This is a genomic window from Micavibrio aeruginosavorus ARL-13, assembly GCF_000226315.1.
Classification (GTDB): Bacteria; Pseudomonadota; Alphaproteobacteria; order Micavibrionales; family Micavibrionaceae; genus Micavibrio; species Micavibrio aeruginosavorus_B.
Genome location: NC_016026.1, coordinates 2,241,378 through 2,355,348 on the forward strand (window position 1 = coordinate 2,241,378; position 113,971 = coordinate 2,355,348).

A 113,971-nucleotide genomic window follows, 5' to 3' on the forward strand; every position below is an offset into this window, starting at 1 on the left:
GACCAAGCATCAATTGACGCTGGATCTGGCCAGTTTGGGACAATAACCGTCAGCCCTCTGGACTTGATCACAATCCTGCGCCATTGTTCATCCCATGGCACAGGCAAACGCACAAAACGTAACCGATAATAACGAAATCTTTCTGGTGGACGGGTCCGGATATATTTTCCGCGCCTATTACGCCCTGCCCCAGAATTTGACCAACCCGCACGGCGTGCCTGTGGGGGCCGTTTTGGGCTTCGTCAATATGATGACGAAATTGCTGGCCGATATGCATGCGCCGTTTATCGCCGTCATCTTCGATGCCGCGCGCCAGAATTTCCGCTACGACATTTATCCGGAATACAAAGCCAACCGCGATGAAACGCCGGAGGATTTAAAACCGCAATTCGGCTTGATCCGCGAGGCGACCAAAGCGTTCGGCATTCCCGCGTTGGAGATGGAGGGGTTTGAGGCGGACGATCTGATCGCCACCTATACCCGTATGGCCCGCGAACAGGGTAAAACCGTCACCATCGTCAGCAGTGACAAGGATTTGATGCAGCTTCTGACCGATGGTGTGCGCATCTTCGACCCGATGAAGGCGAAATTCATGGGCCCCGAAGACGCGTTTGAAAAATTCGGCGTCACCCCGGACAAAGTTGTCGATGTGCAATCACTGGCGGGCGATCCGTCCGACAACGTGCCCGGCGTGCCTGGCATCGGCATTAAAACCGCCGCGCAATTAATCAACGAATATGGATCGCTGGATGAATTGCTGGCCCGCGCCGGTGATATCAAACAACCCAAGCGCCGCGAGGCCCTGATCGAGAACGCAGAGAAAGCCCGCATTTCACGCCGTCTGGTCCAACTGGACGACCACGCCCCGGTTCCGGTTGCGTTTGAGGATATGCGCGCCCGCGATCTGCACAGCCCAACATTGGTCGCGTTTCTGGCCGAACAGGGGTTTAAATCTGTGATTTCTCGTTTGGGACTGAAGCACGATGCCCCTTCCTCCCCTGATAGCATTCCCGCGAAAGCGGGAATCCAGACCGGCCCATCCATGGATTCCCGCCTTCGCGGGAATGCCACAAAGGGTGACACACCCATCAGCGAAAACGTCTACACCCTAATCAACGACATTAAAACGTTACAAGATTGGGCGGATCAGGCCCGCGCAGCGGGCATGGTTGCGGTTGATACCGAAACCACCAACCTGACCCCGGCGATGGCCGATCTGGTCGGCATATCCATGGCGATTACGCCGGGGCAGGCCGCCTATATCCCCGTGGGGCACAAGGGACAGGTGGATTTGCTGGGTGGGGGTGATACCACCATCCCGCAATTGCCCCTGAAAGATGTCATCGCGGTGCTGAAACCACTGCTGGAAGATGAATCTGTTCTGAAAATCGGCCACAACATTAAATATGATCTGCAGATGTTTGCCGGCATCGGCATCAACGTTACGCCCGTCGATGACACGATGCTGCTGTCCTACGTTCTGGATGGCACCGAACACGGCCATGGGATGGATGAACTGTCCACCCTGATGCTGGGGCATGAAACGATTAAATATAACGATGTCGCCGGAACCGGAAAAAATCAGGTCACGTTCGACCGCGTGGATATTGCCAAGGCACTGGATTACGCGGCGGAAGATGCCGATGTCACGCTGCGCCTGCACCGCATTTTGAAACCACGTCTGGCACAGGAAAAAATGGTCAGCGTGTATGAAGATATCGAACGCGCGATTGTCCCCGTCATTGCCGAGATGGAACGCACGGGGATCAAGGTCGACACCACCGTATTGAAACAGATGAGCCATGAATTCGGCATGAAACTGGCCACGCTGGAAAGCGCAATCCATAAACTGGCCGGTCACGAATTTAACGTGGCGTCGCCGAAACAACTGGGCGTCGTCCTGTTCGACGAAATGGGCTTACAGGGCGGCAGCAAGACCAAAACCGGCGACTGGTCCACCGCCGCCGACGTGTTGGAGGATTTAGCCGCACAAGGGATTGAGATCGTTGAGAAGGTTTTGGAATGGCGCCAGCTGGCCAAACTGAAATCCACATACACCGACGCCTTGCAGAACGACATCAACCCGAAAACGGGCCGCGTGCACACGTCGTTTTCGCTGGCGGGGACCAATACGGGCCGCCTGTCATCATCCGACCCAAATCTGCAAAACATTCCGATCCGCACGGACGAAGGCCGCCGCATTCGTGAAGCCTTCATCGCCGAAGATGGCCACGTGTTACTGTCCGTCGATTATTCCCAAGTGGAATTGCGGCTGGCCGCGGCGCTGGCCGATGTAAAGGCATTGAAACAGGCTTTTATCGACAAGGTCGACATTCACGCCCTGACCGCATCGCAGGTTTTTGGCGTGCCGTTGGATCAAGTGACGCCGGAATTGCGACGCGCGGCCAAGGCCGTCAATTTCGGCATCATCTATGGCATCAGCGGGTGGGGGTTGGCCAAGCAATTGGGGTGCGAACCCGGCGAGGCCAATGAATTCATTCGCAAATATTTGACCCGTTTCCGTGAAATTCAGGATTACATGGAAGCGAAGAAGGACGAGGCCCGCAAAAACGGATTTATCAAAACCGTCTATGGCCGCAAATGCGTGATCAACAATATCAATGCCAAGAACGGCGCATGGCGCGCCTTTGCCGAACGTCAGGCCATTAACGCCCCATTGCAGGGCACCGCCGCCGACATCATGAAACTGGCCATGGCTCGCATGCCCCATGCATTGAAACAGGCCGGATTATCCGCGCGCATGTTGTTGCAGGTGCATGACGAATTGGTGTTCGAAGTACCGGAAGCCGAAATCGAACAAACCGCCGCTTTGGTCAAGCATGTGATGGAATCGGTTGCCCATATCGACGTGCCATTATCCGCCGAAGCCGGATGGGGCAAAAATTGGGCCACCGCCCATTAAACAGCCCCTTAATCGCGTTTTTGCAGAAGCGCCTTTAATTCCGCAATATCGGCCCGCAGGGAATCGATATCCTCCTGCCGCGCGACCTGATGATGGTTTGCGATATCTTCCTCATCATGGATCATGTTCATGGCATCAACAATAATGCCGATAAACAGGTTCAAAACCGCAAAGGTCGTCACCACGATAAACACCACGAAGAAGGCCCACGACCACGGATAATGCACCATAGTGGGTTCCGCAATATCCGCCGACCACCCCTCCAGCGTCATCAGCTGGAACAATGTGTACATGGAATCCCCGATGGACCCGAACAAATCCTCCATCACAGGGTCGTCCGTATGGCCAAAAATTTGCGTCGCCATGACCGCAGCGACATAAAACACGACCAGCAGAACCGCCAGGATCGACGCCATACCCGGAATGGCGCGGAACAGCGACGACACCACGCGGCGCATTTGCGGCACGACGGAAATCAAACGGAAAACACGAAAAACACGAAACACCCGCAAAACCGAGAACATCGAAATCATCGGCATCAGCGATATGGCCACAACCGCAAAGTCGAACACGTTCCAGCCATTGCGGAAAAATGAACCACGCCATAAAGTCAGCTTCATCGCCAGCTCGACCACAAAAATGCCGATCACAACCCGGTCCAGCGCATGCAGCAACGGCCCGTGCGCCGCCATAATGGAATCGCTGGTTTCCATGCCCAGCATCACCGCATTGACCAAAATCACCGTGACGATGAAACGGTTGAATATCCGGGATGAAACGATTTTTTCAAGCATGAGGAACCTTTACAAGACTTAACGCGAGAGACCATTCGTCCCGGCGGCGACAATCCGGCCTGTGTCCGGGTCTTGAACAAAGACAATAAACGCGTCCGCATCGGGATCCGCCGGCGGCGTGATTGTCCACGCGGTCGCGGACCCGTTCCAATCCCCGCCATTGATCAATTGGCGGATCTGGTTCGTATGCGGGGCCTTGGTGTCATCCATCTGCTTTTTCACCAATGCAATACGCAGCATATACGGCTTGGCCTCTGCCGCACGGGTCATGGCGGGCAGGATAATGTCAAACTGCCCCGGCGTTGATCCGGCCACAATATTCAACCGCGTTGCCGGATTTTGTTGTGCGCCCTTCAACGCAACGGCCACGTCTTGGATCTTGTGGCCTGACATGTGCGACACACCGTTTAAAATCAGTTGCGGTGTATAACGCGGACCCGTTTTGATCCGGTCCATATAAAAATCCTGCCGCGCGGTGCAGAAGGGACGCGCCAGCGGATCGGTTCCGGTGGAGAAATAATCAACGGAACAGGTGAACCCCATCACGCCATCCTGCCCCAGCAGGTCACGGAAATTGCGCTCCGCTTCCGGGCAGAACGGACATTGTTCGGATGTGAACAGCTCCAGAAAAACGATGCCATGCCCCATGCGATCGGGCACAGCTTCGGCCGCCACCTCAACCGCCGGAACGGCGGGCACCACCGGTTCCGCACGTGCGATCGTGTGCGTAACCCCGCAAAAACACAGGCAAATCAAAGCCGTTAAAAGATGGTTAATGTGTCTGGGCATAAAATGGAACTGTATCCCGCCTGCAAGTCATTGCCGTTTGATCATCTTTATTCGATCACACTATGACCCGCGCGAGGCGGAAAAACAATCCGCCGGACAGAGAATGTGGCCGATCACCGTTTTCAGGGCCGCTCTCCGTGGAGCATGTGCAATGTGGCACCCTAAAACCCCGATTCACATATTCCGTTGCTTCCTGATCGCGGCCGCCACAGTGGTCAGCCTGTTTCTGGCCATGGACAGCGATGCCGCCAGCCGCCCCTTCATCGGTCCTCCGCAAATGAACGACGTCACGCTGCACCGCGTTGCTGTCATGGCCCCGCCGCGTTACAGCCCGAACCGCACACCGGATGACGCCACCATTCAGGCCGCGATTGAAACCGCCTTTAGCGCCATTCGCATGCGCAACGTGACGCAATGCGCCGCCATTATGACCCGCGATTTCCGCGAAAATCTGGCCCAGCAAGATACAAGCCGCAAGGCGATTGATCCCGCCCGCCTGCTGGGCCACGTGCGCATGGAATACTGGCCTGTCTACAGCCACCGCGCCGTTGCATTGATGGATCGTGCCATCCTGCCCGGCGGCATTGTCCTGCAACAGGTGCGGATGGTTGGCAGTGACCATAAACCCGTGACCGCCATCATCCGGCTGAAAGCCCAGGTGGACGGAGCGTGGCTGATTGACGCCATCACCGTGCTGGACCGCAACGGCCCCGCCGCCTGAAACCCGCACCAGCGGCCAAAAGCCTGTTTTTTTCATACCAAATGGGGTAAAACGAACATCCGTTGAATCACCCCGCACCCAACAGGATTGAGCAGACATTATGGCCACCGCAACCAAAGCGAAGAAAACCCCCGCAAAAAAAGCCGCCCCCAAAAAAACCGTGAAGAAGGCCGCCCCAAAAAAGAGCGCCGCTAAAAAAAGCACGAAGAAAGCCACCGCCCCTGCACACCGCGATTTGTTTATTTCATGGGATCGCTTCCACGAAGATTCCAAGGCGCTGGCCTGGCGTCTGGATATGCCCAAAAAATGGGTTGGCATTATCGCGATTACGCGCGGCGGTTTGGTTCCAGCCTGTATCGTTGCCCGTGAACTGGATGTGCGCCTGGTCGAAACGCTGGGCATCGCCAGCTATGACCACACCAACCAACGCAAGGCCGATGTTCTGAAGCTGCCGCAAGGTGTCGGCACGGGCAAAGGTTGGCTGGTCATCGACGATCTGGTCGATAGCGGCAACACCTTCAAAATCGCCCGCACCATGTTGCCCGATGCGCATTTCGCCGCGGTCTATGCCAAGCCGAAGGGCAAGCCGACATGCGACACATACGTCACGGAAATCAGCCAGGACACATGGTTGCACTTCCCATGGGATTTGACCATGCAATACAGCGCCCCGATCGCTGAACAAAAAGCCCGCCGCGCTTAACCCCCCTCCCATAGGGAGGGGCAGGGGGAGGGGATCAAGCGTATCCATCTAAGCGCATATCCCCCACCCTATCCCTCCCCCTCTGGGGGAGGGCACCGCAAACCAACGGAACCCCCGCAAGCATGACCGAGCCCTTTCAAATACCGATTGGAAAACAGGACTGGGTCACCGCGATCCACGATCCGGCGAAGACAAAAACGCCATCCGATATCTTGGTCATTCTGGTCCACGGGTTCCCCGGCGACCGCAAAAATTTTGGCGATGTCCTGGGGCAGTTAAGCGCGCAACTGAACGTGAATGGATACGACAGTTTGCGTTTCGATTTTCGTGGCTGCGGTGACAGCAGCAAACGATCCCAATTTTACACACTGGAAACCGCGTTCGAAGATTTACTGTCCATCCTGAAATGGGCGCGGGATAACATGAAATTCAACCGCATCGTGATTGTGGCCGAGGGGCTGGGGGCGCTCAACACCCTCACCGCCCTGACCGATGCGTGGCGTGATCACATTGCGGGGCTGGTGTTCCTGTGGCCGATTTTTGATCCGGGAAAAAGCTGGCTGGCCCCATTGACCGAACAGATTGCCATGGCGGAAATTGCCGGCTTCGACCATGTCGCGGTGGAGAATGCCGAACTGGGCCTGCCCTTCATGCGGCAGGTGCGGGATTATAAATTGCAAAAATTGCTGAGCCGGATCACCACCCCAACACAAATCCATTACGGTGAATCCGACCTGTGGTCCGACCCGGGCAAGGTTCCGGGGGTCCAGAATGTTCAGGTCGATCTGGTCCAAGCCGCGTTCCGCACCGGAACCGCAGGCCCCAAGGCGGGCAGTAAAACCGCCGGGCGGCTGGAGATCACCGGATATGCCGATGGCGACCAGGGGCTGAAAACCACCCACGCCAGAAACATTATGGCAAAAGAAATCCTGGGATTCCTCAAATCCCTGTCCCAACCCGCCTAAAAGCCAGCCCCCGCACCAATTTCTTATGGATTCTGCTTGATTTTCCGTCCGATGGGCGTCTATATAGCCGTTCGTAACGCGAGGGCTGGCCCTGGAATTCGGCATGCCTTGCCCCCGCACGTTGTAACCCCCTGAAAAAGGAGAGGAAAATGCCGAAGATGAAGACCAAGAGCGGTGCGAAAAAACGTTTTCGCGTAACCGCCTCGGGCAAGGTTAAATTTAAACCTGCCAAAATGCGCCACATGCAAATGAACAAACCGAAACAGATGAAGCGTAAAGCACGCAAGATTCTGACGATGTTCAAAGCGGACGGTGTGAACACGCTGACCTTCCACATGCCGTACAGCCTGAAAAAGCTGACACGCGCAGTGCGTCCGAAGCGCAACCCGAAAAAAGCTGAGGGAGGTCAATAATGGCACGCGTTACCGCCGGACCGAACACAAAGTCCAAAAAGAAAAAGGTATTTGCCGCAACGAAAGGTCACTATGGCCGTCGTCGCAATTGCCTGAAAACCGCACGTCAATCGGCTGAAAAAGCTGGTCAGTACGCGTACCGCGACCGTCGCGCGAAGAAACGCAATTTCCGCAGCCTGTGGATCATGCGTATCAACGCCGGTGCCCGCGAACACGGCATGACGTACTCCGTTTTCATGAACGGTTTGAAACTGGCTGGTATCGAGCTGGACCGCAAGGTTCTGGCCGACATCGCCGCCATGGCCCCGGCCGATTTCGCGATCATCGCGAAACAAGCCGCCGATGCTCTGGCAAAAGCTGGCAAAAAAGCCGCTTAATTTCAAAGCGCCTTGAACGAATAAAAAGCCCCGGATTTTTTCCGGGGCTTTTTGCTTGCCCCGCCCCCATCCCCCTGATACGCCTAAAAGAAAAAGTAGAGAAGGGCTGGCCCCATGTGGCCGATGGATTCATTTAAAAAAATGGGGCGCGTGCGCCGGGCGTTTGCGTATGCCGGGTTGGGGTGGATTGGTTTCAACCTGTCCGGCCCGTTGATCATCGCCCCGACCGGGGACCAGACAGACCATCTGGTGCGCACTATTGATGCGCGTAAACACACGCTGCGCGATCTGGCGGGCAGCCATCTGACCATTCTGTTCCCCGAACAACGCGCGGCCAAATCCTACGCCATCACGCAAACCAATCCCGAGCTTTATGAACGTTTGGCCGAAGGAACGGTGGGGCACTACTACGAATTTTTCGGTTTCCAGCCTCCACAATATCTGGTCGGGCCGAACAGCATGCTCAGCGTCGCCACGATGAGACTGCGCGGGCCGTGGATTCAATGCACCATTTTCACCCCGTCTGATCGCCTGACCATGGACACGATACGGGGCGCTCTGCTGCCTATTCATGCCCCAACAAAAATTGAATATTTCCCCGGCACGTTGGCGGAATATCGCCGCCTGTTCCTGTATCACGAAGCCGTGCATTGCCGCGATGGCCTGAAACATGGGGCTGAGGCTGAATATAAAGCTGACAGGCAAAGCATGCGCGCATATCTGGACGATGGCGGCGATCCGGCGGTGGTGCGGTCCTTGATTTTCATGCGCGTGCTGAACGCCATGGAAAACCATATCGCCTACCCTGATCAGGACGATCAAAACGAAGAGGCCGTGGCCATTAAGGAATACATCATGGGTCCGACACTGGCGCATGATTTTTTAGATGGCCCCGCCCTGCCCCTGGAACGGGCCAGCCAGGCCCATCACGAGGCCGCCCACGTTTTGCGCACCTATGCCCACAACAACCGTCAGGACAGTTTCGACATGATCATGGCACCCCTGCGCCATGCGGCCATTACCGCCATTCTATCCAACCCGGATGCCAGGCTGTCCCCGGATGTGCGCATCGTGCTGGAAGCCAACCGGGATGCGTATGAATTCTTCACCACGCCACAGGCCGCACCCGCCAAAGCCGTAAAAACAGCCCCGGCACCGCGCCCAGACGCATAAAAACGACCCGTTTTCGTACCGAGCCCTTTGTTTTTTGCCGCCGGAATGATAAAAACGGGACGTATTTTGACGTGATCCGGACCCTTTGACAGCGATATGACCGATATGACCAGCAATATTGCCACCCTGAAAACCGAATTGACCCAGATGGTGGAACAAGCCACCGATCTGGCCGCGCTGGACGCCGCGCGTGTGGCCGCGCTGGGGAAAAACGGACGCATCACCGCGCTGATGAAAAATCTGGGCACCATGACCCCGGATGAGCGCAAGGAAACCGGGGCGGCCCTGAACGTGCTGAAGGACGAGATCGCCGACCTGATCGCGCGGCAGGATGCCGCCCTGAAAAAACAGGCGATGGACCAGAAACTGGCCGCCGAAACCATCGACATCACCTTGTCCCCGCGGCCTGAACGCAAGGGCCACATCCACCCGATCAGCCAGACGATGGACGAAATCGCCGCCATCTTCGCCGATATGGGATTTGTGATTAACGAAGGCCCGGATATCGAAGACGATTTCCACAATTTCACCGCCCTGAATTTCCCGCCCGGCCACCCGGCGCGCGAAATGCACGATACGTTCTATCTGCCGGATGATCCGGATGCAGTGGGTGAGGCGGCGAAGAAGTTGCTGCGCACCCATACATCCACCGTGCAGGTGCGCACGATGATGAAACAAAAACCGCCGATCCGTATGATCGTGATGGGCCGCACGTACCGCTCCGATTACGACATGACCCACACACCGATGTTCCATCAGTGCGAAGGTCTGGTGATCGACAAATCCACCAATATGGGCCACCTGAAAGGGTGCCTGCTGGATTTCGTGCGTGCCTATTTCAACATTGATGATCTGCCGCTGCGTTTCCGCCCCAGCTTCTTCCCGTTCACAGAACCAAGCGCGGAAGTGGATATTGGCTGTTCCCGCAAGGATGGTGGCTTGAAAATTGGTGCCGGCGACAGCTGGCTGGAAATTGGCGGATGCGGCATGGTGCACCCGAACGTGCTGAAAAACTGTGGCATCGATCCGGATGAATATCAGGGCTTTGCCTTCGGTATGGGGATTGAACGTATGGCAATGTTGAAATACGGCATCCCCGATCTGCGCACCTTCTTTGAAAGCGATGTTCGTTGGCTGGAGCATTACGGTTTCGATCCACTGAACCGCCCGAACCGCGCCACGGATTAACGGTAAAGCTTACCCCTCACCATCAGCATTCCCGCGTAAGCGGGAATCCATGACGCATTCTCCACACATCGCATGGATCCCGTTTTCACGGGGATGCCCAGAGAGGACCATAAGACAATCATCCACCCACCCCCTCCCGTCATCCCCGCCTTGTGCGGGGATCCGGAGCCACAACCCCAATCTTATCCCAGCCTTTTCCGGATCCCCGCACAAGGCAGGGATGACGATAAAGAGGCTGGGATGATAGACTGTCCCCTTTAAAGGATAACGACCCATGACCGCACCCATCATCGCACCGCTGAATAAAGACGATTACGATGGGTGGTTGCCGTTGTGGCAGGCGAATATGGAGGGCACGGTCACGCCCGACGTCACCGCCAGCACATGGGCGCGCATCTGCGACCCGACCTTCCCTGTTCATGGCCTGTGCGCCCGGCTTGAAAAAGGCGGGCCGATTGTTGGCATCTGTCATTTCATCCTGCATCCGACGACGGGCAGTGTGAAATATGCCTGTTACATGCAGGATTTGTTCGTTGATCCCTCTGCCCGCCGCCGTGGCGTGGGCCGGGAATTGGTGATCCAACTGGCCGCCTTGGGTCAGGCGGCGGGATGGACCCGTCTATACTGGCTGGCCGAAGAAAAAAATGCCGCAGCACAATCATTGTACCGCGACATTGGCATCAAGCTGGATTTCTCACTGCACGTTCTGCCACTCAGCTAGAACCGCATATTCATGCGAACCCCACCAATATTGATCCGGAAGCCGCTGTTACTGATGCCGCCTTGCGGTGTGTTGATGCGGAAGCCGCCATTACTGTTCATATCGTAACCCGGACCACGGACGCGAACGCCATTATCATACGCCCCGCCATGCGATGCACCGTGATTAAAGCTGGGGCTGGCCGTGCCGCGTTCGTAATTGCGAACAGATTCCTGGTTCATCGCTGGCGCGGCCGGGGCCGGGTCGGCTGTGAACACCCCTTCATTCATGGCCGGAGCCGCAGCCATCTCGGTCACAGCCGGGGCCACATTTGTCACATCCACCATCGGCGGTGTGCTTTCGACCGGAATGTCATAGGACCCACCCGCATCCACCACAGGCGGCGCGGGTTCGGCGGGCGGTAAATCATAAGACGGCGCAGACGCAGGCGCTGCGGAGGCCACCTGCTGTTGCGGGTCAATGTCCGGTGACGGGGCCAACAGGCCGACCTGATCCAGCAACGCCCCTTCCGTCAACGGCCCCACAATCCCGTCCACTTTCAAATCCGCCCCATGGGCATTCAGAACATGTTGAATGGCCCGGGCATCATTCACATCCATCTGCCCGTTGGCCCCGTCACGCAGGGCGCTGGTCATATTGGCAATCACTTTGGGATCGGTTTGCACCTGTTCGCGCATATGGGCCATGACATCGTTCATGCTGGTCCCATCGGGAATATTGTGTTGGGCGCGATAGGCATCCAGCGCAGCGGTCGTTTTCGGTCCCAGATCATTGTCCACCGGACCCGTATCAAGGCCCAGCATGCGCATCAGCCCTTGGGCTTCGCCGACGTTAAACTCTTGATCCTGTTGATTCGGCCCCGCCATGATCGGCCCCCTTTGCATTCAGATACGCACGTGCTCGTGGTCACACCTTACGCAAAAAACCCTAATTTTCCGTAAAATATGGAGCCGATAAAGCCTTGTTTAACGTTTTTTGCATAAGATCGGGGCAGATCAGAAAGGGCCAGAGTAGAGTTTTATGACGTCCATGACCGCCGATAAGCCAGAGCCAGCCACCGACCCCGTGCGTCTTTATGCCCCGCCGGCGGCGCGCGCGCATCTGCGCGATGCGGGAATCAACCCCGAATCCCTGCCCCACCGGATCAATATGGACGTCCTGATTATGGATGGGCGCGTTTTACAGGATGAATATTCCGTTCGCGAAAACATCCTTTTCGGCAGCCGCGTTTTGCCCCTGACCACAATTGACGAATACCACAACAACGCCACCAGCTTCACCGGCGACACCGCCCCCGTGAACAACCAGGACCAAACCTATATGCTGATGCTGTATCAGGCCCATACATCGGCATCGCCCGTCGCGCATGCCATGCCGCGTGACGATGATCCGTCGCGGCATGTCTGCGTCATCATGCTGCCAACCGAGGAAATGACCGCCCGTTACACCGTGAACTTGCTGTCCGGCGTACCGGAAGAAAAATTGCCCGACAATTTGCCCGGAACGGATCAGGATTGGGCCCGCTTCATCCTGGCCCACGAAATGGACCACTGCGTCAATCGTGAGGGAACGACATTCCAGCGCGAAGTCAGCGCCGACCGTGCCGGGCTGGACGACCTGCGCCGTCATTTCAATGAAACACAGCGCCCCGAGATGTATGACGTCATGTCCAAAACAATCACACAGGCGCGATCCATTACCATTTTTTCCAAGATGGATTTCGACCATGCCACCGGCATTTATATTGATGATAAACATGATCACGATCATTCGCAGACGGATCATCACGACCATATTCCGCCCAGCATTTCCGGTGATGCCGTCGATATCGCACAAAAAGTTGTCCAGCATTACGCATCACATAGCGGCCAGACCTATACGGAATCCATCGCCCATATGGACGAAACACCGGGTCTGTTTTTCAACGTTCTGAAACAAATGAACCATCAGGGCACATTTGACGCAGAACCGATGCAGAAAAAACTGATTGATCAATATTTGAGCGCCACCGAAGAATTATCACCCGATTATCATGCCGACCTGCAAAAAGCCGCCGTGCATATGCCCGCCACAATCCAGGAGCAAACAGAGTTCGCATCCCAAAAACCCACCGCCGCCCCTGGCTTTGGAACATAAAGGCCGCGCGCAATGGCGAAATTGACCCCCATCACATCACCCGACGGACACCGCTTGCTGGCGACACCGGAAACATTGGCGGCGTTGGGAGATATTGCCGAACATCTGCCCGATGTGGCCGGGGGGAATGTCATCATCCTGACGCAGAATGACGCCATGCCTGCCCCGGATAAAATCACCATCGAGGACGGATTAAGTGGCGTAAAAATGTATGCGGACGGCCTGCAAGACCTGATGAAGGATGAAGGTTTAAGTTTGATCGACCCGGGCGAATTTCCCGAGGAGGATTATTTCATCGCCCTGGGCGATGCCATGAATCAGAATGGAAATTACGGGGCCGTGTCTTTCGCCTTTGAAAAAGACAGCGAACATTATCACATCATTCTCGCCCCGCAATTGCCCGTACCGTTGGACATTTATTACAACCTGTCGGAAAACGGATCCGTATTGGCGGGCCCGTCCGAAATGGATCAGAAAAGCGCCACCGCGATGGTGCTGGCGCATGAGGCCGGGCATATCTACGCCTATAATCAAAGCCGTTTCACCGAGATCCAGCTGGAAAGCGAAGTACAGGCCGACCAGCAGGGATTTTACGGGTATGATTTGATGCGTGATCGCGGGCTTGATATTCACCCCGATGGCGTGGCGATTACGCAAGCCCTGCGCGATATCGCCGTGATCAATACATTGCATGATGATTTTGCCAATGCGGCCAAACCCGCATTACATTTGCACGATCACGACACGGGCTTGCTGGCCGCCGGTGACCATGACAGCACCGCCAGCTTTCAGGACCACGCCGAATCCATCGACCGCTTTTTCCGACAAACCAACGCCATGATTGGTGCCGCTTACCAGGGCTCCTATGCCGCGATCCTGAGCGACCCCAGCATGGGCGCGGAGGAGCGCAAGGACTTGAAGAACGATAAAGCCCTGATGGTGGCCACCTATCACCCCTTTGACCCGGATATTGCCCACGCCATCACCCTGCGTCATCAGGAACAATCCCAGACGGCGGACACATTAACCAAACCCTTTAGCCACGCCGATAATATCCATCTGGGGGCCGAAATCGGGGGCAACTACCCCGAAACGCAATATGCGTTTGCCCGCGCCATGCGCGATAGCGGCCTGTATGACGATGACCCGTTGCAAAAGGCCTATGCCGACCGCTATCTGGCCGCCTTTGAAAAATTGAACCCGGAACAGGCCGCAGAAGGGGCCGCAATGGCCGGGCCGCTGGGGCAGCAGATGGCGGAGCATCAGGACGTCCTGAATACCAACACGCCAGCCTCCACCGAACCGGCACACACCCGCCCCTATGCCACAACAGCCCCCGCCCCGGCACAGCCCGGCGGCCTATAGCCCCTTAAAATCCCCTGTTTTCAGCACTTTGCCCTTCCCCCCCGGCGTCATTTTTTCTATAAACAAGGGGTCAAAAATGACCGTACGCTGGAGACTTTTATGAAACTGACCCTCGACTGGCTGAAACAGCATCTGGATACGTCCGCTTCGCTGGATGAAATCACCACCGCCCTGACCGCTGTCGGTCTGGAAGTGGACGGGGTTGAGGATCGCGCCAAGGCATTCGCACCGTTTTTCGTCGCCAAGGTCGAAAGCGCCACGCGCCACCCGGATGCCGACCGCTTGCAAGTGTTGATGGTCGATACGGGATCGGAAAAATTACAGGTCGTCTGTGGCGCCCCCAACGCGCGCGCCGGGATGAAGGGCGTATTCGCCCCCGCCGGGTCGTACATTCCGGGCACGGGCATCACCCTGAAAAAAGGCGTGATCCGTGGACAGGAATCCAACGGCATGATGGTGTCGGAACGGGAAATGGGCCTGTCCGACGCACATGAGGGGATTATCGAAGTAGCCGATGATGTGGCGATTGGCACGAAATTCGCCGACCTCTACCGCCTGAACGATCCGATCATTGAAATTGGCCTGACCCCGAACCGCGCCGATTGTGCGGGCATTCGCGGAATCGCGCGCGATCTGGCCGCCGCCGGATTGGGCACGCTGAAACCGATCAATGAAACCCCGGTTGCGGGTACGTTTAAAAACCCGATTGGCGTGACGCTGGATTTCAGCACTGATTCCAAACATCACTGCCCGCTGTTTCTGGGCCGCTATATCCGCGGCGTGAAAAACGGTCCGTCACCGCAATGGCTGCAGGATCGATTGAAAGCCGTTGGCCTGCGTCCGATTTCCGCGCTGGTGGACATTACCAACTTGATGACATTGGACATGAACCGTCCGCTGCACGTTTTCGATGCCGACAAATTAAAGGGCGGCATTGTTGTGCGCACCGCAAAATCCGGCGAAACGCTGGACGCGCTGAACGACAAATCCTACACGCTGGACGACGGCATGGTCGTCGTGTGCGACGATTCCGGCGTTCTGGGTCTGGGCGGCGTTATTGGCGGTACATCCACGGGCGTGGCCGATGAAACGGTCAACGTCTATGTCGAGGCCGCCTATTTCGACCCGAACCGCACCGCCCGCACGGGCCGCGCGTTGCAGATCAATTCCGATGCACGTTACCGCTTCGAACGCGGCATCGACCCGGAATTCACGGTAATCGGCATGGAAATCGCCACCCGCCTGATCATGGAAATCTGCGGCGGCGAGGCCAGCGATGTCATCACCGCCGGATCGGTGCCGGAATGGAAGCGCACCATTGCGTATGACCCGGCCCTGACCAAAAAACTGACGGGCGTGGATATTGCCGTTGATCAGCAAATCAAAACCCTGACTGCGCTCGGCTTTGCCGTATCCGGCACGGCCCCATCTTTGTCCATCATCCCGCCCGCATGGCGCGGCGATATTGAAGGGCGCGCGGATATTGTTGAAGAAGTCTTGCGCATTTACGGGCTGGATAACATGCCCGCAATTTCCTTGACCAAAACCACGACCGTCACGCACAGCGCCGACACCCCGAACGTCACCCGCATGCGCAAAAGCCGCATCGCCCTGGCCGCCCGCGGCATGGACGAGGCCGTGACATGGTCCTTCATGGACCGCACCGTGGCCGATGCGTTTGGCGTGAATGATAACGGCCAAGCCGCGTTGCTGACGTTGGCCAACCCGATTTCCAGCGAACTGAACACGATGCGCCCCAGCATCCTGCCCAATTTGATCCAAGCCGCATCGCGCAACCGCGCCCGTGGCTTTGCCGATTGCGCCCTGTTCGAAGTCGGCCCGATTTTCCGCAGCGCCAAGGTCGAAGGCCAGGCCATTGTGGCCAGCGGTATGCGTGCCGGCAATGCCGCACCCCGTCATTGGTCGGGCCCGCACGCCAGCCGCGCCATGGACGCGTTTGATGCCAAGGCCGATGCCTGCGCCGTTTTGGATGCGTGCGGGTTCGTATCTTCCAATGCGCAAATCACGCGCGATGCGCCGGGCTATTACCACCCGGGCCGCAGTGGCACGCTGCGTCTGGGCAAAGTCGTTCTGGCCCATTTCGGTGAAATTCACCCGGCGGTGCTGGACCAGTTGGATGTAAAGGGCCCGGTGGTGGGCTTTGAAGTGTTCTTGGATGCCATTCCGCAACCGAAAAACAAAAGTGCGGCCAAGCCGTTGCTGACCCTGTCGCCGTTCCAGCCGCTCAGCCGCGATTTCGCCTTTATCGTCACCGCGAATACGGAAGCCGATGTCATTATCCGCGCGGCCAAATCCGCCGATAAAAATCTGATTTCCGACATTCAGGTGTTTGACGTGTATCAGGGCAAGGGCGTTGAAGACGGACACAAATCCGTCGCCATCGCCGTCACCCTGCAACCGACAGACAAAACCCTGACCGATGCGGATATTGAGGACATAAGCGCCAAGATTATCAAAGGCGTGACCGAGAAAACCGGCGGCAAATTGCGGGCGTAATCCCAACACCTTATTGTCATCCCGAACGAATGTAAGGGATCTCACCTTCATCAAGAGGAGATCCCTTACATTCGTTCGGGATGACAAGGTTGCACGCAGGAAATGAATGCAGTGTGCCTCAGAATGCTCTACACTGATTCGAACACGCGATAAAACCGGATCAGGCACACCCGTGGGCATTTATTTCTGTATCAACGATCTGATTGACGCTTTGGCCGATGCGCCGGATGGAACCGATCCGGCGCAAATTCTGGTCACCGTCGCCGCCAAAACGCCGAATTGTGACGGGCACAGCGATGACGCGATGACGTTGTCATCCCAACCCAATATCCTGAATATGAATGAACCGGCGGGCGTGTACAAACTGGCCACGTTGCTGGACGAAGTGCCGCTGTATCACATCAACATGGAATTGTTGCTGGACAAGGCATTGACCATACGTCACCACAACCATCTGGTGGATACCGCCCTGCTGACCGCCTTTGGCGGGCAGGCCTTGCCCAACACGCTCCAGCGTACCGACGGACCCAGTGACGCCACCATCGTGATTGAGGGCAGTTTGCGCCACCCGATGATCGGGCATGTGGACCGCGTGACGCTGGCCAAAATTTACATGAATTTTTACCGCGCTTTGACCCACGGGCATGAGGATTTCGATTTCGAAACCCATATTCTGGGCCGCCACCCCGAACCGTTCCGCACGCAATTCGATGGATACCTCATCGGCACGCGCGGCGCGATGCGGGCCGATATTTTACTGGGCTTTGGCATTCGCGCCGATTACGACCCGCGCCGCCCACTGGAAAAATATGTCGACGATGGTAAGAAGCGCGCCAAGGCCATGCAACTGAGTGACCCGCGCGAACTCTGCTGGGCGTGGATGGAGGCCGATGCGTTCCAGACCCGTCGTTGCCGCGATTTGGACCGCTTGCTCAGCCGCTTGCCCGCCCTGGGTAAAACGGCAAAATCCCCCGCCTGGGTGCGCACCGATGTGTTTCATTGCCTGGAACGCGAAGCGATGAAGCAGGTCTTTGCCGCGCAAATGGTCGCCATCGACCCCGATCTGCGCATTCTGGGCCCCAACGCCCACAACACACGCGCCGCCATTAACACCAACGCCAAGGGCGGGTTGGATGATGCGTTGCAGGTGTTGCTGAGCGACACGCTGATCCCGGACGCCAAAAAATCCGAAACCGCCCGCCGCTTCCACGAAGGCGGCCACATGCGCCAGCGGGAAACGGCGGCACTGTAAAAACACAAAAAACCCCGGAGATGATCCGGGGTTTTTGTTCATTCTCGCTCTATCCTTACGCCGCTTCGCGTTTGGCCTTTTCCTCGGCCAGAATATCTTTGCGCGACAATTTTCCGATCATGGTTTTCGGCAGTGGGGTTTCGCGGATTTCCATGTGGCGGGGCATTTCGATTTTGGAAATTTTGTCCGCCAGAAACGCCAGCATGTCTTTTTCGGTCAATGTTACACCAGCCTTCGGCTTGATCCATGCTTTCACCGCCTCGCCGCGTTCATCATCCGGAACACCGGCGACGATGCACTCCTCGACGCCCGTGTGCAGGTAGATCGCTTCCTCGACATTGCGGGGATAGACATTATAGCCGTTGGTGATGATCAGATCCTTGATCCGGTCTACGATGTAGACATAGCCTTCCTGATCCATCGTGGCGACGTCACCGGTGTGCAGGCGACCACCTTTGAGAACCAGATCGGTTTCTTCCGGTTTGTTCCAGTAGCCCTTCATCACCTGCGGGCCGCGCACGCACAATTCGCCGCGCTCGCCCTGTTTCACCAGCGACACACCGTCTTCGGTGCTGACGATCTCAACGATCGTGCCCGGAACCGGCATACCGATCGATCCGGCCTTGTTCGCGCCGACGATCGGGTTGACGCACACGACCGGAGCGGATTCCGTCAGGCCGTACCCCTCAACCACAACACAACCGGTGTTGCGTTCGAACGCCTTTTTCACCTCGACCGGCAACGGCGCGCCACCCGAAATGCAATAACGCAGGGATTTCAGGTCGAATTCCGCCAGTTTCGGGTGGTTGTTGATGCCGTTATAAATCGCCGGAACGGCCGGGAAATAATGCGGCTTTTTCTTATCAATCGCCTTCAGCGTGATATCCAGCTCAAAACGCGGCGCCGGGATGATGATTTCAAAGGCGGAGCGCACGCTGAAATTCATCACGGCGGTCATGGCGAACACGTGGAAGAACGGCAGGACGCCCATCATGCGTTGTTGCCCGTCACCACCATGCCCACCCAGCCACAGGCTGCATTGATGGGCGTTGGCCGTCACGTTGGCATGGGTCAGGGCCGCGCCCTTGGGCGTGCCCGTCGTGCCACCGGTATATTGCAACACGGCGATATCGTTCATCGGATCAATGGACACCGGGGCGGGTTTACCACCGCCGGCCGTGATTTCATGCAGCCAGACAATCTTGTCACTCGGTGCGATTTTCGCCTTGTCCTTGGCCTTGAAAATCGGGAAGAGCAGGCTTTTCGGGAAGGGCAGAATGTCGGTAAAGCGTGCCACAACCAGTTTTTGCAACGATGATGTTTTCAACATCTCGTCCATCTTCTGGTGCAGCATCTGCAGATCCAGCGTCAGCATGATGGTCGTGCCGCTGTCTTCGATCTGGTGCTTCAATTCACGCGGCGTATAGAGCGGGTTAAAATTCACCACCGTCGCGCCCGCCTTCAACGCGGCATAATAGCCGACGATAAAGGTCGGGCAATTGGGCAGGAACATACCGATGCGCGTGCCCTTGACCACGCCCATATCCTGAAACGCCTTGGCCAGCGCATCCACCTGCGCGCCGATGTCGGCCCAGCTCCAGACCTTGCCCATGAAATCAATGCCGGGCCAGGCACCATGCGCCGCCACGGTTTTGTCGAGCATGGCCGGTACGGGCCCCATATCGATGTCACAGCCCCAGTTCAATCCCTGCGGATAATGCGACAACCACGGATATTGCGCAGAGGACGATGCAGGCGAGATGGTTTCAACAGACATAAAAACCCCCAATTGGACATTCGGTTTGAAATGATAACGATATGCACACGCCCCAAAACCACACTTTGTGCGACGCACAATTAACCCTTTGAAGAATCACGTAAAAATACTAGTGCGCCGCAGGGCTTTTGGCCATCGCTTTGAGTCAAAAAGAAGAATTTTTTACGCCCTGCACACACCCGTCCGCCGCCATCGCCATACGCCCCCGTTTTTATGCGCACTTCCTAGTTTAGAGAATACTAAAGTGTTGTTTTTCTGGAATAAAAGCTGGATTTTTTACAAAGATTAACGCATCATTACCGGCAGATAGGGTGGAACAACGGTGGAACAAGATCGAAAAGATCGGGCATCGTTTTTAAATTTTTAAATTTTTTTTCGCCCGATTCCGGGTTCGTCAACTGTCCGACGAATTCTGTTTTAAACAAAGCATTTCATACTGGATCGAATAAGATGAGTCACTTTGTTGGTAATAGTGAAGACGGTTTTCAAACAGACACCCTGCCCGCTGTGCGTGCCAAATTAAAATGGTTCAACGGACCGAAGGGCTTTGGGTTTGTCGTGCCCGATGGCGAAGACATTGACGCCTTTCTGCATGTCACGACGTTACAGCGCGCGGGCGCAACGGCTCTGGGTGATGGGGCCGACCTGATGTGCCGGATTAAACGCGGCCCGCGCGGCGCCATGGTGACCGAGGTCACAGAAATTCTTGATCTGGGAGCCCTGCCGGAAACTGCAATGCCGACCAGCGCGCCACGCATGCCTCAATCCGGCGGCCCGTCGATCAGCGATCACGCCGGACCGGAAAAGGGCGTGACCATGGACGGCACCGTGAAATGGTACAAGCCGGAAAAAGGTTTCGGGTTCATCATTCCAGAAGATCAAGCCAAGGACGTTTTCATTCACAAAGCCTGCCTGGAACGCCACGGCCTCATGGGATTGGAACCGGGCCAACGCGTCCGCATGCAGGTGCGCGCCGTGGCCAAGGGCCGCGAAGTCATTGATTTCGAATTGATGGATGGCTAAATCATCACACGCATGAAAATAAAAAGGGCCCGATCAAGGGCCCTTTTCTTTTATCCGGATTTGGAAGTGCGGGGTTATGCCCGCCCACCTTCTTAAATGCGTGCGGGATTACGCCCGCCCACCTTTTTTAACGCGTGCGGGGTTCAGGCCCGCCCATCCTTTTTAAAGCGTGCGGGATTACGCCCGCACGACGTCTTTCAATTCTTCTTCGGCGTGCACCGCGCTGCCTTCGCGTTCGAAATCCTCGGCGTTCAGCTGGCGGGAACGGCTTGGGGCCTGGTAGGCGATCTTCGCGTGCGCACCGCAATAGGGCAGACCGGCTTCGGAAGAACAGCCACAGAAGTGGAAGTTGGAATCTTTCGGGTCGCCAACCGGCCAGCGGCACATGCGATCCTTCAACTCAACCATGCTGACACCCTTGCCGTTATTGGCGGCTTGGGGAATGGCAATCGCAACGCGCGCGGCGGCACGCACGGGCGCGGCCGTCTCTTCCACAACACGCACCGTCGCTTTCACAGCGATCGGAGCAGCATCAGGCGTTTTGCTATTTTGTTGAATGGGGGATACACGGTTGGAGAGTTTCAGGCGGTGCGCCTTGCCGATCACGGCGTTGCGAGTCAATCCCCCGCCCAAGGCTTTCGCAATTTCCGCCGCGGACTTCCCCTCGCCCCACAGCTGTTTTAGAAGAGATACGCGTTCTTCGGTCCAGCTCATTTTTATAGTCTCCCCGTTTGAAATCTCTTTTAAAGTCGTCACACACACGCATTGATCAGGACAAAGCCCTGATTCAAAAAAGAAAATCATTTATTCTGTGCAGCGGGGGTAATGTAACAGGTGGGTGATTCGCTGGTCCAGAGTCCTGCGAATCACCGCGCGTTTTATCCACACATTTGAACGCTCGCACTTGCGACGAATCTTGAAACGTGATTTTTCCAAGCCGCGAATCGGTCGCAATAAAAAAGCGACGCTTTTCAGCATCGCTTTAGAATTTATGCGTTCGCGCACAGGATTATATGCGGTTGACCGCCTTACGCGCCGGGATCCAACCCCCAGACGCTGTAACGATCCGGATCATCCATCCAGTTTTCTTTCACTTTGACGAACAATTTCAAATGCACGCGGCACTCCAGCAGGGATTCCAGCTCTTTACGCGATTGCATGCCAATCGTCTTCAATCGCGAGCCACCCTTGCCCAGAATGATCGGTTTGTGTGCCTCGCGGGCCAGATAGATGATTTGTGAAATCTTCACACTGCCATCATCAAAGCTTTCCCACGTTTCCGTTTCCACCGTGGCGGCGTAGGGCAATTCCTGATGCAAATTGTCGTAGATTTTTTCGCGGGTGATTTCCGCCGCCAGCAGGCGTTCAGGCAAATCCGATAATTGATCACCCGGATAATGGTGCGGGCCTTCCGGAATGTTTTTTGAAATCCAGTCCAGAACATCCTGAACCCCGCGCCCTTTCAGGCCAGAGATCATGAAGGTTGCCGTAAAAGGGATACGATCATTCAATTCCGCACTGATTTTCAGCAATTGATCGGCAGGCATCTGGTCGATTTTATTCAGCAGCAGGATGATTTTCCGATCCCCTACCGCGCCATCCTTAACCCGTTTTTCGATGGTGTCCAGCAACGCGCGGGTGTCTTTATCAAACCCCTCCTTCGACGCATCAATCAGCAGGGCGGTAATATCCGCATCCGCTTCACCGTTCCATGCGGCGGCGACCATGGCGCGATCCAGGCGGCGCTTGGGCGAAAAAATACCCGGCGTGTCGATCAGGATAATCTGCGTTGCATCATCATCCATCATGACAATGCCGCGCACATTGATGCGGGTTGTTTGCACCTTGCGATTGACGATGGAAACCTTGGCCCCGACCATCCGGTTGATCAGGGTTGATTTGCCCGCATTCGGGGCGCCAATGATGGCAACGAAGCCACAACGTTCGGTCATGAACGATTATCCTTTTCTATGATGTTCAGCAGACGGGTCGCCGCCGCTTTTTCCGCCGCACGGCGGGATGTGCCCTGTTCTGCCACTTCGTCGAACCCTTCGACAAAGACTGACACTGTAAAAATCGGCGCGTGGTCCGGGCCAGAGCGTTCGATCATCGTATAACGCGGCAGTGGATGCCCCTGCCCCTGCGCCCATTCCTGCAGGGCGGTTTTCGGGTCGCGCGGCGGGGTCAGATCCGCCTGCAACAAGTCACCCCACAGGGATTGAATGGCCGACATGCAAGGGTCCAGACCGGCATCCAGATACAGAGCCCCGATCATCGCCTCGACCACATCGGACAGAATATTGTCATTCTCTGCCCCACCCGCGGCGCGTTCGGCATGGGACAAATGCAGCGCATCACCCAAATTGATGCCTTTCGCCACACGCGCCAATGTTGATCCCGAGACCAACGCCGCATGGCGGCGGGCCAGGTCGCCTTCGTTTTCATGCGGAAAAATATCAAACAGAAACCGCGCCAAGGCCAACCCCATGACCCGGTCGCCCAGAAATTCCAGGCGTTCATAATTCACCGCCGCACCCGTCGATGAATGGGTCAGCGCCGCGCGCAATAAATCCGGATTGGAAAAACGATGGTTCAAACGATCCTGCAGATCGTTCATGGCCTGATCCATGTCGGGTGCACCCGCCATGGGCATCAATCCGCCGCAACCGGGGTTGACGCCGCTGCCGGGGCCTCAACCTTCACCGGCTCGACAGACATCAACAGGCGGCTGTAACGAATGGCACCGGGCCATTTCCACACCTCGGCCAGCGACGCGCTGCCGTTGGTGGAGAAGAACAGGAACGATGCGCGGCCAACAATGTTTTCATACGGAATAAAGCCGACATGATTCATCACGCGGCTGTCCTGTGAATTGTCACGGTTGTCGCCCATGGCGAAATAATGCCCGTCCGGCACCGTATATTCCGGCGTATTATCCAGCGGATGGTCGTCACCTTCTTCGTAAATGCTATGCACGACACCGTTGGGCAGCGTTTCCAGATACTCGGTCATGACCACAATCGACCCATCTTCGTCCACGCGTTTCAAGCCGACGGATTCACGCGGCACGATCTGGCGGTTGATATACAAACGGCCATCAATCACCTGCACCGTATCACCCGGCATGCCGACAATACGTTTGATATAATCAATACGTGGATTGGTCGGCAGCTTGAAGACAGCCACGTCACCACGTTCCGGGGCCTTGGCCCACACGCGGCCCTCAATCGGGGCCAAACCGAACGGGAAAGAATAGCGGGAATAACCATAGGCCGGTTTGCTGACGAACAGGTAATCGCCCACTTCCAATGTCGGTTTCATCGATCCAGAGGGAATGTTAAACGGCTCATACAGGAATGTGCGGATCAACAGGGCCAGAACCACAGCGATCATCGCTGTCTTGATAAATTCGCTCCACTCTTCGCTGGCACTGAGCGGCGGGGATTTTGGCGCTGACTTTTGATTGGCTTGCTGGTCAGCGGGCGTTTGATCGCTCATCGCGGGGTTCTCTGTTCTGGAAGGATCCGTGTACGTCATGGCTAGGTTTTATCGAATGTTTCCGCCAAAATCCATTAAATATCCGGTTCGCCCTGGGGCCGGGCTTCAATCATCACATGCGCCATCCCCAAGGGCGGTTCATCGGTCAACGTCAAGTGGATCACGGGGCGCATCCCCGCGGGCACCATGGCGGCCAGCCGTTTGGCTGCCCCACCGGTTAAATGCAAGGTCGGCCGCCCAAAAGAATCATTCACCACGCCAATATCCCGCATGAAAACGCCCTCCGCAAAGCCTGTCCCCAACGCCTTGGAGCAGGCTTCCTTGGCGGCAAACCGCTTGGCATAGGTCGCAATATGCGTGCCCGCCCCCCGGCGGGATTCGGCCTTGGCGCGCTCAGTTTCCGTAAAACAGCGCAAAATGAACCGATCCCCGAACCGGGCCAGGGTTTTTTCAATCCGGCGGATATCGATCAGGTCTGATCCCGTGCCAATAATCATCGTACTAACAGCCAACCCATTGATTTTACTGGATATGCAAACCCGTGCGCACAGCGCTCTTGACGGGTAAAACTTTATTTAAAACAATAGCATAAAATAAATCTGCTGCAGGTAGATTTAGCATCATCACGATCGTCGGGCGCGAAAACTTAGGCGAATTCAAAAGACCGTTTTGAATTTCTGGCAGGAGGGGGTTTTCCGTGTCAGGCCGCGCCCAAGTTTTAAGAGCAGACGCTGCGGCGTCTGTGCCTTCCATTCTGAAAACACAACCACGTCACACGATCATATGCATGATCGCGATCGCGGGATTTTGCGCCCTCGTCCCCAACGCCGCCCATGCCGCCTGCACCTCTCCTGCAAAAGGCGAGGGCGCGATTGAATGGTTCACCGCTGACCAGAAATTTAAATATTGCGACAACACCAATTGGGTCGTGATCGGCACGGGCGGATCATGGGTCGTGAGCGGTTCAGACATTTATTACACCACCGACATGGTCGGGATTAACCGCAGCAATCCCGCCGTCATGCTGGATGTCGGCGGCAGTGTGCGCATAGGCGACAACAGCGTGACCTGTAACACCGCCCGTGAGGGCGCGATCCGTTACAGCAGCGTCAACACCGTCGATTTTTGTGATGGGACATCGTGGAAATCTTTTTCCGGCATCACACCATCCACATGCCCAACAACGGAATACACAACACCAGGGTCGTATACTTATACCGTCACAGCCGGATGCACCAATCTGATTCTCGAATCCTATGGCGCGGGTGGCGGCGGTGGATGGGCCAGCTATGCCGGTGGTGGCGGTGGTTCATCCCGCATCGAATATCCGGCCAGCACGATTGTATCGCTGGGTGGTGGCGGCGGCGGCGGCGGCGGTGATGCCGGCGGCCCCGGCGGCGGCGGCGGTGGTGGCTATGGCAAGAAATTGATGACGCTGAGCGTGGGTAACGTGCTGAACATCTATGTCGGTCAAGGCGGCCAGAATGGATGCAGCAACAATGGTGGCGCCGGCGGAAACCCGTCAGGGGGCACGCTGGGTAACTCCAGCAATGGCGGAAACTCCACCTATGGCGGCGGCGGCGGCGGTGACGGGGGATACCGGGGCGGCACATCCACCTATGGCGGCGGCGGCGGCGGTGGTGACGGAGTCGACAATAACGGGTCCACAACAACCTATGGCGGAGCGGGTGGCGCGGATGTTGCGTATCTGTGCGGCACATCCACCTATGGCGGGCCATGTGGCGGATCAAAATCGGGCGGCGGTGGCGGATATGGGATCGGCGATGTCGCCCTACAAGGTTCCGGCGGAAACAGTAGTGCCGGTGGAACCGCAGCCGGGGGCGGAACCGGAACCGGGGGAGCCCCGGCGTCCGCCTGCAATCGCGGTGGCGATGGCAAAGTCGTGATCCGGCCCCAACAATAGATAAGAAATTTTATAAATCATGAAGCAGCGCATAAAAAATATTCGGAAGAACACCCACCTGATGGCCATCACCAGCCTGATGGCCTGTGCCGTTCTGACCGGCACATTGGCAAAACCCGCGCATGCCGCATGTTCTTCGCCCACCGCGCTGGCCGGAACGCTGGAATGGTTTTCCGGCACGACCGAATTCAAATATTGCGATGGAACAAACTGGCTGTCCATGGCCGGTGGGACGGTTACATGGGTCCAAAGCGGCAGCAACATTTATTACAACACCGGCAATGTCGCAATCGGAACAACCAACTCGCAGGGCCTGAAACTGGCCGTCAATGGAGGCCTGCGCCTGGCCGACAGTGGTACTGCCTGCAATGCGACATATAAAGGGGTCATGCGCTACAGCGCGGCGAAAAATATTGAATTTTGTAACGGCACAAGCTGGAAGGCACTGGCCGGACCCACCATCGAAACATGCAGCGTACAGGAATACACAACACCGGGGTCGCACTCCTACACCGTTCTGCCCGGCTGCGAAGATCTGGCGATTGAGACTTATGGCGCAGGCGGCGGGGGTGGATATTCCACCTATGGCGGCGGCGGGGGTGGATCATCCCGCGTTCAGGATGAATCCAATACCATTATAGCACTCGGCGGGGGCGGCGGCGGCGGGGCCGGTGATTCATCGGCACAAGGTGGCGGCGGCGGCGGCGGGTATGGCAAAAAAATTGTCACGCTGAGCGCAGGCGATAACCTGTTGGTCGTTGTCGGCGAAGGTGGCGAAAGCGGATGCGGCACCAATGGCGGGACAGGTGGCAACCCGGATGGCGGCACATTCGGCAACAACAGCAATGGCGGAAACTCCACCTATGGCGGCGGCGGCGGCGGCGATGGCGGCGGATATCGGGGCGGCGCATCCACCTATGGTGGCGGCGGTGGCGGTGGCGACGGCGTTAACAATGACGGGTCAACAACCGATTATGGCGGCGCAGGTGGAGCGGACGCTCAATACCTGTGTGGAACATCCACCTATGGCGGTCCTTGTGGTGGCGAAAAATCCGGCGGGGGCGGTGGTAGCGGCATTGGCGATCTCGTCCTGCGCGGATTGAACGGCAATTCATTCCAGGGCGGACCGGCCGCCAATAATGGCCCGGGACAAGGGGCAACGGACAGTTCTTCATGCGCACGCGGCGGCAATGGCAAAGTTGTCATTCGACCCTTCTAAACACAACAGGACACACGCACAGATGACCAACACAAAAACCCATCACAGGCGATCCCACGGAATGCTCGTTCTGGCGTGCCTGTTGAGCACTGGAATAGTATCCGGCACGGCCCACGCGGCATGCAGCAGCCCGACCGCCGCCAGCGGATCTATTCAATATTCAACCGCATTGCAAGCGCACCTTTATTGCGATGGAACAACGTGGCGGGAATTTTCCGGATCGTTATGGAGCCGCAACACATCGGACCTGACGGAGCTGTATTACAATACAGGCAATGTCGGGATTGGCCTGACCAGCCCCATCGTTCACCTGGACGTGTCTGGCAGCATTGGTATTGCCTACGATTCGCAAACCTGCAACAGCACGATCGAAGGCACGTTGCGCTATAACCCCACGGACAAGAACTACTCCTATTGCGATGGAACCAGCTGGAAGGTCTTTGTCTCGGGCTATCAACCACCCCCCTACGACTGTGAACCCGTGTCCTTCACGACACCCGGGGAACATTCTTATACCGTCCTGTCCGGTTGCACCAACCTGACGTTCGACGCCTGGGGCGCGGGTGGCGGAGCCGGGTACAGTACCTATGGCGGTGGCGGTGGCGGATCGTCGCGCGTTGAAAAAATGTCGGACTCTTCCATCATCGCCATTGGCGCAGGGGGGGGCGGCGGGGCCGGAAATACCGGTGGCGGCGCCGGAGGCGGCGGTGGTGGCGGATATGCCCGCAAAAAGACAACGCTGAGCGCGGGTGACGAGCTTTTGATCGTTGTTGGCGGCGGCGGGTATAACGGCTGTAGCGGGAGCGGCGGTATTGGCGGATACGTTATGGGCGGAACAGCCCCCGAAGGCAACGATGGCGGAAGCTCTACCTATGGCGGCGGCGGCGGCGGCGACGCCGGTTCGAGCGGAGGGTCATCAACGCAGGGCGGCGGCGGCGGCACGGGCGATGGCACCAACAATACCGCAACATCAACCAATGGCGGCGCAGGCGCCGCAGACCCGGCTTACATCTGTGGCACATCCACCAATGGCGGCAAATGCGGGGCCTATGGAACCGCTGGCGGCGGCGGATTCGGCACGGGCGACATCGTCCTGTTCGGCGGCCCTGGAAAGGAAGGCCCCGGCGGCAGAACCCCGGAAGGCGGAACGGGCACGGGTGCAACGGTTGGATCGCCATGCACATCCGCCACCAACCAAAAGGGCGGCGATGGCAAAATCACCATCACCCCCACCGCCCAGCTGACCCCGACACCCTGCTCACCAATTCAGTTCGATACGCCGGGTGAACATCTTTATACCGTGCCATCCGGTTGCACGACATTGAGCATGGCGGCCTATGGGGCCGGTGGGGGTGGCGCGGTCACAACGGCCGCAGGCGGCGGCGGCGGGGCCAGTGCGGTCCAGTTGGCCAACGGTACAATTCAGGTTGTCGCAGGCGGTGGCGGCGGCGGGGCTGGCAACAGCTCAACAACGCGGGGTGGCGGCGGGGGCGGCGGATACGCACTGAAGACAACAAGCTACGCCGCCGGAACCATGTTGCGCGTCATCGTCGGTGAAGGCGGCTACAACGCCTGTACCGCCCGGGGCGGCCCCGGTGGCGGCGGAGGCAGAGACCAGGGATTGGGTGGCGATATAGCCGCTGGCAAGGCTGGCGTTTATGGCGGCGGTGGTGGCGGCGACGCTGGATGGGGCGGCGGATCATCCACCTATGGCGGCGCAGGCGGCAGCGGCGATGGAACCAACAACGGATCAACCACCAGCTATGGCGGCGCAGGCGGCGCGGATGCGACATATGCCTGCGGCACATCGACCAACGGCGGGGCCTGTGGCGCCACACTGAATGGCGGCGGTGGCGGCGGCATCGGCGACACGGTGACCCAGGGCAGTGCCGGGTCCGGCGGCACAGGCGGCGCAGCCGCCAATGGCGGTCCCGGAACGGGCGGAAATGTCGGTAACAGTTGCGGCCAGGCCGGACATGGTCGTGTGGTGATTACACCAAGCTAATCGGTGTTATCGCCCTTTTCCCGCGCGGCGTGTTCACGATGCAAAATCTTGTCGCGCAGTTTTTGCAAGCGTTCCGCGTGATAGGCTTTCTGCATCTGCTTCACCGGCCAATAACAGATCAGATACGCCACCGGCCATGACACCAGCGCCAGCGTGTACCCACCCACCATCATCGGCAGGAATATTTTATACGGGTGCGCCATCAAAAAGGCGAAGGTGATATGGTCGGGCAATTCGACCATACGAACATCCCAGAACAGACCGATGATAAACGCCCCCAACTGGTAAGACGCCCACCAGATCATCGGGAATGTGGTCGGATTACCGAATAATGTCCCGATGGCCCCGGCAAAAACGTTCGCGCGTGTCACCAGCGCGACCCCGGCGGCCTGAACAATATGCGTCCCCATGATCGGGCTGAACGATACGGCCACACCCGCCGCCAGACCCGCCGTAATGGAATAGGATGAATCGGACCGGCGGAACATGCGGTGGCGGATATAATCCCATGTCCGTCCCCACCCCATGGATGGCCAGAGTATTTCACGCAAACGCTTTATCGGGTGCAGCTTGGTGCGGCGGCGAAACAGCATGATGGCGTATCACAAACCCGCTATCGCCCGCGGGACCGTTGCACCGACGCAATCTGTGGCGTCGCGCGCAGGGCCGCGATGATATTGTTCAAATGTTTAATGTCGTTCACATAGACATCCAAAATCATATCCCAGAAATCAAGCGACCGGTTCGTGATTTTCAAATTGGTGATGTTCCCGCCGTTTTTGCCGATCACAGTCGAAATGGTACCCAGCGCCCCGGCCACGTTGGCAATCGTCACATCAATCCGGCCAATATGCGATTCCGGTGAATCCGGGCCATCACCCCATGATACGTCCAGCCAGCGTTCTGGCGTATCGGCGAAGTTTTCCAGCGTTTCACAATCAATCGTGTGAATGGTCACGCCCTTACCCGTCGTCACAATCCCGACGATCCGGTCACCCGGCAGCGGGTGGCAGCAACGGGCAAAGTGAACGGCCATGCCGGGGATCAGCCCCTTAATCGGCATCGGGCGGGATGATGATTCCGCCTTGCGCCCCGTTACGCCAGCCTCGGCCACATCCATTTCATTGGGCTTGCGCGCCGGTGCGGCCTTGTGGCTGGGGAAAATGGCGCGGAACACGTCGCGGGCCACGAAATTGCCCTGACCAATCCCGGCCAGAATATCATCGACCACTTCCGCCCCGCGGAATTGGTTCAAAATACCGGCCAGACCCTTTTCACTATATTCGTAGCCTTCGGCCTGAAACACTTTCTGCAACATCGCGCGGCCCAGCGTCGCATATTCATCACGCTGTTGCTGGCGCACGTAACGGCGAATGTGCGACCGCGCTTTGCCGGTGGCCACAAACCGTTCCCATGTCGGTGACGGCGTCTGGTTCTTGGCCGTGATAATATCGACCTGATCCCCGTTTTGCAGCTTGGTGTTCAGCGGCGCAATCCGTCCGTTGATCTTTGCCCCTGTGCAACGGTCACCGACGTTGGAGTGAATGGCATAGGCGAAATCGACCGGGGTCGACCCGTTCGGCAACTCCATCAAATCGCCCTTGGGCGTAAAGACGAACACCTGATCCTGGAACAATTCCAGTTTGGTATTCTCCAAAAACTCTTCCGGACGCTGTTCGTTTTCAATCAGGTCGAGCAATTCACGCAACCAGCGGAACTGGCGCGCATCTTTCATATCCGCTTTCGATGCACCGCCCTTGTACGCCCAGTGCGCGGCCACGCCCAGATCGGCCTCTTCGTTCATGTCCTTGGTGCGGATTTGCACCTCGATCCGCTGGTTTTCCGGACCGATCACCGTCGTGTGAATGGAGCGATAACCGTTGGGCTTCGGCGTCGAGATATAATCTTTGAAGCGCCCCGGCACGGTCGGATACTGGCTGTGGATGATACCCAGCACGTGGTAGCATTGCTCAACATTATCCACCAACACACGGAACGCCATGATGTCGGATAATTGTTCGAACGATACGTTCTTGCGCTGCATCTTGCGCCAGATGGAATAGCGCGTTTTTTCGCGCCCCAGCACAACGCCGTTAATCCCGGCATCTTTCAGCGTCTTGCTCAACGCCTTGATGATGGTATCGGCCATATCCGTGCCTTCCTGGCGCAGATAGGACAGGCGGTTGGTGATGCTTTCGCGCGCTTCCGGATTCATCACGCCAAAGGCGCGGTCTTCCAATTCTTCCTTGATCTGGTGGATACCGATACGTTCCGCCAGCGGCGCATAAATTTCCAGCGTTTCGCGCGCGATGCGACGCTGTTTTTCCGGCTTCGCGATGTGGTGAATGGTGCGCATATTGTGCAACCGGTCGGCCAGCTTGACCAACAGCACACGAATATCATCCGACATGGCCAGAACCAGCTTGCGGAAGTTTTCCGCCTGCTTGCCCTCAACCGTCTGGCCTTCGATCCGGGACAGTTTGCTGACGCCGTTGACCATGTTGGCCACATCATCGCCGAAGAGTTTTTTCAACTCTTCCATCGTCGCATCGGTGTCTTCCAGCGTATCATGCAGGATGGCCGTCACAATCGTGGCCGGGTCCATTTTCATATCGGCCAGAATGGCCGCGACCTCAACCGGGTGCGTATAATACGGCTCGCCCGAGGCGCGGACCTGCCCGTCATGCTTCACCCGCGCATATTCGATCGCCCGCTCAATCAAAGCGGGGTCGATGTCGGGATTATAGGTCTTGATCTGGTCGACCAGATCGCTGGACAGGCTCATGGAAAGGGCACCACGCGGGATGAAAAACGACTTCAGTAATATAAAGGGGATACGGGAATAAAAAAGCCGGGTTTCCCCGGCTTTTTACGAATTCTTACGCGCGGACCCGCTTACAGGTCGTCATCGCCATCCGGAACGCCGCCAGCCAGATCTTCCAACGACGGTTCGCCATCGTCGTCACCGAAATCGTCGTCATCATCGGAATCACGATCCAGATCCATCGCGGCGGATTGGGCGGCCAGCGCATTCCACTCTTCTTCGCCATCCATCTGGTCGATGATGTCTTCGCTGTCGTCCATTTCGATGACGCGCTGGTTGTTGCGGATCAGCTCTTCTTTCAAATCTTCAACGCCAACGGTTTCTTCGGCGATTTCGCGCAAAGCCACAACCGGGTTTTTGTCGTTGTCGCGATCCAGCGTCAAAGCCGCGCCGGAGCCGATTTTGCGCGCCCGTTGGGCGGCCAGCATGACCAGTTCGAACCGGTTTGCTACTTTTTCAACGCAATCTTCTACGGTAACGCGTGCCATTCGTGGGTCCTTCTTAAAGGGAAAATCCTTGAAAACTTCCCGGTTTATACGGGGTTGTGGACAAAAGTGCAAGCCCGAAGCGGCCCAAAATCCATAACGTGGACCCATACACGCCGCACAACCCGGGTCTGTCATCACCGCCCCTTGTCACGCGGCATCCCTCGGCCTATCTCCACCTGCCTATGCCGAGGTCTAGCATCTTGGGAAAATTTGCTTTTTTGGTTCATATTATGTTGAAATGATGTAGAATATCCTTATATGAAGAACTGCTAATATTTTTTTGCCAAGGCTCATAATATCCTTGCTAAAAATGCTAACCGATTGATTTTGTACAGAAAGAACACATAGCATCATGCGTCGCCAAAAAAACCAGATTGCAAACATCCCCTTCTATCCTGAAGAGAAGCTTGCTTTGTTCATCGACGGGTCGAACCTGTACGCCGCCGCGCGCGCGCTGGAATTCGACATTGATTATCGCCTGCTCCTGAAATGGGCGGCGGATCAGGGCCGCTTGGTTCGGGCGCTGTATTACACCGCTCTGATCGAAGATCAGGAATATTCGCCGATCCGCCCGCTGGTCGATTGGCTGGATTATAACGGCTACACCATGGTGACCAAACCGACGAAGGAATTCGTTGATGCCCAGGGCCGCCGCAAGATCAAAGGCAATATGGATATCGAACTGGCCATCGACATGATGGAAATGGCCGACAATGTCGACCACATCATGCTGTTCTCCGGCGATGGTGATTTCCGCCGCCTGATCGAAGCCGTTCAGCGCAAGGGCGTGCGCGTCACCGTTGTCTCCTCAATCAAAACCAGCCCGCCAATGGTGGCTGATGAACTGCGCCGTCAGGCCGACCATTTCCTGGAACTGGAAATGCTGGCCAACGCCATCCAACGCGCCGGCGGCCCGCGCACTGCGGCCAACGCCCAACCCGCCACCGATGGCATGGATGACGAAGATGAAGACGACAATTTCGGCAACGCCCTGCCCCCGAGCATTCTGGGCGCCGAATAAGCGACAAACGAAACAACAAAAAACGGTCCCGAAAATCGATCGGGACCGTTTTTTTATTCTCTGAAAACCACCGCGCTTAGCGTTCGGCCAGTTTCTTTTCCAGCCAGTGAATATTGTATTCACCCGACGTGAATTCCGGCTGTTCGCTGATCCACAATTGCAGGGGCAATGTTGTCTTCACGCCCTCGACCACCGTTTCGGTGATGGCACGGCGCAGACGGCGGATGCATTCATCGCGGTTGCGGCCATGCACGATCAGCTTGCCCACCATGGAGTCATAGTACGGCGGAATGCGATAGCCGCCATAAATCGCGGAATCAAACCGCACACCCAAACCGCCCGGGGCGTGGAATTGCGTGATCGTGCCCGGGGACGGCATAAACGTGTCCGGATCTTCGGCATTGATACGGATTTCGATGGCATGACCACGCAAATGAATGCGGTCCTTGTTCACGCTCAACGGCTCGCCCGCGGCCACACGGATTTGTTCGGCGATCAAATCGATGCCCGTGATCATTTCCGTGACCGGGTGTTCCACCTGAATCCGGGTGTTCATTTCCATGAAGAAGAATTGCCCGTTTTCGTACAGGAATTCGATTGTGCCCGCGCCGCGATAGCCCATTTTGCGGATCACTTCGGCGGCCAGCGACCCGATCTGGTCACGCTCTTCCGCGCTCAAAACCGGGGACGGGGCTTCTTCAACCAATTTCTGGTGGCGACGCTGGGTGGAGCAATCGCGTTCACCCAAATGGATGGCGTTGCCATGCGTATCACCGAATACCTGGATTTCGATGTGACGCGGCTTCTCCAGATATTTTTCAACGTATACGGTGTCATCGCCAAAGTTTGCTTTGGCTTCGGACCGGGCCGTGGAATACGCTTCCTGAAACTCTTCGGGGCTGCGGACCACTTTCATACCCTTGCCGCCGCCGCCGGATGCGGCCTTGATCAGGACCGGGTAACCCGCTTCCTTGGCAAATGCCAAGCCTTCTTCAACCGATTCCAGCGCCCCTTCGGACCCCGGCACAACCGGCAAACCCAGCGCTTTCACCGTTTTCTTGGCCATCACCTTGTCGCCCATCGTGGCGATATGTTCCGGCTTCGGTCCGATGAACACGAAACCGTGTTCTTCGACCATGCGAGCGAATTGTTCGTTTTCCGACAGGAACCCGTAACCCGGGTGAATGGCCTCAGCCCCCGTTACGGTGGCCGCGGTCAAAATCGCCGGAATGTTCAGATAGCTTTCGCGTGAGGGTGCCGGGCCGATACAGACGCTTTCATCCGCCAGACGCACAGCCATGGCATTGGCATCAGCGGTCGAGTGAACAGCCACAGTTTGAATACCCATCTCGCGACAGGCGCGGATGATACGCAGGGCAATCTCGCCCCGGTTCGCAATCAGGATTTTCTTAAACATGATGTCCGCTTCTTATCGCTACTTACTCGATGACCATCAAAACGTCGCCGTATTCAACAGGCTGACCGTTTTCGATAGCGATTTGCGTCACAACGCCGCCTTTTTGGGCCTTGATCGGGTTCATCACCTTCATGGCTTCAATAATCAGCAGCGTATCACCCGCCTTCACCGTTGCGCCCTTCTGTACAAAGGACGGCGCACCCGGTTCAGCCTGCAGATAGGCGGTGCCCACCATCGGCGAAACAACAGCGCCCGGATGGTTGCCAGCAACCGTCGACGGCGCCGACAGGTTTGCGGCCTGCGGAATGGTCGGGTCGGACGCCATGCTGACCGGCATCGGTGCGCTGCCGCTGAACACGGCACCACCGCGTGCAACGCGGATGACCTGTTCGCCTTCGGCGACTTCGATCTCCGTCAGATGGGTTTCGTCCAGAAGTTCCGCCAGCTTGCGGATGGCTTTTTCGTCAATTTTCATGGGATATCAATACCCTGCCTTCATAAGGTTTAATCGTGCACTTGCTTACAGAAGGATGCGGGAAATGTCAAAGGGGAACCGCACCCTCCCCCCTGTCAATTTGACAATAAGTGTTCAATTCCAAGGAGATAGCCCTGCGGCCCCATCCCTTTGAACACGGCCGAAGCGACCGGCTCGACATAGGAAATGTGCCGAAACGGCTCCCGCGTGGATGGGTCGGACAGATGCACCTCCACCACCGGGACGTGCAAAATCTTCAGCGCGTCATGGATCGCCACAGACGTATGGGTATAGGCCGCCGCATTGATCACGACACCAACCAGATCCGGGTCATGCGCCACCTCCTGAATCCAGTCGACCAGAACACCTTCATGGTTGGATTGGCGGAAATCAATCTCATGCCCCGCCTTGGCGCCCGCCGCACGGCACAGCGCCTCGATATCGCCCAGCGTTGTCGTGCCGTAAATATCGGGTTCGCGCCGCCCCAGCATGTTCAGGTTCGGCCCGTTGAGGACCAGAATCTTTTTCATCTAGTGCGCATGCCCGGCGTGGTCGTCATGCCCGGCACCGTGATCGTGCCCATGGTCATGATCCGCCGGAACATCGCCCGCGGCCCGGACCAGAACGGTCGTTTCAACTTTGCCCGCTTTTTCAAACACCAGCGTCAGGGGGAAGGTCTGATCCTTCACCAACGGCTGGGGCAAATCCAACAGCATAATATGGTGACCGCCCGGCTTTAACGTCAGGCCGGCATCGGCACCAACATCAAAACCATCAGTTTTGCGCATCTTCATGACACCGTTGTCATCTTCGTGCGTATGCAGTTCGGCGCGCTTGGTCACCGGCGTTTCCGCACCAATCAAACGATCCGCCGCATCCGCCCCAACGGTCAAAAATACCGCCCCGGTTTTTGTGCCGGATACGGTGGCAAAACTATAGGCATCATGCACGATCACATCGGCATAAGCGGCAGAGGACAAAACGCTCAACATCAAGGCCATCAGGGCCGCAGAACGCATTTTCATGATTGATCCTTTATCGGGACGGGGTGGTACGAACATGGTTAAAGAACGCCAGAAAATCGGATGATTTGAACACGCCGTCCTTCGGCGGTGCAAAGACCAGATGATCATTAAAGACAAAAGACGGCAGGGCCGGTGGCTTTACCGCATCCATCAAGGCGCGTCCGGCATTCAACGCATCATCGACGCGCGGGTCATTCATATCGGCATTGAGCCGATCAAAATCGACCCCGGCATCCATCGCCAGTGTTTTGACGACATCATCGGTCAGCGCACCATCATAATTCATCAGCGCATCATGAAACGGGGCAAATTTATCCTGGAGCCCGGCAGCCAGGGCCAGACGGGCCAGACGCTGGTTATGTGGATCGGATAGCGGGACAGGCTGGACAATGACCTGAATATCCCCGGCGCCAGCCGCCTCATCCGCCAGCGCCTGGGTCAGGGCCTGATGCGCCTGCATGCAGGGGTCACAACTGCCATACCGGGTCAGGGCGACGATACGGATGACGGGGTCGCCCTGCTCCGCCGCGTGCATCACCTGACCGGCCACGGCCTGGGTAATATGGGATTGTGTTTTTTTCCATGACAATGTCCGCATCGTCATGGATGTCGCCAGAAAGACCAGCAGGATCGCAAAACCGCCCAACCCCCACACAAGGATACGTCGCATTATGGCCCCCATTGGTCTTTCAGCGTTTCCAGATCGTTAGTCTTTCTTCGCCAGCTTGGCGCGTTCTTCGGCAATGATTGATTGCATGCCTTCCAGACCCAGATAGCCACGCACCGGGGTTTCATTGATAATGAAGCCCGGCGTGCCGCTAATGCCCAGTTCGCGGGCCAGAGCGATGTTGGATTCGATCTGCTTGGCCACGTCGGCGCTTTCCGCATCTTTCTTCATCTGCTCAACATCCAGCCCCAGATCCTTGCCCATAGCTTGCACTTGCTCTTCGCGCAACTGACCGGACATTTTCATCAGCTTGGAATGCATTTCAAAGTATTTGCCCTGTTTCCCGGCAGCCAAAGCATATTTCGCGGCCATGTGCGACCCTTCGGACAAGATCGGGAAATCGATCATGACGAATTTCACATCCTTGTCCGATTCCAGGATTTGCGCCATGTCGTTAAAGGCGTGTTTGCAATACCCGCAATTATAATCATAAAACTCGGCGATCACGACCGTGCCCTTGGGATTGCCCGCCACGGGCTTGCCCGCATCGTTGAACAACGCGTCTTTCTTGGTCACAATCAATTCTTTCATCGCATCGACCTGCGCCTGTTCCTGATCGACTTGATGCTTGGCCACGGCTTCCATAATCACCTGCGGGTTTTCCATCAGGTAGTCATAGATAATGTCATTCAACGCAGCCTTTTGATCGGCGGTGAAGACGTCTTTCGTCGCGGCGTGCGGCACGAGGGCAAAGCCCGCAACCGATACGGCCAAAACGGAAACAGCAACAGCAGAGAGGCGCAGTTTGGAAGAGAGGGTCACGGGTATGTCCTTTCGCGTGAAACAAGTCGGGTTAAGTTTTAATCTTTATCGGCACTTTGTTCAACATGGCTCAGGATATCCTGCGCCCGAATCCATGGGGCGGAGCCTTTTTTCAAACCTTGTGCGGCCACTTCGGCCTGACGTTTTGCATAGTCGTTATTTCGTTGCAGCAGCGCTTCCTCGGCTAGATGCAGGCGCGCCATCGGGTCATTGCCCTGTTTGCCGTAAGCGGTGGCCAGCAGGCGATGCACGCGCGGTGAACGCGTTTCGGTCCGCAGGGCTTTTTGCAACTGGGTGATCGCCTCATCCAATGACGAATTCGACTCGATCAGCGCATGGGCGTAGGATACGCGCAATAACGGCGCATCCGCATCCAGAGTCACGGCCTTGCGATAGAAGGGCACGGCCTCTTTCACCTTGCCGAAATCGACCAGCATCTGGCCCTTCAGTTCGTTGAAATACGGGTTTTCCGGCTCATCCTTCAGCAACGCGTCCATTTGCCCCAGCGCGTCCGTGACGCGGTTCTGGCGATAGGCGGCGATGGCACGGGCATAACGCGCCGCCATTGATGTATCCCGGTCGGCATAAACCCACGGCACCTGCTCCGGCGTGATAAAGCCGACCAGCTTTGCAATCATGCGGGCATGCTCTTCGTTCCACGACGCGGGCACGGGCTTGGCATTATCAAAGCTGTTTCCCTGCAACACCGTTTCAACGGCCTGAATCCGGTCCCGGGTCAGCGGGTGGGTGCGGACATATTCGGATTGCTGGCTGGCGGGCAGCAATTCTTCATTTTCCATCTGTTTCATAAAACTGAGGAACCCGGCCCCGTTCAGGCCCGCCTTGGACATATAGGACAGGCCCGCCTGATCCGCGCTGGATTCCTGGACCCGGCTGAACGCCATAAAACGCCGTTCCGCCATCGACCGCGACCCCATCGACACCGCGCTGGCCGCTCCGCCATCGCCCGTGGCAATGGCCGCGCCAATCCCGATCAAAGCCCCCAGAATCGTTTCATAGGACGCTTCTTCCAGCGCCTGCCGCGTGCGGATCAAATGCCCGCCGCTGATATGGCCCAATTCGTGGGCGATGACGCCGATCAGCTCTTCCGGTGTTTTTGTGCGCTGAATCAAGCCGGTATAGATAAAAACATTCTGCCCGCCGGCGACAAAGGCATTCAGGCTGGAATCCTGAACCAGGATGAAATTGACCGATTTCGGGTCCAGCCCGGCGGCCCGCACCACAGGCTCGGACCACATTTCGATGGTTTTTTCGATTTCCGTATCACGGATGAGCGTCGGGCCGTTTTGCGCAAAGCCATCCCCGACCGTGCCCAGCAACAGCCCGGTTACCATCACAAAACCCAGAACAGGGCGCACCCCGCGACGACGGAACAATTTCATGAATCCCAGCATTTCTGATAAATATGGTGCAAAGATGACGCAATGACAGCCCGAACGGACCCATAACTTTAGTATGACCGCCCTCCTCTATCAATGGATTGATCTGATCTGGATCCCGATTGCCATGGTGGTGGTTCACCGCGGGCAGGTTTTAAAAAGCCTGGCCTTCATTCTGACCTGTATCCTGACCTTACGGACACAAATCGAGATTATGGAGTCCATCGGCAAGGGCGATGGCATTCTCCACTGGCTCGATATGGGTCTTTATGAACGCGGATTGATCATTTATGGCCTGTTAATAGGGGTTTTTCTTGTATTGGCGCACTTTTCCCCGCATACAAGGGGCGTAATCTTTCTGGCGGCGACCTTGTCCCTGTATGTACTGGGCCTATGTGTTTCGATGCTTGCGATGGTGTTTTGAGATGAGTGAGAAAAAAGGGTCAGGATCCGGGTCTGGAACGGGCAATTTGCGCGGCAACCAGCGCAACGTGAAGGTTAAGAACAAGAGCTTGAAACTCTCGTCCCGCCGCTGGCTGCAACGCCAGCTGAATGATCCTTACGTGCTGGAAGCGCAAAAGGCTGGCTTCCGTTCCCGCGCGGCCTTCAAGCTGATCGAGATGGATGAGCAGCTGCACCTGATCCGCCCGGGCATGAACATCATTGATCTGGGGGCCGCCCCGGGCGGCTGGTCCCAGGTGGCCGCGGCCAAGGGGGCACACGTTGTGGGCCTTGACCTGCTGCCCATCGACCCGCTGCCGGGCATCGCCTTTCTGCAGATGGATTTTATGAACGATGACGCACCCGAAGCGCTGATCACCACACTGGATGGTCCTGCCGATCTGGTCATGTCCGACATGGCGCCAAACACGACGGGCCACCAATCCACCGACCATATCCGCATCATGGGATTGGTCGAAGCCGCGTATGATTTCGCATTGGAAGTTTTGAGACCCGGCGGATCGTTCGTCGCCAAAGTGTTTCAAGGCGGCACGCAGGCCGAATTGCTGGCCCGCATGAAGCGCGATTTCAAATCCGTGAAACACATCAAACCCAAAGCCAGCCGCAAGGAATCGGCCGAACAATATGTCGTGGCCACCGGGTTCAAGGGCATCAGCGAATAACAAAAAACCCCGCCAAATGGCGGGGTTTTTAATTCACATGAAACAGATTAGCGGCGCAGGAAATCGAACAGGCCCGGCTTCTTGTTCTGGACGGACCCTTTCGGCATTTCATCAACAATTTTGCGCATCGTGTTCAATTCCGCCGATTGTTTGAACGCGCCGTGATATTTCGATCCTTGTTCGCTGGAGTCCATGGCCTCGGCCACAACGTGCAGCGGAACGCTTTCCACCGCATCACCGTTGCCGAAATGCTTTTCCATCTTTTCCAGTTTTTTGCTGAGGAAACGGTCCAGATCGTTCAGCGTTTTGCGCTCGCCATTTTGGGCACGCAGGCACGCATCAATCACTTTTTCCGTCAGCTCCATCACCTGATCCAGACCGCCGGCATGGCCGTCGATCAACAGGTCGGAATAGGTGGACAGGATATTCGTTTCACCCAAATTCGGGCACAGGGTCCGGATGTTGGCTTGCAGGGATTTATCCAGCGTCTTGCGCGCTTCGCGGTCCAGGCGCTGGCCGTCATAGGATTTGTGAAAGTCCCAGTCAAAAATGTTGATCATCACCGCTTCGGCGGCGGACATGTCCGGGGTCTGTGCCCCAGTTTCTTTATTTGCATCGTCGAATGACTTACGCATCGTTTTACCCTCTATCAGTGATCCAAAGTGGACACCCATAGAATACGCCTGTTGCAGTGCAGTGCGTACAAAAATCGCTGTTTTAAAGGGTGTTTTGACAAATTTGATGCAGAATTTCGCATCTGCACAATTTTGGGTAATTTTATTTCGCATTTTCCAGAACATTGGAAATAAACGAGTCATTCCCGGCCTATGCGGCTGGCCTATTCCACCCCCCTGCTCTATAAATGAGCGTCAAGATTCGCTCGCCCCCGCCCCAAGCATCCCACGGGCATCTCACGGGCATCCAACCGGAAAAGGATTTTGACCATGGCCACCCCATCCGTTCACACCCCCCAAAAAACAATGCGTGAAGGTTTGACGTTTGATGATGTCCTGCTGGTCCCCGGCGCATCGGACATTCACCCCGCCGATGCCGATACACGCACACGCCTGACCAAATCGATCACCTTAAACATTCCCGTCCTGTCCGCCGCGATGGACACCGTCACCGAAGCCGAGATGGCGATTGCATTGGCACAAGCGGGCGGGCTGGGCGTCATTCATCGCAACATGACACCGGAACAGCAAGCCGACATGGTCCGCCGCGTGAAACGGTTTGAATCCGGCATGGTCGATAACCCGATTACAATTGAACCGGATGCCACGTTGGAACAGGCGTTGCGCTTGATGCGGCATCATCGTATTTCCGGCATTCCCGTGACAGAATCCAGCGGCAAGCTGGTCGGCATCTTGACCAACCGCGATGTGCGCTTTGCCGAAAACGCGGCCCAGCCGGTGCGTGAATTGATGACCGCCGACCATCTGATCACCGTGCCCGCCGATGTCAGCCGCGATGAAGCCCGCCGCTTGCTGCACAAGCACCGTATTGAAAAATTACTGGTCATCGATGATGCCGGGCGATGCACCGGATTGATCACGGTGAAGGACATTGAAAAATCTGACCTGAACCCACAGGCCAGCAAGGACCGCGTGGGCCGTTTGCTGGTCGGCGCCGCCGTGGGTACGGGCGAAACCGGATTACACCGCGCCGTGATGATGGAGGATGCCGGGCTGGATGTTCTGGTCATCGACACCGCCCATGGCCATTCGAAAAATGTTCTCGACACCGTGCGCCGCGTGCGGGGCGCGGTGAAGGGCGATATGCAGATTATCGCCGGCAATATCGCCACGGGCGACGCCGCCCGCGCGTTGATTGATGCGGGCGTCGATGCCGTAAAGGTTGGCATTGGCCCCGGGTCCATTTGCACGACGCGGATTGTCGCCGGGGTCGGCGTGCCGCAACTGACCGCCATTATGGATGTGGCCGCGGCCTGTGCCCCGCACGGCATTCCCGTGATTGCCGATGGCGGTATTAAATTTTCCGGTGACATGGCCAAGGCCATTGCCGCCGGGGCCGATTGCGTCATGATGGGTGGCCTGTTCGCCGGAACCGACGAGGCACCGGGTGATGTCGTGCTGTATCAAGGGCGATCCTATAAATCCTATCGCGGCATGGGATCGGTCGGGGCGATGGTGCGTGGATCAGCCGATCGGTATTTCCAAGGGGCCGTGACACAGGAACAAAAACTGGTCCCCGAGGGGATTGAGGGCCGCGTGCCGTATAAAGGCCCCGTCGGCAACGTCCTGCACCAGATGGTCGGCGGATTGCGCGCCGCGATGGGATATACCGGATGCGAAACCATCGCCGCCATGCACGAACGTGCAGACTTTATGCGCATGACTGGCGCCGGATACCGCGAAAGCCATGTGCATGATGTGACCATCACACAGGAAGCGCCGAATTATCGGCAGAGTGAATAAAAGAAAAACCACAGATGGACACGGATCAACACGGATTTGATCTTCGTCATCCCGGCGCAGGCCGGGATCTTCCTGAGGTTAAGAAAATTTTTTGAACTGTGATGGCGGCAGAAGATACCGGCTTTCGCCGGTATGACGGATTTCATTTGTGTTGATCCGTGTCCATCTGTGGTTACAAAAAAACAGCGGGGCCAAAGGCACCCGCTGTTTTTCAAAATTTAAAAAATTACTGCGCCGGTTGCGCCGGGGCAGATTCCTGAATGGCTTCGCCAGCATCTTCGACTGCTTCGCCAATCGCATCACCGGCCTGTTCCATCGCGGCTTCCATTTTTTCGCCCGGTGTTTTGGGTTTCTGGGTTTCTTGATATCCAACATAACCGAGAACACCGACCAGAATGATGGTCACAATGATCAAAAGGGTTTTTGTATTCATGGTTTGGGTTTCCTTTGTTTTTGTGATTAAACTGATGGGCACTCTACACGCCTAAAGATCTAGTACAAATGGATAGAATGACAATTCGCGCCGCAACACACGATGATATTGACGTTTTGGCCCGCATTCTGGTCAGCGGTTTCCACGCCACCTATGAGGGCCTTGTGGACCCGGAATGGCTGGCGGCGAAGACCGAAGACGAATATCGCGGCAAATGGCGCGAATGGCTGGACAGTGACGGGTTTTATGCCCTGGTGTCCTGTCTGGACGACGGCACGCCCGTGGGCGTGGTTAGTTTTGGCAAATTGAAAACCCCGCCACCCGGCGTATCACTGATCCGTCCGCTCTATACCGCCGAAATCTATGCCATCTATATCTTGCCGGAATATTGGCGGCAGGGGCATGGTTTGAAATTGATGCAGGCCGCCACCGAATCGCTGTTGACCATGAAGCATAAATCCATGTGTTTATGGGCACTGGAGGCGAACAAGCGCGCCGGTGCATTTTACACAACACTGGGTGGACAGCGAATCGGTAAGCGCGATATTGAGGCCGGGGCCCGCAAAGCGCGCGAAGTCTGCTTCGGATGGCGTGACACCAAACCGATTCTGGCCCATGCCAAGCAATGAAAAAACAAGATTCTGCATAATCGGGCACCACATTGTGGCGGCTTTGTGTCAGCGGGGCCTGAATTGTGATTTTATCATGACATTCAATAACTAAGCCCATTTTTTCACTTTGTGTTCATCATCAAATCCTATATTGGAATCGCATACCGCACATTTGTTCCTGAGGAGGACACATATTATGAAGGCTCTGTTGAGTGTATTGACTGCTGCTGTTGTTCTGGCTGCCCCGGTTGCTGCGAAAGCGGACGACCATGCTGCTCCGGCCACTGAAATGAAGGCTGAAGTTGCTGCTGAAGAAGCGGCCCCGGCTGTTGCTGAAGAAGCAACCATCCTGACCTACACGCTGGCCGATGGCACGAGCGTTGTGGTTGAGGCTGACGCTGTATTCGTTCTGGACAAAGACGGCAACCGCACGGCTGCTCCGGATGGCGAACACAAAACCGTTGATGGCCAGACCCTGAACGTTAAAGAAGGCAAACTGGTGAAAGAAGAAGCTGCTGCTCCGGCAGAAGCTGCTCCGGCTGCTGACGCTGCTGCTCCGGCCGCTGCTGAATAATTTCGGCCCGGGCGCAGGCCCGACCGATGCAAAAACCCCGCCCAACGGCGGGGTTTTTCATTTTACGCCGAATTTCCTGTACTTTTCGCGTCCATCTGTGGCAAAAACCGCCCATCATGACACCGGGCGCACGGCTCAAGGCCGTTTTAGACATTCTGGACAAAATCGATCATAGCCGCATCCCCATGGATGGCACGGTGGGCGACTATATGCGCTTCCGCCGATATATCGGCTCCAAGGACCGGGCGGAGATTGTTGAGCGCCTGTACAACATGGTCCGCGCCAAGGCGCGCCTGAACTGGTGGATGGATCATCTGTCCGCGCCGGACACCAACCGGGCCCGCGCCATTTTGTGGATGATGCTGGGCGAAAACATGGATGGCCCGCGTCTGGAAAAAATGTTCAACGGCGGAAAATACGACCCCGAAGAACTGAATGACGACGAATTGAAATTAATCCGTGCCGCCACCGGACACACGATGAACCACCCGGACATGCCGGAGGCCATCCGCGTCGAATGCCCGCCCCAACACGAAGACGCCTTGCGCGCGTTGTGGGGTGCGGATTTCGCGGCCGAGATGGAAGCAATGCTGACATCGGCACCGCTCGACCTGCGCGTGAATCTGCTGGCCACCGACCGCGACGCGGTTCGCGCCTCGCTGGCGAAGGACGGGGTTGAGGTTGATGATGCGCCGTTATGCCCATGGACATTGCGCGCGCGGAACAAAGCATTCCTGTCGAAAACAAAAGCCTATACCAAGGGCCATGTCGAAATTCAGGACGAAGGATCGCAACTGATTGCGTATCTGTGCGACGCCAAACCGGGCGCGCAGGTTCTGGATTACTGTGCCGGTGCTGGCGGTAAGACGCTGGCTTTGATCAACGCCATGCAGGTCGAACGCCGCCCAAAGGGCCGCATCGTCGCCATGGATCTGGAAGAAGCCCGTTTGGAACGCGCCCGTCCGCGTTTCCGCCGCGCCCATGCCAGCGACATCATCGAGATCCGCCCGCTGTCGGATGAGCGTCACCGCAAATGGCTGCGCCGTCAGAAGGAAACATTCGATGTCGTTCTGACTGATGTACCGTGCAGTGGCACGGGCACATGGCGCCGCAACCCGGATACACGCTGGCGCGCCTTTGGCCCGTCGCTGGATGCACTGGTGCAGACACAGGCCGAAATTCTGGACAAGGTCGCAGGTGCCGTGAAGCCGGGCGGACGATTGGTGTATGCCACCTGCTCCATCCTGCCGCGTGAGAACGAGGACCAGATCGAGGCGTTTTTGGCCCGCCACCCGGACTTTGAAATCTGGCCGATTGCCGAAGCCTTGCCGGATATGGGCAGCAAGCTGGCCGCCAAACCGGGCGCACCGTTTATGCGCCTGTCCCCGCGCCGCCACAACACGGACGGGTTTTTCGCCGCAATCCTGCGCCGAAAGACAGCATAAACCACTGATTTCAAAAGAAAAACAACCTGATTATTGCAGAGTTTTCCATAAGAGCGTAAAAATGTGTGATATTTCGAACAACGTCGCAACAAAGAATGGCGTAGGAATTTCATCAATCATGGCAGCACAGTTGAAAAACCTGACGGGCAAGACCGTCACCCAGGCCGCACAAAGCCTGCGGGAAGAATCCGGCTATATGTGGATCGCGGAAGATCAGGGTCTTTTACTCTCACCCGATGAATCACACATCTTTCGTCTGTGCCATGTACCGGATGTCGCCATGGCCTTTGCGGAAGTCTGCCGCAACCACGACCATCACAACCCGCATTTGCCGCGCGTGTTCTGCCATATTAAATTGAGCGAGCGGTCTTATCTGACCATGATGGAGCCGCTGATCCCGTTCCACAAATTTGGCAAGGACGAATTATGCACGACCATGTTTGGCCAGGCCCGTGCCTTCGCCGCATTTTTGTCCGGTGATGAAATGCACAAGGCGCCGCATGAATGCATGCGCCACGACGCCAATTTGACCGAAGCCGCAAAAATGATCGTGCAGACCGCGCGTTACGCCAAAGATCACGCCAAACGCGTCGCCATCGACACCACACCACCCAGCGTTATGTTCCGCAAAACCGCCGAAGGCGGATGCCAACCGGTTTATGTGGCCCCGCTGGTTCTGGACGGTCACCACAGCATTGATCGCAAAACGCTGGAAAAGATCGAAGCCCGATTCTCGGATCACGAGTTGCATAATCCGACATCCCGCTTCTGGCCACAGGCCACACCCGCCCACTAACCACACACCGTCATCCCCGACCAGTGGAGAAGCGCCCCTTGGCGCTTCGAAACGCCGTGCGGGGATCCGGATTAAAAAGAGAGCACGCGAAAGCGTGCTCACGCATCATGCTGAATTCCCTTCCCGTCGCTCCAGAAAGCCTACGGCTTTCTTCGCTCCGCTGGGAATGACAAAACTTTAAAAAGCCTAACGCGCCAATTTCTGGAACAGATCTTTTTGTTGGCCCAAAACGGCCAAGCGATGTCCACCCGTGACGTTCACGCGGATGGAGTCTTCCGCACATTGCGCATTCGGCCCGATGGATTCAATTGCATCCGCCACGATATAAACCGCATCGCCAAACGGGGCGCGCATGGAAATGGTTTTCGCATCCATATGCGCCAGCGTATCCGTCGCGGGGCCGGCCACGGCGAAATGGGTATCACCGTTTTTCATGTGCAGAGAATGAATATCCGTGTTCTTCACCACGGTGATGGCGGCGATATCGGCCACATCAATGCGCACAGGGGTTTGATCGGCCCGTACAAAGGCCAGCACGAGTGTTTTAAGCGGGGTCATGTCCACAATCCTTATCACCACATCTCCCATCATGGGGCGCCGAACCTCTTTTCCGGGTTTTGGGCGTGTGGGTCTCTATTAACGGTTGTGGTTATAGAAAATAGGGGCGCGGATTGTCAAACAAATTACGCAGGTGCAGCAAAGCGGGGCAGGTCCGTCTTTTATGCTTCGATCCCGTTATAATGGGCCACCTGCCCCGCATCGCTCAACCGCGCCCATTCATGCTGGGCCAGATTGGCAAAGGGTGTCACCCGCACAACATGCACAGCCGTGCCCGCCTTGTTATAGGGCCGCGCGGCCACCACGGCGAACAGGGCATCGTTGCTGACATCCGGAGCTTCGGCCGCGGTCTGCGGTCCATCACATTGCACAATGCGCCCGATATTCGCCCATTGCGATTCCGCATACATCAGCGGCCCGATCATGGGCGCGGTGGTGTACAACACCGCCCGCCGCAAATTCCACGGTTCATCCATGCCGGATTTTTTCTGCGCCCGACAGGCAGTGTAAATCGCCTGAATTTCCGGGGTGAACAGGGGCGTCCCCTGCGCCGTCCGCGCATCAGCCCCGTCATAGGCCACACCATCCGGCATGACGACGCGCGCGGGAACGGGCAATTCTTCATCACCGCGCACACACGGAATCATGCGGTTTTCCAACGGTCCGGCCATATCGGCGTGATAGGGTTCATCATTAAACCCCGCCACGGTGCGTGTATCATCGTATGATGCACCATAGGCCAGAACAAAGGCCCCGGGTTCAATCACCCCGTCCGCGATCAACGCACGCGCGACGATTTCAATTTTGGAATAACAGGCTGGACAGCTTTCCCCGCTGGAGGCCAGCACGACAATCGCATGATCCCGACCGATCATTTGCAAGGCATCGCGCAACGCGCGCAGACATGCCGGCTGCAACACCTGATCCTCGGCATGCGCCCCGGCCAGTCCGGTTTCCAGCACCGCATTGCACACCGGACCCACCACGGGCACCAACGCACCCGTGTCACGATGATACACCGACAGCGACGCCCCGAACGGCCCGCCATGCCCCGCGCGCACATTGTGCACCGCCGCCGCATCACAGGCAGCAACCAGATCGGGAAGAAGATGGCTCACAAAGTCGGCATTGTAGTGTGTCATAAACCCCTTATAGCACAGGCAATATGCTTGGTTTCCAGCAAAATTTCGTCTATATGTTTTGCCATGCAAAATGACAGCGCCGCGGCCCAGACCGCCCATGAACCGATCCCCTCCGCAACCGGACATCACGACCGGATCTTGATTCTGGATTTCGGGTCCCAGGTCACACAATTGATCGCCCGCCGTTTGCGCGAAAACGGCGTGTATTGCGAAATCTGGCCGTTTAACGCGGCATCCGATGAACGAATTTACGACTTTGGCCCCAAGGGCATCATCCTGTCCGGTGGCCCGGCCAGTGTGACTGATGCCGGATCGCCCCGCGCCCCGGATTGCGTGTTCGCCATGGGCGTGCCCGTTTTCGGCATCTGCTATGGCCAGCAAACGATGGTGGAACAACTGGGCGGCAAGGTGGAAAGCCACCATGCCGAAACCGACGGAACGGACGGGGGCCGCGAATTTGGCCGCGCCCATATCGACATCGTCACCGCCTCCCCCATCACAGACGGCCTGTGGACCGTCAGCGCCAAAGAACAAGTGTGGATGAGCCACGGCGACCGCGTCACCAAACTGCCCGCCGGGTTTAGCGTGATCGGGCAATCGTCCGGCGCGCCCTATGCCTTCATTGCGAATGATGAACGCCGCTTCTATGGCGTGCAATTCCACCCGGAGGTGGTGCATACACCGCATGGCGGGCAATTGCTGAAAAACTTCACCCATAAAATCTGCGGCTGCTCCGGCGATTGGACCATGGAGTCCTTCCGCGATGAAATGATCGCGAAAATCCGTAAACAGGTGGGCAAGGAACGCGTGATCTGCGGCCTGTCCGGCGGCGTTGATTCATCCGTAACCGCCGTGCTGCTGCACGAAGCCATTGGCGATCAACTGACCTGTATCTATGTCGATACCGGCCTGATGCGCGCGAATGAAAGCCAGCAGGTCGTCAGCCTGTTCCGCGAACATTACAACATCCCGCTGATCCACGAAGATGCATCGGACTTATTCCTGACGCGTCTGGCGGGTGTATCCGACCCGGAAACCAAACGCAAAATCATCGGCGCCAGCTTTATCGAAGTGTTCGATAACTGCACCGCCCGCGTTGGCGATGCCGCATTTTTGGCCCAGGGCACATTGTACCCCGACGTCATTGAATCGGTCAGCTTCACCGGCGGCCCCAGCGTCACGATCAAATCGCACCACAATGTCGGCGGCCTGCCCGAGGGCATGAAATTCAAACTGGTCGAACCGCTGCGTGAATTGTTCAAGGACGAAGTGCGCGCGCTTGGCATTGCTCTGGGCATGCACCCGGACTTCGTCAAACGCCACCCCTTCCCCGGCCCCGGCCTGGCCATCCGCATTCCCGGCGAAATCACGCGCGAGAAACTGGATATATTGCGCAAAGCCGACACGATCTACCTCGAAGAAATCCGCAGCCACGGCCTGTATGACGCCATCTGGCAAGCCTTCGTCGTCCTGCTGCCCGTCCGCACCGTCGGCGTGATGGGCGATGGCCGCACCTATGACTACGCCTGCGCCCTGCGCGCCGTGACATCAACGGACGGCATGACCGCCGACTACTTCCCCTTCGACCACAGCTTCCTCGGCAAAGTCGCCACCCGGATTATCAACGAAGTGCCGGGGATTAACCGGGTGACGTATGATATTACCAGCAAGCCGCCGGGGACGATTGAGTGGGAGTGAGAGCAAATGCCTTTGTTCGAAACCTTAATAGCACCCCAGAACGTCATTGGTTTATGGACTGTCATAAGCGCCACTAACGCCGCGCTCATAACTTTATTAGGTATTTTTCTTAACAATCTCTACGAAAACAAAAGAAAAAGAGAAGATCGAAAACACAAGCTCATTCGTGATGCTTATATGGGAGGAATAGAATACCTCTCTTATTCTCAAAACAAGATAAACTCATTTTCGAAAAACGGCACTCTAGAAGTAGAGGATCACGATAGAGAATACAGCGAAAAATTTTACAAATTATTTGCAATTGCATCACCAGAAGTTATCGATATTTATTCCAAATTATCCGCGCAATATGGTGACTGCCTATTCACTTTAGGAAAGGATGCCCTCCTCCTACAGGAATGTAGCGGTAAGGTCGCGTTCCACAAACAAGGCATCGATATCGCCCTCGAAGGCATGAAAATTGCTACAGAAAACATGCATGAATACAACGCAAAAAAAGAGGACATTCCAGATCTCTGGGCCTTACACACCGAGCAATACAACAAATCCTGCCTAGACTTTGAAGCGCACTCAGAACAGCACGACAGTGCACACAAAGAAGAATTAATCTTAAGAATAAAGCTCTTGAAAAACTGCATGAAAGCCCTTTTAGACACCACAAAACCCACGTACGCAGCACTTGCAAGCATGAGAGAAGAACTAGATAGAAATTTGTCTCAAAAGGATTTCAAAAAAATTCAAAAAAGCATCGATTTCATGCAAGAAAAAATCGAACGCGCAAGCAACGCCTTCATAAAAGAAATCGAAGATAAAATTGCAATCATGGAACAAGCAGTATAAAAAACCACAGCAAAGGACAACAAAATGACCAGCAAATTCAACTTCATTAAAAACAGCCTGATGGGTTCCAGCACGATGCCGGGGTCGGCGTTTTCGGGGATGGCCGGGTTGAGTGTGGGGAGCCACCATCATCATGGACATCACCACCACCATCACGCTGATGGATCGTGCTGTGACCATGATCACAGCCATGACCATGATCACGGCGATTGCGGGCATGACCATGTGCATGATGAATCATGTGGACATGGCAAGGCCGGGAAATAGGCCCGAAACATTACCCATTACGGGATTGGACGCAGGGGGACGCATTGGCATCCCCCTGTTTTTATTTGCGAAACCACCCCTTATTTTCGCCATAAACGGGCCTCACCCTGAAAGAAGGAGGGCCGGAACGGGCCCGGAATCAGGTTTTGAGGAGAAGCGTGATATGACCGCATACATAAAAACAATGGATCTGCGTTCCGTTTTGAAACACGGGTTGGTTGCCTTTATGGCGGCTGGGCTGGTTATGGGGGCGTTTGTATCCGTCGCCATGGCCGACAAAGGTGGCAAAGGCAACGGCAAGCCGGAGCATGTGCAGGGCCAGCATGATGATCGCGGCGATGACCGGGGGCATGAAGGCCGCCATGGCGACGATGATCTGGTCAGTATTTTGATTGGGGATCAGGACCGCCGTGTGTTGAACGATTATTTGAATCGTAATTACCGCAAGGATTGCCCACCGGGATTGGCGAAGAAGAATAACGGATGCCTGCCACCCGGTATTGCGAAGAAATATCGCGTTGGGTACCCGTTGCCGGATGATGTGCGGTTTATGCCCCTGCCGCGTGATTTGCGCGACCTGTTGTCCCCGGCCCCGCGCGGATATCAATATGTTCAAGTGGACAAGGATATCTTGCTGATTAGCGAAGCCAGCAAAAAGGTGATTGATGCGGTGACGTTGTTGTCCGCTGTTGGGAACTGATCCAACACACCCCACAAAAACAAACCGCCGCACCCAACGGGTCGGCGGTTTTTTGTTGGCGTTTTTCACCTGTCATCCCCGTGAAAACGGGGATCCATAGGGCATAGATGCAGCATCGTATGGATTCCCGCCTGCGCGGGAATGACAAGAAGATGAGTGTTAAGCCGTCGGCTTCGCCCGCTGGCTTTCGGATTTGAGCTGGCCGCAGGCGGCCAGAATATCCTGACCACGGGTTTTACGGATCGGGGCGTCATAGCCTTCGCCGTTCAGAATGCGGGCAAAGGCGTGGATGCGGTTGCCGCTGGAGCATTCATACGGGCTGTTCGGCCACGGATTGAACGGGATCAAATTGACCTTGCACGGGATACCGCGCAGCAGTTGCGCCAGTTCGCGGGCCTGATCATCGGAATCATTCACGTCTTTCAACATCACATATTCAAACGTGATGCGGCGATTATCGCTGAGGCCCGGATAGTTGCGGCAGGCATCCAGCAATTCGGCCAGCGGGTATTTGTTGTTGATCGGCATAATCTCGCTGCGCACCGCATCGTTCGGCGCGTGCAGGGAAATGGCCAGATTGACGTTGAGTTCTTCGCCACATTGAACAATCTGCGGCACAACGCCGGATGTGGACAGGGTAATGCGGCGTTTGGAAATTCCGAGACCGTCTTCGTCCATGCAAATCTGCATCGCCTTGGCCACGTTGGCGTAGTTATAGAGCGGTTCACCCATACCCATCAAAACGATGTTGGTCAGGTCGCGGCCCTGGTTCGCATCTTTCTTTTCACCCGCAACCGGCCATTCGCCCAGAACGTCGCGGGCATACATAATCTGTTGCAGGATTTCATGGGGCCCGAGATTGCGGACCAGCGGCTGCGTGCCCGTGTGGCAGAAGCGGCAGGTCAGCGTGCAGCCCACTTGCGATGATACGCACAGCGTTCCGCGATCGGCCTCCGGGATAAAGACCATTTCAATTTGTTGACCATCCGCCATGACCAGCAGCCATTTCATCGTGCCGTCGGTGGATTTTTGTTCCGTCATCACGCCCGGGCGTTCAATGGAGAATTTTTCGATGAGCGTATCGCGCAAATCGCGCGGCAGGTTGGTCATCGCTTCAAAATCGGTCACACCCCGGTGGTAAACCCAGTGCCAAACCTGTTTCGCGCGGAATTTGGGCAGGCCGTGTTCCTCCAGCGCCGCGATCATTTCGGGCAGGGTGAGACCGATCAGGGCAATGCGGCCGGCCGCGTCGGTACGCGGGGCGGCAAATTTCGTGGCATGGGATGTAACGCTCATGCGCGCATACATACAGGAGGGGGGCCGGAAAAGTCAAAGAAAAGCGGAAAAACGTGCGTTTTCAGGGGGCCATGCCCCCCTATTCCCCCGTATGGGGGGTTTGGCGAATCCCCTTGCCGATCCCCATGGAAACCCCATATCATTACTGGGATGGCCGCGATTGATCCGCCAAGTTTGAGTAAGTCGGATCTGGCAAATCAAAAATCGGACCATCCCATCTTATTCATTCAAAGGGGAACGGACACCATGTTTGCGAAAATCAAAGAATTGCTGGGCGGTAGCAAAAGCGAATCCGCACAAAAATCCGGGTGCTGCGGCGCCCACGCCAAGCGCGTTGAAGAAGGCCAATCCTGTTGTGGGGCCAGCAAGGCCGAAGCAGCCGAGAAACCGCAAGGCGGCGGGTGCTGTGGCGGTCATGGCCATCACCACGGGCATCATCATCAGCACTAATCGAGGCTGATGTTTATAAAGACAGGAACCCGCAAGAGCCAATACGGCCCGGGTTCCATGCCAGGAAGGCGGTCCAGATGAGTGACCGCCTTTCTTGTTTTCCGGTTTATTTTCAAATGGTTTCGCCCATCGCACCGCCCCATGCGGCGCTGTGCAATTTGCGACAGATCGCCTTTTATTCAAATCCCCATCAAATTTACGACAACACGTTGATTTAATTAAAAAAATCGTAAGCCAAAGCGCGTAGTATAAAGCTGGGACTATTTGTGAAATTAAATTTTAAACCGAAACAGTTTTATTTGGAGGTTTCCACCATGTCGACCCAGGATTTTCTGGCCACATGTCTGGACAGTGTGCGATCCAAATCTTTCTATCCTGCGTACCAGAAAGCGTTTCGCATTATTCAGGCTGATACCAATGCCTTGAAGGAAATTGTGTTCCGACTTCGATATGAAATTTATTGTGTCGATAACGATATGGAACAAACAAGCGGTGCATCGACCAGCGCGATGGAGAAAGACGCGTTCGACGATAATTCACTGCACTATCTGCTCTATCACAAAATGACGGACGAACCGGTGGGCACGGTGCGTGTGGTCATGCCGCGCACAGATCGGCCGTTGAGCAGTTTTCCGCTGCAATTCGTTTGCGACCACCCCTTGTTACACATGCCGGACCGGGTCCATCGCTTTTGCGAAGTGTCCCGCCTGTGCATGACGCGGGATTTCCGCCGCCGTCCGGGCGATGGCCGCGTGTTGCCCAGCTATAACGAACAGGACCAGGCCGTGCGCATGAACGCCGATGGCACAACGGTGTTTATCCGTCGGGTTATCCCGTTCGCGCCGCTGGGCCTTCTGCGCGCCGCGTTTGAAGGGGCGTTGGATAACGGCCTGACCGATTGCGTCTGCGTGATGGACCCGGACCAGCTCTATGCCCTGCAACGCATCGGCCTGTCCTACCGCGTTCTGGGCCCGCGTCTGGATATTGGCGGGCAACAGCAGCCGATCATCTTCAACATCAAACATGCGCTGGACAATATGATCCTGCAAAACCCGCCCTGCTGGGAAATCGTGTCCGACCGGGGCCGCCTGCATATCAAGGCAAACGAGCTGGATCAAAACCAGTGGCAGGACCAGATTTTCGACCAGCAATGCATGGATATGATTTTTGAACGGCTGACCACACCGCCGCCCCGCGTGTAAAAAACCCACGCGCGGATGGCCGTCCATTCCTTAGATTTTTGCCTAAACTTTGACCCTAACTTCGCCGCCATCGGTCCTTGTGACCGGGCGGTTTTTCTTTTTTGGAAACCACGGACTAACATGGATTTTTATTTCGTCATTCCGGCGAAAGCCGGAATCCAGACGATTCACCCACCGGATACCGACTTTCGTCGGTATCCGGTGGGTGGGGGTTGCGCCCCCATCTGTGGCCCCATCCCCTTCATTTCCCTAATGAATCAATAAGCTTTTTATGCTCAAATACCCCTATGATTCGTTATGTTTCCACCCGGGGTCCGGGCACACCGCAATCCTTTACCGATGTCATGCTGGCCGGGCTGGCGCCCGATTCGGGGCTGTATATCCCCGACATGTGGCCGGAGATTGACCGCGACCTGCTCTCACATCTGGCGGGCACGCCCTATACCAACGTGGCCATGGAAATCATGACGCCGTTTATCGGCAAGGCCGTGCCGCCGGACGTTCTGTTCAAAATTCTGCAGGACACGTATGAAGGTGGGTCGTTTGACCATGCCTGCGTGGCCCCGCTGGTTCAGGTTGGGCCATCCGCATGGATCATGGAATTGTTCCACGGCCCGACATTGTCATTCAAGGATTACGCCCTGCAATTTATTGGCCGGCTGTTCGATTATTTATTGGAACAGAAAGGCCAGCGCCTGACCATCGTCGGCGCCACATCGGGCGATACCGGATCGGCGGCGATTGAAGCCTGCCGCAATTGCAAGAATATCGACATCTTCATCCTGCACCCCAAGGGACGCACATCGGAAATCCAACGCCGTCAAATGACGACAGTGGAGGCACCGAATGTATTTAACATTGCCGTAGAGGGCACATTTGATGATTGCCAGACATTGGTGAAAACCATGCTGGGCGATGCGAAAATGCGCGGGGATTTAAATTTGTCCGCCATCAACTCCATCAACTGGGCCCGTATTATGGCGCAGATCGTGTATTACGCGACCGCCGCGCTGGCGTTGGGCGCGCCCCATCGCCCGGTATCCTTCGCCGTGCCCACGGGCAATTTCGGCAATGTCTATGCCGGATGGTGCGCGCGCCGCATCGGCTTGCCCATCGATCAATTGATCGTGGCCACGAACAAGAACGATATCCTGACCCGGTTCTTTGAAACGGGTGACATGCGGATGGAACGGGTCATGCCAACCCTGTCCCCCAGCATGGATATTCAGATTTCCAGTAACTTTGAACGCTACCTGTGCGACTTAATGGGCCGGGATTATGATGGCCTCAAGAAACTGATGCATGCGTTCAAGGTGCAGAAGGCCTTTATTATGAACCCGGATTCGATGCAGAAGGCCAAGCGCGAATTCACCGCGCAACGCTGTGATGATGAAACCACGTTACAAACCATGCGCGAATGTTATTTGCAATCGGGCATCATGATCGACCCGCACACGGCTGTTGGCCTGTATGGTGCGATGACGAAGCGGGATGATCCGTCCGTTCCGGTCGTAGCGCTGGCCTGTGCCCACCCGGCCAAATTCCCCGATGCCGTGGAAAAAGCCATTGGCATCCGCCCGCCCATGCCCGCTGTTCTGGATGGCCTGCTGGGCAAGGCAGAACATTACATCGTCCTGCCCAACGATTTGGGTAAGGTGCAGGGCTATATCCGTAACGAAGCCAAAGCGATTCGCCGCTAACCCCTTATTCGCGCTGACCCTTGCCGCAACCCCAGGATTGATCTATCTCTAAACGTTATGAGCATTGAAATCACAACCCTGCCCGGGGGTCTCCGGGTTGTTACCGATTCAATTCCGTCCATGGATTCCGTGGCGATCGGCGTTTGGGCCGCCGTTGGCACACGCCACGAAGATATGGTCCATAACGGCGTCGCTCACATGGTCGAACATATGATGTTCAAGGGCACCAAAACCCGCACCGCCGCCCAAATCGCCGAAGCGATCGAGGATGTCGGCGGCAATGTCAATGCGTACACCAGCCGCGACATCACCGCATATCACGTTCATCTGTTAAAGGATCATACGCCGCTGGCGATGGATATTCTGTCCGACATTCTGCAACACACCACCATGCCGGATGATGAGGTTGAGCGCGAACGCGATGTCATCCTGCAGGAAATCGGGATGAGCAACGACACGCCCGACGATCTGGTGTTCGATCTGTATCAGGAAACGGCCTACCCCGATCAGGCGCTCGGCGCGCCCATTCTGGGCCGCAACGATATTATTGCAAACATGCAGCGCGATACGTTGCAGGGCTACGTCAATCGCTGCTACACGCCGAAAAATCTGGTGCTGTCCGCCGCGGGCAATATTACGCATGACGCCTTGGTCAAAATGGCAATGGAGCGTTTCAACGCCCTGCCCAAGGACCAAAACATCACAACCAAGCCCGCCAATTATACAGGCGGACAAAGCCGCGCGGAGAAGGATCTGGAACAAAGCCATATCGTTATGGGGTTCCAGGGCATTTCCCGCCATGACGAGGATTATTACGCCGCCGTGGCCCTGTCCACCATTCTGGGCGGCGGCATGTCATCACGGCTGTTCCAGGAAGTGCGCGAAAAACGCGGATTGGTGTATTCCGTGTTCAGCTTCCACAGCTCCTACGCCGATGATGGCCAGTTTGCCGTGTATGCAGGCACCGGCCCGGAACGTCTGGGTGAATTGATCCCGGTCGTCTGCGATGAATTGAAAAAAATTGCCAATGACGTGGTCAGCGACGCCGAATTGAAACGGGCCAAAACCCAGATGAAATCCGGATTGCTGATGGCGCGCGAATCCATGATGACCCGTGCCGGGCAACAGGCCAAACACCTGATCTATTTCGACAAGAAACTGGATGTCGCTGAATTGCTGCACAAGATCGATGCTGTGACGGGCGATGATATTTTGCGCTTGTCCCAGCGAATTTTTGCAACGGTTCCGACCGTGGCGGCGCTTGGACCGCTCCAGCAACTGGAATCCTATGAATCTTTACGCGCCCGCCTGCGCGCTTAAGGATTAACGAAGGGGGGCCGCATGAACATTGCCAATTTACTGCGCCCCGCGGCCCCTTCTGCACGATCCATTTCTTTATCACTGAGTGGTGAACGTGTTGTTATCCGCACGCCCGAGCGGCGTGACATGGACCAGTGGATTGCGGCGCGTACGCGCAACCGGTCCTATCTTCAGCCGTATGAACCCAAATGGCCGGATGATGCGCTGACCTCAGCCGCTTTTAATAGACGCTTAGGCCGGCAGCAACGCGATATTCGCACCGGGCATGCGTGCCCATTTCTGATCATTCGGCTGGATAATCTGCAACTGATCGGGGCCATCAATCTGAACAATATTGTGCGCGGGGCCGCACAATATGCGTCGATGGGATATTGGCTGGATGAACAATCCCAAGGTCAGGGATATATGACCGAGGCCGCGATGCTGGCCCTTGGCCATGCGTTTGGCCCTTTAAAGCTGCACAGAATTAACGCCGGATGCGTGCCGCATAATGGCCGCAGCAAATCCCTGCTGACCCGACTTGGGTTTGAAGAAGAGGGATATGCAAAACGCTATCTGCAAATCAACGGTGAATGGCAGGACCACATCCTGTTCGGCCTGAGCATCGAAACCTGGAAAACCACACTGCCCGGATCAACATTGAATATTCCAGCTTGATTAAAACGGGCTTTACGCATCGCCCCATTTCTGCATACAATAAGCAACAGAATGCGGATTGGCTCGAAAAACGATCCGCGCTCGCCACGGCGATGAGAATCAGGATCAGACTCACGCCTCTATTGTATTCTCGGGCGTAGTTATACCCGCATCCTCATACAACGATGACGGGATCTTTCAAAAACCCATCAAACCTTTAAACCGCGATTGCGGTTTAAAAAACTATTTATACTGATCCAATGCGCCCACAATTTTTATTGATTCTGGCCTGTGGCTGTTTCGCTTTCGCTGAAACCGCGCTCGCCGCCTGCGCAAACCCCGCTGGCATCGGGGGCGATATTGTGTGGAACAGCACAACAAACACGCCCGCTTATTGCGACAATTATGTGTGGATTGGCTTCCCCAAGGGAAACATGGTCACCCCCACATGCACCGCGCCAGCCGGCGTGCAAGGCCAGATCATGTACAATTCAACCAGCCATGTTTTGCAATATTGCGACGGCACGGCATGGTATGCCGCCGGCGCGCCGGGTGATGGTGGTGCGGGATGCACGGGCCCGGTGGGCACCGCCGGGGATCTTGTCTACAACACCACCCATAGCGCCCTGCAATATTGCGAAGGCGACCAGTGGATCAAGATTGGCCAAACCCCGCCCTGCGATTCAACGCCGATTGAATACACGACGCCGGGATCGGCAACCTACTCCGTTCCTTATAATTGCGAACAAATCACCATCCACGCCTATGGCGCGGGTGGTGGCGGCGCACTGAACAACGTATCGCGCGGCGCGGGCGGTGGTGGCGGGGCCAGTGCCGTTGTTCGCGTCAGTGATATCACACTCCTGGCCGTGGCCGGCGGCGGCGGTGGCGGTGGCGGAACCGAGGGTAAAAATTACAGCAATTCCCGCGGTGGTGGCGGCGGTTATGCGACAGCCACCGTGACCGTCACACCCGGCGCGAACTTCAGCGTCTTTGTCGGCGGCGGGGGAATCAGCCCCAATTTGGATACAGGCGGGAATGGCGGCATTACATCACCGTATAACGGTGGGCGTGGCGGCAACCGGCGGGCCAATGGCACCGCCGCAACCTATGGCGGCGCGGGCGGCGGCGGATCAGAAAATAACGGGGCGAACTCCACATGGGGTGGCGCGGGCGGACGGGGCGATGACGGCGGATCGTGCGGATCATCCACCAATGGCGGCGCATGCAGCAACCAGCATGGCGGCGGCGGCGGCGGATACAGCATCAGTGGTGGAACTGTCATTTTGGGCGGCAATGGTGGCGCGGGTGGCGGCTTGGCCGCGAATGGCGGACCGGGCAACGGCGTTCAGGGCGGAACAGCAGGGGCAGGCAAAATCGTGATTATTCCGGGCGACGCGCCGTAGGCACGCCCTCTAAGCGCGTCCCGCAGCACCCGACAACATCGCCGGGTTGACACCCATGCGCTGAATCGCGTTTTCCCATTTGCGCGCGGCATCAACACCGAACACCAAATCGGCGGAAGCATCGGTGATCAGCCAGGCATTATCCTGAATTTCCTGTTCCAATTGGCCCGGCGACCACCCGGCATATCCCAGCACGAACAGCATTTGTTCCGGCCCGCGCCCCTGAACAATTTCGCGCAGGGCATCCAGCGTACCGGTGACATGAATATCGCTTTTCACACGCACGGTATCCTTCTGCGCGAAATCGGCGGAGTGCAGAACGAACCCGCGCCCGGATTCCACCGGACCGCCGCTCAACACTTGCAGGCTGTAGAGAATATCTTCATCCACATCATCATTGGCGACGTTGAGCTGGGCAACCAATTCGGAAAACTCCACACCCGGCAGCGGGTTGTTGATGACCAGACCCATGGAACCCTTGTCATCATGCGCGCACATGAAAATCACCGCTTTTTGAAAGCGGGAATCGCCCATATTGGGCATCGCCAGCAACAATTTACCGACCAGAAATGTATCCGTCATGGATACGTCCGAAGAATCCGTCATGTGTTTATTCCATTCGCCTTAATACAAACCACCCGTTCCCGTCGTCACCGATTGCGGACGTGATCCGCCACTGGTTTCCGGCTGTGGGCCATAGGGCTGGGTAGGATAAAATTGTTGTTCATCCACCACAACGCCCGGCACGCTGCCATCAGGCATCGGCTGGGTATAGGGGGAAAGAAGATCGCTGTCACTTTGCCACGGCTGATCCGCCGCCGTGCCCTCATAAGGCAGATCGCGCTGGAAGCTGGACATCACGGAAATGCCATTGCCGTCCAGAATATAAATTTTATCGGTCGGTTCCGTTCCGGCCAGGAACGCTTCCCAAATGGTTTTCTTGTCGCCGGGACGGGCGCGCGCGCCGGTTTCGGCGTTGATCAAAACTTGGCGGATGCCGGGCGGAATACGGAACGGGGTGGCGGGTTGGTCCTTCAACGCGCCCTCCATAAAGTCTTTAAAGACCGGCACGGCCGCCGATGCACCCGTTTCCCGGGCGCCCAGTGATTTCGGTTCGTCGTAACCGATATACACACCCACGGCCAAGTCGGGCGAGAACCCAACAAACCATGCATCTTTGGAATCGTTAGTCGTGCCGGTTTTGCCGGCCAGCGGAATATCCAGCGCGCGGATTTTCGCCGCCGTCCCGCGTTGCACGACACCTTCCAGAATGGACACCATCTGGTATGCCGTGCGCGGGTCGTTGATTTGTTCGCGGGTATCGGGAACCACGGGCGCATCCTGCACCGCCCATTCGATCAGCGGCCCGCACCCGCCGCATTGGCGCGTGTCATCGCTGTAAATCGTTTTACCGCGGCGATCCTGAATTCGGTCGATAAAAGTTGGGGTAATTTTTTTCCCGCCATTCACCAGCATGGCATAGGCCGCGGTCATATCCAGCACAGTTGTTTCCTGCGCCCCCAGCGAATTGGCCAGGTTGGTTTTCATCTTGTCAAAAATACCGAATTTTTCGGCGTAGGTCGCAACCTTGTCCATGCCGATATAATCGGCCAGACGCACCGTCATCAGGTTTCGGGATTTTTCAACACCGACACGAATCGGGGTTGGGCCGTAATATTCGTTGGAATAGTTGGTCGGACGCCATTTCGGCAGACCCGGCCCCTGATCAATCACCAGCGGCGCATCCAGAACCAGCGTGGACGGTGTAAAACCACTATCCAACGCGGCCAGATAGATAAACGGCTTGAACGCCGAACCCGGCTGGCGTTGCGCCTGTGTCGCGCGGTTGAAGGAGCTGTTGTCAAAATGCCATCCACCCTGCATCGCCAGCACACGGCCCGTATGCGGGTCCATGGCAATCAACGCGCCATTCACTTTCGGCACCTGACGCAGGTGGATGGTTTTTTTCTCTTTCCCCTCTTCGTTTTTGTCCGTGACGGTTTCAACCATCACCACATCACCCACGATCAGCGGTTTGGATGACGTCCATTTGACATCGTCTGCGTTCAGGGCACCGCGCGTGCCTGAGGCCAGGCCAATTTTCACCGCATCCGTCGATGCCTCGGTCACAATCGCCAGATCCCAGTGGCGCAACATGCCCTCTGGACGTGGCACAATCGCCAAACGGTCGGCCCAGTTATCAATCGAATCCAGATGCAACACCGGTCCGCGCCAGCCGCGGCGGCGGTCAAACGCCATCAATCCGTCGCGCAATGATTTTTCAGCAATCGCCTGCAATGTCGGGTTCACCGACGTCCGCACAGCCAAGCCCCCTTCATACAACGCATCCTTGCCATAGCGGGCTTCCAGCTCACGCCGGACTTCTTCAGCAAAATATGGAGCACGCACGATGTCACCGGCCCCGCGTTCAACCACGGTCAGCGGCTTGGCCTTGGCAATATCGGCCTGGGCTTCGTCCACATATCCATTGACGACCATGCGATCAATCACCCAGTTGCGGCGTTCAATCGCTGCATCGTAATGGCGCGTCGGGCTGTAGTTGTTCGGCCCCTTCGGCAAGGCAGCCAGATACGCGGCCTCTTCAATGCTCAACTCAGACAAAGATTTGTTGAAATAGTTGAGCGCCGCAGCCGCCACACCGTAAGACCGCTGGCCCAAGAAAATTTCGTTGAGATAAAGCTCCAGCAGGCGATCCTTGCTCATCGCCTTTTCCATGCGGAAAGCCAAAATGGCTTCGCGGATTTTACGCTCGTAACTCACCTCGTTGGTCAGCAGAAAGTTTTTTGCGACCTGTTGCGTGATGGTTGATGCCCCCTGTGGCCGCCCCCCGTTCTTGAAGTTGGTCACAACGGCACGCGCAATCGCAATCGGGTCTACACCCTGGTGCGTGTAAAAATTCTGGTCTTCCGCCGCGATGAAGGCGTTTTTGACCAGGTCGGGCATGGAATCAATCGGAACGAAAATGCGCTTTTCAGCGGCATACTCCTCCATCAGCCGCCCATCACCCGCATAAATGCGCGTGGTCACCGGCGGATTATAGTCTTTCAATGCGCTGTAATCGGGCAAATCCCGGCTGTAGGTGCTGATCACCACGACGACAACAGCCACCCCGGCGATCAAGCCGAGCATGCCAAGGGAGAACAACGCCAGAATCGAATAATAGAGCCATTTCATGCCTCTTTTATCGCACAGGAATCGGGCAGGATAAAGGCCACAAAGGGCGTGTTTATCGCAAAAGGATTACGGGTTTGGCACCAGCCGCAATAACCGCCCATCCGACGAATCGGTCAGCAGGTAAACGGCACCATCCGGCCCGACCCGCACATCGCGGATTCGCTCACCAAGATCTTTCAGATAGGTATCCTGCCGCCCGATTCGCTCACCATCCACCGCCAGCACGCGCAGGGATTCCCCAGCCAGCGCACCAACCAGCAAATGGCCCCGCCATGCCGGGAACAAGTCCCCGTCATAAAACGCCATGCCACTGGGCGCGATGGAGGGCGTCCAGTGCATCAACGGCTGTTCCATGCCCGGCGCGGCCGTGCGATCGGTAATTTTAAACCCGGTATAATCAATGCCGTAGGTGATTTCCGGCCAACCGTAATTGCGGCCCGGCTTGATGATATTCACCTCATCCCCGCCACGCGGCCCGTGTTCATGCTCAAAAATCACGCCTGTGCCCGGCTGCAGGGCCAAGCCCTGCACGTTGCGATGACCATAGGAATAGATTTCCGGTCTGGCGTAATCCTGTTTCACAAACGGATTGTCGTCCGGCACGTTTCCATCGCGGTCAATCCGGATGATCGCACCAAGGTGATTGCCCTTGTTCTGGGCCTCACGCATGTCATAGCGTTCACCCAATGACAGCAACAATGTGTTATCCGGCAAGAATAATAATTTCCCGCCGAAATGCTGCTCTGATCCCGATTTCGGCGCAGCGCGGAACAGGATTTTTGTTTCCACCAGCATCGCATCAGTCAAGGACAGGCGCGCCCGCGCAACCTCTGTGCCAAACCCACCCTTGCCCTGCCCGGCATACGCGATATAGACGCGATTATTCTTGGTAAATTCGGGGTCCAGTGCGATATCAAACAACCCCGCCTGCCCGCGTGCCACAACGCGCGGAACGCCTTTAATCTCGGTGCGGGTTTGGCCATCACGGGCCACACGCCACAATGTTCCCCCTCGCTCGGTAATCAGAAAATCGCCATCTGGCAAAAACGCCAAAGACCAGGGATGGTCGAAATCATCCGCCACCGTTTCAACGGTAAACGGATCATCATCCGCATGCACGATACCAGGGCAAAGGATCAGGGCCATCAATGAGATCAATAAAATGCGCATAAGACCAATCATGGGAATAATATAGGGCGGTTAAAACGACACTTCCATTGTGACCATCTTTGCGGCAGGATCAACCCGCAAGGATGGCACACATGGAACCACAACATATTCCCGCAACCGATTTGATCGACATGGGCGCATGGGCGGCCCGTGACGGCCTGCCGTTGCGGGTGGATCTGGTCTATGCGCAAATCAACCATCCGGAAAATATTTTTGGCCGGGCGCTGTACCGCGAAACGGCGCGATTCTGGCTGCACCGCGATTTTGCCGCGATTGTCGCCGATGCCGCCAAAATCGCCTATGCCCAGCGCGAATGGATTTTCATTTTGAAGGACGGCCTGCGCCCGGTTGAGGCGCAAGCGATGATGCAGGACACCGCCATCGTGAAGGCCAACCCGCAATGGCTGGTCGAACCACGCCTGCTGTCCCCGCCCGGCATGGGCGGGCATCCGCGCGCCATGGCGGTGGATATTACGCCGTGCGATGATAATGGTGTTTTAATCGACATGGGCACGGTGTTCGACCATTTGACCACCAACCCCGCCGATAATCCGGCTGCCCGCGCCAACACCAATTTGCCCGCGCATGTTCTGGATAACCGCAAATTTCTGGAAGAGTGCATGATGATGGCGGCGGCGCGTCACAACAAACCGATGTTGCCCCTGCCCGCCGAATGGTGGGATTTCAGATTCCCGAAAACCTACACCGACGCCTACGCCCCCATTCACGACCGCGACTTGCCGGATGATATGAAGATGGTGGCAACTTAAAAGACGTTACGCCGCCTTGCCGATACCGCTTTGAATCGGCCCTTCGGCCCGGCCGTGGATGAACTGGTCCACATACGGGTTGCCGGAATTGTCCAGTTGCTCCACCGGACCGGTCCAGATGATGCGGCCTTCGTGAATCATGGCGACATCGTCGGCGATTTTGCGGACGCTGGCCATATCATGCGTGATGGACAAGGCAGTGGCACCCAGTTCCTTCACCGATTTCACGATCAGGTTATTGATGACATCGGCCATGATCGGGTCCAGACCCGTGGTCGGCTCATCAAAGAAAATGATTTCCGGGGATGTTGCAATGGCACGGGCCAGGCCGACACGTTTTTGCATCCCGCCCGACAATTCCGCCGGAACCAGATGGCCGGTGGCTTCATCAAGGCCCACGGCGATTAGTTTTTCAACGGCAATCTCATACGCCTTGTGGCGGTCCATGCCACGGCCATGGATCAGGCCGAAGGCCACATTTTCCCAGACCTTGAGCGAGTCGAAAAGCGCCGCGCCCTGAAACAACATGCCGAATTTGCGCATGACCTCATCACGCCCTGCGGAATCCAACCCCACAGATTCGCGGCCATCAATCAGAATGGACCCGGAATCCGGACGGATAATGCCCAGCACGCATTTCAGCATGACGGATTTGCCCGTCCCCGACCCGCCGATAATCACCATCGACCGGCCCGTCTGAACGTTCAGATCCACGCCCTGCAAAACGCGTTTGGAGCCAAAGGATTTATAGACATTCGACAGATGCAGCTTCGTCGTTCCGGTCATGAGAAAAACACCTGCGTCAGGAGATAGTTGAAAATCAGGATCAGGATAGACGCCGACACAACCGCATTCGTGGTGGCCGCGCCAACACCCTGGGCCCCACGTCCGGAATTGTAACCGTGATAGCACCCCATCACCGCCACGATCAGACCGAACACAGCCGCCTTGATCAAACCGGAAATCACGTCGATATTTTCGACGACATCCCATGTTTGCGACAAATACCGACCCGGATTAAAGCCCAGATTATAAATGCTGACGATATAGCCGCCGAACACGCCGACAATATCCCCCAGCAGAACCAGGCACGGCAACATCAACGTACCGGCTAGTACGCGCGGCGCGATCAGATATTTGAATGGATTGACGGACAAGGTGGTCAGCGCATCAATCTGTTCGGTGACGCGCATCGTACCAATTTCGGCGGCAATCGCCGCGCCCACGCGGCCCGCCACCATCAGACCGGCCAGCACCGGGGCCAGTTCGCGCGTCATCGACAAAACGACGACGCCGGCAATCGCCCCTTCGGCGTTAAAGCGGGTGAAGCCGGTATAGGATTGCAGCGCCAGCACCATGCCCGTAAACAACGCCGTCATACCGACGACAGGCAGAGAGTAATAGCCAATGTCGATCAGCTGGCGCAAAACCAGACGCGGAAAATAGGGCGGCAGGAAAATATGCGCCACCGATTGGCCGACAAACAGGGACAAACGCCCCGCACCGCGGATCAGGCGCATAATCGTCCCGCCGATGGTTTCGCACGCATCCAGCAATTTTTCCGTGATGGGATGTTCGTGGATCTGTTTGTGCAGCGGGGGTTTGCTCGACCCCCCTCCTGAAATACCCGGCGTCTCGATCTTGGCTTCGCTGGTCATAATCACATTGTCCATCTGCTTTGAATACGGAAGTCTTCTTACCCGCAAATGCCCGAAAAATCCATTATTTTTCGGACGCTAAGCCCGCCTGAATCCCCGGATGGACATAGGTGCGGCGGTACCGCGCCCCAAGGCTGGTCAGGATTTCATAGCCAATGGTCCCCGCCTGGGCCGCCAGGTCATCCACGCCTTGCCCCGGACCAACCACATCCAGCATATCGCCAGGCTTCAGGCCCGGCACAGCACCCGCATCCACCGTGACCAGATCCATCGACACCCGCCCCAGAACCGGACAGGCCACGCCATTTGCATAAAGCACACCGCGACCGCTGAACGAGCGCAGGAACCCATCGGCATAGCCAAGCGCGACCGTGGCCACCCGCGTCGGGGCCTCCGCACGCCATGTGGCAGAATACCCGACACTGTCCCCGGCGGGAACGGTGCGGACCTGCAACACCGGCACCTGCAACCGAATGACCGGGGCCATCGGGTTGGCCGTCTCCGGCGTCGGGTTCAGGCCATAGGCCGCCATGCCGGGCCGGACCATATCCAGATGATAGGATTGCAGACGCATCGCGCCGGATGAATTGGCGATGGACCGCGGCACACCCGGGCAAGCCCGCCGGGCCACATCATCGAACAGGGTAAATTGCCGCGCCGTCATGGGATGATCGGCCTCATCGGCACAGGCGAAATGGCTCATCACCAGATGCAGGTTCAGCCCTGTCAGGCGCGTCGGGTCATCCAGAATCGCCGCACGGTCGGCGGCATCCAACCCCAAGCGGTTCATTCCCGAATCGATATGCAAAATGCAAGGCGCCCCAGCGGCAAAGCTGCGCCACGCGCTGACCTGCCCCAGATCGTTCAGCACCGGGGTCAGGCGATGCGCCCGGTAATCCTGCGCCGCGCCGGGATAAAGCCCGCCCAGAACCGCAATATTTTCCGCCCCCGGGAACAGACCGCGCAGCGTGACGCCCTCATCCGGCGTGGCGACAAAAAACGTTTTGACCCCACAGGCGCGCAAAGTTTGCGCCACAGGCACCAGCCCCAGCCCATAGGCATCGGCCTTCACCACACCGGCGACTGCACAATGCGGGCCGAGCACATCCTGAAAATGGCGGATATTGGCGGATATTGCATTTAAATCAATGGTCAGGCGACCGCCTGTTAACGGATCAGACATCATCATGGGCGATAATTTATCATAGTTTCCCGTTCGGGTCAGAGGCGTTTTGCGGTACCATAAATTATGATGAATCAGCGTAATTATAAAATTGCGAAATCCTCCCGCCTCCATGAACGTGGAAACGTCCTGTTTCTGATCCTGATTGCCGTCGCGTTGTTCGCCGCACTCAGCTTCGCCGTCGTCCAGACACGCGGCGGGGGCACAGATGCGAACAAGGAAAAAATTCAACTGGCCGCATCGCAACTGGCCCAGTATGGCGGCGATATCGAGGCCGCTATCCTGCGCATGCGCGTGGGCAAGGGTATGGGGCCGGATGTGATGAGCTTTGAAACACCGTTCCTGTCATCCGCCAATTACACCAATCCGAATTGCGCCGTGGATGATTGCAAAGTCTATATGCCCAAGGGCGGCGCCATTTCATACAACGCCCCGAACGATGAATGGCTGGATTGGGGCCAGCAATCCCAACCCCATTGGGGCGGATGGTTGTTTACCGGCGGATCATGCGTACCCGGTGTCGGGCTGGGCAACGATGCCACCTGTAACGGCGACGTTGATAATCTGGAGCTGATTGCCATTGTTCCCTACATCCAACGCGACGTCTGCATGGAAATTAACCGCAAGAAGGAAATTACATCCGGCGTCACGCCGCCGCCACAAGACCAAGGCAGCGCATGGATCAACAACCCCGAATTTTCCGGCACCTTCACCACGGGCGAAGCGATTGCGTCCGCAGGAGGAGAAATTTTTGGCCGTAACGAAGGCTGTTTCGAAGGGGGTGGCACCCCGGCATCGGGCACCTACCATTATTATAAGGTTCTGATTGAGCGATAGAAAAAACCCCCGCCAGTGCGGGGGTTTTTCTTATTCGTAATCCTGTGTCGGACCATGGAAATGATCCAGATTGGCAAAGCGGGTGAGGTTGCCGTCGAAGAACAACCGCACCGTTCCAATCGGGCCATGACGCTGTTTCGCGATAATGGTTTCGGCCACGTTATGGAGCTGCTCCATCCTCTGTTGCCATTCGATATGCTTATCGGTGCCGGGTTCGGGTTCGGCCCGGGACAGATAATATTCTTCGCGGTACACGAACATCACAACGTCCGAGTCCTGTTCAATCGATCCCGATTCACGCAGGTCGGACAATTGCGGGCGCTTGTCATCACGCTGTTCCACCGCACGGGAAAGCTGGGACAGCGCAATCACCGGAATATCCAGTTCCTTGGCAATCGCCTTCAGACCCCGGGTAATTTCCGACACTTCCAAAACGCGGTTTTCAGCGGATTGGCGCGAGCCAGAGCCCTGCAACAGCTGCAAATAGTCAATGACAATCAAACCCAGGCCGCTTTGGCGTTTCAAACGGCGCGCGCGCGTGCGCACAGCACCAATCGACAAAGCCGGCGTGTCATCAATATACAGCGGCACTTGCGACAGACGGTGCGATGCCTCGACAAAGCGACGGAAATCATTTTCGGTCAGTTTGCCCTTACGGATGGAGTCACCGGAAATTTCCGCCTGATCCGCCAGAATACGCGTTGCCAGCTGGTCGGATGACATTTCCAGAGAGAAGAACCCGACAACCGCCCCTTCCTTGCCGCCGGTTTGGGCATAACGGTTCGCCGCGTTAAACGCGATGTTGGTGGCCAGCGTGGTTTTCCCCATCGACGGGCGACCCGCAAGGATCAGCAAGTCGGAATTGTGCAGACCCCCCAGTTTTTCATCCAGATCGCGCAGCCCCGTGGTTACGCCCGTGACGTGACCATCGGTCTTATAGGCTTTGTCCGCAATTTCAATCGCGCGCGCGACCGAATCCTTCAGCGTCACAAACCCTTTCCGGCCATCACCGGATTCGGCCAGAATGAACAGGCGGTTTTCCGCCATCTCAATCGCCTTGGTCGCGTCGCGTTCGATTGTTTGTTCAAACGCATCATTCACCACATCCTCGCCCAGCGCGATCAGTTCGCGGCGCAAATGCAGATCATACAGATTGCGCGCATAATCCGTCGCGCTGATGACCGTAATCACCGCGCTGGCCAGATCAGCCAGATATTGCGTGCCACCAACGGATGACAGGTCAGAGTCGGTTTCAAAATACCCTTTCAGCGTCACCGGTGACGCTGTCTGACCGCGCTCAATCAAACGCTGGATCGCTTCGAAAATGCGTTGGTGCGCGGGATGGAAAAAATGTGCGGGCTTCAGAAAGTCGATGCGCTCCAGCACACGGTTATCGACCAGCAGTGCACCCAGCAATCCCTGCTCCGCCTCCAGGTTATGCGGCAGCGTGCGGTAATTCCGCTCCGCCGAAACCATCGGATCGTTGAGGGGAATATCATCCTTGCGGGCAAGGTTCGTGTTTGCTGTCGTGCTCATGGCGGCACTCTATTCAAAATCCCGCGCACACGCCACAAGCGCATCACACCCCCCATGTGAATTGCGGGGATAAGGGATGGTCGGAAACCCCCGGCAAAGAAGAAGCCCGCAGGCTGGTAGGACCTGCGGGCTTCCGTAATCAGCTATATCCCTTGGGGAGAAACAGCCGAACCTGTTGTTTTAGGCTCAGGCGGTTTCGCCTTCGTCGGCGGCTTCAACGGCATCATCCACATGTTTCGTGGATTTAGCGGCTTTCTTCGCGGCCTTTTTGTCAGCTTTGGCTGCGGCTTCTGCGGAACGCTCTTGCTCAACAGCAAGGGCTTCGTCATCCAGCAGAGCGGATTTTGCCGCTGCGTCTTCTGCCAGTTCAGCGGCACGGGCTTCAGCAGCCAGTTTCGCTTTACCGGTTTTGGCCTGGATTGCGGCTTCCTCTTCCGAACGTGCAACGTTGACCATCACGTCAACTTTCACTTCCGGGTGCAGGGAAACGCTGACCGGGGCCAGACCCAGGGATTTAAACGCGGTGTTCATGACAACCTGGCCACGGCTTACGGTGGCTTTCAATTGGTCGGCAATGGCTTCCGCGATGTCACGCGTGGTGACGGAACCGTACAAATGGCCACCTTCGGACGCCAGACGGATCAGAACGATCGTCTTGCCTTCCAGGGATTTTGCCACTTTCTGGGCGTCAGCGCGTTTTTCCGCGTTGCGTTTTTCCAGTTCAGCTTTTTGGGCTTCGAAATGGGCCACGTTATCCGGGGTCGCGCGCAGAGCTTTTTTCTGCGGGATCAGGTAATTGCGGGCATAACCCGGCCTTACCTTCACCAGAGAGCCCATTGCACCCAGGTTTTCAACGCGTTCCAGAAGGATCACTTCCATGTTCGCCATGATCTATACTCCTTCCACTCGATTACTGTTGGAACGAACGCGGAGCGCGTTCGCCACGGGGTTCACGATCGCCGCGATCGTTGCCGCGGAATTCACCGCCACCACGATATTCGCCACGGCCTTCACCACGACCTTCCGGACGCGGACCGCGCGGGGCGCTGTCCATTTCCTGACGGACATACGGCATCAGAGCCATGAAACGGGCACGTTTAATAGCGCGAGCCAGTTCACGTTGCTTCTTCTGCGATACGGCCGTGATACGGCTCGGCATGATTTTGCCGCGCTCGGAAATGTAACGGCCCAGCGTGCGCACGTCTTTCCAGTCGATTGCCGGAGCATTCGGACCAGAGAACGGGCACGTCTTGCGACGACGGAAGAACGGACGGCGGCCAGCCGGGCCACCAGCGGATTTTTGCATCTCTTCAGACATTATGCGGCTTCCTTGTCAAAATCGTTATCGTTGGAACGATCGCCGCCCAGAATGGCCGACGGGCCCTTGGACAGTTCGTCCAGACGAACGCTGATGTGGCGCAGAACGTCTTCGTTCAGGCGCATGTTACGCTCCATCTCCAGCAGTGCCGGAGCCGGGGTGTCCAGTTCCATCAGAACATAATGACCTTTGCGGTTTTTCTTGATGCGGTAAGCCAGCGTGCGCAGGCCCCAGCTTTCGGTTTTCACAACCTTGCCACCGTTTTTGGTGATCAGGTCGGAAAATTGTTTGGTCAGGTCTTCGACTTGCGTCGCGCTCAGATCCTGCCGTGCAATAAACACGGTTTCATAGAAAGGCATACTCGTTTCTCCTCTCGGGTTTCAGAAATCCAGGCCAGACAACCGGCCTAGGTTCCATCAGCCAACACCACCATGGTGCTGGCGAGGTTCTTTTAAAGAACGGGGGCACTATACGGATCCCGGCCCCTGAATCAAGGAAATTCCGGCGTTTTATTGGAAAAAAGCGATTCCCACCCCCATTCCGCCTACACCCCGGCCATTCCCCCGAAAAATTCCCGCGCCCCGCCCCCAAAAGCAACATCCCCGCACGGGGCGGGGATGCGAAAACTTAATGTTATGGAAATGTTATTCCGGTCGTAGGGCCCGGTAAGGATTTTGGCGCATACATAAAAACAGCCCCTGCAATTTCTCTCAGAGGGCTGTTTTTAAAATGCTTACTCACCTTGCTCAACACGTCGCCACCGCCCGCGCGGCTTCTCGTGTCTTTGCGGATCATTTTGTAATGAATATTGGTAATAGTTCGACAGCACGCCAACGCCAAATGCAGTGAACAAAGGAATAAAATAGAACGCCATCGGCAGCTGCAACAAGCCGACAAAAAACTGGAACCCCATCGGGGCAGGCACGCCCTTCTGTACACCGATCACATGACCAATAAAGCCCGCGATAAAACCGACAGCAAAAGAATACGCAAAACACCCCAGAAAAAGCCGCCAGGCCCCAACAAACGGCGTGCAGAGCAATCGCCAAACATATCCATCGGTACGGTCAAACGATTCCTTGAAAGACATATGCGAGCGGACAGCTTTGGCCGGGAAGTAAAAACAAAGTCTATACCCGCAATAAAGGACACCAAGAATCGCCGCGAGCGTCAAAAGCCCGACAGCAGGCCGCAACGACACAGCGGAGAAAAGCGCCGCTCCCAAAACCGTCGAAAAAACAACCAGCGCAAATCCCGCGACGACAAGCAACCACCCCATGCCGATAAAAGCCAGATCGCTTTTTTCAGGATGGAATGGGTCGACGGGCTTGGCACGCTCCGGCCCATGCAACAAAACACGATGCCAACCAATTATAAAACACGCACAGAAATAACCCGCGACCAGCGAACCAAAGACAAATTTCCCCTTTAACGCTGGCCACATCATATTCCCCAAGACATCAACCAGATCCAGCCCAATAATCCACGGCAAGATGGGCACTAGCAACGCCCAGAATTCCTGCTGATGGCCCTTGGTAAAGGCCCGCACATTGCGGCCCGTTTCAATGATCCCATAGGTTGGCTGAATACCCGGCATGACTCCCCCGTGAATGAATCTGTTAATTGCGCACAGATCAATGTTCAACCATAAGAGGTTTGCGAACAATCACGAACTTACGTGATGTGGGTGAAAGGCAGACGGGTGGGCCCATCAAAACGGCCACATCACCATCACCAGCCGCTGCCCCGGCACCGGTGGGCTGCCGTGGATCAGGGCTTGATCGGTATCGCGGCATTTTAACAGGAGCAAGTCGCCAGGTGCCGTGGCCTGGGCCAGCGGATCATTGGCGCGGACCGGGGTGGCTTCAATATCGCGTCCATTTTCACGCATCGTGCAATCGGGCCGCCACCAGGTGCCCGCCGCGCCGCGCAATGTGACCAGGCCGAGCAGATCCCCCTTATCCGTATGCCAGAAATTATTTTCAGAGGGCTGAAAGGCCATCAAGGATGTTCCGACACTGCCGCCATTCGGTTTGCACACGGCAGCAAAATGCCCGACCAGATCAATGATCGTGCGGGCCATGTCCATGCGCCCACCACTCCCTTCGGGAAAGCCGGCATCCTCCAGCGCGTAATCCAGCGCCAGCAAACGGCTTTCATCGCGCAATTGGTGGACCGGCCACGTGTAATTCAAAATTTCGCGGCGATAGTCGGACGTCCACCGGACATCCGGTGACAATTTGGAAATGTCGAGATCCATGAGATAGGAATTATTCGCCGCCGCGGCGGCCCCCCGCCACACCGCCAGATTCAAACGCGGGTCGCGGATCATGGCCAGCACGCCGGGATCATCGCCCAGCGCGGCCTGGCCAAAGTCTTCGCGGTAGGATCGGGCGGTGTTCACAGGTACATCCATCGGCAATGTCCTTATCAAAAGGTATGAACCGGGGATGACATTATGGCTATTTTCATATTTCGTCAAACTTTTACCCCTCCAAGCCAAGGCCCCCTTGCCCGACCGGGTCGTTCCCGGTAAAAAGGGCCGGAAATGTTAAGAAAACCAACCTTTTCAAGGATGCTCATCAATGACACGCGCTTTCGTTTTCCCCGGTCAGGGGTCGCAATTCCCGGGTATGGGCAAGGATCTGGCCGAGGCCTTTCCCGACGCCAAACTGGTGTTTGAAGAAGTCGACGACGCCCTGTCCCAGAAATTGTCGAAAATCATTTTCGAAGGGCCGGACTCCGACCTGAACCTGACCGAGAACACGCAGCCCGCATTAATGGCCGTGTCCATGGCGGTGATGGCGGTTCTGACCAAACAGGGCGGGATTGATTTGAAATCCGTCTGTTCCCACGTGGCGGGCCATTCACTGGGTGAATATTCCGCGTTGACCGCCGCGGGCGCTTTGAAGTTGTCTGATACTGCCCGCCTGCTGAAACTGCGTGGACAGTCGATGCAGAAGGCCGTGCCGGTTGGTCAGGGGGCCATGGCCGCCATTCTGGGATTGGAATTTGATGATGTGATGGCGATTGCATCGGAAGTGTCCGGCAACGAAGTCTGCGAGGCCGCCAACGATAACGCACCGGGACAAGTCGTCATTTCCGGCCACAAGGGCGCGGTGGAAGCCGCCATCGCCCTGGCCACCAGCCGTGGCGCAAAACGCGCATTGGCGTTGCCCGTATCCGCCCCGTTCCATTGCCGTTTGATGCAACCCGCCGCCGAGGCGATGCAGGCCGCGTTGGCCGAAACCACGGTCAACGCCCCGGTTGTTCCGGTCATTGCCAACGTCACCGCCAGTCCCGTGACCGACCCGGCGGAGATTACCCGCCTGTTGGTCGAGCAGATCACGGGCCGTGTGCGCTGGCGCGAATCGGTTCAATGGATGAAAGCCAATGGTGTCACCGAAGCCACCGAGATCGGCGCGGGCAAAGTTCTGGCCGGACTGATCAAACGGATTGAAGGCGACATTGCCTGCACATCGGTCGGCACGCCGGAGCAGGTTGAAGCCCTGATCACGCAACTGAAATAATCAAATAAACGCGCAATAAACACGCCCCCGGCGCGCCCGCATGGCCCGCCGGGGGCTTTTTTGTGCAAACAGATGGCTTACAAAAACCTTACAGGAGGGCACCGCTCAGGCAAAATAAATCAATAAAAATCAAGATGATAATTAACCTTGACTTCCCCCGCCCAGCACACAATCTTAGTTGCAACCGCTTGATAAAAGGCGGGGGCCACGAACGACTGCGTAACAATGGGGGTTACCCTGACACACCACCGGATCACACCGACGGGCATTGCCCGCCCTTGGGACGATGAGGAAATCATCGTCAGCAAAACCGACATCAAGGGGCGCATCATCTACGCCAACGATGTCTTTCAGCGTGTGTCCCTGCTGACACCGGATGAATTGATCGGCAAACCCCACAACATCATCCGCCACCCGCATATGCCGCGGTGCATTTTCAAACTCTTCTGGGATACGTTGCAGGCGAACAAGGAAATCTTCGCCTATGTCCTCAACATGGCCAGCAACGGCGACCATTACTGGGTCTTTGCCCACGTCACGCCCAGCTACGATAACAATATGAACGTGGTCGGATACCATTCCAACCGCCGCAAGCCCGATCCCGAAAAAATCGCCAAAATCGAGCCGATTTATAAGGCCTTGCTGGCGGAAGAAGCCAAACATTCCGGCCCGCGCGAAGCGCTGGACGCCGGAACCAAATTGCTGAACGAAACACTGGCCAAGGCGGGAATGTCCTATGATGAATTCATCTTCTCTCTCTAAGGCTTCAATACTGGCCATCCTGTCCGGTGTATCGGGTTTTGCCGCACTGGGGCTGTTGATCGCGGATCAGGATATTCCGGTCTACGTCCCCTATGCGTTGGCCGGAGCCAGCATTCTCAGCATCATCGGCACCGTTTTCTTTCAACGCAAAACCGCCGCCACGCTGGACCAATACAGCGCGGTTTTAAAAGATATTGCCAAAGGCAATTTTGAAACCCGCATCGTATCCGTCAAGGAACACGGCGTATTGGGACAGGTGGGCCATGACATCAACCATGTCGCCGACATCACCGACGCGTACATCCGCGAAGTCACAAATTCGATGCAGGCCGTCGGCGAAGGGCGGTATTACCGCCCGGTTCTGGAACGCGGCCTGCCCGGCATTTATCGCCGCAGCGCCAAGGCCGTGAACAATGTGGTCGCCGAAACCGAACGCCAAATCACGGCGTTCCGTGGATACGCGGACACGTTCGAGGGCAGCGTCAACGTGATCGTACAAAGTGTATCCAGCGCCGCAAAAGACGTTGAAAGCGCGTCCGAACGCATGCTGGGCATCACCGAAGCCACGACCACGCGCGCCATCGACACATCCAACGCCGCCACCGTCGCCGCCGAGAGCACACATATTGTCGCCGCCGCGGCCGAAGAACTCTCGGCCTCGATCAGCACGATCAATGCGAATGTCTCCGAATCTTCCTCCATCGCGGTACAGGCCGCCAGCGAGGCGGACAAGACGGACCGCCTGATCAACGCCCTGACCGATGCCGCGAAGAATGTCGGCACGATCATTGAATTGATCAACAATATCGCCAGCCAGACCAACCTGCTGGCCCTGAACGCCACGATCGAGGCCGCGCGTGCGGGTGAAGCGGGCAAAGGATTCGCCGTCGTTGCGCATGAGGTGAAAACACTGGCCGAACAAACCGCCCGGGCGACCGATGACATCACCAAACAAATCGGCACGATGCAGGAATTGACCGACGAAGCCGCCGCCGCCATCCGCGGGATCGGCCAGACCATTCACCGCATCAACGATATTTCATCCACCATCGCGTTGGGCATGGACGAACAGAACATCGCCACGCAGGAAATCGCCCGGTCGATCCAGCAGGCCTCGCAAAGCACCGAGAACGTCACCCGCAACGTCAGTGACGTACAGGGCATGGCCGCCGAAGGCAAGGAATCGTCCGCCCGCGTATTGGACATCGCCAAGACATTGTCCCGCGAATCCGACCGCCTGCAGGCGGATATCGCTGCCTTCCTGAAAACCGCACGGTCGATTTAATCTTCTCACCTTGCGGTTACCCATACGGGTTTTGTAGGCTGTTTTTCCACCTCAGCATTCCCGCGCAAGCGGGAATCCACGCGACCCATCCATTGGATCCCCGCTTGCGCGGGGATGCTGAAAGACGGGGGAATCCCCTATATTGACCCCCCCGCCCCAACCCCCTATTCTGCCCCTTCAATTTTTGAAGGGAAGGATACGATCATGTTTAATCTTTCAGGCAAATGCGCTCTGGTGACCGGGGCCACAGGTGGAATTGGCGGCGCGATTGCCCGCGCCATGCATGCCCAGGGCGCAACCGTCGGCATTTCTGGCCGGAACGAGGCCAAGCTGGCCGAGTTGGCCGCCGAATTGAAAGACCGCGTCCATGTCCTGCCCGCCGATCTGGGGGCCGAAGGTGGCGTGGATGCGCTGGTGAAAGCCGCCGAAGCCGCCATGGGCCAAATTGATATTCTGGTCAACAATGCCGGCCTGACCCGCGACAATTTGTCCCTGCGCATGAAACCGGAAGAATGGGACGAAGTGATTGCCGTCAACATGACCGCCACCTTCCGTCTGGCGCAGGCCGTTCAACGCGGCATGATGAAGCGCCGCAATGGCCGCATCATCAACGTCGCATCCGTCGTTGGCGTGATGGGCAACCCCGGCCAGTGCAACTATGTTGCCTCGAAAGCCGGCATGATCGGCTGGTCCAAAGCGATGGCACAGGAAATTGCCAGCCGCAACATCACCATCAACTGCATCGCCCCGGGCTTCATCGCCACGGCCATGACCGACGCATTGAACGATGACCAGAAAGCCACAATCAACGCGAAAATCCCGATGGGCCGCATGGGCAGCTCCGAGGACATCGCATCGGCAGCCGTATTCCTGGCCAGCGATGAAGCCGCGTACGTCACCGGCCAGACCATTCACGTGAATGGCGGCATGGTGATGATTTAATGGCCGCGTACGATCTGGTTATCTTTGATTGCGACGGCACGCTGGTCGACAGCGAGCTGGCCAATAATGCGGCGTTTTGCGATGAATTGGCGGCAGAAGGGCTAACGCAATACACGCTGGATTATGCGATGACCCATTTTGTCGGGTCATCGGTTCCGACATTGATGAAGCTGATCGCGGATGAAACCGGGCATGTGTTTCCGGATGATTTCCGCGACCGTTACATCCGCAATGTCAGCCGCCGCATCCCCACCGATATACGCCCCATTGAACACGCGTATGAAACAATCGAAATCGTCAGCAAGATCGTGCCCGTCTGTGTGGCATCCAACGGCGAGCGCATGAACGTGATTGATTGCGTGAAAGCCATCAACGCCATGGATGTGTTCTTCACCGAAGAAACCATTTTCACCAAGGATCAAGTCGAACACCCCAAACCGGCCCCGGATTTGTTCCTCTATGCCGCCGCGCAAATGGGCAATGTGCCGCCGGAACGGTGTCTGGTGATTGAAGATTCCAAATTCGGGGCCCGCGCGGGCGTGGCCGCCGGCATGGATGTGCTGGGCTTCACCGGGTCATCGCATGACAAATTGGGCCGCGCCGCCGAACTGTCCGCCGAACGCGTGATCGCCGTGATTGATGATTTGCGGGACATTCTGGATTACCTGCCCGACTAAAAAACAAACATGAAAAAAGGGCCCAACCGGGCCCTTTTTTAAATTCGTATCCGATTACATCGCCAGCGCGAAAGTCGGGCGGTTGACCATGACCGGAGAGCCCGGTTTCGGCGCATCCAGTTTCAGGTCGCCATTTGCAGCCGGGCCGAAATCCAGTTGGTTTTTCGACAATTTCGGCGCGGTATCTTCGATCACCTTGGCACCGCGTTTCAGCAGCTCTTCCGTGCCCTTATCAGAGGCCACGAAACCACCGATCGCACCGGCCAGACCGGGGGATTGTGCATACCCGTCAGTATCGCCATGGAACAGGTCCAGACGGCGCAGGTTTTCCTGCAGGTCCTCGATTTCGTATTTCTTCAGCGACTCAACGGTAATGCCGTTGGCGGACATATACGCCAGTGTGTTGCGAACATTCGCGGCCACTTCCTGACGGGAGGCTTCACCGGGGTTCAGTTCCAGATCCTTCAGGCGACGGGCCAGCCCTTCGGACTGCATTTTCGTCTGTGCCCAGGCTTGCGCCGAGAAGGTCATCAGATGCGGATTGTTGAACATGCTTTTCAGCAGGTTTTCACCGTCCATTGCACGATACTGGCCTTCGACCGTTTGGAATTCAGATCCGGTTTGCGCCTTGTCCAGTGCTTCGCCCTTATCGGCCAGCGCGCGGGTCGCAACAGATGCATTGTTCAGGAGAGAGCGTTTTTGCGCGGCGGTCAGAACACCACCTTCGCCACCGGCACGCACGGTGCTGCCCATGGAGAAATTGCCGCCTGCCGTTGCTTGATCACGTTTGCTCATAGCCATACACCCTTTATATAGAACGTTTCGTTCCTTGATTATGCGACATATTAACCAAATTCCACCCTATTTGTCTACAAATATCAGTTAAGACATTGATTTTCATTGGTTTTTATATTTTCCAGAATCTTAATTTGGGGCCCAAGATATAACGCCCATATAAATTGTTGATTTCGGCAGAGAGGATCACTACAGTCCCCCCCGAACTGACTTTAACTGAAACAACAATAAGGTAATAAGCGATGAGTGACATTGCTGAGCGCGTGAAGAAAATTGTAATCGACCATTTGGGCGTCGACGAAGCCAAAGTGGTTGAAGCAGCGAGCTTCATTGACGATCTGGGCGCAGACTCCCTCGACACTGTTGAGCTGGTCATGGCCTTCGAAGAAGAATTCAGCGTCGAAATCCCGGACGATGCCGCTGAGAAAATTCAGACGGTTGGTGACGCGATCAGCTTCATCAAGGAAAACTCCGCTGCCTAATTCCATGGCATGGTGTTTTTAACGCTATAAAGTTAAAGTCGCAGTCCCTTTTCATTAAAGGACTGCGCTTTTCTTTTCTGCTGATATGATAGCCTGCTTGAAAGAGGTTCGAAATGAGACGAGTTGTCGTAACAGGTATGGGCATGGTCTCCCCGCTGGGCGTGGGGGTCAAACGCAATTGGGATCGCATCACGAACAGTGAGAGCGGGATTCGCCGTATCGAGAAGATGGATGCGTCCGATCTGGCCTCGCAAATTGCGGGCGAAGTTCCGGTGACCACCGACGAAAACCCGACCGACGGTTCATTTAACGCCAATCTGTTCGTTCCGGTGAAGGAACAGAAGAAGATGGATACATTCATCATGTACGCCATCGCCGCGGCAGAAGAAGCCCTGAACGATGCCGACTGGCACCCAACCGCGGACGAAGACCAATACCGCACCGGCGTGATGATCGGGTCCGGCATTGGCGGTCTGCAATCCATTTATGAAACATCCACGACGCTGGCCGAAAAGGGCCCGCGCCGTCTGTCCCCGTTCTCCGTTCCCGCGATGTTGATCAATTTGGCCTCGGGTCACGTTTCGATCATGCACGGGCTGAAGGGGCCGAACCATTCCGTGGTCACCGCCTGCGCGTCCGGTACGCACGCCATTGGCGACGCCGCCCGTCTGATTATGTGGGGTGATGCCGATGTGATGGTCGCCGGTGGCGCCGAAGCGGGCGTGAACCGTCTGGGCGTGGCCAGCTTTGCCGCTGCACGCGCTTTGTCCACGGGCTATAACGACAACCCGACCGCCGCATCCCGTCCGTTTGACGAAGGCCGCGATGGTTTCGTCATCGCCGAAGGCGCAGGCATCGTTGTTCTGGAAGAATACGAGCACGCGAAAAAACGCGGTGCGAAAATCTATGGCGAAATCATCGGCTATGGCATGTCGGGCGATGCGTACCACATCACATCCCCGGCGGAAAACGGCGATGGCGGTTTCCGCGCGATGCAGGCGGCGTTGAAACGCGCCGAACTGAACCCGGGTGATATTGATTACATCAACGCCCACGGCACATCGACACCGCTGGGTGACGGTTTGGAATGCACGGCGGTCAAACGCCTGTTCGGCAACCATCTGGATACCCTGTCCATGTCATCCACCAAATCGGCCATCGGCCATTTGCTGGGCGCGGCGGGCGCGGTTGAGGCGATTTACACAATCAAGGCGATCGAGACCGGCATTCTGCCGCCGACGCTGAACCTTGAAAACGTATCTGAACCTTGCCAGGGCCTGGATCTGGTGCCGAAAGTGGCGAAGGAGAAGAAGGTCCGCACGGCCCTGTCCAACTCCTTCGGCTTTGGTGGCACCAATGCCAGCCTGATCATCCGGTCCGTGTAACAGGCGGCAGGATGGCGGAACCCAGCAAGTTTCAAAACGGCTTCGTTCAATTCTTTCTCGGCGCGCTGGTTCTGGGGACCACACTCTGTGTGGTCGGCGGAACTGGCGCGTTTGTGTATGGATGGAGCGGCTGGACCAAGGCCGGCCCCCTGCAAACCGAAACATCCATCATCATTCCACGCGGATCGGGCGTCAGCACGATTGCCGCCACACTGGAAGACCAGGGCGTGATTGAAGATGCCTTGTTGTTCAAGGCTATGGCCCGCATCACCGGGCACCATACCAATTTAAAAGCTGGCGAATATGCCTTTGCCCCGCAAATTTCCATGCGCAGCGTCATTGATAAAATCGAGCGTGGCGATGTCGTGCAACGTCGCGTCACCGTGCCCGAAGGGCTGACCAGCCATCAGATTGTAAAAATCGTCAATGGCACCGACGGATTATCCGGCACCATCACAGACATTCCGGCCGAAGGATCCTTGCTGCCGGAAACATACAGTTTTTTGAAAGACCAGGACCGCACCGAAATCATCACCCAGATGCAAACCGCGATGACGGACGCCATCACCCAGATGTGGCCAACGCGCGATCCCGGCCTGCCCTTTGACACGATCGAACAGGCCGTGACACTGGCCAGCATCGTGGAAAAGGAAACCGGAATCGGTGATGAACGCAAACGCGTCGCCGGTGTGTTTATCAACCGCCTGCGCATGAACATGCCGCTGCAATCCGATCCGACCGTGATTTATGCGATCACCAAGGGCGATATGAAGGATGACGGCATGGGCCCGCTGGGCCGCCGCCTGTTGCGCAAGGATCTGACCGATACGGATTCACCGTACAACACGTACAAATACCCCGGCCTGCCCCCCGGCCCCATCGCCAACCCGGGTAAAGCCTCCATCGACGCCGTCCTGCACCCGGAGCAGCACAATTACATCTATTTCGTCGCCGACGGCGAAGGCGGCCACGTCTTCGCCCGTACATTGACCGAGCATCAGAATAACGTGAATGAATGGCGGAAGGTTCGGAAGGCGAAGGGGAAATAGTCGCAATCCTCTGGCCAGAACTTAACGCCCCTATTTAAGATGAATATTTTTATGTTGTACGGAATACATACAATTGCTATACTGGAAACAGATACATGATCCGGTCTTTTGCCTGTAAGGACACAGCAAAAATCTGGGAAGGCTTGAAAGTACGGGGCTTTCCGGGGGATATGCAGGATCGGGCGTTGATGAAATTGCGCCTGATTGATGCGGCACAGACCGTGGACGACCTGAAAATTCCGCCGGGAAACCGGCTGGAGGATTTAAGGGGTGACCGCAAAGGCCAAAAAAGCATTCGGATCAATGATCAGTGGCGCATATGCTTTGTTTGGAAAGACGGCGATGCGTTTGATGTTGAAATCACAGATTACCATTAAGGAACGAGGTCGCCCATGACCACCCACCTTAAAAACCCTCACCCCGGCGATATTTTGGCCGTGGAGTTTTTGGAGCCGCTGGGCCTGTCGCAAAATGCGCTGGCCAAGGCGATTGACGTGCCCGCGAACCGTATCAATGAAATCATTCGCGGGCGGCGCGGCATTACGGCGGATACAGATGTCCGGCTGGCGCGGTATTTCGGCTTGTCCGAGGGGTTTTTCCTGCGCCTGCAAAACGCCTATGACCTGATGGAGGCGCACCGCGCCATTCCCGCCACGGAACTGCGCCGGATTAAACCACACGCGCAGGCCTGTGCCTGACTCACACAAGCACCAAGACAACAAAAAAGCGGCCCGCAAGGAGCCGCTTTTTTGTTGGTCTGTTGGAAGGTCCATGGAGCGGGCGACGCGATTCGAACGCGCGACCCTAACCTTGGCAAGGTTATGCTCTACCCCTGAGCTACGCCCGCATTTCATGGCTTCAACAGACGCGGAATATACCCATGAATCCGGCGATTGCAAGGATAAAAAACACAGATTATGTGTTTTGTGTTTTTTTGATTACGGAAATTAAAGTCCGATCTGGACCAGCGGAACGTCGTAGCCATACAGCTTCCGGCCCGGCGAATGATCAACGATCATGACGTTGGGGCTGTTTTCGACCGTGTTGGCGCAGACGTCGGAGAGTTCATAGTGCATCAAATCGCCTTCATGATCGGCGTCGTAGACCAGCATCATCAGGCGCTGGTCCCGATAATATTCGATCCGGCGGATTTCATGCGGGAAATGTGAATCGCACATGACGACCAGTCCCCCATCCGGCAATTTACCCAGTTCAACATTCATGGATTACATGGCCCCCGGTGTATTATTGGAGGGGCCGCTATTGCCCAGAATCTGGGTCCAGCCTTGTTGTTCGGCGGCCGGGGCGGTGGTTTCTGGCGCTTTCGGCGCGGCCTGATCCAGGCCGTTTTCGCGGGCAAAATTGGCGATCACGCCAGCCCCCTGCGTACCAGCCAGTGTCTGCAGGGATTGGATCCCGGCCAAACGAGCCATCAATTCAGGGCCTTCGTAACGCGATAAAGGTGCGCTCATAATCTTGGTCTCTCCCTATACTCACACCCCCTCTTTATACGCAAAAAGCCTTACCACCCGCTTTATTTTCCTTAAAATTTTATCTATTTGGGGCAAGGTGCTTGAAAAACAGCATTTTTGACTGATATGAAACCCCATGGACACAGCACAAAACCTGCAGCACCACACCGATTTACCCACCACGCCCGACGCTTTGTTCAAGCGGCTGGACGATCTGGGCATCCTGTATACGACGTGGCACCACCCGGCGTTCTTTACGGTGGAAGAAGGGCTGGAATTTGAAAAAGACATTCCTGGCCTGCATTGCCGCAATTTGTTCGTGCGCGATAAACGCGAAACCATGTTTCTGGTCTCTGCTGCCAATGAAACCAAGATTGATTTGAAGAAACTGTCGGCTCTGCTTGATTGCGGACGGTTGTCGTTTGGATCGCCGGAGCGTTTGTGGGCCAATCTGGGTGTGCGGCCGGGATCGGTGTGCCCATACGCGATTATCAACGATACCGCACAGGCCGTGACCATGGTGCTGGATGATACGATCATGCGGGCCACCACCGTCAATTTCCACCCGATGGTCAACACCATGACCATTGGCGTTGCGCCCCAAGACCTTGTACGCTTTATCGAATCAACCGGGCATACGCCGTTGATCCTTGATCTCAGTGCTACCGCTCCTGAAGGAGAATAAAGACCATGTTATTCGGCAATTCCAAAGACGCGCAAAAAAATGATGCGGCCACCAGCACCGCCGCGAACGATGCCATTTTCGATGTCGGCACAGAGGATTTCGAAGCCAACGTCATGCGCGCATCGATGGACACGCCAATCATCGTCGATTTCTGGGCCCCATGGTGCGGACCATGCAAACAATTGGGCCCCACATTGGAACAAGCCGTCATCGCCACCAAGGGCGTAGTGCGCATGGCCAAAGTGAATATCGACGAACACCCGGAGTTGGCGCAGGCGATGCGCGTGCAATCCATTCCGACCGTGTTTGCATTTTTCGGTGGTCAACCCATCACCGGTTTCACCGGCAACCGCCCGGCCAGCGACATTAAAAAGCTGATGGACCAATTGGTGCAGCTGGCCCGCGAAAGCAAACCGGATGCGGTGAATATTCCCGAAACACTGGAGGCCGCCAATCAGGCCCTGGCCGACAATAACCCGACACAGGCGCAGGTTTTATATTCCACCGTGCTGGAAGAAGATGAAAACAACGTCGCCGCGTTTGTTGGATTGGTGCGCGCCTTCATCGCCGATGGCGATGTTGAAACCGCCGCCGGGATGATTGAAAACGCACCCGACACCATCGCCAAAAATTCACAATTTTCCGCCGCCATCACCGCCGTTGAATTGGCGCGGCAGGCCGTGCAGGCCGGGCCGGATAATGGCACCAGCGATCTGGCCAAAGCCGTTGCACAAGCACCCGATAATCACGCCGCACGATTTGATTACGCCATGGCATTGTTCGCCGCAGGCGAGCGTGAAGAGGCCATGAATCAGTTGCTGGACATCATTCGCCGTGACCGTGCGTGGGAAGACGAAAAAGCGCGCAAGCAATTGCTGCAGTTTTTTGACGCCATTGGTCCGGCGGACAAGAGCGTGGCCGCCGCACGGCGGCAATTGTCATCGATTCTGTTTTCGTGATTCTGCTTTATGCGGCATCCCCGTGAAACGGGGATCCAAACGGCCAGACCCATGGATTCCCGCTTTCGCGGGAATGCTGCTGTTAGAAACTGCATAAAAACCCCGCATTTCCGGCCTTTTCCCGCCGCGATGCACCATAAAATTATAATAAAATGTCACCGCGCGGGCTTTTTCTTGTAACAAAAATGCCTATATGATTAACACTGTGTATGGTTAACCGGGTGGAATACGTGCGTACTCTCTGAATAACGGCTGTGGGGCTATGGGTTGTGACTTGCCACCAACATTGAACGATTTGCCCGCGGAAATTCCTGTATTTCCGCTGAGCGGCGTTTTGTTGTTGCCGCATGGCCAGTTGCCCCTGAACATCTTTGAGCCCCGTTATCTGAGCATGGTTGAAGATGCACTGAAATCCCATCGTATCATCGGCATGATCCAACCGCGCGGTGCGGACAATGCCCATCCGGCCTTGTTCGAAACCGGATGTGCGGGCCGTATTGTGAATTTTTCTGAAACCAATGATGGCCGCTATCTGGTCACGCTGAAGGGCGTGGCCCGGTTCCGCGTGAAATCCGAACTGGATCAGGGCCGCAACGGCTACCGCCGGGTGCAAGCCGATTGGGCTGATTTCTCCAGCGATCTGGACGCGGTGAGCTGTCTCAATCTCGACCGCCCGCGTTTGCGCGGTTTGCTGGAAAGCTATTTTGAACTGCACGGCCTGTCCTGTGACTGGAACGCGGTGGAAAGCGCGACGGATAACAAGCTGATCACCTGCCTGTCCATGATTTGCCCGCTGGATGCGGGCGAGAAACAAGCCTTGCTGGAAGCCTCCTGCTGCAAAACCCGGGCGGATTTGTTTATGACCATTCTGGATATGGCGGTGCGTCAATCCGGTGCATTGCACACAAGCTGCCGCCACGGGTCTGACACGTCACTCTGTCATTGATCCCGCCCGCATCACCGGGGTATAACCCCCGTATGACACAGACACATCAAATCGACCCGAAATTGCTGGAAATCCTGGTCTGTCCCCTGACCAAGGTGCCGTTGCGTTACGATGCAAAGGCGCAGGAATTGATTTCAGATCAGGCAAAACTGGCCTATCCCATCCGCGATGGCATTCCGATCATGCTGGTCGACGATGCGCGCAAGATTGACGAATAGCAAAAAGGATGACGACCATGGACCGCGTTATTATTTTCGACACGACCTTGCGCGACGGCGAACAATCCCCGGGTTGTTCCATGAACCATGATGAAAAACTGCGCATGGCCGCATTGCTGGATCAGATGGGCGTGGACGTGATCGAAGCCGGTTTCCCGATTGCCAGCAAGGGTGATTGGGAAGCGGTGAAGGCGATTGCCGGAACGGTCAAAAACGCGACCGTGGCGGGATTGTGCCGCGCCAAGCGCGGTGACATCGAATCCGCCGCCGAAGCGTTGGCCCCGGCGAAAAGCCGCCGCATCCATACCTTCCTGTCCACATCACCGCTGCACATGAAACATAAATTGCAGATGGAGCCGGAAGCGGTTCTGGATGCCATTCGCGACAGCGTCACGCTGGCCCGCCAATTCACCGACGATGTTGAATGGTCCGCCGAAGATGGCAGCCGCACCGAAAATGATTTCCTGTGCCGCGCCGTTGAAACGGCCATTGCCGCTGGTGCCACCACCATCAACATTCCCGACACGGTGGGCTATGCCCTGCCCGCAGATTATGCGGCGAAATTTACATTGCTGCTGAACAAGGTGCCGAATATCGACAAGGCGATCTTGTCCGTTCACTGCCACAACGATCTGGGGCTGGCGGTTGCCAACTCACTCGCCGGTGTGATGGCGGGCGCGCGCCAGATTGAATGCACGATCAACGGCATCGGCGAACGCGCCGGCAATGCCGCATTGGAAGAAATCGTGATGGCCATGCGCACACGCGCCGATTCATTGCCGTATAAGAACAATATCGATACGACGATGATTACCAAGCTGTCGCACGCCTTGTCCGACATCACCGGATTTTCGGTACAGCCGAACAAGGCGATTGTCGGCGCCAATGCGTTCGCGCATGAAAGCGGCATCCATCAGGACGGCATGCTGAAAAACGCGCAGACCTATGAAATCATGACGCCGGAATCCGTGGGCTTGAATAAATCGGAACTGGTGCTGGGCAAACATTCCGGCCGCCATGCGTTCCGCGCCCGGCTGGAACAGCTGGGCTTCGATCTGGGCGACAACGCGTTGCAGGACGCGTTCGTGCGCTTCAAGGATCTGGCCGACCAGAAGAAAAGCGTGAATGATGATGACCTGATCGCGCTGGTGGGTCCGGATGCACCCCGGGTCGAAGTCGGCCCGTAAGGGTATATTCAAAAGCGCTAAAGAAAAAACAGCCGCCCCGGACGGGGGCGGCGTTTCTTTTTAGATCTCCCGTTTACGGAAGTTTTTTTCCCTGTTCAATTTGTCTCGCCGGTTAAGGCCTAATAAAGTTACAATTAAGACGGATGGATTGTCAAAAAATTGCGCGGAACTTATCCACAGAAAGCGTGCACATTATGGAATGTATCGGTTGATAGAATGAGCGCAAACCCACCCATCACCATACAGGATGTTTTGACCGCCTATGCCATGGGCCTGTTCCCCATGGCCGAACGGGCGGATGAACAGGCCTTTTACTGGTATGACCCGCCCTTGCGCGGGCAGATGGATATTGTCGGCCTGCATGTTCCGCGCTCGTTGAAAAAATTCGTTTTGAAATCCCCGTTCACCATCACGGTGGATCAGGATTTCCCGGGCGTGATGGCCGGGTGTGCGGCACGCACCGATGACCGACCACAAACATGGATCAATGACGGCATCCGCACTTTGTTCACCGACTTGTACCGCGCGGGATTTGCCCATTCGGTGGAGGTGCGGGATGCGGGCGGTGCCTTGGTCGGCGGCCTTTACGGCCTGGCGATTGGCGCGGCGTTTTTTGGTGAAAGCATGTTTTCGCGCGAATCCGGGGCCAGCAAAACCGCCCTGATCCATCTGTGCGCGCGGCTGTGGCGCGGGGGCTTTACCCTGCTGGACACCCAGTATTTGAACCCGCATCTGGAACAATTCGGGGCCTATGAAATCCCCCGCGACCAGTATCTGGCCCGCCTGCATCAGGCCATCCCCCGCCCGGCAGATTTCAATTTGCGCCGGAATCCCGGGTTAAGCGAGGACCAGCTGGTCCGTGAGTGGTTCGCAATGCGCGCAACAAATCAGTGACTTGCCTGATATTTCCCATAAAAATTGACACTTCGTTAAGGATTTGATAGGCTGAGGTCAACTCAAAGACATCATTATTGTCGAGGACCGTGCCGATGAATCGTGACGTATTACACAACGAAGCATCCACCCAAAGCCTGAAAGGGGCGTGGACCCGGCATGCGACCGTCGATGGGGCCGTTGTGGGTGGAATGAGGGGCACCACCCTGTCGCGCGATGCGTTCAAGGCGCAAACCCGTTTCCTGCCCGTCTTCGCCACTGCGGCCGACCCGCACAACACCCCCCGTTACGTCGTCATGGCCGCCCGCCAATGGCAGGGCGAACACGCCGATGGCACGATCCGCACCCATGCGGTGGCGGATGTCCATGTTCTGGACCAGCCACATATTGACCGCCTGTTGACCCGCAAGCACATCACGCAGAACCAGATTTTTGACCGCGTGGGTGATGCAACACGCGCCGCCAAAGCCCAAAACGAATCCACCTTTGAAACCTGCGCCCGCGATTATACACAGGGCAGACACGCCGGGATCAAAGCCTGGCGTTTGGTACAACAGGGTGATGCGGCAACGCCGTCCCCCGCACAACACCCCACGACCAAATCGCGCGCGTTTTAATACAATAAATAACAACACGACGACCACGACGGATGCGACGATTATCGCGCAGACCTCGTCGTAGTCGTTGTGTTGAAATTATTCCGCTGACGGCGGGGGTTCCTCGACGGGAATATCCGTGTCGGCCGCAGGTGTATCCGACGCGACAGGGGCTGCCGGAGCATCCGTTGCTGCCGCACCTTCAGGCGCGGCGGAAGCGTCCGCAGGATCCGGCGCAGGTGGCTCTTCCCCGGTTTTATGGGTCAGGCAATCCAAAACCCACACATCATAAATCGGGTGATCCATTGGCGACAAAGCCGGGGATGACGCAAACATCCAGCCACTGAAAATCCATTGCGATTCTTCGGCCTTCGGCGTCAATTCCCACACCTGCAAGAAGGCGGCGGATTCCGGCGTTTCGATCGGCGGTGCTTTGCGGCAGGCCTGAATTTTAATGTAGAGCGTACCGAATTTAACAGTCGATCCGACATTCGCCTCGAATGTCATTGTGCGCGCCGTCACCTTGTCCAGCGATTGCAGCTTCACGACGGGGAAGTCGTCCATCGCGGCGCGCGCAGGAAGGGCAAACCCAAAAGCGCACAGCGCCAGAAGCGTCGATACGACCGGGCGGACGCGCTTACGGATGCGCATCAGCCGATTCCGCACCATTGCCATTCTGATCTTTCGGCGCGCCCTGCATGCTGAAGATAAACTTGCCGAGCAATTGCTCGAGGTTTTGCGGAGCCTGGGTATAGGAAATACGGTCGCCGTTTTTCATCATGTCTTCGGACGAACCCGGCTCCAGCGACAGGTAGCGGCCACCCATCAAACTCTCGCTGCTGATCAAAGCGGCGCTGTCGTCCGGGACTTTCACGGACGGATCAACCGACATGCTGACCTTGGCCAGATAGGTTTCCGGGTCCAGCTCGACCGCGGATACGGTGCCGACTTTCACACCGCTGATCTGCACATCGTCGCCCGCACGCAGGCCACCGACGGAGGAAAAATTCGCGCTGATTGTATAGCCGCTGACATCACCGACATTCGCGGCGCTGTAGCTGAAAATCAAAAATACGGCGGCGACCAGCAAAACAACCGCGCCCAAAACCGTTTCAATCAGACTGTGTTTCATTCTCTTAATTCACCCAAAAACGCGGTTTAAATTATACTATTGCGGCGGTGTCCAGGATTCGTAATCACCTGTTGCTGCATCACGCTGACCACCGGACAGAACATGCCCCGGCGGACGATACGCCAGATTGGTGCCGGTCATGTTCGGCATATGCGGTTTCTGCCACGGACGACGGAACGATTCCGCGTTTGACGCCGGGACCACATCGGTTTGATGGTGCAGCCAGCCATGCCATTCCGGCGGAACGTTCGATGCTTCGGGCACACCCTTGTACATCACCCAGCGGCGATCCAGCTTGTACCCCGGACGGGCCTTGGCGCTGTAATATCGGTTGCCATAGACGTCGCGGCCCACACTGCGCGCCCCGCTCAGCAATGTAACGAAACCAATATGCGCGGGTGACAGGCACCCCAGCATCTGACCGATTGCACGAAACAATCCCATGGACATCCATCCCGTCTTTTGAAGGAAAAAAGGAGCGTTCCCGCCCCGCCTCAAAGCCCCCCATGGATGCCGCAAAAGCCCATGAAAATCAAGCCTTTTGTCGGGGAAAGACGCAGGGCGCGCCCCGTCTGTTCCCGCCATCCCGGACCTGACCCGTGATCCGGAGCAACACGCGCTAACCCATCCCGGTCCTCGGGATCCCCACTGTCACGGGGATGACAAAGGGATGTGCGATAATATGAAAATCTAATCCGCGACTTTCCCGGACAGGCCCTGCCACATCCGCACCATGTCCTGAGCCTGGTCGTGTTGGAGCTGTTCATAGGCGACGGAGCGTTGGGCTATGGGCTTGGCCACTTCGCCCTTGATCCGGTCCTCATCATCCCCGCCCATCATCGCCGCAATTTCAGCATGGGTCAGGGCATAGCAGACCTTCTCAATCCCGGCGCGAATGACCAGCGCCTGTCCCAGCATCGTGGGTTCGGAACTGCAATACAGGGTACAGCCCTTTAATTCGGTGCGGCCCAATTTTTCCGTGGCCCGGCGAATGGCCAGCACCTCGGCATGGGCGGTGGGGTCGCAACGGGAGGTCACGCTGTTCACACCCTCGCCAATAATATGCCCATCAGCATCGGCCACAACCGCCCCGAACGGCCCGCCCAGACGCGACCGCGCGTTCTGGTGCGCCAGCGCAATGGCCCGCGCCATCAATTGATCGGGAGAATAGCCACGTTCAACACGGTGGGCACCGATGGCATCCGGATTTTTGCCGTGCGACCGCAAGACACGGCGCACCACTTCGACCAGACGGTTGGGTTCGACGGGTTTACGCAGAACTTGCTTGATTTCATAACGACTGATTTCCAGCAGCAGATCGGTGCTGGGTTCATCCGTAATCATAATGATACCGAATGTGTGACCCTTGACCTGACAATGACGGGCGAAATCGAAGCCGGTTTTGGGCTGCATCGCCTGATCGACAATGGCGATGTCGATATTGCGTGTATCGGCAATGCGCGCCGCGGCCCCGCCATCGGCGGCGGTGACAACCTCATACCCGTTCATATACAGAAGCCCCGCGAGGTGATCGCGGTCGTCTTCGTTTTGTTCGGCAATCAAGACCTGAAGATTGTTGGAAACGCGGCTCATGAGAAACACCTGAAAAAATTAGCGAGAAAAAGTGTAGTCCTTTTTATTTATTTGAAAAGCCTTGTTGAAACAGAAAGTCTCGGGTACCCTTTTTATAACAATGACGCACCCATCTTATAAAAAACCGGGGCGTAAACAGGGAGAAGTACATGCTAGAAGACCGCAAGGGCGCACACAGCGCCTTCGATGCCGTTGCCGGAAACGATAATCAATCCTCGGCCCCGGCCCCTACCACAGCGCCAGCCACACGCACCGCCTCGGCCCCCCTACCCACACCGCCCAATTATTTTAATCAGGTCGTATCCGCCGCGCCGCAGGAGCGTATCTTGATTTTGGAGGGGCCAATCACACAGGAACTGGCCATCACGCTGCGCCTGCATCTGCTGCGCATGGAAGCCGCCAGCCCGGATGAGCCGATCACCATTATGATCAATTCGGGTGGTGGCTTGGTCACCGCCGGCATGGCAATTTATGACACAATTCAATCGCTGGAATGCCCGGTAAACACTTATGTCACCGGCATGGCTGCGTCCATGGCTTCCATCCTGTTGGTTGCGGGTACGCCCGGTGAGCGTCGCGCTGCGCCGAATGCCCGTATTATGATCCACCAGCCGTCTGGGGGATCACAGGGCAACGCCACGGAAATGGGCATCAGCCAGAACGAAATCGAACACACCTATCGCCGCATGGCCTGGGTGTACGCCGCCCATGCGTTTGACGCGGCGAAAAGCCCGGCTTTTGACAAAAAAGTCGCGGACAAGATGGCCGATCTGCAAAAAACCGCCCCCACATCCGGTGGCACATGGACGCCGGATACATTGAAAATGACGGCGCTGGCGCATTTGTATCACGCCGTGATGAAGCAGGATTATTTCCTGTACGCCGAAGAAGCCAAGGATATGGGCCTGATCGACAAGATCGAATATCCGGATATGAACATCAAACCCACAATGGACCCGAAACGCGCCAAGATATTACACCGCATTGCCGAGGCCGAACGTCTGGCCAACAAGCATCACCGCGACAACCGCCCGGAACCGAGCGCGTTTTAAATCGCCGTTCAAACAAACACCCCAACGAAAAAACGCCGCCCGCATCAAACCGGGTGGCGTTTTTTATCGTCTCATTTGAAATCAGGCACGGCTGAACACGCTGTGCAGCATGCCGTACCACACCGCCGCCATCCAGAAGAGCAGGAACAATCCCGCCTGCACAAAAATCGAACTGGCCATCGGGATCAGGAACGGCACCACCACCATGGCCAGACACAAGCCCCGGGCACAATGCTTGAAATCGGCCGCAAAGAAACGGATTTGCGCCAAAAAAGCGCCCCACAATTGAAACGCCAGAACCGTGCAGAATCCGTATAAAATCAAACCCGGATCGGACACGGACACCAGAAACCCGCGCATGATCAGCGGTGCGATACACAGTAAAACAATACAAACAAACGCCAGAACAAGTGTCACCAGATGCGATGTGATATCGATCGGTGCGCGGCCGCCCTGATACCGCCCGGACGCGGACAGCGGCACGACATTTTCCGGCGCCGATTGTGTATGTGAAATCCCAGCCATGAGTAAAAATCCCCCCACAGGACAAGCATGAAGGACCACGCAGCGTGCGTGCCATTATAATTTTTTGAAATTCAGGACAGTCAGAAGAAAAATGGGAAAAAAGAAACGCGCAACACGGGAATGATTCTACCCCGAATTGCGCGTTCTGAATATAGCGTTTAAAAAATTATTCCTGTAACCCGTCCGTGCCGCGATGTTGGCGCAGGTAATCGCGCAGCGGCATGCCATCCAGCGACAATCCCCGGATCACAGGCGCGCCGAACGCCCCCGGCACCGCGATTTCCATCATGAAACGATCCGGTTCGGACACGACCAGCCGGTCCAGATCGGCCGCAAATTCCTCCGGGATGAAGTATTTTTGCGGCCCCGTGGCGGACGACGCGGGAATGCGGCTTTGGCACAAACGATCCGCATCCGGCGCATCACATTGCAGGCGCGTCACATTCATAAAAGTCTGATTGCCGTTCAGGCACAGGCAGCAATTGGGATCATTATCCGCGCACGCAGCATCCACGCCCGCATCCGCCTCCATCCAGTCATAACGAAACTGGATATACCGGCCATGCAGGAGATCCCGTGGATCGTATCCCGCGATCTTCACGGTCCAGACCGGACCCGCCGTCTGGTCGGTCGCCGCCTTGACCCACAGTAATCCGGGCACCAGCAACGGCAACACCAGCACCGCCAGCATGATTATTTTGCGCATGGGTTCGGAAATTTTATCGCAACAGGCACAAAAACCGATCATGACTGACCTCCCGAGGAATGAGACTGCGTGTTTGATAAAGACCGCACGTAACGATTGGCCCGGCGCAAGCCCCAAATCATGCCCAGCATGGCCACCCCGGCAATGATCAAGCCGAATCCCGTGGTCATCAACCCGGCAAAGGCCTCAAGGAAAATGACGTAGATGCGAATGCCGATCAGCGTCACCGACAGCGTCACCAGACGCATGGCCCCAGTCAAATGCCCATACCACCCCGCACCAATCCAGAACGCGATGAACGTCAGACCAGCCATAAAGCTGGAATCCGGTGACGGGATCAGGAACGGTAGCAAGACAGACACAACACATAATCCGCAATAGCCCAGCGTGGCACGATAGAACGCCCGGTCCTCAACACGGCTGTTGTACAGGGCGTAATGCACCGCCATGCCCGCCAGTGCGATCAAAGGCACAGCAACCGCAACCAGATAGGCCGTGCCATATTCCATACCGGAATCGCGTGCGATGGTGCCCAGTTCCTTGGCGCGGTCGACATACCACAGCATTGTCGCCATCATCCCGGTGAAGGTCAGCAAAATAAATCCGGCCCGCATCACAACAAACGCCCAGATGGGGCGGAAGGCACGGAACATGCGCGTAAATCCATCGGCACACATCGCCAGCGGCAACCACACAGCCACGGCCAAGCTGTAAAACAACATCCAGATATCGGGCAGATCGTGCAGATATTGATCCATGATCACCGGGATGCAGCCCAGAAATGCCAGGACCCAGGGAATGGCCGTCAGCATCGTGCGGCCATAAATCACCATAAACGGCGAAATCACGATCAGCCACAGCGCCAGCAACCCGCCCGCCCCGCCATTGAGGTGATAAATCTGGCCCACCAGCGCCATAAAGGTCAGTGTCAGCCCCGCCAGAACCAGCACGGCCCCCTCCCGCCACACATCCATCCCGCGGGCATGGAACCGCCACACGGCCACCGCCGCGCCAATGTTCAAAACGGCATGCACCACCAGTTTCGCCGCATCGGGAATATCGTTCCAGTTGGCCCCGATCACCATCAATACGCCCACCAGAATGGCGAACAACGACAGCCCCATCAGACCGCCCGCAAACCGACCCTTTTGCCGGTCGCGTTCAAACGCGGTGATGGATACAGCCTGATCGGCGGAGATTAACCCCACCTGTTCCCAGGCTTTAATCTTGCGATGGACACCAAACATATGATTTTCCCCTTTAAAACGGGCGGTCATTGTGGGATTTCAAAGACAGAAGGATGGGCGCTACGCAAACGCGAAAATCGGTCATTATCGTACCTTTTTTCAACGCCATGGACATGGTGTTTTTGATACTGGTAGAATCGTGCGTATGAAACCATTTATTCCACCGCACCGCGAATCAGAACGCGGCAGCGTTTTAATTTATATCTTTATCGCCATCGCCGTTCTGGCCGCGCTGAGCTTTGCCGTATCCAGGTCGGGGCGGGAAAGTGCGCAAACCATCAACAAGGAACGCGCCGATTTATGGGCTACGGAATTGTTCGATTATTCGAACATGCTGCGCCGTGCGGTCACGACATTGACGATTACGGGTCTGACGGAAAACGATGTGTGCTTCCATGATTCCGGGTGGGACGACAACAGTTATCAATTCTCCACCGCCTGCCCCACCGCCAATCTGGTGTTCAGCCAGCTGGGTGGCGGCGCGACATTCCAGAACCCGAATTACAATCTGCTAGATTCCAGCTATTCCACGGACCCCGCCTATAAAAAATGGCATATCACTGGCGCCAACAGTGTCGCCGGGGTCGGCACCGATTGTTCCCCGACGGGACCGTGTAATGAATTGCTGGCCGTGTTGCCCTTTGTCCGGCGTGAGGCCTGTATCGCCGTGAATTCCAAACTGGGCATCACCGATGATTTGACCGAGCCGCCGCAGGATGACGCCGGTTTTGACCTGAGCGTGCCGTTCAAGGGGTCATACCCAAATGGCGAATCCATCAACACCGCCACGCTGGATGGCAAGCGGGTCGGATGTTTTAAGGGCAATGGCGGGGTCATTGACGACGCCTATGTGTTTTACAGTGTCCTGATCGCACGATAGGCCAATAAAAAACCCGCTGTTCAAGCGGGTTTTTTATTCTGTCTGTCACCACTTTATTTCGGCGTCATTTCATTGCTACGACGGCGCGTTTTTCCCGGCTTGGCCGCCGCTGGATTATTGTCATTGGCCACAGCAGCATCGTTGAACAGGAAGCGCAGCTTTTTATCCTGGCCCTGTCCTTCGGTATCCACCAGAACCGCACCACCCTTGGCCAGCTCACCAAACAAAACCTGGCGCGCCAGCGGCGTGCTGATCTCGGTCTGGATCAGGCGGCCCATCGGACGGGCCCCCATGTCACGGTTATAACCCTTGGTGGCCAGATAGTCGCGAGCATCGGCGCTCAGGTCGATTTTGACATTCCGTTCCGCCAGCTGACCACCCAAGATCTTGACAAATTTATCAACGATCGAGCCCATCGTTTCCGGCTTCAGGTAATCAAAACGGATTTGCGCATCCATGCGGTTGCGGAATTCCGGCGGCAGGAATTGGCTCACCTCATCCGCGCGCAGAACTTCTTCGCGCGTTTCGGTATGGAACCCGATGCCCTGAACCTTTTTGACTTCGGCATCGCGCAAGTTGCTGGTCATGATCAAAATCACGTTGCGGAAATCCGTGGTCTTGCCATGGGAATCCGTCAAACGCCCATCATCCATCACCTGCAACAGGGCTTTCAGAACATCCGGGTGGGCTTTTTCAATTTCATCGAGCAACAGCACGCAGTTATTGTGCTTGGTCACGGCATTGGTCAGCTCGCCGCCCTCATCATGGCCGACATAGCCCGGGGGTGACCCGACCAGGCGCGCAACAGTATGTTTCTCCTGAAATTCAGACATATCAAAGCGCACCAATTGCGTGCCCAGCGTTGCCGCCAGCTGTTTCGCCATTTCGGTCTTGCCCACACCCGTTGGACCGGTGAACAGATAACTGCCCTTCGGTTTATTCAGGTCACGCAGGCCAGCCTGAGCCAGCAATACGGCATCGGTCAGGGCATCAATCGCGGCATCTTGCTGGAACACGGCCTGGCGCAGATCGGAATCCAGCGTGCGCAGTTTTTCCAGCCCGTCGCCCGACAATTCCTTTTTCGGCAGGCGCTTGATACGGGCGACAGTGTCTTCCATCTCATCCTTGTCGATCACGTTCGTGGCGCGTGGTTCAACGATACGGTGCGCGGCGGCCCCATCCAGCAAATCAATTGCCTTGTCCGGCAACTGGCGATCCGTCATATACCGGACCGACAATTTCACCGCGGCTTCAATCGCTTCATCGGTATAGGTCACACCGTGGAAGGTTTCGTAATGTTTCTTCAGACCTTTCAGAATTTCGATGGCCTGTGCCGGGGTCGGTTCGGCCACATCGATTTTCTGGAAGCGACGGCTCATCGCCGCGTCTTTTTCGAAATATTTGCTGTATTCGGCATACGTCGTCGCCCCAACGCAACGCACCCGACCACTGGACAGATACGGTTTCATAATGTTGGCCGCATCCATCTTGCTGTCACTGCCCGTACCGGCGCCGATCAGCATGTGGATTTCATCGACGAACAAGATAGCGCCCGGGGTCAATTCCAGCTGGGTCAAAACGGCCTTCAGGCGTTTTTCAAAATCACCACGATATTTCGATCCCGCGGTCATCGCCGTCAAATCGAGCGAATACAATGTCGCGCCCAGCAATTGGTCCGGCACATTGCCATTCACGATATCCATCGCCAGCCCTTCGGCCACCGCCGTTTTACCAACGCCGGGTTCACCCACCAGAATAGGGTTGTTTTTCTTACGACGGGCCAGGACCTCAATCGTCTGGTTAATTTCATTCTGACGCGCCAGGACTGGATCAATTTTGCCCGAGGCAGCCAGTTCGTTCAGGTTCACCGCAAACTGTTCCAACGGCGGACGTTCGTCCTCTTCTTCCTCACCCTGCTGTGACGCCGGGTTCTTGCGCTTGCTCAGGCCATAATTATCCGTCGCCGCGGCATCTTTCGGATTCACCGTCGTTCCGTGGGTCAGGAAATTATCCAGCGTTTCGGCGCTGCCGATGCCATGTTTTTCCAACAGATACGCGGCATTTGAACCGCGTTCGCGCATCAAGGCCAGCAACAGCGATTTGCTGTTGGCAATGGTGCCCGGGTTTTTGGTCGTGTTCTCGTAATAGACGCGATTCAAAATCGTGCCCATCGCGCTGCTTTTTTCCAGGTCGATATCCTGCAGCGGGCGCGGGTTGACATCGAAATGTTCGACGATGAAATGCTCCGCCTCTTCCTTGATCTTGGCAACATCCACTTTCAGTGCACTGAAAACGGTTTTGCAATCGGGATCATCCAGCAACGCCAACAACAAATGTTCCGGCATCATGATCTGGTTGCCGTGTGCGATGGCGATGTCCTGTGTGCGCAATAAGGTGAGGCGCATATTTTCAGATTGTTCCATGGCGATCCCTTGTCCCTACTCAAAAGAAGTTTCTTGTTTTTGAACCTGTTTGAAATTTATAGAGATTTTACATAGGGGTGCCAAGAAAATTATCTTATTTTATGGAAATAAATATTCTTGCTTTGGCTGATTTCAGCCATTTTTAACCCCCGTCCGGGGTTCCGGCGGGGGTCAAAGATGGTCCAGACCGCTGTAAATCGGCCAGCCGAACCCTGGTCTAGTCCTGGTCGATTTTCTCACGGGCACCGGATTTGCGGGCCTCTTCATAATCGAAAATCAGCTCACCGCCCTTGAAATCGACATGGGCGACGCCGCCCTTGGTCAATTTGCCGAATAACAATTCCTCGGCCAGCGGGCGTTTGATTTTTTCCTGAATGACACGCGCCAACGGACGCGCACCCATGGCCGGGTCATAACCGATTTCGGCCAGATGGGCGCGGGCCTCATCCGACAGGACGATGGTCACATCACGATCGGCCAATTGGGCTTCCAGTTGAATGACGAATTTATCAACGACACGCGCCACGGTTTCCGGCTTCAAATTCTGGAACGGCACAATGGCATCCAGGCGGTTGCGGAATTCCGGCGTGAACAGGCGACGGATTTCATCATTGTCACCATCAATTTCCATGGTGCGGCCAAACCCGATCGGCGATTTCGCCATCTGGGCCGCGCCCGCATTGGTCGTCATAATCAAAATGACGTTGCGGAAATCAACCGTTTTCCCGTTGTTATCGGTCAGTTTGCCGTAGTCCATGACCTGCAGCAAAATGTTGTACAGGTCCGGATGGGCCTTTTCAATTTCATCCAGCAGCAACACGCAATGCGGGTTCTGGTCAATCGCATCGGTCAGCAAGCCACCCTGTTCAAAGCCAACATAGCCCGGCGGCGTACCGATCAAACGGGACACCGAATGCTTCTCCATATATTCCGACATGTCGAAGCGTTTCAATTCAACGCCGAGCGATTTGGCCAGTTGCCGCGCCACTTCGGTTTTACCAACCCCGGTGGGGCCGCTGAACAGATACGACCCAATCGGTTTTTCCGCATCGCGCAGACCCGCGCGCGCCATTTTGATGGAATCGGACAGCACCGCAATCGCCTGATCCTGGTCGTACACCATGGTTTTCAGGTCGCGATCGAGATTCTTCAACAATGTGCGATCGTCTTTGTTCACCGCCTTGGCCGGAATGCGCGCGATCACCGCGATCACATCCTCAATATCCTTCACATTGATGGTTTTCTTGCGTTTTGACGCCGGCACCAGCATCTGGGCCGCACCAACTTCGTCGATAATATCAATCGCCTTGTCCGGCAATTTGCGATCACCAATATAGCGGGCAGAGAGCTCCACCGCCGCCTTGATCGCATCATTGGTGTATTTCACATTGTGGTGTTCTTCGTAATAAGGCTTCAGCCCTTTCAGAATTTTGATCGCATCCTCGATGCTCGGTTCCTTCACATCGATTTTCTGGAACCGGCGGACCAGCGCGCGGTCCTTTTCAAAATGATTGCGGTATTCCTTGTACGTCGTCGACCCGATGCAGCGCAAAGACCCGTTCGACAAGGCCGGTTTCAACAGGTTCGACGCATCCATCGCCCCGCCCGACGTGGCCCCAGCGCCAATCACGGTGTGAATTTCATCGATAAACAGAACGGCGTTATCAACCTTTTCAATTTCGCCCAGAACGGCCTTCAACCGCTCTTCGAAATCACCGCGATAACGCGTACCCGCCAGCAACGCACCCATATCCAGCGCATAAATCACGGCGGTTTTCAAAACGTCTGGCACTTCGCCATCGACAATGCGTTTGGCCAACCCTTCGGCAATGGCGGTTTTACCAACGCCCGGATCACCCACATAAAGCGGGTTGTTTTTCGACCGGCGACAGAGAATTTGCACCGTGCGATCAACCTCTTCATGGCGGCCAATCAGCGGGTCGATCTTGCCGCGCCGCGCCTTGTTGTTCAAATTGGTGCAATAGGTTTCCAGCGCATCGCGCCCCGGCTTGGCATTCTTGTCATCACCGGAAGCGGATTCACCCGGTTCGGTGCCCTCGGGCGGGCGGATTTCGCTCTGTCCCGGCACCTTGGCGATGCCGTGGGAAATGTAATTCACCGCATCAAAGCGGGTCATGTCCATTTCCTGCAGGAAATGGACCGCATTGGATTCACGTTCCGAGAACATGGCGACCAGCACATTGGCGCCGGTCACTTCCTCACGCCCCGAGGATTGCACATGGATCGCCGCGCGTTGCAAAACGCGCTGGAACGCCGTGGTCGGTTTGGATTCTTCGCCGTTGCGATTGACCAGATAGGTCAGTTCATTGTCCAGATAATGCGCCAGCTGATCCTTCAGATCCGGCAGCGAAATGCCGCAGGACCGCAATACCGCCATCGCATCCTGATCATCGGTCAGGGCCAGCAGTAAATGCTCCAGCGTCGCATATTCATGGCCGTGATCATTGGCCAGAGCCAGAGCGCGGTGGAGCGTTTTTTCAAGATTGCGTGAGAGCATGGCGAGGTCCGGGTGCGGAAAGGGTTGGCGTCTCTATCAATATAGTATTTTCGGGCCAAAGTTAACGACCCGCACCCTTGCACAGGGCTTATTTTGAGTATGGAGCGATTCGAATTGATAAAAGATGAAGAATGATCAATGAAATCAGGGTGTTTTCATATTCACCCTTATTCCTTCTCCATCGTGCATTGGAGGGGTTGTTCGCTGGCGCGGGCGAAGTCCATCACCTGGGCCACTTTGGTTTCGGCAACTTCGTACGTGAAGATGCCACAGATGCCGACACCGCGGCGGTGAACATGCAACATGATGTCGGTGGCTTCCTGACGGTTCTTGGAAAAAAACCGTTCCAGAACGTGGACGACAAATTCCATCGGCGTGTAATCGTCGTTCAACAACAACACCTTGTACATGGACGGCTTTTTCGTCTTTGGCCGGGGTTTGAGCAACAGGCCAGCCTGACGCCGTTCCTCGCCCTCACCATCATCGGGCAGATCGTCCCCATGATCGTCCCCCATACCATTGATCAGGTCGCCAAAATGCGGCCCGAAAAACGGTCGGGGATCGTTGGCATCATCATGGGCCATCAGCCAGAAATCCATATCGTCTTCAATCCAAAAACTGGTCATTGCTCACACGCTCTCTCAAAAGTCTTTTTTCTGTGGGGCGCGGAAACTGCCATCAATATTATAACGAATTATGAACAGAATCAGGAAAAATTAAAAATCATCAAAACAATCCCGAATCCTTTTGTTTTGCACCCTTTTACCCCTGCATTCTGTAACAAAATTGCGCAGCCTGCACAAAGATCAACGGCCCCGACAAAGAAAAATGCCCGTTCCCGCAAGGGAACGAGCAGTTGGGAAGGTCACCATTTGGAATGGGACTCGGGCAGGACGGTGGCGCGGGTCTTAGGCGGCCAGGGCGTCCGTAGCTTTTTTAATCGCCTTGCTGGCCTGCGCGTTCAGCGGCTCCAGCGTTTCGGTCGTAACCTTCAGGCCCAGTTCGGACAATTTGGTCGACGCGGCGACGAAATCTTCGAATTGCTGCTGCGCCAGTTTGGTCTGTGCGGCAGAGAAATCGTTGATCGTTTTGCAGCCCATCAGGGTTTTCAGGGCAGCCGCATTTTTCTCGGCCGCGTCCTGAGAGATGGACACGTAGGTTTTCAGGATGTCTTCAACACCCTTGGCGAACACGGACCCGGCCTGGGTCAGCGCTTCAACCTGTTCTTGACCCAGCGCCGACGCGTCCTTGGTCAGTTTTTCAAAATTGGCGGTGGTGGCTTTGGTCGTTGTCATGATTTTCTCCGTAATTTCAGTGGATTGCGTTTCAACAGAGGCCTTCAGCGCGCGGACATTCGTGGCGGCGGTTTTGGAGGTCTTCTTTTGGGGTGCTTTTGCTTTTTTCGCTGTCATGGTGGCTCTCCCTATCCTTTTGCTTATAATTTATCAAAGAATATGATGCATTGCACAATACCAAGGTAACACGCACCCCCTGGAGCGTCAAGGGAAAAAATGGTGCAACGCACAACGCTTCTCAAAATGAAAAAAATGCCCCGTGATTCGGGGTGTGGTCTATCCCTGAGGCTGTATGCATTTTTTCGAGCGGATTCATAGACTTTAAGGGTCTGCCCGCCTATCATGGTCTTATGAGTCGGACCCGCCGTGGTTGCGATCTGGCTCTGCCATGGGGCCAGACCATCGGGCCATGACGCGTACAAGAAACGAAAAGCATACAGGATCTCTTCCACAATGGGATACGACGTGGCCACTCTCCGTCAGCACGCTCGCACATTTTTTTCCACCGCCCTCGGGCTGGGCCTGATGGCCGGGCTGATGCTGGCCGCGACCCCGGCCCATGCCGCGAAGAAGAAATCACAAGACAACCCGCGTTACGCCTCAATCGTCATGGATGCCGATACGGGTGCAATCCTGCATGAACGCTATGCCGACAAAAGCCTGTACCCCGCATCGCTGGTCAAGATGATGACGCTGCTGATGGTGTTTGAAGCGATGGACCGGGGCGAGATGAACCTGAACACCCGCATCCGCATTTCCCAACACGCCGCCAGCATGCAACCCAGCAAGATCGGATTGAAAGCCGGGTCCACCATCCGGGTTGAAGATGCGATTCTGGCGCTGGTCACAAAATCCGCCAACGACATGGCCGCCGCATTGGGCGAAGCCGTGGGCGGGACGGAATCCAATTTCGCCAGCATGATGACCCGCCGCGCCCGTGAAATCGGGATGCGCAACACAACATTCCGCAACGCCTCGGGCCTGCACCATCCGTCACAGGTGTCAACCGTGCGGGACATGGCCATCCTGTCGCGTCACATCATCTACAACCAGCCACGGAACTTCCGCTTCTTCAGCACCAAGAATTTTCGTTATAACGGCGTGAATTATCACAACCATAACCGGCTGATGAGCACCTATGCCGGGATGGACGGCCTGAAAACCGGTTATACCGTTCCGGCGGGATTCAACCTGGCGGCCACGGCTGTGCGCAATGACCGCCGCCTGATCGCTGTCGTCTTCGGCGGCCGCACGACCCAGAGCCGAAACGCCCATGTGGCCGACCTGCTGGATCGCGGTTTCAAACAAATCGGCACGGGTCAGGTGATGATGGCGCAAACCAACGTCCGCGCCACAGCCCCGGCCCCGGTTCCAAACCGCAAACCGGGCACGGAAACAGGCACCACCGTTGTGGCCGCCACCCATTTTGAAGAGATGATGGGCGCAGGCGATTCCGACCCGACCGCATCCACACGGATTGAAAGCGGCATGGTCGCCGTCAATGCATTACGCAATGCTGGTGCCGTATCACGCGCAGAGCCACAGACCCCAACGCAGCAACCGGTTCAGCCCCAAGTCATTCGCACCCCCGCGGCGCAGGCCGCCCTGCAACCGCAAAGCATGACCACCACCGCCCCGATTGTGACATCCGGTACGGAACATACATGGTCGGTGCAAATTGGTGCGTTCACCAACCGCATGAAAACCGACCAGCTTTTGACCAGTTCACAGGGGAAATTGCCGCCGCAACTGGCCCAGGTGGCCCAGCCGGTGATCGTCCCCTTAAGCGCCGGAAGCAGCACCGTCTTCCGCGCCAGGATCAAGGGATTTTCCCGCAACCAGGCCATTGAAGCCTGTCGGTATTTCACGGATTGCATGACCATTTCCCCCCGCGCGTTCTGAGTAAGGATCTGCCGATGACGTCGCTGAAAGATAAAACGATCGTCATCACCGGGGCCAGCCGCGGGATTGGTGCCGCGATTGCCATACGGGCCGCGCGCGACGGAGCCAATATCGCCATTCTGGCCAAATCCGACACGCCCCACCCGACACTGGAGGGCACCATCCACACCACCGCCGACACCGTGGAAAAGGCAGGAGGGCGCGCTTTGCCGCTGGCCGTGGATATCCGCGATGAAAATGTGGTTGCGGGTGCGATCCAGACCATTGCCGCAACATTCGGCCGGATCGATATGGTGGTGAATAACGCCAGCGCCATCCACGCCGCCCCCACGCCCCACACGCCGATGAGCAAATATGATTTGATGATGGATGTGAATGCGCGCGGCACGTTTGCCGTGGTGCAAGCCGCCCTGCCCCATCTGCAAAAATCCGCCACGGCTGATTCCCCGGCACAAATCTTAACCCTATCCCCCCCGCTCAATCTGGGCAGCCAGTGGATCGGGCGGTGCCCGGCCTATAGCCTGTCCAAATATGGGATGAGCCTGCTGACCATGGGGTTTGCGGCGGAATTTAAGGACTGGCATATCCATGCCAACACGCTGTGGCCGCAAACATTGATCGCCACGGACGCCGTGCGCGTGTTTTTCGCCGATGCCTATAATGCGTCGCGCACACCCGAAATTGTTGCCGAGGCCGCCTATGCCATCCTGACCGGATGCAATGGACGATTTGAAACCGGTCAGCATTACACCGATGAAAGCGCCCTGCGCCTGGTCGGTATCAATGATTTTTCACAGTATAATACGACCCCCGGGCTTGATCCGGTGGATGATATTTTCCTGGATTAAACCATGCAGCAAAAACGCAACCCATCACGCCCCCAATCTGGCGAATCCGGTAACGTGATCTTCTTCATCTTGCTGGGGATTGCGCTGATTGGCCTGGTGACGGCCGCCTTGCGATCCGGCGGATCGGAAAGCGCGAATATCGACGCCGAACAAATGGTCATCAAGGTGTCCCAGGTGCAGCAAAATGCCAGCGCACTGGCGCGCGCCACGGAAGTTGCGTACCAGAATGTGCGCGAAGAATCCGCCATCAGCTTCGCCCATCCGGACGCACACAGCGATTACGGCACATACGGCACCACCCCATCCGCCGAAGTGTTTCATGTCCAGGGCGGTGGCGCGGATTATCTGGACCCGCCCGCCGGAATCAATGACGGTACGGCCTGGCAATTTTACGGCACGACTGCCGCGCCGGATGTGGGAACGGATGCTGCCGATCTGATCGCCGTTTTGCCCAATGTCACGCCAGAATTTTGCACAGCCATGAATAAATCACTGGGGCAATTGGGCGCGACCAATGATACGGGCACCTGTGTCTATGATTCATCGGGTGTGCGTTTCAGCGGCGTGTTTGCCGTCGCGCCGAATACGATGGATGGATCCAGCTTTACCTTTACCCCCGCACCGCAAGCGTGCGTTACCTGCACCGGGGCCGGCAATACGCAGCATTTTTACAAGGTTATTCTGGCGCGTTAAGGCCTGAGCCTTATTTCGTCAGCGGCATCGGCTGTGACGCGGTCACAGGCGCGGGCGGCGCATAAGGCGGTGTGGTCGCGGCCGACGGATAGATTGCTTTGGCCTGATGCGCGGGCTGGTTCGCCGCGGCCGTTTCCGGCGGCGGTGTGGTCGCGCTATAGGCCATGCCGGTCGCCAGTTGATCCCGCTCCGCTTTTGTCATGCTCATTTCACGCAACTGACGCGTTGCCGGAAGCGTGTAATCGTAGGCCGACAGAACGCGTCCGGTTTCCGCCTGAATCATCTGCAGCGAAATCATAATATGGTCTTTGCCGCGGGCATAGGACCCATACATCTGCACCAGACCGGGTTTACCCATGCCACTGGCGGATGATGGCGTGACGCCTTTCATCACAGGTTTCGGCGCACCGACCCCCACTTGCGGGGCCATAATGGTGGACGGCACGCTGTCCGGCGGCAGGCCGCCCGTATAGACGTTATATCCCAACTGCACAAACCGTGCGCCCAACTGGTTCGATACGGTTTGACCGAATGGGGTCAGTTCACCAGGAATGGCCACATCATAAAGCGGGAAGATTTGCACCGGTGTCGCCGCATTGACATGGGCGCGGGATTGTTGCGCCAGCATATCCGCCGCCGCATAAGACGAATCCGTCAGATTGATTTTTGAAGTATCGAACAATTCATCCTGCACCGCCAGCGCGACCGCACACGCGCTGAGCACACCACCAACCCCCAGCAAAGCGCAGGCCCCAAGAACCAGCGATGGCAATCGAACAGACATCATCGCATGCTCCTGCTTTTTAGAATCCGCTATCAACGACAATCGGGTCGCTGGACACATCAGCCACCGGAACCGGCGGATTATTCATGTAAACCGGCGCGGCAGAGACATCCACCGAACCATGCTGACGTGTGATTTCCTGTCCCTGAACGACCAGGAAGATTTCCGCGTCCAGCGTATAAGCCCCGGCGCCGTTCTGGGCCCGGTCAGCAATCGCGTAGCCCAAAGAGAACGGACCTTCGCCCGCCGCGGTCGACACTGGAATACCCTGATTCTGCATCGCGCGGCGCAGGGCCATTTCCATGGCCGCATCGCGGTTGGTGTTGGCCGGATGTGTAATCACCATCGTCGGCTCCATCGGACGGCCGAAATTGCGCACCAGTTTGGCCAGCAGATCTTCGGCCACAACGGTCAGGGAATCGATATCAGCATTGGTAAAGCCGGGCGGCAGACCTTCGGTTTGCTGCACCGGAGCCTGATCAACAACCATGGCCGGAGCCGTGCCCTGACCAACGACGTGGGCCGGTTTGGACGCTTCCTTGCCCGGAGGCGCCTTGTACACTTCATTATGATAGGTGTAACCCGTTGGCATTGTGGTGTCAGCGCAAGCCGCAAGCCCACCCGCCAGAACAACAGCAGAAGCCAATGTGAAAACGCGCACCAGACGGGACAAAGCAGGCATGGTCAAATTCCTATAAAGACAGTGGATGGCCGCAAAAAGAATCAAGAAGGGCGGCATGGCAGAACGCCAGACCGGTTCATGCTATCAGGGATTACCCAGAAAATACAGTCTTTGCAGGCGGAAAATTGCTTAGCCCTGCCCCTGCAACTTCTTCACGATCGCGGTCGTGCTTTTGCCCGCGACCACCGGAGCCAGCCAGACCACGCCGCCGCGGGATTGAACATAATCCGCACCATCGACATGCTTGCCTTCGTAATCCGCGCCTTTCACCAACACATCCGGGTTGATGCGGCGGATGATCAGCTCAGCCTTGTCATCCTCTTCCTTGGTCCGACCAAAGATCACCACCAGATCGACCGCGCCCAGCGCCGCCAGAACCTGCGCGCGGGAGTCTTCGTCATTGATCGGGCGGTCTTTGCTCTTATACCGGCGGATGGATTCGTCGCAGTTCAGGGCGACCACCAGACGGTCACAGCGCGAGCGCGCCTGCGCCAGATAGGTCACGTGACCCGGGTGCAGAATATCAAACGCGCCGTTGGTAAAGCCGATTTTCAGGCCCTGCGCCCGCCAGCCCTCAACGATTTTGGCGGCATCATCCCAATTGTCGCAAACGGGAGCGATCATGTCGCTGATGGCGTCAGCGGATTCCAGTTCATCCATCAAAATCGGCGCGGTGCCAACCTTGCCAACGACAATGCCAGCAGCCCGGTTGGCCAGATGGGCCGCATCATTCAGATCCATGCCCGCAGCCAGACCGGCGGCGATCGTGGCAATGACCGTATCGCCCGCACCGGAGACATCGAACACCGCGCGCGCCTGCGCCCGCAAATGCAAGGGTGTGCCATCGGCGCGCACCACGCTCATCCCGTCTTGGGACCGGGTGGCGATGACGCAATCAATCCCGGATGTTTTGATCAAATGCCGCGCAGCCACAACAATGTCGCTATCCGTGGCATTGGGCAGGTTGTTGGTGGCCTCGGCCAGTTCCTTGCGGTTTGGCGTCACGATGCTGGCCCCGCGATAGATAGAATAATCCCGCCCCTTCGGGTCCACCAGAACCGGAATATTCTTGGCCCGGGCCGCATCAATGACCCCTGCAATGACCGCAGGCGTCAACGTCCCCTTGCCATAGTCGGACAGGATCAGTGCGCGCGCGCCGTCATTCAATGCAGCCTGCACCTGCGCAATCAGGCGCGCAGCGACATCGTCGCCCACAGGCCGCGCATCTTCGGCATCCAGACGCAGGAGATGGTGATTGCCCGCCATAAACCGGGTTTTCACAATGGTCGGGCGATCGGTTGCCACCAGCAATCCGGCGGCATCCGCACCGATATCGGCCATCATGGCGCGCAACGCGCCCGCATCCGCATCATCGCCAACAACACCCGCCAGATGCACACGCACGCCCAGCCCGCGCAGATTGGCCAGAACGTTACCCGCGCCCCCCAAAACGGCCCGCGTTGTCGTGTTGGACAAAACCGGCACCGGGGCCTCGGGCGACAGGCGCACGGCATCGCCGGTCACATACCGGTCGAGCATGATGTCGCCAATCACGGCCACGACTGCATTTTGCAAAGAATTGCGCGTCATAATATCCAAAGGATCTACAGGGCAAGCCCCTGTTTTTTCAGCATTTTATCGGCGATTTGCGCCAGTCCGTCTCTTTTTGCCTGTTTGTTTAGGTTTCGTCAACGTTTCTCCGCTTTAATGGTAGGAACAAAAGACGGGTTTGGGCTTAATTTTCGGGGAATTTTCGGGGTTTTTGAGTGGGTTTTGAATCGGGCGGATCATCTTTAAAATCACACAGCCAGGGTGGCGTGCTGAACCGGATCAAAGTATCCGTTGACCGCAATCGTCTGGGCGAAGTGCTGGTTTACACCGGGGCCTTAACGCCGCAGGAATTGCGCTATGCGTTGGCCCGCCAAAAAACATCTGGCGCGTCTGAGCCTCTGGGTCGCGTTCTGCTCCGCGAACGCATGATCCGTCGTCAGGATTTGTACCGCGCCTTGGCCCAGCAAATGACACTGCGCCTGATGGCTGCATCCCTTGCCATTGCTTTGGGCTTTACGATGTTTGGCATCAAACGCGCCAACGCCGCATCCGTGCGCGACCTGCCGGCGCAGGTCACATTGGCCAGCGTTGCCAACAGCGCATTTACACCGGTGAATTATTATCCGAACCTGTTCGGTGCGAATGAAAAACAATCCACGAATTTGAAACCGTTCACAAAATGGACGGATATGTTCGTGCGGTTTGAAACCGCAATGGGCGGCGCATCCGCAAAATCCAGCATTAAAACCATCAAGGCCGAGATTGAGCCGTTGCAAGGTTTGCCGTTGGACGCCATGGCCGCCCGCGTGAATACCATCGCAAACGCTGTCCGTTATATCGAGGACAAGGATAACTACGGCAACAGCGATTACTGGGCCACCCCGGTTGAATTCTTTGCCCGGGGCGGTGATTGCGAAGATTACGCGATTGCCAAATACACCATGCTGCGCGCGTTGGGCGTACCGGAAAGCCGCCTGCGCATCGCCATTGTGCATGATTTGCAAAAAAACATTCCGCACGCCGTTTTGGTTGTGTATACGGATGACGGCGCATTGATCCTGGACAACCAGAACAAGAGCGTGCGCACCGCGAATTCGCTGACCAGCCGGTATCGCCCGATCTTCTCGATCAACCGCGATGCGTGGTGGCTGCACAACAAACCGCAAGGCACGGTTCTGGCATCAGCCCAGTAAGGTTTAGGTTTTGAAGTTTTAAGTTCCCTGTTCAACTAAAAAAGCCCGGATCAAAAATCCGGGCTTCTTTCTTTTTCGGTTATATCATCATGGGACCACGGCCCAGTTTCTTCCAGTCTGGCTTTTCCTGATCAGACTTACGAACCCACGCCCCCATGGCCGCCGAGCCCGTTTGCCCATCCGCATAGACAATATCCGCGCGCAGGATAACACCGTGATGATCGGGCGTATAACGGCCTACGAAATCCTTGCCGTTGTTAAAAACCTCGACCAATTCAAACCCGACATAACGGGCCGAATTGTGAACGATCACCTCTGGCCCCTGCATCGCCTTCGTGGTCCCACTTCCCGGATTCGCCTTGCGGCGAAAGCTCATCAGCACCGGTTCGTCCTGTGCCGGATATTCCGGATTTTGGCCATTGGCACGAACACGGAAAACGAAGCAGCCGTTATCCTGACGATCCAGCGATACATCAAAACCATCAATTTTCTTCTGAACAACCGGGCCACCAAACAGGTGCGCGGCAGCAGCGCGAAACAATGTTTTGAGGGTCATCACCAAATCCTTTTATTTAAATCGTCGCATCAGGCTGGTTTTGTTTTTGCGCCAGCGTGATCGTGGATTGGCGCGGAACCAGACGCAGATTTTCCTCGGTTCTGTATCCGCCAAAGGTCGTGATTTTCGCCCGCAGGACAACACCATGATAAGCGCGCGCGGAATCAAAAGCTTCGACCAGCTCAAAGGCTTTGTATTTCGTATTTTTCTCAACGAACAAACGGCCATCAACGAAGCCGCGGCGGCATTCCGTGTCATGGTCAACGCGCAGAACCATGTCCTGATCCGCGGCCGGATAGTCGGGATTTTTTCCATTCGCCCGGATACGCAATTCGAACGTATTGTTGTCCATCCGCTTGATCGCTGTGTCGAATCCATCAACATAACAATAGAATTGCGGCCCAGCCCCAAACAAGCGCGCGGCCTTTTTAAAGATATTCTGCAGTTTCATAACACACTCTCTCTTTTTTCGGTTTTTAAAATCTTCCGGGCCACGCGATCATCACCGCGGCCACGGGCCTTTTTTACTTTCGCACGAGCAGGAATCGCACGGGTTTATTGTACCGCCGAACGAAACATGGTCGAGACGCAACATGGTTTCTTTCGTCCCCTCAATCGCACAGGCCGGGCGCAAATCCTGCGCCAGCGGACGACCGACGGAATCAAACGTCAGTTGCAGGGATTCAAACACCATGGCCACGTTCGCGTGGATGGATTGATCAATCGCCTTTGGCAAGACAAACGTCGACACATGAATGGAACGGCCTTCCTTCATCCGGTCGCGCACTTTGTCATTATCGCCCACGCCCGACGGGAGATAAAAAACCGTGCCTTCGTAATCCTGACGCATGGCATATTCACCGCTGGCGGCCACATGGCTGGTCGCATAACGATTAAACGCCACAACCAGATTGCGCACAGTAAAGGGCCCCGGATTGGCAAAGCGATTCATGCCATCATCACAGGCACCCATGGCCATCACCGTCGTCTGGATCACTTGATACACGTCATTAGAAAACGCGCGATAATGTTCAAGAACCCCACCCGGAACAAACATCTTTTGCGCGCGGGCCATCAATTCATCGCGGCCAACCGCAACGCTCAGCCCATGGGACCAGATCGCCTCGCGCATCTTTTGTTCCAACGCCACATCACCGCGCGCAACACTGACGATATTTTGCGTCAGGGCGTCCTGCAGCAATTCCGTCGCATCCTGCGGAAGGATTGCATCCATCATGGTATCTGGCTCCTTGGGGTTTGCCTGATAAGGGTGAAGGCTATCTTTATCGAAAGCAATTTTTTATGTCAATAAATGTCTTTTCCGTTTTGTTTTCAAAAGGATACGAAAAAACAAAGGGCCCCTATTGGGGCCCTTTTATTCCGTCACGTCCGACTGTCAGGGTTTGTCCTGAAGCCTGATTACTGGCAAGCCAGGCATTCGTCGTATTTTTTGTCCTCACCCAGTTCCGGCTCGCGGTTGCCTTCGGGCTTTTGGCCTTCTTTGCTGCGCGCCCAGCTGGCGGCGGATTCGGCGCGCTGGATGGATTTGGAACGGCAGTAATACAGCGACTTCACGCCCTTCGCCCATGCTTCCCAGTGAATGCGGTGCAGGTCGCGTTTGTGCACGTTGCCCGGCAGGAAGACGTTCAGGCTTTGTGCCTGGCAGATGAACGGCGTGCGGTCCGCCGCATGTTCGATCAACCAACGCTGGTCGATTTCGAAGGCGGTTTTGAACACGTCTTTTTCATCCTGGCTCAGGAAGTCCAGATGCTGGACCGATCCTTCGTTGGTGAAGATGGACGACCAGATGTCATCATTGTTCAGGCCTTTTTCTTCCAGCAGTTTTTCCAGATACGGGTTTTTCACCGCAAAGGAGCCGGACAGAGTTTTGTGGTTGTACGCGTTGGCGGCGTTCGGCTCGATCCCCGGGGATGCACCGCCGGTGATGATGGAAATCGACGCCGTCGGCGCAATCGCCATCTTGTTCGAGAAACGCTCCATAATGCCGTAATCAGCGGCATCCGGGCAGGCCCCACGTTCGTGAGCCAGTTTCACGGAGGCGTCATCAGCCTGACGCTTAATGTGCTGGAACATGCGGCGGTTCCAGACCTTGGCCATCACCGATTCCATCGGGATCATTTTCGATTGCAGGAAGGAGTGATACCCCATCACGCCCAGACCAACAGAGCGTTCACGCATCGCGGAATATTTCGCCCGTTTCATCGAATCCGGCGCCTTGTTGATGAAGTCGGTCAGCACGTTGTCGAGGAAACGCATGACGTCTTCGATAAAGGTCGGGTGATCCTGCCACTGTTCGAACAGTTCGAGGTTCAGCGACGACAGGCAGCACACAGCCGAGCGTTCATTGCCCAGCGGGTCTTTCCCGGTCGGCAAAGTGATTTCCGAGCAGAGGTTGGACATCTTTACGCTGAGGCCCGCCATTTTATGGTGCGCCGGAATGCGGTCGTTCACATGATCGATAAACAGAATATAGGGCTCACCCGTTTCAATCCGGGCGGTCAGGATACGGATCCACAGATCGCGCGCCTTCACCCGGCCAACAACGTGGCCATCTTTCGGGGATTTCAGGGCCCATTCCTCG

Annotated in this window: 117 protein-coding genes, 1 tRNA gene and 3 pseudogenes (2 of these 121 only partly in view); 62 read left to right on the forward strand and 59 right to left on the reverse strand. The window is 56.4% G+C overall.

Going from position 1 to position 113,971, the window contains the following annotated elements; genetic code table 11:
• Together MICA_RS10615 and polA are read left to right on the forward strand one after the other, a co-directional pair.
• Positions 1-46 carry the final stretch of a TraB/GumN family protein gene (locus MICA_RS10615; RefSeq protein WP_014103755.1) on the forward strand. The gene continues 1,436 nt to the left of window position 1, outside the view, so the window shows 46 of its 1,482 coding nt (coding positions 1,437-1,482); its start codon lies beyond the left edge, outside the window; it ends in the stop codon at positions 44-46.
• 48 nt (positions 47-94) lie between these two features.
• Positions 95-2,923, forward strand: coding sequence for a DNA polymerase I (gene polA / locus MICA_RS10620; protein ID WP_014103756.1), 2,829 nt, complete (start codon positions 95-97; stop codon positions 2,921-2,923).
• Positions 2,924-2,931: 8 nt separating this feature from the next.
• Here the strand turns inward: polA and MICA_RS10625 are convergent, their stop codons facing one another.
• Entirely contained in the window at positions 2,932-3,717 is a 786-nt protein-coding gene (locus MICA_RS10625; protein WP_014103757.1) for an ion transporter, read from the reverse strand.
• 18 nt (positions 3,718-3,735) lie between these two features.
• The gene (locus MICA_RS10630; RefSeq protein WP_236619899.1) at positions 3,736-4,506 is read right to left on the reverse strand and encodes a DUF1223 domain-containing protein; all 771 of its coding nucleotides are present in this window, start codon (positions 4,504-4,506) and stop codon (positions 3,736-3,738) included.
• A gap of 151 nt (positions 4,507-4,657) precedes the next feature.
• Between MICA_RS10630 and MICA_RS10635 the strand changes: the two genes are divergently transcribed.
• From MICA_RS10635 to MICA_RS10675, 8 genes and pseudogenes are all read left to right on the forward strand, one after another.
• A complete protein-coding gene (locus MICA_RS10635) occupies positions 4,658-5,227 on the forward strand; it encodes a DUF4864 domain-containing protein (protein WP_014103760.1) in 570 nt (189 codons plus the stop codon).
• A 100-nt stretch (positions 5,228-5,327) separates the two neighbouring features.
• Positions 5,328-5,930 carry a xanthine phosphoribosyltransferase gene (gene gpt, locus MICA_RS10640; protein WP_014103761.1) on the forward strand — a complete coding sequence of 201 codons (603 nt, stop codon included), beginning with the start codon at positions 5,328-5,330 and terminating at the stop codon, positions 5,928-5,930.
• 122 nt (positions 5,931-6,052) lie between these two features.
• Entirely contained in the window at positions 6,053-6,895 is an 843-nt protein-coding gene (locus tag MICA_RS10645; RefSeq protein WP_014103762.1) for an alpha/beta hydrolase, read from the forward strand.
• Between the two features lie 149 nt (positions 6,896-7,044).
• Positions 7,045-7,236: pseudogene (gene rpmI, locus MICA_RS12480) on the forward strand (50S ribosomal protein L35); the annotation flags it as partial.
• Positions 7,237-7,307: 71 nt separating this feature from the next.
• Positions 7,308-7,685 (forward strand): 50S ribosomal protein L20, encoded by a 378-nt coding sequence (rplT, locus tag MICA_RS10655; protein ID WP_014103764.1) that lies wholly within the window; start codon positions 7,308-7,310, stop codon positions 7,683-7,685.
• Positions 7,686-7,799: 114 nt separating this feature from the next.
• Positions 7,800-8,858, forward strand: coding sequence for a hypothetical protein (locus MICA_RS10660; protein ID WP_014103765.1), 1,059 nt, complete (start codon positions 7,800-7,802; stop codon positions 8,856-8,858).
• A 96-nt stretch (positions 8,859-8,954) separates the two neighbouring features.
• Positions 8,955-10,046 carry a phenylalanine--tRNA ligase subunit alpha gene (gene pheS, locus MICA_RS10665; protein ID WP_014103766.1) on the forward strand — a complete coding sequence of 364 codons (1,092 nt, stop codon included), beginning with the start codon at positions 8,955-8,957 and terminating at the stop codon, positions 10,044-10,046.
• A gap of 274 nt (positions 10,047-10,320) precedes the next feature.
• Positions 10,321-10,767 (forward strand): GNAT family N-acetyltransferase, encoded by a 447-nt coding sequence (locus MICA_RS10675; protein ID WP_014103767.1) that lies wholly within the window; start codon positions 10,321-10,323, stop codon positions 10,765-10,767.
• Here MICA_RS10675 and MICA_RS10680 read toward each other — a convergent pair.
• A complete protein-coding gene (locus MICA_RS10680) occupies positions 10,764-11,633 on the reverse strand; it encodes a peptidoglycan-binding domain-containing protein (RefSeq protein WP_014103768.1) in 870 nt (289 codons plus the stop codon). The genes MICA_RS10675 and MICA_RS10680 overlap by 4 nt on opposite strands.
• Before the next feature lie 154 nt (positions 11,634-11,787).
• On the opposite strand from MICA_RS10680, the gene MICA_RS10685 reads away from it, so the two are divergent.
• The 4 genes from MICA_RS10685 to MICA_RS10700 all read left to right on the forward strand — a co-directional run bounded on the left by MICA_RS10685 (position 11,788) and on the right by MICA_RS10700 (position 18,037).
• Positions 11,788-12,903, forward strand: coding sequence for a hypothetical protein (locus MICA_RS10685; protein ID WP_014103769.1), 1,116 nt, complete (start codon positions 11,788-11,790; stop codon positions 12,901-12,903).
• Positions 12,904-12,915: 12 nt separating this feature from the next.
• On the forward strand, positions 12,916-14,268 hold the full coding sequence (locus MICA_RS10690; RefSeq protein ID WP_014103770.1) for a hypothetical protein: 1,353 nt from the start codon (positions 12,916-12,918) through the stop codon (positions 14,266-14,268).
• Between the two features lie 99 nt (positions 14,269-14,367).
• Positions 14,368-16,785: a phenylalanine--tRNA ligase subunit beta gene (gene pheT / locus MICA_RS10695; protein WP_014103771.1), complete on the forward strand. Its 2,418-nt coding sequence runs from the start codon at positions 14,368-14,370 to the stop codon at positions 16,783-16,785.
• A 106-nt stretch (positions 16,786-16,891) separates the two neighbouring features.
• Positions 16,892-18,037 (forward strand): hypothetical protein, encoded by a 1,146-nt coding sequence (locus tag MICA_RS10700; protein ID WP_236619900.1) that lies wholly within the window; start codon positions 16,892-16,894, stop codon positions 18,035-18,037.
• A 55-nt stretch (positions 18,038-18,092) separates the two neighbouring features.
• Here the strand turns inward: MICA_RS10700 and MICA_RS10705 are convergent, their stop codons facing one another.
• Positions 18,093-19,814 carry a long-chain-fatty-acid--CoA ligase gene (locus MICA_RS10705; protein ID WP_041794603.1) on the reverse strand — a complete coding sequence of 574 codons (1,722 nt, stop codon included), beginning with the start codon at positions 19,812-19,814 and terminating at the stop codon, positions 18,093-18,095.
• 450 nt (positions 19,815-20,264) lie between these two features.
• On the opposite strand from MICA_RS10705, the gene MICA_RS10710 reads away from it, so the two are divergent.
• Positions 20,265-20,837 carry a cold shock domain-containing protein gene (locus MICA_RS10710; protein WP_014103775.1) on the forward strand — a complete coding sequence of 191 codons (573 nt, stop codon included), beginning with the start codon at positions 20,265-20,267 and terminating at the stop codon, positions 20,835-20,837.
• 177 nt (positions 20,838-21,014) lie between these two features.
• Here the strand turns inward: MICA_RS10710 and MICA_RS10715 are convergent, their stop codons facing one another.
• From MICA_RS10715 to MICA_RS12180, 6 genes are all read right to left on the reverse strand, one after another.
• The gene (locus tag MICA_RS10715) at positions 21,015-21,551 is read right to left on the reverse strand and encodes a GcrA family cell cycle regulator (protein WP_014103776.1); all 537 of its coding nucleotides are present in this window, start codon (positions 21,549-21,551) and stop codon (positions 21,015-21,017) included.
• A 314-nt stretch (positions 21,552-21,865) separates the two neighbouring features.
• Positions 21,866-22,789 carry a GTPase Era gene (gene era, locus MICA_RS10720; RefSeq protein ID WP_014103777.1) on the reverse strand — a complete coding sequence of 308 codons (924 nt, stop codon included), beginning with the start codon at positions 22,787-22,789 and terminating at the stop codon, positions 21,866-21,868.
• On the reverse strand, positions 22,786-23,484 hold the full coding sequence (gene rnc / locus MICA_RS10725) for a ribonuclease III (protein ID WP_014103778.1): 699 nt from the start codon (positions 23,482-23,484) through the stop codon (positions 22,786-22,788). The genes era and rnc overlap by 4 nt, the downstream gene beginning before the upstream one ends.
• A gap of 5 nt (positions 23,485-23,489) precedes the next feature.
• A complete protein-coding gene (gene lepB / locus MICA_RS10730) occupies positions 23,490-24,335 on the reverse strand; it encodes a signal peptidase I (RefSeq protein WP_014103779.1) in 846 nt (281 codons plus the stop codon).
• A gap of 74 nt (positions 24,336-24,409) precedes the next feature.
• Positions 24,410-24,832, reverse strand: coding sequence for a holo-ACP synthase (gene acpS / locus MICA_RS10735; RefSeq protein ID WP_014103780.1), 423 nt, complete (start codon positions 24,830-24,832; stop codon positions 24,410-24,412).
• Between the two features lie 25 nt (positions 24,833-24,857).
• Positions 24,858-25,088 carry a hypothetical protein gene (locus MICA_RS12180; RefSeq protein WP_148260473.1) on the reverse strand — a complete coding sequence of 77 codons (231 nt, stop codon included), beginning with the start codon at positions 25,086-25,088 and terminating at the stop codon, positions 24,858-24,860.
• Between the two features lie 34 nt (positions 25,089-25,122).
• On the opposite strand from MICA_RS12180, the gene MICA_RS12425 reads away from it, so the two are divergent.
• From MICA_RS12425 to MICA_RS12430, 3 genes are read left to right on the forward strand one after another with little or no spacing between them, the layout of a single operon-like run.
• A complete protein-coding gene (locus tag MICA_RS12425; protein WP_014103782.1) occupies positions 25,123-26,259 on the forward strand; it encodes a hypothetical protein in 1,137 nt (378 codons plus the stop codon).
• A 19-nt stretch (positions 26,260-26,278) separates the two neighbouring features.
• On the forward strand, positions 26,279-27,478 hold the full coding sequence (locus MICA_RS12255; protein WP_014103783.1) for a hypothetical protein: 1,200 nt from the start codon (positions 26,279-26,281) through the stop codon (positions 27,476-27,478).
• A gap of 22 nt (positions 27,479-27,500) precedes the next feature.
• Positions 27,501-29,483, forward strand: coding sequence for a hypothetical protein (locus MICA_RS12430; protein ID WP_187287632.1), 1,983 nt, complete (start codon positions 27,501-27,503; stop codon positions 29,481-29,483).
• Here the strand turns inward: MICA_RS12430 and MICA_RS10755 are convergent.
• The 3 genes from MICA_RS10755 to rpoZ form a co-directional block, all read right to left on the reverse strand.
• Complete coding sequence (locus MICA_RS10755) at positions 29,480-30,076, reverse strand: DUF2062 domain-containing protein (RefSeq protein ID WP_014103785.1); 597 nt, start codon at positions 30,074-30,076, stop codon at positions 29,480-29,482. The two genes, MICA_RS12430 and MICA_RS10755, sit on opposite strands and share 4 nt — an antisense overlap.
• A gap of 20 nt (positions 30,077-30,096) precedes the next feature.
• Positions 30,097-32,268: a RelA/SpoT family protein gene (locus MICA_RS10760; protein WP_014103786.1), complete on the reverse strand. Its 2,172-nt coding sequence runs from the start codon at positions 32,266-32,268 to the stop codon at positions 30,097-30,099.
• A gap of 110 nt (positions 32,269-32,378) precedes the next feature.
• The gene (gene rpoZ, locus MICA_RS10765) at positions 32,379-32,795 is read right to left on the reverse strand and encodes a DNA-directed RNA polymerase subunit omega (protein WP_014103787.1); all 417 of its coding nucleotides are present in this window, start codon (positions 32,793-32,795) and stop codon (positions 32,379-32,381) included.
• A 352-nt stretch (positions 32,796-33,147) separates the two neighbouring features.
• On the opposite strand from rpoZ, the gene MICA_RS10770 reads away from it, so the two are divergent.
• Positions 33,148-33,816, forward strand: coding sequence for a LabA-like NYN domain-containing protein (locus MICA_RS10770; RefSeq protein WP_014103788.1), 669 nt, complete (start codon positions 33,148-33,150; stop codon positions 33,814-33,816).
• A gap of 76 nt (positions 33,817-33,892) precedes the next feature.
• On the opposite strand, the gene accC is transcribed toward MICA_RS10770, so the two are convergent.
• The 7 genes from accC to MICA_RS10805 all read right to left on the reverse strand — a co-directional run bounded on the left by accC (position 33,893) and on the right by MICA_RS10805 (position 39,625).
• Positions 33,893-35,233 (reverse strand): acetyl-CoA carboxylase biotin carboxylase subunit, encoded by a 1,341-nt coding sequence (gene accC / locus MICA_RS10775; RefSeq protein WP_014103789.1) that lies wholly within the window; start codon positions 35,231-35,233, stop codon positions 33,893-33,895.
• A gap of 22 nt (positions 35,234-35,255) precedes the next feature.
• Positions 35,256-35,708 (reverse strand): acetyl-CoA carboxylase biotin carboxyl carrier protein, encoded by a 453-nt coding sequence (gene accB, locus MICA_RS10780; RefSeq protein ID WP_014103790.1) that lies wholly within the window; start codon positions 35,706-35,708, stop codon positions 35,256-35,258.
• A gap of 95 nt (positions 35,709-35,803) precedes the next feature.
• On the reverse strand, positions 35,804-36,238 hold the full coding sequence (gene aroQ, locus MICA_RS10785; protein WP_014103791.1) for a type II 3-dehydroquinate dehydratase: 435 nt from the start codon (positions 36,236-36,238) through the stop codon (positions 35,804-35,806).
• Positions 36,239-36,733: a copper chaperone PCu(A)C gene (locus MICA_RS10790; RefSeq protein WP_014103792.1), complete on the reverse strand. Its 495-nt coding sequence runs from the start codon at positions 36,731-36,733 to the stop codon at positions 36,239-36,241.
• Between the two features lie 10 nt (positions 36,734-36,743).
• Positions 36,744-37,403 (reverse strand): DsbA family protein, encoded by a 660-nt coding sequence (locus tag MICA_RS10795; protein ID WP_236619903.1) that lies wholly within the window; start codon positions 37,401-37,403, stop codon positions 36,744-36,746.
• A 36-nt stretch (positions 37,404-37,439) separates the two neighbouring features.
• Positions 37,440-38,222, reverse strand: a complete 783-nt coding sequence (locus MICA_RS10800; protein ID WP_014103794.1) for a DsbA family protein — start codon at positions 38,220-38,222, stop codon at positions 37,440-37,442.
• A 38-nt stretch (positions 38,223-38,260) separates the two neighbouring features.
• On the reverse strand, positions 38,261-39,625 hold the full coding sequence (locus MICA_RS10805) for a M48 family metalloprotease (protein ID WP_041794607.1): 1,365 nt from the start codon (positions 39,623-39,625) through the stop codon (positions 38,261-38,263).
• A 73-nt stretch (positions 39,626-39,698) separates the two neighbouring features.
• Here MICA_RS10805 and MICA_RS10810 point away from each other — a divergent pair, with 73 nt between their 5' ends.
• Both MICA_RS10810 and MICA_RS10815 read left to right on the forward strand, forming a co-directional pair.
• Complete coding sequence (locus MICA_RS10810; protein ID WP_014103796.1) at positions 39,699-40,046, forward strand: hypothetical protein; 348 nt, start codon at positions 39,699-39,701, stop codon at positions 40,044-40,046.
• A gap of 1 nt (position 40,047) precedes the next feature.
• The gene (locus MICA_RS10815) at positions 40,048-40,746 is read left to right on the forward strand and encodes an RlmE family RNA methyltransferase (RefSeq protein ID WP_041794077.1); all 699 of its coding nucleotides are present in this window, start codon (positions 40,048-40,050) and stop codon (positions 40,744-40,746) included.
• Positions 40,747-40,793: 47 nt separating this feature from the next.
• On the opposite strand, the gene MICA_RS10820 is transcribed toward MICA_RS10815, so the two are convergent.
• Complete coding sequence (locus MICA_RS10820; protein WP_041794608.1) at positions 40,794-41,381, reverse strand: hypothetical protein; 588 nt, start codon at positions 41,379-41,381, stop codon at positions 40,794-40,796.
• Between the two features lie 309 nt (positions 41,382-41,690).
• On the opposite strand from MICA_RS10820, the gene guaB reads away from it, so the two are divergent.
• Entirely contained in the window at positions 41,691-43,184 is a 1,494-nt protein-coding gene (gene guaB, locus MICA_RS10825) for an IMP dehydrogenase (RefSeq protein ID WP_187287633.1), read from the forward strand.
• 226 nt (positions 43,185-43,410) lie between these two features.
• Here the strand turns inward: guaB and MICA_RS10830 are convergent, their stop codons facing one another.
• On the reverse strand, positions 43,411-43,617 hold the full coding sequence (locus MICA_RS10830; protein ID WP_049782148.1) for a hypothetical protein: 207 nt from the start codon (positions 43,615-43,617) through the stop codon (positions 43,411-43,413).
• Positions 43,618-43,685: 68 nt separating this feature from the next.
• On the opposite strand from MICA_RS10830, the gene MICA_RS10835 reads away from it, so the two are divergent.
• The 4 genes from MICA_RS10835 (at position 43,686) to MICA_RS10850 (ending at position 47,043) form a co-directional block, all read left to right on the forward strand.
• Positions 43,686-44,246, forward strand: coding sequence for a GNAT family N-acetyltransferase (locus MICA_RS10835; RefSeq protein WP_236619904.1), 561 nt, complete (start codon positions 43,686-43,688; stop codon positions 44,244-44,246).
• 178 nt (positions 44,247-44,424) lie between these two features.
• Positions 44,425-44,802 (forward strand): hypothetical protein, encoded by a 378-nt coding sequence (locus MICA_RS10840; protein ID WP_014103803.1) that lies wholly within the window; start codon positions 44,425-44,427, stop codon positions 44,800-44,802.
• Between the two features lie 116 nt (positions 44,803-44,918).
• Positions 44,919-46,247, forward strand: coding sequence for an RsmB/NOP family class I SAM-dependent RNA methyltransferase (locus MICA_RS10845; RefSeq protein WP_041794610.1), 1,329 nt, complete (start codon positions 44,919-44,921; stop codon positions 46,245-46,247).
• A 118-nt stretch (positions 46,248-46,365) separates the two neighbouring features.
• Positions 46,366-47,043 (forward strand): hypothetical protein, encoded by a 678-nt coding sequence (locus MICA_RS10850; protein WP_014103805.1) that lies wholly within the window; start codon positions 46,366-46,368, stop codon positions 47,041-47,043.
• 186 nt (positions 47,044-47,229) lie between these two features.
• Here the strand turns inward: MICA_RS10850 and MICA_RS10855 are convergent, their stop codons facing one another.
• A complete protein-coding gene (locus tag MICA_RS10855; RefSeq protein ID WP_014103806.1) occupies positions 47,230-47,601 on the reverse strand; it encodes a hypothetical protein in 372 nt (123 codons plus the stop codon).
• A 161-nt stretch (positions 47,602-47,762) separates the two neighbouring features.
• The gene (locus MICA_RS10860; protein ID WP_014103807.1) at positions 47,763-48,743 is read right to left on the reverse strand and encodes a hypothetical protein; all 981 of its coding nucleotides are present in this window, start codon (positions 48,741-48,743) and stop codon (positions 47,763-47,765) included.
• 63 nt (positions 48,744-48,806) lie between these two features.
• Between MICA_RS10860 and guaA the strand changes: the two genes are divergently transcribed.
• From guaA to MICA_RS10880, 4 genes are all read left to right on the forward strand, one after another.
• The gene (guaA, locus tag MICA_RS10865) at positions 48,807-50,441 is read left to right on the forward strand and encodes a glutamine-hydrolyzing GMP synthase (protein ID WP_014103808.1); all 1,635 of its coding nucleotides are present in this window, start codon (positions 48,807-48,809) and stop codon (positions 50,439-50,441) included.
• Between the two features lie 6 nt (positions 50,442-50,447).
• The gene (locus tag MICA_RS10870) at positions 50,448-51,281 is read left to right on the forward strand and encodes a hypothetical protein (protein WP_041794082.1); all 834 of its coding nucleotides are present in this window, start codon (positions 50,448-50,450) and stop codon (positions 51,279-51,281) included.
• A gap of 24 nt (positions 51,282-51,305) precedes the next feature.
• Positions 51,306-51,548: a hypothetical protein gene (locus tag MICA_RS12265; protein WP_041794085.1), complete on the forward strand. Its 243-nt coding sequence runs from the start codon at positions 51,306-51,308 to the stop codon at positions 51,546-51,548.
• A 163-nt stretch (positions 51,549-51,711) separates the two neighbouring features.
• The gene (locus MICA_RS10880; protein WP_049782149.1) at positions 51,712-52,248 is read left to right on the forward strand and encodes a hypothetical protein; all 537 of its coding nucleotides are present in this window, start codon (positions 51,712-51,714) and stop codon (positions 52,246-52,248) included.
• Positions 52,249-52,407: 159 nt separating this feature from the next.
• Here MICA_RS10880 and rlmN read toward each other — a convergent pair whose 3' ends face one another.
• The gene (gene rlmN, locus MICA_RS10885) at positions 52,408-53,544 is read right to left on the reverse strand and encodes a 23S rRNA (adenine(2503)-C(2))-methyltransferase RlmN (RefSeq protein WP_014103811.1); all 1,137 of its coding nucleotides are present in this window, start codon (positions 53,542-53,544) and stop codon (positions 52,408-52,410) included.
• Positions 53,545-53,790: 246 nt separating this feature from the next.
• Between rlmN and MICA_RS10890 the strand changes: the two genes are divergently transcribed.
• The 7 genes from MICA_RS10890 to MICA_RS10915 all read left to right on the forward strand — a co-directional run bounded on the left by MICA_RS10890 (position 53,791) and on the right by MICA_RS10915 (position 60,258).
• Positions 53,791-53,994 (forward strand): hypothetical protein, encoded by a 204-nt coding sequence (locus MICA_RS10890; RefSeq protein ID WP_014103812.1) that lies wholly within the window; start codon positions 53,791-53,793, stop codon positions 53,992-53,994.
• A gap of 77 nt (positions 53,995-54,071) precedes the next feature.
• Positions 54,072-54,212, forward strand: coding sequence for a hypothetical protein (locus tag MICA_RS12270; RefSeq protein WP_014103813.1), 141 nt, complete (start codon positions 54,072-54,074; stop codon positions 54,210-54,212).
• Positions 54,213-54,308: 96 nt separating this feature from the next.
• On the forward strand, positions 54,309-55,196 hold the full coding sequence (locus MICA_RS10895) for a PEP-CTERM/exosortase system-associated acyltransferase (protein ID WP_235067773.1): 888 nt from the start codon (positions 54,309-54,311) through the stop codon (positions 55,194-55,196).
• A gap of 287 nt (positions 55,197-55,483) precedes the next feature.
• Positions 55,484-56,896 (forward strand): threonine synthase, encoded by a 1,413-nt coding sequence (thrC, locus tag MICA_RS10900; RefSeq protein ID WP_014103816.1) that lies wholly within the window; start codon positions 55,484-55,486, stop codon positions 56,894-56,896.
• A 57-nt stretch (positions 56,897-56,953) separates the two neighbouring features.
• Positions 56,954-58,216, forward strand: a complete 1,263-nt coding sequence (locus MICA_RS10905) for a M16 family metallopeptidase (RefSeq protein WP_014103817.1) — start codon at positions 56,954-56,956, stop codon at positions 58,214-58,216.
• A 21-nt stretch (positions 58,217-58,237) separates the two neighbouring features.
• Positions 58,238-58,873, forward strand: coding sequence for a GNAT family N-acetyltransferase (locus tag MICA_RS10910; protein WP_014103818.1), 636 nt, complete (start codon positions 58,238-58,240; stop codon positions 58,871-58,873).
• 239 nt (positions 58,874-59,112) lie between these two features.
• Entirely contained in the window at positions 59,113-60,258 is a 1,146-nt protein-coding gene (locus MICA_RS10915) for a glycine-rich domain-containing protein (protein ID WP_014103819.1), read from the forward strand.
• Positions 60,259-60,267: 9 nt separating this feature from the next.
• Here the strand turns inward: MICA_RS10915 and MICA_RS10920 are convergent, their stop codons facing one another.
• The 3 genes from MICA_RS10920 to MICA_RS10930 all read right to left on the reverse strand — a co-directional run bounded on the left by MICA_RS10920 (position 60,268) and on the right by MICA_RS10930 (position 64,623).
• The gene (locus MICA_RS10920; RefSeq protein WP_014103820.1) at positions 60,268-60,864 is read right to left on the reverse strand and encodes a YqgE/AlgH family protein; all 597 of its coding nucleotides are present in this window, start codon (positions 60,862-60,864) and stop codon (positions 60,268-60,270) included.
• Between the two features lie 18 nt (positions 60,865-60,882).
• A complete protein-coding gene (locus MICA_RS10925; protein ID WP_014103821.1) occupies positions 60,883-63,453 on the reverse strand; it encodes a penicillin-binding protein 1A in 2,571 nt (856 codons plus the stop codon).
• Positions 63,454-63,519: 66 nt separating this feature from the next.
• Entirely contained in the window at positions 63,520-64,623 is a 1,104-nt protein-coding gene (locus MICA_RS10930) for a PQQ-dependent sugar dehydrogenase (protein ID WP_014103822.1), read from the reverse strand.
• A gap of 92 nt (positions 64,624-64,715) precedes the next feature.
• Here MICA_RS10930 and MICA_RS10935 point away from each other — a divergent pair, with 92 nt between their 5' ends.
• Entirely contained in the window at positions 64,716-65,393 is a 678-nt protein-coding gene (locus MICA_RS10935; RefSeq protein ID WP_014103823.1) for a M15 family metallopeptidase, read from the forward strand.
• A gap of 6 nt (positions 65,394-65,399) precedes the next feature.
• On the opposite strand, the gene MICA_RS10940 is transcribed toward MICA_RS10935, so the two are convergent.
• From MICA_RS10940 to alr, 3 genes are all read right to left on the reverse strand, one after another.
• Entirely contained in the window at positions 65,400-66,179 is a 780-nt protein-coding gene (locus tag MICA_RS10940) for an ABC transporter ATP-binding protein (RefSeq protein WP_014103824.1), read from the reverse strand.
• Positions 66,176-66,949 carry an MlaE family ABC transporter permease gene (locus MICA_RS10945; protein ID WP_014103825.1) on the reverse strand — a complete coding sequence of 258 codons (774 nt, stop codon included), beginning with the start codon at positions 66,947-66,949 and terminating at the stop codon, positions 66,176-66,178. Before MICA_RS10945 ends, MICA_RS10940 begins: the two co-directional genes overlap by 4 nt.
• A 166-nt stretch (positions 66,950-67,115) precedes the next feature.
• Complete coding sequence (alr, locus tag MICA_RS10950; protein WP_014103826.1) at positions 67,116-68,240, reverse strand: alanine racemase; 1,125 nt, start codon at positions 68,238-68,240, stop codon at positions 67,116-67,118.
• 60 nt (positions 68,241-68,300) lie between these two features.
• On the opposite strand from alr, the gene MICA_RS10955 reads away from it, so the two are divergent.
• A complete protein-coding gene (locus MICA_RS10955) occupies positions 68,301-69,071 on the forward strand; it encodes a hypothetical protein (RefSeq protein WP_014103827.1) in 771 nt (256 codons plus the stop codon).
• A 30-nt stretch (positions 69,072-69,101) separates the two neighbouring features.
• Here MICA_RS10955 and MICA_RS10960 read toward each other — a convergent pair whose 3' ends face one another.
• From MICA_RS10960 to MICA_RS10985, 6 genes and pseudogenes are all read right to left on the reverse strand, one after another.
• A complete protein-coding gene (locus MICA_RS10960) occupies positions 69,102-70,607 on the reverse strand; it encodes a replicative DNA helicase (RefSeq protein WP_014103828.1) in 1,506 nt (501 codons plus the stop codon).
• A 186-nt stretch (positions 70,608-70,793) separates the two neighbouring features.
• Positions 70,794-71,495 carry a 50S ribosomal protein L9 gene (rplI, locus tag MICA_RS10965; protein ID WP_014103829.1) on the reverse strand — a complete coding sequence of 234 codons (702 nt, stop codon included), beginning with the start codon at positions 71,493-71,495 and terminating at the stop codon, positions 70,794-70,796.
• Positions 71,496-71,670: 175 nt separating this feature from the next.
• Positions 71,671-71,913 (reverse strand): annotated as a pseudogene (gene rpsR, locus MICA_RS12375) (30S ribosomal protein S18); the annotation flags it as partial.
• Positions 71,914-71,924: 11 nt separating this feature from the next.
• The gene (rpsF, locus tag MICA_RS10975; RefSeq protein ID WP_014103831.1) at positions 71,925-72,284 is read right to left on the reverse strand and encodes a 30S ribosomal protein S6; all 360 of its coding nucleotides are present in this window, start codon (positions 72,282-72,284) and stop codon (positions 71,925-71,927) included.
• A 374-nt stretch (positions 72,285-72,658) separates the two neighbouring features.
• Positions 72,659-73,570 (reverse strand): hypothetical protein, encoded by a 912-nt coding sequence (locus MICA_RS10980; protein ID WP_148260476.1) that lies wholly within the window; start codon positions 73,568-73,570, stop codon positions 72,659-72,661.
• A gap of 66 nt (positions 73,571-73,636) precedes the next feature.
• On the reverse strand, positions 73,637-74,341 hold the full coding sequence (locus MICA_RS10985; RefSeq protein WP_014103834.1) for a DUF1826 domain-containing protein: 705 nt from the start codon (positions 74,339-74,341) through the stop codon (positions 73,637-73,639).
• Positions 74,342-74,510: 169 nt separating this feature from the next.
• On the opposite strand from MICA_RS10985, the gene fabD reads away from it, so the two are divergent.
• The 5 genes from fabD (at position 74,511) to MICA_RS11010 (ending at position 79,121) form a co-directional block, all read left to right on the forward strand.
• Positions 74,511-75,455, forward strand: coding sequence for an ACP S-malonyltransferase (gene fabD, locus MICA_RS10990; RefSeq protein WP_014103836.1), 945 nt, complete (start codon positions 74,511-74,513; stop codon positions 75,453-75,455).
• Positions 75,456-75,680: 225 nt separating this feature from the next.
• A complete protein-coding gene (locus MICA_RS10995) occupies positions 75,681-76,217 on the forward strand; it encodes a PAS domain-containing protein (protein ID WP_014103837.1) in 537 nt (178 codons plus the stop codon).
• Positions 76,192-77,502, forward strand: a complete 1,311-nt coding sequence (locus tag MICA_RS11000) for a methyl-accepting chemotaxis protein (protein WP_014103838.1) — start codon at positions 76,192-76,194, stop codon at positions 77,500-77,502. Before MICA_RS10995 ends, MICA_RS11000 begins: the two co-directional genes overlap by 26 nt.
• A gap of 204 nt (positions 77,503-77,706) precedes the next feature.
• The gene (fabG, locus tag MICA_RS11005) at positions 77,707-78,444 is read left to right on the forward strand and encodes a 3-oxoacyl-[acyl-carrier-protein] reductase (protein ID WP_014103839.1); all 738 of its coding nucleotides are present in this window, start codon (positions 77,707-77,709) and stop codon (positions 78,442-78,444) included.
• Positions 78,444-79,121 carry an HAD family hydrolase gene (locus MICA_RS11010; RefSeq protein ID WP_014103840.1) on the forward strand — a complete coding sequence of 226 codons (678 nt, stop codon included), beginning with the start codon at positions 78,444-78,446 and terminating at the stop codon, positions 79,119-79,121. Before fabG ends, MICA_RS11010 begins: the two co-directional genes overlap by 1 nt.
• Before the next feature lie 54 nt (positions 79,122-79,175).
• Here MICA_RS11010 and MICA_RS11015 read toward each other — a convergent pair whose 3' ends face one another.
• Positions 79,176-79,916, reverse strand: coding sequence for a hypothetical protein (locus MICA_RS11015; protein ID WP_014103841.1), 741 nt, complete (start codon positions 79,914-79,916; stop codon positions 79,176-79,178).
• 242 nt (positions 79,917-80,158) lie between these two features.
• Between MICA_RS11015 and MICA_RS11020 the strand changes: the two genes are divergently transcribed.
• The 5 genes from MICA_RS11020 (at position 80,159) to MICA_RS11040 (ending at position 83,530) form a co-directional block, all read left to right on the forward strand.
• On the forward strand, positions 80,159-80,398 hold the full coding sequence (locus MICA_RS11020; RefSeq protein ID WP_014103842.1) for an acyl carrier protein: 240 nt from the start codon (positions 80,159-80,161) through the stop codon (positions 80,396-80,398).
• 113 nt (positions 80,399-80,511) lie between these two features.
• Positions 80,512-81,783 carry a beta-ketoacyl-ACP synthase II gene (gene fabF / locus MICA_RS11025; protein ID WP_041794088.1) on the forward strand — a complete coding sequence of 424 codons (1,272 nt, stop codon included), beginning with the start codon at positions 80,512-80,514 and terminating at the stop codon, positions 81,781-81,783.
• A gap of 11 nt (positions 81,784-81,794) precedes the next feature.
• Positions 81,795-82,832 (forward strand): endolytic transglycosylase MltG, encoded by a 1,038-nt coding sequence (gene mltG / locus MICA_RS11030; protein ID WP_014103844.1) that lies wholly within the window; start codon positions 81,795-81,797, stop codon positions 82,830-82,832.
• Between the two features lie 95 nt (positions 82,833-82,927).
• Positions 82,928-83,209, forward strand: coding sequence for a type II toxin-antitoxin system RelE/ParE family toxin (locus MICA_RS11035; RefSeq protein WP_014103845.1), 282 nt, complete (start codon positions 82,928-82,930; stop codon positions 83,207-83,209).
• Between the two features lie 15 nt (positions 83,210-83,224).
• On the forward strand, positions 83,225-83,530 hold the full coding sequence (locus tag MICA_RS11040; protein ID WP_014103846.1) for a HigA family addiction module antitoxin: 306 nt from the start codon (positions 83,225-83,227) through the stop codon (positions 83,528-83,530).
• A gap of 74 nt (positions 83,531-83,604) precedes the next feature.
• On the opposite strand, the gene MICA_RS11045 is transcribed toward MICA_RS11040, so the two are convergent.
• From MICA_RS11045 to MICA_RS11055, 3 genes are all read right to left on the reverse strand, one after another.
• Positions 83,605-83,679: transfer RNA gene (locus MICA_RS11045), tRNA-Gly, on the reverse strand.
• A gap of 100 nt (positions 83,680-83,779) precedes the next feature.
• A complete protein-coding gene (locus MICA_RS11050; RefSeq protein ID WP_014103847.1) occupies positions 83,780-84,055 on the reverse strand; it encodes a hypothetical protein in 276 nt (91 codons plus the stop codon).
• Between the two features lie 3 nt (positions 84,056-84,058).
• Entirely contained in the window at positions 84,059-84,304 is a 246-nt protein-coding gene (locus MICA_RS11055) for a hypothetical protein (RefSeq protein WP_014103848.1), read from the reverse strand.
• Between the two features lie 136 nt (positions 84,305-84,440).
• Between MICA_RS11055 and MICA_RS11060 the strand changes: the two genes are divergently transcribed.
• From MICA_RS11060 to MICA_RS11090, 7 genes and pseudogenes are all read left to right on the forward strand, one after another.
• A complete protein-coding gene (locus MICA_RS11060) occupies positions 84,441-84,989 on the forward strand; it encodes a prolyl-tRNA synthetase associated domain-containing protein (protein ID WP_014103849.1) in 549 nt (182 codons plus the stop codon).
• Between the two features lie 5 nt (positions 84,990-84,994).
• The gene (locus tag MICA_RS11065) at positions 84,995-85,948 is read left to right on the forward strand and encodes a tetratricopeptide repeat protein (RefSeq protein WP_014103850.1); all 954 of its coding nucleotides are present in this window, start codon (positions 84,995-84,997) and stop codon (positions 85,946-85,948) included.
• 262 nt (positions 85,949-86,210) lie between these two features.
• Positions 86,211-86,894 carry an LON peptidase substrate-binding domain-containing protein gene (locus tag MICA_RS11070; protein ID WP_014103852.1) on the forward strand — a complete coding sequence of 228 codons (684 nt, stop codon included), beginning with the start codon at positions 86,211-86,213 and terminating at the stop codon, positions 86,892-86,894.
• A 32-nt stretch (positions 86,895-86,926) separates the two neighbouring features.
• Complete coding sequence (locus MICA_RS11075; protein ID WP_014103853.1) at positions 86,927-87,112, forward strand: Trm112 family protein; 186 nt, start codon at positions 86,927-86,929, stop codon at positions 87,110-87,112.
• An 8-nt stretch (positions 87,113-87,120) separates the two neighbouring features.
• Positions 87,121-88,263: pseudogene (locus MICA_RS11080) on the forward strand (2-isopropylmalate synthase); the annotation flags it as partial.
• 252 nt (positions 88,264-88,515) lie between these two features.
• Positions 88,516-89,193, forward strand: coding sequence for a leucyl/phenylalanyl-tRNA--protein transferase (aat, locus tag MICA_RS11085; protein ID WP_014103855.1), 678 nt, complete (start codon positions 88,516-88,518; stop codon positions 89,191-89,193).
• 95 nt (positions 89,194-89,288) lie between these two features.
• Positions 89,289-89,810: a hypothetical protein gene (locus MICA_RS11090; protein WP_014103856.1), complete on the forward strand. Its 522-nt coding sequence runs from the start codon at positions 89,289-89,291 to the stop codon at positions 89,808-89,810.
• 78 nt (positions 89,811-89,888) lie between these two features.
• On the opposite strand, the gene MICA_RS11095 is transcribed toward MICA_RS11090, so the two are convergent.
• The 4 genes from MICA_RS11095 to MICA_RS11110 all read right to left on the reverse strand — a co-directional run bounded on the left by MICA_RS11095 (position 89,889) and on the right by MICA_RS11110 (position 92,514).
• Positions 89,889-90,440, reverse strand: coding sequence for a DUF2155 domain-containing protein (locus tag MICA_RS11095; RefSeq protein WP_014103857.1), 552 nt, complete (start codon positions 90,438-90,440; stop codon positions 89,889-89,891).
• The gene (gene mlaD / locus MICA_RS11100) at positions 90,427-90,921 is read right to left on the reverse strand and encodes an outer membrane lipid asymmetry maintenance protein MlaD (RefSeq protein ID WP_014103858.1); all 495 of its coding nucleotides are present in this window, start codon (positions 90,919-90,921) and stop codon (positions 90,427-90,429) included. Before mlaD ends, MICA_RS11095 begins: the two co-directional genes overlap by 14 nt.
• Positions 90,922-90,957: 36 nt before the next feature.
• Positions 90,958-91,365, reverse strand: a complete 408-nt coding sequence (locus MICA_RS11105) for an NADH:ubiquinone oxidoreductase subunit NDUFA12 (protein ID WP_014103859.1) — start codon at positions 91,363-91,365, stop codon at positions 90,958-90,960.
• 246 nt (positions 91,366-91,611) lie between these two features.
• The gene (locus tag MICA_RS11110) at positions 91,612-92,514 is read right to left on the reverse strand and encodes a deaminase (RefSeq protein ID WP_014103860.1); all 903 of its coding nucleotides are present in this window, start codon (positions 92,512-92,514) and stop codon (positions 91,612-91,614) included.
• 149 nt (positions 92,515-92,663) lie between these two features.
• Here MICA_RS11110 and MICA_RS11115 point away from each other — a divergent pair, with 149 nt between their 5' ends.
• On the forward strand, positions 92,664-93,566 hold the full coding sequence (locus tag MICA_RS11115; RefSeq protein ID WP_014103861.1) for a ClpP family protease: 903 nt from the start codon (positions 92,664-92,666) through the stop codon (positions 93,564-93,566).
• A gap of 81 nt (positions 93,567-93,647) precedes the next feature.
• Here the strand turns inward: MICA_RS11115 and MICA_RS11120 are convergent, their stop codons facing one another.
• From MICA_RS11120 to MICA_RS11130, 3 genes are all read right to left on the reverse strand, one after another.
• Positions 93,648-94,091: a hypothetical protein gene (locus MICA_RS11120; RefSeq protein WP_014103862.1), complete on the reverse strand. Its 444-nt coding sequence runs from the start codon at positions 94,089-94,091 to the stop codon at positions 93,648-93,650.
• A gap of 166 nt (positions 94,092-94,257) precedes the next feature.
• The gene (locus tag MICA_RS11125) at positions 94,258-94,839 is read right to left on the reverse strand and encodes a GDYXXLXY domain-containing protein (RefSeq protein ID WP_014103863.1); all 582 of its coding nucleotides are present in this window, start codon (positions 94,837-94,839) and stop codon (positions 94,258-94,260) included.
• Complete coding sequence (locus MICA_RS11130; protein WP_014103864.1) at positions 94,836-96,044, reverse strand: DUF2157 domain-containing protein; 1,209 nt, start codon at positions 96,042-96,044, stop codon at positions 94,836-94,838. The genes MICA_RS11125 and MICA_RS11130 overlap by 4 nt, the downstream gene beginning before the upstream one ends.
• Positions 96,045-96,189: 145 nt before the next feature.
• Between MICA_RS11130 and MICA_RS11135 the strand changes: the two genes are divergently transcribed.
• Complete coding sequence (locus MICA_RS11135; RefSeq protein ID WP_014103866.1) at positions 96,190-96,924, forward strand: hypothetical protein; 735 nt, start codon at positions 96,190-96,192, stop codon at positions 96,922-96,924.
• Positions 96,925-96,977: 53 nt separating this feature from the next.
• On the opposite strand, the gene MICA_RS11140 is transcribed toward MICA_RS11135, so the two are convergent.
• The 4 genes from MICA_RS11140 to MICA_RS11155 form a co-directional block, all read right to left on the reverse strand.
• The gene (locus MICA_RS11140; protein WP_014103867.1) at positions 96,978-99,347 is read right to left on the reverse strand and encodes an AAA family ATPase; all 2,370 of its coding nucleotides are present in this window, start codon (positions 99,345-99,347) and stop codon (positions 96,978-96,980) included.
• Positions 99,348-99,564: 217 nt separating this feature from the next.
• Entirely contained in the window at positions 99,565-101,865 is a 2,301-nt protein-coding gene (clpA, locus tag MICA_RS11145; protein ID WP_014103868.1) for an ATP-dependent Clp protease ATP-binding subunit ClpA, read from the reverse strand.
• 167 nt (positions 101,866-102,032) lie between these two features.
• A complete protein-coding gene (clpS, locus tag MICA_RS11150) occupies positions 102,033-102,491 on the reverse strand; it encodes an ATP-dependent Clp protease adapter ClpS (RefSeq protein WP_014103869.1) in 459 nt (152 codons plus the stop codon).
• A gap of 282 nt (positions 102,492-102,773) precedes the next feature.
• Positions 102,774-103,277 carry a phasin family protein gene (locus tag MICA_RS11155; protein WP_014103871.1) on the reverse strand — a complete coding sequence of 168 codons (504 nt, stop codon included), beginning with the start codon at positions 103,275-103,277 and terminating at the stop codon, positions 102,774-102,776.
• A 348-nt stretch (positions 103,278-103,625) separates the two neighbouring features.
• Between MICA_RS11155 and MICA_RS11165 the strand changes: the two genes are divergently transcribed.
• From MICA_RS11165 to MICA_RS11175, 3 genes are read left to right on the forward strand one after another with little or no spacing between them, the layout of a single operon-like run.
• Positions 103,626-105,062, forward strand: coding sequence for a D-alanyl-D-alanine carboxypeptidase family protein (locus MICA_RS11165; protein ID WP_236619905.1), 1,437 nt, complete (start codon positions 103,626-103,628; stop codon positions 105,060-105,062).
• A gap of 14 nt (positions 105,063-105,076) precedes the next feature.
• A complete protein-coding gene (locus MICA_RS11170) occupies positions 105,077-105,910 on the forward strand; it encodes an SDR family oxidoreductase (RefSeq protein WP_014103873.1) in 834 nt (277 codons plus the stop codon).
• Positions 105,911-105,913: 3 nt separating this feature from the next.
• Positions 105,914-106,603 carry a hypothetical protein gene (locus MICA_RS11175; RefSeq protein WP_014103874.1) on the forward strand — a complete coding sequence of 230 codons (690 nt, stop codon included), beginning with the start codon at positions 105,914-105,916 and terminating at the stop codon, positions 106,601-106,603.
• Positions 106,604-106,613: 10 nt separating this feature from the next.
• Here the strand turns inward: MICA_RS11175 and MICA_RS11180 are convergent, their stop codons facing one another.
• The 3 genes from MICA_RS11180 to rfaE1 form a co-directional block, all read right to left on the reverse strand.
• Positions 106,614-107,390, reverse strand: a complete 777-nt coding sequence (locus MICA_RS11180; RefSeq protein ID WP_014103875.1) for a FlgO family outer membrane protein — start codon at positions 107,388-107,390, stop codon at positions 106,614-106,616.
• A gap of 16 nt (positions 107,391-107,406) precedes the next feature.
• On the reverse strand, positions 107,407-108,069 hold the full coding sequence (locus MICA_RS11185) for a hypothetical protein (RefSeq protein ID WP_014103876.1): 663 nt from the start codon (positions 108,067-108,069) through the stop codon (positions 107,407-107,409).
• A 129-nt stretch (positions 108,070-108,198) separates the two neighbouring features.
• Entirely contained in the window at positions 108,199-109,659 is a 1,461-nt protein-coding gene (gene rfaE1 / locus MICA_RS11190; RefSeq protein ID WP_014103877.1) for a D-glycero-beta-D-manno-heptose-7-phosphate kinase, read from the reverse strand.
• Positions 109,660-109,835: 176 nt separating this feature from the next.
• On the opposite strand from rfaE1, the gene MICA_RS11195 reads away from it, so the two are divergent.
• Complete coding sequence (locus MICA_RS11195) at positions 109,836-110,813, forward strand: transglutaminase-like cysteine peptidase (protein WP_014103879.1); 978 nt, start codon at positions 109,836-109,838, stop codon at positions 110,811-110,813.
• A 79-nt stretch (positions 110,814-110,892) separates the two neighbouring features.
• Here the strand turns inward: MICA_RS11195 and MICA_RS11200 are convergent, their stop codons facing one another.
• From MICA_RS11200 to MICA_RS11215, 4 genes are all read right to left on the reverse strand, one after another.
• Complete coding sequence (locus tag MICA_RS11200) at positions 110,893-111,369, reverse strand: hypothetical protein (RefSeq protein WP_014103880.1); 477 nt, start codon at positions 111,367-111,369, stop codon at positions 110,893-110,895.
• Positions 111,370-111,385: 16 nt separating this feature from the next.
• Entirely contained in the window at positions 111,386-111,820 is a 435-nt protein-coding gene (locus MICA_RS11205) for a hypothetical protein (RefSeq protein ID WP_014103881.1), read from the reverse strand.
• A gap of 51 nt (positions 111,821-111,871) precedes the next feature.
• The gene (locus MICA_RS11210; protein ID WP_014103882.1) at positions 111,872-112,606 is read right to left on the reverse strand and encodes a hypothetical protein; all 735 of its coding nucleotides are present in this window, start codon (positions 112,604-112,606) and stop codon (positions 111,872-111,874) included.
• Between the two features lie 182 nt (positions 112,607-112,788).
• Positions 112,789-113,971, reverse strand: the 3' portion of a protein-coding gene (locus MICA_RS11215; protein ID WP_014103883.1) for a ribonucleoside-diphosphate reductase subunit alpha. The gene runs 650 nt beyond the window's last position; only the last 1,183 of its 1,833 coding nucleotides appear in the window; its start codon lies beyond the right edge, outside the window — the gene reads right to left on this strand; the stop codon is at positions 112,789-112,791.

Bases quoted from the DNA above. Each gene is read 5' to 3' on its own strand.
- polA (WP_014103756.1), top strand. From the start codon at position 95: ATGGCACAGGCAAACGCACAAAACGTAACCGATAATAACGAAATCTTT.
- MICA_RS10625 (WP_014103757.1), bottom strand. From the start codon at position 3,717: ATGCTTGAAAAAATCGTTTCATCCCGGATATTCAACCGTTTCATCGTC.
- MICA_RS10630 (WP_236619899.1), bottom strand. From the start codon at position 4,506: ATGCCCAGACACATTAACCATCTTTTAACGGCTTTGATTTGCCTGTGT.
- MICA_RS10635 (WP_014103760.1), top strand. From the start codon at position 4,658: ATGTGGCACCCTAAAACCCCGATTCACATATTCCGTTGCTTCCTGATC.
- gpt (WP_014103761.1), top strand. From the start codon at position 5,328: ATGGCCACCGCAACCAAAGCGAAGAAAACCCCCGCAAAAAAAGCCGCC.
- MICA_RS10645 (WP_014103762.1), top strand. From the start codon at position 6,053: ATGACCGAGCCCTTTCAAATACCGATTGGAAAACAGGACTGGGTCACC.
- rplT (WP_014103764.1), top strand. From the start codon at position 7,308: ATGGCACGCGTTACCGCCGGACCGAACACAAAGTCCAAAAAGAAAAAG.
- MICA_RS10660 (WP_014103765.1), top strand. From the start codon at position 7,800: ATGTGGCCGATGGATTCATTTAAAAAAATGGGGCGCGTGCGCCGGGCG.
- pheS (WP_014103766.1), top strand. From the start codon at position 8,955: ATGACCGATATGACCAGCAATATTGCCACCCTGAAAACCGAATTGACC.
- MICA_RS10675 (WP_014103767.1), top strand. From the start codon at position 10,321: ATGACCGCACCCATCATCGCACCGCTGAATAAAGACGATTACGATGGG.
- MICA_RS10680 (WP_014103768.1), bottom strand. From the start codon at position 11,633: ATGGCGGGGCCGAATCAACAGGATCAAGAGTTTAACGTCGGCGAAGCC.
- MICA_RS10685 (WP_014103769.1), top strand. From the start codon at position 11,788: ATGACGTCCATGACCGCCGATAAGCCAGAGCCAGCCACCGACCCCGTG.
- MICA_RS10690 (WP_014103770.1), top strand. From the start codon at position 12,916: ATGGCGAAATTGACCCCCATCACATCACCCGACGGACACCGCTTGCTG.
- pheT (WP_014103771.1), top strand. From the start codon at position 14,368: ATGAAACTGACCCTCGACTGGCTGAAACAGCATCTGGATACGTCCGCT.
- MICA_RS10700 (WP_236619900.1), top strand. From the start codon at position 16,892: ATGCAGTGTGCCTCAGAATGCTCTACACTGATTCGAACACGCGATAAA.
- MICA_RS10705 (WP_041794603.1), bottom strand. From the start codon at position 19,814: ATGTCTGTTGAAACCATCTCGCCTGCATCGTCCTCTGCGCAATATCCG.
- MICA_RS10710 (WP_014103775.1), top strand. From the start codon at position 20,265: ATGAGTCACTTTGTTGGTAATAGTGAAGACGGTTTTCAAACAGACACC.
- MICA_RS10715 (WP_014103776.1), bottom strand. From the start codon at position 21,551: ATGAGCTGGACCGAAGAACGCGTATCTCTTCTAAAACAGCTGTGGGGC.
- era (WP_014103777.1), bottom strand. From the start codon at position 22,789: ATGACCGAACGTTGTGGCTTCGTTGCCATCATTGGCGCCCCGAATGCG.
- rnc (WP_014103778.1), bottom strand. From the start codon at position 23,484: ATGGCGGGTGCACCCGACATGGATCAGGCCATGAACGATCTGCAGGAT.
- lepB (WP_014103779.1), bottom strand. From the start codon at position 24,335: ATGAGCGATCAAACGCCCGCTGACCAGCAAGCCAATCAAAAGTCAGCG.
- acpS (WP_014103780.1), bottom strand. From the start codon at position 24,832: ATGATTATTGGCACGGGATCAGACCTGATCGATATCCGCCGGATTGAA.
- MICA_RS12180 (WP_148260473.1), bottom strand. From the start codon at position 25,088: ATGGAAGGCACAGACGCCGCAGCGTCTGCTCTTAAAACTTGGGCGCGG.
- MICA_RS12425 (WP_014103782.1), top strand. From the start codon at position 25,123: ATGATCGCGATCGCGGGATTTTGCGCCCTCGTCCCCAACGCCGCCCAT.
- MICA_RS12255 (WP_014103783.1), top strand. From the start codon at position 26,279: ATGAAGCAGCGCATAAAAAATATTCGGAAGAACACCCACCTGATGGCC.
- MICA_RS12430 (WP_187287632.1), top strand. From the start codon at position 27,501: ATGACCAACACAAAAACCCATCACAGGCGATCCCACGGAATGCTCGTT.
- MICA_RS10755 (WP_014103785.1), bottom strand. From the start codon at position 30,076: ATGCTGTTTCGCCGCCGCACCAAGCTGCACCCGATAAAGCGTTTGCGT.
- MICA_RS10760 (WP_014103786.1), bottom strand. From the start codon at position 32,268: ATGAGCCTGTCCAGCGATCTGGTCGACCAGATCAAGACCTATAATCCC.
- rpoZ (WP_014103787.1), bottom strand. From the start codon at position 32,795: ATGGCACGCGTTACCGTAGAAGATTGCGTTGAAAAAGTAGCAAACCGG.
- MICA_RS10770 (WP_014103788.1), top strand. From the start codon at position 33,148: ATGCGTCGCCAAAAAAACCAGATTGCAAACATCCCCTTCTATCCTGAA.
- accC (WP_014103789.1), bottom strand. From the start codon at position 35,233: ATGTTTAAGAAAATCCTGATTGCGAACCGGGGCGAGATTGCCCTGCGT.
- accB (WP_014103790.1), bottom strand. From the start codon at position 35,708: ATGAAAATTGACGAAAAAGCCATCCGCAAGCTGGCGGAACTTCTGGAC.
- aroQ (WP_014103791.1), bottom strand. From the start codon at position 36,238: ATGAAAAAGATTCTGGTCCTCAACGGGCCGAACCTGAACATGCTGGGG.
- MICA_RS10790 (WP_014103792.1), bottom strand. From the start codon at position 36,733: ATGAAAATGCGTTCTGCGGCCCTGATGGCCTTGATGTTGAGCGTTTTG.
- MICA_RS10795 (WP_236619903.1), bottom strand. From the start codon at position 37,403: ATGCGACGTATCCTTGTGTGGGGGTTGGGCGGTTTTGCGATCCTGCTG.
- MICA_RS10805 (WP_041794607.1), bottom strand. From the start codon at position 39,625: ATGAAATTGTTCCGTCGTCGCGGGGTGCGCCCTGTTCTGGGTTTTGTG.
- MICA_RS10810 (WP_014103796.1), top strand. From the start codon at position 39,699: ATGACCGCCCTCCTCTATCAATGGATTGATCTGATCTGGATCCCGATT.
- MICA_RS10815 (WP_041794077.1), top strand. From the start codon at position 40,048: ATGAGTGAGAAAAAAGGGTCAGGATCCGGGTCTGGAACGGGCAATTTG.
- MICA_RS10820 (WP_041794608.1), bottom strand. From the start codon at position 41,381: ATGCGTAAGTCATTCGACGATGCAAATAAAGAAACTGGGGCACAGACC.
- guaB (WP_187287633.1), top strand. From the start codon at position 41,691: ATGGCCACCCCATCCGTTCACACCCCCCAAAAAACAATGCGTGAAGGT.
- MICA_RS10830 (WP_049782148.1), bottom strand. From the start codon at position 43,617: ATGAATACAAAAACCCTTTTGATCATTGTGACCATCATTCTGGTCGGT.
- MICA_RS10835 (WP_236619904.1), top strand. From the start codon at position 43,686: ATGGATAGAATGACAATTCGCGCCGCAACACACGATGATATTGACGTT.
- MICA_RS10840 (WP_014103803.1), top strand. From the start codon at position 44,425: ATGAAGGCTCTGTTGAGTGTATTGACTGCTGCTGTTGTTCTGGCTGCC.
- MICA_RS10845 (WP_041794610.1), top strand. From the start codon at position 44,919: ATGACACCGGGCGCACGGCTCAAGGCCGTTTTAGACATTCTGGACAAA.
- MICA_RS10850 (WP_014103805.1), top strand. From the start codon at position 46,366: ATGGCAGCACAGTTGAAAAACCTGACGGGCAAGACCGTCACCCAGGCC.
- MICA_RS10855 (WP_014103806.1), bottom strand. From the start codon at position 47,601: ATGACCCCGCTTAAAACACTCGTGCTGGCCTTTGTACGGGCCGATCAA.
- MICA_RS10860 (WP_014103807.1), bottom strand. From the start codon at position 48,743: ATGACACACTACAATGCCGACTTTGTGAGCCATCTTCTTCCCGATCTG.
- guaA (WP_014103808.1), top strand. From the start codon at position 48,807: ATGCAAAATGACAGCGCCGCGGCCCAGACCGCCCATGAACCGATCCCC.
- MICA_RS10870 (WP_041794082.1), top strand. From the start codon at position 50,448: ATGCCTTTGTTCGAAACCTTAATAGCACCCCAGAACGTCATTGGTTTA.
- MICA_RS12265 (WP_041794085.1), top strand. From the start codon at position 51,306: ATGACCAGCAAATTCAACTTCATTAAAAACAGCCTGATGGGTTCCAGC.
- MICA_RS10880 (WP_049782149.1), top strand. From the start codon at position 51,712: ATGACCGCATACATAAAAACAATGGATCTGCGTTCCGTTTTGAAACAC.
- rlmN (WP_014103811.1), bottom strand. From the start codon at position 53,544: ATGAGCGTTACATCCCATGCCACGAAATTTGCCGCCCCGCGTACCGAC.
- MICA_RS10890 (WP_014103812.1), top strand. From the start codon at position 53,791: ATGTTTGCGAAAATCAAAGAATTGCTGGGCGGTAGCAAAAGCGAATCC.
- MICA_RS12270 (WP_014103813.1), top strand. From the start codon at position 54,072: ATGAGTGACCGCCTTTCTTGTTTTCCGGTTTATTTTCAAATGGTTTCG.
- MICA_RS10895 (WP_235067773.1), top strand. From the start codon at position 54,309: ATGTCGACCCAGGATTTTCTGGCCACATGTCTGGACAGTGTGCGATCC.
- thrC (WP_014103816.1), top strand. From the start codon at position 55,484: ATGATTCGTTATGTTTCCACCCGGGGTCCGGGCACACCGCAATCCTTT.
- MICA_RS10905 (WP_014103817.1), top strand. From the start codon at position 56,954: ATGAGCATTGAAATCACAACCCTGCCCGGGGGTCTCCGGGTTGTTACC.
- MICA_RS10910 (WP_014103818.1), top strand. From the start codon at position 58,238: ATGAACATTGCCAATTTACTGCGCCCCGCGGCCCCTTCTGCACGATCC.
- MICA_RS10915 (WP_014103819.1), top strand. From the start codon at position 59,113: ATGCGCCCACAATTTTTATTGATTCTGGCCTGTGGCTGTTTCGCTTTC.
- MICA_RS10920 (WP_014103820.1), bottom strand. From the start codon at position 60,864: ATGACGGATTCTTCGGACGTATCCATGACGGATACATTTCTGGTCGGT.
- MICA_RS10925 (WP_014103821.1), bottom strand. From the start codon at position 63,453: ATGAAATGGCTCTATTATTCGATTCTGGCGTTGTTCTCCCTTGGCATG.
- MICA_RS10930 (WP_014103822.1), bottom strand. From the start codon at position 64,623: ATGCGCATTTTATTGATCTCATTGATGGCCCTGATCCTTTGCCCTGGT.
- MICA_RS10935 (WP_014103823.1), top strand. From the start codon at position 64,716: ATGGAACCACAACATATTCCCGCAACCGATTTGATCGACATGGGCGCA.
- MICA_RS10940 (WP_014103824.1), bottom strand. From the start codon at position 66,179: ATGACCGGAACGACGAAGCTGCATCTGTCGAATGTCTATAAATCCTTT.
- alr (WP_014103826.1), bottom strand. From the start codon at position 68,240: ATGATGATGTCTGATCCGTTAACAGGCGGTCGCCTGACCATTGATTTA.
- MICA_RS10955 (WP_014103827.1), top strand. From the start codon at position 68,301: ATGATGAATCAGCGTAATTATAAAATTGCGAAATCCTCCCGCCTCCAT.
- MICA_RS10960 (WP_014103828.1), bottom strand. From the start codon at position 70,607: ATGAGCACGACAGCAAACACGAACCTTGCCCGCAAGGATGATATTCCC.
- rplI (WP_014103829.1), bottom strand. From the start codon at position 71,495: ATGGCGAACATGGAAGTGATCCTTCTGGAACGCGTTGAAAACCTGGGT.
- rpsF (WP_014103831.1), bottom strand. From the start codon at position 72,284: ATGCCTTTCTATGAAACCGTGTTTATTGCACGGCAGGATCTGAGCGCG.
- MICA_RS10985 (WP_014103834.1), bottom strand. From the start codon at position 74,341: ATGGATGTACCTGTGAACACCGCCCGATCCTACCGCGAAGACTTTGGC.
- fabD (WP_014103836.1), top strand. From the start codon at position 74,511: ATGACACGCGCTTTCGTTTTCCCCGGTCAGGGGTCGCAATTCCCGGGT.
- MICA_RS10995 (WP_014103837.1), top strand. From the start codon at position 75,681: ATGGGGGTTACCCTGACACACCACCGGATCACACCGACGGGCATTGCC.
- MICA_RS11000 (WP_014103838.1), top strand. From the start codon at position 76,192: ATGATGAATTCATCTTCTCTCTCTAAGGCTTCAATACTGGCCATCCTG.
- fabG (WP_014103839.1), top strand. From the start codon at position 77,707: ATGTTTAATCTTTCAGGCAAATGCGCTCTGGTGACCGGGGCCACAGGT.
- MICA_RS11010 (WP_014103840.1), top strand. From the start codon at position 78,444: ATGGCCGCGTACGATCTGGTTATCTTTGATTGCGACGGCACGCTGGTC.
- MICA_RS11015 (WP_014103841.1), bottom strand. From the start codon at position 79,916: ATGAGCAAACGTGATCAAGCAACGGCAGGCGGCAATTTCTCCATGGGC.
- MICA_RS11020 (WP_014103842.1), top strand. From the start codon at position 80,159: ATGAGTGACATTGCTGAGCGCGTGAAGAAAATTGTAATCGACCATTTG.
- fabF (WP_041794088.1), top strand. From the start codon at position 80,512: ATGAGACGAGTTGTCGTAACAGGTATGGGCATGGTCTCCCCGCTGGGC.
- mltG (WP_014103844.1), top strand. From the start codon at position 81,795: ATGGCGGAACCCAGCAAGTTTCAAAACGGCTTCGTTCAATTCTTTCTC.
- MICA_RS11035 (WP_014103845.1), top strand. From the start codon at position 82,928: ATGATCCGGTCTTTTGCCTGTAAGGACACAGCAAAAATCTGGGAAGGC.
- MICA_RS11040 (WP_014103846.1), top strand. From the start codon at position 83,225: ATGACCACCCACCTTAAAAACCCTCACCCCGGCGATATTTTGGCCGTG.
- MICA_RS11050 (WP_014103847.1), bottom strand. From the start codon at position 84,055: ATGAATGTTGAACTGGGTAAATTGCCGGATGGGGGACTGGTCGTCATG.
- MICA_RS11055 (WP_014103848.1), bottom strand. From the start codon at position 84,304: ATGAGCGCACCTTTATCGCGTTACGAAGGCCCTGAATTGATGGCTCGT.
- MICA_RS11060 (WP_014103849.1), top strand. From the start codon at position 84,441: ATGGACACAGCACAAAACCTGCAGCACCACACCGATTTACCCACCACG.
- MICA_RS11065 (WP_014103850.1), top strand. From the start codon at position 84,995: ATGTTATTCGGCAATTCCAAAGACGCGCAAAAAAATGATGCGGCCACC.
- MICA_RS11070 (WP_014103852.1), top strand. From the start codon at position 86,211: ATGGGTTGTGACTTGCCACCAACATTGAACGATTTGCCCGCGGAAATT.
- MICA_RS11075 (WP_014103853.1), top strand. From the start codon at position 86,927: ATGACACAGACACATCAAATCGACCCGAAATTGCTGGAAATCCTGGTC.
- aat (WP_014103855.1), top strand. From the start codon at position 88,516: ATGAGCGCAAACCCACCCATCACCATACAGGATGTTTTGACCGCCTAT.
- MICA_RS11090 (WP_014103856.1), top strand. From the start codon at position 89,289: ATGAATCGTGACGTATTACACAACGAAGCATCCACCCAAAGCCTGAAA.
- MICA_RS11095 (WP_014103857.1), bottom strand. From the start codon at position 90,440: ATGCGCATCCGTAAGCGCGTCCGCCCGGTCGTATCGACGCTTCTGGCG.
- mlaD (WP_014103858.1), bottom strand. From the start codon at position 90,921: ATGAAACACAGTCTGATTGAAACGGTTTTGGGCGCGGTTGTTTTGCTG.
- MICA_RS11105 (WP_014103859.1), bottom strand. From the start codon at position 91,365: ATGGGATTGTTTCGTGCAATCGGTCAGATGCTGGGGTGCCTGTCACCC.
- MICA_RS11110 (WP_014103860.1), bottom strand. From the start codon at position 92,514: ATGAGCCGCGTTTCCAACAATCTTCAGGTCTTGATTGCCGAACAAAAC.
- MICA_RS11115 (WP_014103861.1), top strand. From the start codon at position 92,664: ATGCTAGAAGACCGCAAGGGCGCACACAGCGCCTTCGATGCCGTTGCC.
- MICA_RS11120 (WP_014103862.1), bottom strand. From the start codon at position 94,091: ATGGCTGGGATTTCACATACACAATCGGCGCCGGAAAATGTCGTGCCG.
- MICA_RS11125 (WP_014103863.1), bottom strand. From the start codon at position 94,839: ATGATCGGTTTTTGTGCCTGTTGCGATAAAATTTCCGAACCCATGCGC.
- MICA_RS11130 (WP_014103864.1), bottom strand. From the start codon at position 96,044: ATGTTTGGTGTCCATCGCAAGATTAAAGCCTGGGAACAGGTGGGGTTA.
- MICA_RS11135 (WP_014103866.1), top strand. From the start codon at position 96,190: ATGAAACCATTTATTCCACCGCACCGCGAATCAGAACGCGGCAGCGTT.
- MICA_RS11140 (WP_014103867.1), bottom strand. From the start codon at position 99,347: ATGGAACAATCTGAAAATATGCGCCTCACCTTATTGCGCACACAGGAC.
- clpA (WP_014103868.1), bottom strand. From the start codon at position 101,865: ATGCTCTCACGCAATCTTGAAAAAACGCTCCACCGCGCTCTGGCTCTG.
- clpS (WP_014103869.1), bottom strand. From the start codon at position 102,491: ATGACCAGTTTTTGGATTGAAGACGATATGGATTTCTGGCTGATGGCC.
- MICA_RS11155 (WP_014103871.1), bottom strand. From the start codon at position 103,277: ATGACAGCGAAAAAAGCAAAAGCACCCCAAAAGAAGACCTCCAAAACC.
- MICA_RS11170 (WP_014103873.1), top strand. From the start codon at position 105,077: ATGACGTCGCTGAAAGATAAAACGATCGTCATCACCGGGGCCAGCCGC.
- MICA_RS11175 (WP_014103874.1), top strand. From the start codon at position 105,914: ATGCAGCAAAAACGCAACCCATCACGCCCCCAATCTGGCGAATCCGGT.
- MICA_RS11180 (WP_014103875.1), bottom strand. From the start codon at position 107,390: ATGATGTCTGTTCGATTGCCATCGCTGGTTCTTGGGGCCTGCGCTTTG.
- MICA_RS11185 (WP_014103876.1), bottom strand. From the start codon at position 108,069: ATGCCTGCTTTGTCCCGTCTGGTGCGCGTTTTCACATTGGCTTCTGCT.
- rfaE1 (WP_014103877.1), bottom strand. From the start codon at position 109,659: ATGACGCGCAATTCTTTGCAAAATGCAGTCGTGGCCGTGATTGGCGAC.
- MICA_RS11200 (WP_014103880.1), bottom strand. From the start codon at position 111,369: ATGACCCTCAAAACATTGTTTCGCGCTGCTGCCGCGCACCTGTTTGGT.
- MICA_RS11205 (WP_014103881.1), bottom strand. From the start codon at position 111,820: ATGAAACTGCAGAATATCTTTAAAAAGGCCGCGCGCTTGTTTGGGGCT.
- MICA_RS11210 (WP_014103882.1), bottom strand. From the start codon at position 112,606: ATGATGGATGCAATCCTTCCGCAGGATGCGACGGAATTGCTGCAGGAC.